We start from the raw sequence: 114,110 nt of genomic DNA on the forward strand, positions 1-114,110 counted from the left end.
GGGGGGGGGTAGTGTGGGGGGGGGGGAGCCACCCCGCCCCCCCAGCCCCCCGTGGCGCCGGCGCCATCAGCCCTGCCTCGGGTGTCGGCCGGCCAGGCCCTGCTCAGTGCCGCCGTGGCCCTGCCGGAGGCCAGGCCGCAGCGCCTGTACCGCCAGGCGCCGGGGCTGCTGCGCCTGCGCCTGCGAGGCGAGGAATGGCACCCCTACGGGCTCAGCCAGGTTTATGTGGCCGAGCAGGGCGGGGCGGTTCTCGCGGTACGCGACGCGCGGCAGCTGCCGCTGGCCGAGCGCTACGCCAACGTGATCTTTTCCCTGCACTCGGGCGCCGTGCCGCCTTGGGGCGGCCGCGCAACAGCGCTGCTGATGCGCCTGGTATGGACCGCGCTCGCACTGGCCCTCGCGGCCCAGCTGCTGACGGGCCTGCCCTGGCGCAAACGCAAGTTGCCGGGCTGAGCCCACCTACTCCCTTTTCAGTGAGTCCATCATGTCCACTTCGCCCAGTCTTTCACGTGCCGCAGCGATGCCGCGACCTGCTGCATCGCTGTCGGGCCGCATAGCCACCCACACGAAGCGCATCACATCCATCGACGCGCTGCGCGGCTTCGTGATGATCGTGATGATGCTCGACCATGTGCGCGAGCACCTGTACCTGCACTTGAACGTCACCGACCCGATGACCGTGCCCGGTACGCCCACCGACCTGTATTTCTCAAGGCTGGCGGCGCACTTTTGCGCGCCGGTGTTTGTGTTCCTGACGGGCCTGTCGGCCTGGCTCTATGCCAACCCGCCGAGCGGCGCACCGCGCAACGTGCGCGAGTTTCTGCTCAAGCGTGGCCTGCTGCTGATCGCGCTGGAGCTGACCGTGGTGAACTTCGCCTGGCAAGGCAAGTACGAAGTGCTCTACCTGCAGGTGATGTGGGCGATCGGCTTCAGCATGGTGGCGCTGGCCTTCCTGTCCGGGCTGCCGCGCTGGCTGCTGGCGACGCTGGGCTTCGTCATCGTCTGCGGCCATAACGCGGTGGCGGGCTATGTCGTGCCGAATGACAGCCCCTGGTATCCGCTGTGGACGCTGATGCTGCACCGCGGCTGGCTGGTGGCCGAGGGGGGGGTGAAGGTCAAGCTCAGCTATCCGGCACTGCCCTGGGTCGGCGTCATCCTGCTGGGCTACACCTTTGCACCGCTGTTCTCGTCCGTCGTCGACGCGCTGAAGCGCCGCCGCACGCTCGTCATCACCGGCCTGGCCTGCTGGGCCGTGCTGCTGCTGCTGCGTGGCTTCAACATCTACGGCGAGAACGCGCCCTGGACGCCGCAGGCGACGACGCTGGAGACGGTGAAAGTCTGGCTGAACTTCACCAAGTACCCGCCGTCGCTGGACTTCCTGCTGATGACGCTGGGCGGCGGGCTGCTGATGCTGGCGGCGCTGGAGTTCGCCGACAACGGCTTCACCAAGGTCTGCACGACCTTCGGCGGTGCGCCGATGTTCTATTACATCTTCCACCTCTATGTGCTGATGCTCAGCTATCGCATCGCGTTCGCCGTCGTCGGCCCCAACCAGGGCTCGCGCTTCGGCGTGGATGCCGATTCGTTCTGGATCGTCTGGGTCGTCTGGCTGGCCGTGACGGCGTTGCTCTACTTCCCGGTGAAGGCTTACGGCGAGTTCAAGCGGCGCACGAGCATCGGCTGGGTGAAATATTTCTGAGCCGCAGGCTCGATCAGGAAAAGACTTGAAATGGCAGTCATGAACGACACCCGCTTCTACATTGATGGCCGCTGGGTCGATCGCCCCGATGCACCCCGGCTCGCCGTGGTCGATCCCGTCTCGGAACGCGTCATTGGTCATGTCGCCGCTGGCTCGGCGGACGATGTCGATCTGGCCGTGCAGGCCGCCCGCCGTGCCTTCGACAGCTTCTCGCGCAGCCCGGTCGAGGACAGGCTGGAACTGCTGAAGCGCATCCTGGCGCTGCTGGAGGAGCGCGCCGAGCTGTTTGCGCAGGCCATCGTCGCCGAGATGGGTTCGGCGATCGGCTTCGCGCGCGCCTCGCACGTGCCCTTCGGCATCGCCCATGTGCGCGCGCAGATCGAAGTCCTGCAGCGCTATGCCTTCCTGTCGAACGCGGGTGGCACGGCCACGGCCAAGGAGGCGATCGGTGTCTGCGCGTTGATCACGCCCTGGAACTGGCCGCTCTACCAGGTCACCGCCAAGGTCGCACCGGCCATCGCGGCTGGCTGCACCGTCGTGTTGAAGCCCAGCGAGCTGTCGCCCTTCAGCGCGCAACTGTTCGCTCAGGTGATGCACGATGCCGGCGTGCCGGCCGGCGTGTTCAACCTTGTTGGCGGCACCGGCGAGGTGGTCGGCGCGGCGCTGTCGGCGCATCCGGAGGTCGACATGATCTCGATCACCGGTTCCACGCGTGCCGGCGTGCTGGTCGCGCAGGCCGCCGCCGTGACGGTCAAGCGCGTGGTGCAGGAGCTGGGTGGTAAGTCGCCCAATGTGTTCCTCGACGATGCCGATTTCGAGCAGGGCATCGCCAAGGGTGTGCTGGCCGGCATGCGCAATGTCGGTCAGTCCTGCAGCGCGCCGACGCGCCTGCTGGTGCCGGCGTCGCGCCTGGCCGAGGCCGAGGCGCTGGCGATCCAGGCCGTGGCCGGTATCCGGGTCGGCGACCCTCTCGACGAGCAGACGACGATGGGGCCTATTGCCAACGAGGCGCAGTTCAAGCGGGTGCAGGAGATGATCGCCGTCGGCATCGACGAGGGCGCTACGCTGATCTGCGGCGGGCCTGGCCGGCCGGAGGGGCTGAAGGAAGGCTTCTTCGTGCGGCCGACGATCTTCTCGAACGTGAGGACCGACATGCGCGTGGCCCGCGAGGAGATCTTCGGCCCGGTGCTGGTGATCCTGCCCTACCGCGACGAGGACGAGGCCGTCACCATCGCCAACGACACCATCTACGGCCTCGGCGCCCATGTGCAGTCGGGCGACATCGAGCGTGCCCGGCGCGTGGCGGGTCGCATCCGCGCCGGCCAGGTCCTGATCAACTACCCCGCCTGGAACGCCCATGCCCCTTTTGGCGGCTACAAGCGTTCGGGCAACGGCCGCGAATACGGCGTTCACGGTCTGGAGGAATACCTCGAGACCAAGGCCATCATCGGCTACGCCTAGGGCCTGTTAACGCCACGGCGCCGGGTTGAGCGCCTGCCGCAGCATGGCGAGGAAGGCGGTGGTCCTTGCGCTGCGGCCGTGCCGCGGGCCGAGCAGCGCCACCACGTCGGCCGCCGGGGCTTCCCAATTGGGCAGCACGACGGACAGGCGCCCCTGCGCCAGGTCCTCGGCCACATGCCACTCGGAGCGGATCGCGACCCCCATGCCGGCCAGGGCCCAGTCGCGCACGACGGCCCCGTCGTTGCTCGACATCGCGGGGTGGATGCGCACGGTGGCAGCGTCGCGGCCGTGCAGTCGCTTGAAGCGCCACAGCGTGACGTCCTCGTCGTTCTCCCGCACCACCAGGCAGCGCTGCCCCAGCAAGTCGTCGGGCCGCGTGATGGCCTCGTTCTGCGCCAGATAGGCCGGGCTGGCGCACAGGATGCGCCGGTTGGGCGCCAGCGTCGTTACGACCTGGTTCAGCGGCCCGGGCGGCCCGATGTGGACGGCCACGTCGCAGCTGTCGATCAGCCCTGCGCCGGGATGATCGGAGAGTTCGAGCGAGATCGTCAAGCCCTCATGCTCGCGGGCAAAGGCCTCCGCCACCGGCGCGACATGCAGCCTGCCGAAGCCATGGGGGGCCGTCACGCGCAGATGACCACTGACCTTGCTGGTCCTGTCTCCCAGCGCCTCGGCCAGCGCCTCCATGGTTTGCGCCACCTGCCGCCCGTGCGCCGCCACCAGGGCGCCCTCATCGGTCAGGCTGGTGCGGCGTCCCGTCCGGTCGATCAGGCGCACGCCGGCGCGCGCTTCCAGGGCCTGCAGCCGCTGAGAGACGGCGGGCGGCGTGACGTTGAGTTTGCGCGCGGCTTCGGCCAGCGAGGCCGAGTCTGCCAGCACGGCAAAGAAGGCAAGGTCATCGGAGCTGATCATTAAGTGCAGCCTTATCTGTGCGTGTACGAATCGTAAATTGATTCCTTATATGCCGGTGCCCACAATGACTTCACCACCTGAACCTAGGAATGCCGTGACCGAGGCCCTGATCGACACCCGCGAGAAACTCGAGACCTTGAAGCCGGCGGCGGCGACGCTGCTGGACCTGGAAACACCCTGCCTCGTGCTTGATGCCACTCGCATGGAGCGCAATGTCGCGCGGCTGCGCAGCAAGCTGGCCGATCTGGGTGTCGGGCTGCGGCCGCATCTGAAGACCTGCAAGTCCGTGGAGGTGGCGCGTCACGTCATGGACTCGCCGCGCGGCCCGGCCACTGTCTCCACGCTGAAGGAAGCCGCGCATTTCGCCGCGGCCGGCGTGCGCGACATGATCTACGCGGTGGGCATCGCGCCGGGCAAGCTGGCGCAGGTGCTGGCTCTTCGTGCCGAGGGCGTCGACCTCGTCGTGCTGCTCGACACCGTGGCACAGGCCGAGGCCGTGGCGGCCGCGTCGCGTGAGGCGGGCCGGCCCATCCCCGCGCTGATCGAGATTGATTGCGACGGTCATCGCTCGGGCGTGCAGCCTGGCGACATCGAGTGCCTGCTGGCCATCGGCCGGGCGCTGGGGCAGGGCGCGGAGCTGCGTGGCGTGCTGACCCATGCCGGCGGCAGCTATGCCGCGCGCGGTGCGCAGGCGCTGCGGCAATGCGCCGAGGACGAGCGGCGCGGCGTGGTCGAGGCGGCCACGGCCCTGCGCGCAGCGGGCCTGCCCTGCCCGGTGGTGAGCCTGGGCTCGACCCCGACCGCCCACAACGCGACCGACCTGACCGGGGTCACCGAGGTCAGGGCTGGTGTGTTCGTCTTCTTCGACCTCGTGATGGCGGGCATCGGCGTCTGCCGGGTGGAGGACATCGCGCTGTCGGTGCTGGCGACGGTGATCGGTCATCAGCGCGACAAGGGCTGGATCCTGATCGACGCGGGCTGGATGGCCATGTCGCAGGATCGCGGCACCGCGAAGCAGGCCGTCAACCAGGGCTATGGCGTCGTCTGCAACCTGGCTGGCCAGGCCTACCCCGACCTGATCGTTGCCGACGCCAACCAGGAGCACGGCATCGTCACCGTGCGGCCCGGCTCCGCGGGCGTGCTGCCCGAACTGGCCATCGGCGACCGCGTTCGCGTGCTGCCCAACCATGCCTGCGCCACGGGTGCGCAGCACCGCAGCTACCACGTGGTGCGCGGCGCCGAGGCGGCGGTCGAGGCCGAATGGCCTCGCTTCGGAGGCTGGTGATGCCCGCACCTTTGACTCCCGTTGAATCCACGCCCGAATTCCCGGACCGGGCCGATGTGGTCGTCATCGGCGGCGGCATCGTCGGCGTCTTCACGGCCTACTACCTGGCGCGCCGGGGCCTGCAGGTCGCGCTGATCGAGAAGGGCCGCATCGGCGCGGAGCAATCCAGCCGCAACTGGGGCTGGTGCCGCCAGCAGAACCGCGATGCTCGCGAGCTGCCGATGGCGACCCTGGCGCTGGATCTCTGGGAGCGATTCGCTGCCGAGGCTGGCGAAGATACGGGCTTTCGGCGCTGCGGTCTGCTCTACCTCAGCAATGACGATGCGGAGCTGGCCGGCTGGGCGCGCTGGGGCGAATTTGCCCGCGGTGTCGGCGTGAAGACCCAGATGCTGAGTTCGGCGGCAGCGGCCGAGCATGGGCGTGTGACCGGCAAGCCCTGGAAGGGCGGCGTCTTCTCACCCACCGACGGCACGGCGGACCCTTCACGGGCGGCCCCGGCCGTCGCACGTGCACTGATGCGGCTCGGTGGCAGCGTGCACCAGGGCTGCGCGGCGCGTGGCCTCGAGACCGAGGGCGGCCGGCTGTCGGCTGTTGTCACCGAACAGGGCACGATACGCACCCGGGCCGCCGTGCTGGCCGGCGGCGCCTGGGCCTCGTCCTTCTGCCGCCAGCACGGCATCCGTTTTCCGCAGGCCACCATCCGCCAGACCGTGATGGCGGTGGCGCCTGGCGTCGCCGAGTTGCCGCCGACGCTGCACACGGCCGGGGTCTCGCTGACGCGGCGTGGCGATGGCGGTTATCTGCTGGCGATCAGCGGCCGCGCCCGCGTCGACCCGACGCCGCAGTTCCTGCGCTTTTCGCCCCAGTTCCTGCCGATGTTCCTGCGTCGCTGGCGCAGCTTGTCACCAGGCGGGCTGGAGGGCGTGCGCTCGGGCCACGAAAGCCTGGCGCGCTGGCGCCTTGACCAGCCGACGCCGATGGAGCGCATGCGCATCCTGGATCCGGCGGTGGACCCGGCGGTCGTGAGTCTGACCCATCGTCGTGCGCTGGAACTTGTTCCCGCGCTGAAGGAGCGTGCGGTCACCGCGGCCTGGGCCGGCTACATCGACAGCACGCCGGATGGCGTCCCCGGCATTGGTGAGGTGGCCGGCCTGCCGGGCCTGGTGCTGGCCGCGGGCTTCAGTGGCCACGGCTTCGGCATCGGCCCCGGTGCCGGCCACCTGATCGCGGACATCGTCAGCGGCGCGAAACCCATGGTCGACCCTCGCCCCTACCACCCGGACCGCTTCCAGGCGTCTGCCTGGGGCCAGGTCGCGGAGTTCTAGCCGCTGACTACTTTGCCAACCTCTGAGGAACGCCATGGACACCCCCATCTCTCCCCTTGCCCCGGCAGCCGGCCTGGCCCCGCCGGGCGGCCACTACAGCCATGCCGTCTGCCACGGCGATCTCGTCTTCGTCTCGGGCCAGCTCGGCGCGCGGGCGGACAGCACGCACACGGCAGACCTGCCGTTCGAGGATCAGGTGCGCCAGGCGCTGGCCAATCTGCGCGCTGCGCTGGTCGGTGCCGGCGCGGACCTGGACAGCGTCGTCAAGCTGACGGCCTATATCGTCGACGTGGCCCGCTGGCCGCGATTCAACGCGGTCTATGCGGAGGTGATGGGCCCGGCGAAGCCGGCGCGCACCGTGGTGCCGGTGCCCGAGCTTCACTATGGCTACCTGGTGGAGCTGGACGCCATTGCCGTGCGCGGCCGCCCGGTGCGACAGCCTTGATTCCCGCGGCGCCGCAATACGCAATTCACTGCTGTCCCGGCGGGCCTGAACGGTCGAATTGACGGCAAACCCGGCCCTAAGCTTTCGGGCATGCACAACCGAACCGCAGGCTCCGCGGCGAGCCCCCGATGCCGCTCGCTGGAGCCGGCGCTGCAATACATCCGTGGCCATCTGGGCGAGCCCCTGCGCCTGGAGACGCTGGCGGCCCTGTGCGGCCTCAGCCTGTGGCGCTTCGCGACGGTGTTCCGTGAGCGCGTCGGCATGTCGCCCTACCGCTATGTAAACGCACTGCGCGTCCAGCACGCGCAGACGCTGCTGAGCCAGGGCGTGCCGGCAGCGCGTGCGGCCAGCGAGGTCGGCTTTTACGACCAGAGCCATCTGAACCGCCGCTTCAAGAGCCACTGCGGCATGACGCCGCGCCAGTTCCAGCAACACGTGGGCGCTCCATGCTGACGACCGACGCCGCCATCGCTGACGTTGCCGACCTGCTGCCCGACCTGGTCGCGCTGCGCCGGGACCTGCACGCCCACCCCGAGCTCGCCTTCGCCGAGCACCGCACGGCCGGCATCGTTGCCGAGGCCCTGCGCGCGCTGGGCCTGGAGGTCCACGAGGGCATCGGCGGCACCGGCGTCGTCGGCGTGCTGCGCCACGGCGAAGGGGGCAGCATCGGCCTGCGCGCCGACATGGACGCGCTGCCGATGGCCGAGCAGAGCGGCCTGCCGCATGCCAGTCTGTTTGGTGGCGCCCACCATGGCTGCGGCCACGATGGCCACACGGCCATGCTGCTCGGCGCGGCCCGCCATCTCGCGCGCACGCGCCGCTTCAGCGGCACGGTCAACTTCATCTTCCAGCCCGCCGAGGAGGGCCGCGGCGGTGCGCGGGCCATGATCCAGGACGGCCTGTTCGATCGCTTCCCCTGCGACAGCGTGTTCGCGCTGCACAACTGGCCCGATCTGCCGCTGGGCCAGGCCCAGACCCGCGCGGGGCCCATCATGGCGGCGGCCGACCGCTTCGACATCACGGTGCATGGCCGGGGTGGCCACGCGGCCCAGCCGCACCGCACGCCCGATGCGGTGCTGGCCGCCAGCCAGCTGGTCTGCCAGCTCAACACCCTCGTCGCGCGGCGCATCGACCCGGCCGAGTCGGCCGTGCTCTCGGTGACGCGCATCCAAGGCGGCCAGTCGCACAACGTGATGCCTGCGGAGGTGCAGATCACCGGCACCGTGCGCAGCTTCGACGCGGCCAGCCAGGATCTCATCGAGGCGGCACTGAAGGACTGCGCCGCGGGTGTCGGCCTGTCCTTCGGCTGCGAGGTAGAGGTCAACTACACGCGCTATTACCCGGCCACGGTCAACAGCGCGGCGCAGGCGCAGATGGCCCTGCGGGCCGCCGCTGCGGCGGGGCTGGAGGCTCGCGAGGCACCCCGGCCCGCGTTCACGTCCGAGGACTTCTCCTTCATGCTGCGCGAGCGGCCGGGGGCCTATCTGTGGCTGGGCCAAGGGCCGAAGTCGGTGATCGATGGCGACTATCGGCCGCTCCACCACCCCTGCTATGACTTCAATGACAGGCTGCTGCCGCTGGGCCTGAAATGGTTCGCCGAGGTTGCGGAACTGGCGCTGGCGCCGACGTCGATGGGCTGACGACGGCGGCCGGCGCCCCGGCGCGGCAGATTGCGCTGCGGCGGCCGGGAAATCGCGTATTTGCCACCGCTACGAGGGCCGGCTTCGGCACCTGCCTGAGGGCTACTCTGCATAGCATGGCGGCTCATCACCTGACCCCCTCGGAGAGCCCGCCATGTCCAGCCTTCTCGTCACCTTCAAGCTCGACCAGCTCGGCGAACCGCGGGAGTACCGGCCACCGGCCGACCGCGTCATCGAAGGCGATATCGTCTGCCGCAACTGGGATGTCGACAGCGCCAAGGACGGCAAGGTGCGCGCCGGCGTCTTCGAGTCCACACCAGGCACCAACCGCTCCATCAAGGGCGAGACTTGGGAGTTCTGCCTGATCCTGTCGGGCGTGGCGGAGATCACCGAAGACGGACAGTCACCGGTGACCTACAAGTCGGGCGACTGCTTCATCATGAAGCCAGGCTACACCGGTACCTGGCGAACGTTGGAGACGGTCCGCAAGGTGTGGGTCACCGCCTAGGTCATCAGCCCCAGAGGCCGGTCGTGCCCCACGGAGCGGCAGGTTCCTACTACTCATCCCAGGGAGCGCACCCAGAGATTGCCAGTGGAGTAGGAGTGAGGGGCAAGTCTTGCTAAATTGCGCCAATTGATTTCGCGCACATATAGCGAGCTGCATGGCCGCGGCGGGTGCTCTGATCTCGGTCGTGATCGGTCTTCAATTCAGAAGAACTTGGTCAGCCGTACACCAAACTGCCGCGGAGCTCCCGCATACCTGAGCCCGGAACCGACTGCTGTGAGGTAGCGGCGGTCGGCGAGATTGGTGCTGTAAAGGCTGCCCATCATGTCGCCGTGTTCCCAGTCGATCTGGGCACCGATCAGGTTGCGGGCTTCGAGCTGGTCGCCGCGGGCGCGGTTCTGGAATAGCGTGCCCCATTGCTCGCCGACGTGGGCGAAGTTGAGGCGGGGGGTGAAGGTGTGCTCGCCGACGGTGAAGCGCCTTTCCACGCTGAAGTTGTAGGTCAGGTGCGGCGCATAGGTCTGCTCGTGGCCGTCGAGGTTCAGGCAGGTGGCGCTGGCGGGGCCGGTGTTGGTGTTGCAGGGCAGCGTCGAGGCGGCGCGCGGGTCGGTTGCAAAGAACTGGCCGATGCGGCTGCGCATCCAGCCCACGTTGGCGCGTGCGGACCAGCCGGAACCGAGCTGGGCCTGGACCGAGGCCTCGGCGCCGTAGATCTTCGTCGGGTTGGGCGTGTTGAGCTCGAACCGGAAGGTCGGGAAGGTCGGGTAGCCGATGCCGACCTGAAAGCCCGTGTAGCGGTTGGAAAAGACGTTGACCTGCGTGTTGACGCGGTTGGCCAGCCAGCCGGCCTTCCAGCCTATCTCCAGTGACCGGACCTTCTCTTCCTTGAAAGGGTCGGGCAGACCGAGGCCGACGGGCACGTTCAGTCCGCCGGGCTTGAAGGCGCTGCCGACGAAGCCGTAGAGGAAGTGGTCCGCGCTCAGCGTGTAGTTCAGCGCGAGCTTGCCGGAGAAGTTCTTGAACTCGGCGCTCTGCTGGTCGGCGATGGGCGTGCCGTACTGGACGACGTTGACGTCGTTGCGGGTGGTGTTCTTCGAGTAGCGGCCTTCTGCCACGACCTTGAGGGCGTCGGTCAGCTGGTAGCCGACCTGGCCGAACACGGCGCGGGTGTAGACGGGGTTGATGCCGTCCAGCCGGTACTCGGAGAACCTGTTGCCCAGCGGTGCACCGATGACGAACTGGTCCTTGGGAAACACGTGGATGTCACGCTGGAAGTAGGCGCCGACGAGCCAGGTGAAGGGGCCGGCGTCGGGTGAGATGAGGTTGAACTCCTGCGAGGTGATGCGCTCGTCCACGGAGTCGTAGAACATCCAGTTGCGCGGGTCGGTGGCGCTGCCGTCGAGGTCGGCGCCGTAGACCGTGTTGCCTTGCTGGTAGGCGGTCAGCGAGCGCAGCCGGGTGCCGTCGTCGAAGGTGTACTCGACCTTGAGCACCGTGCGGCCGGAGCGGTCCAGTGCCTGCAGCGGCGCGTTGGCGGTGACGTGCAGCGGGTCGTTGGTGGCGCCGACGGCGTCGGCCGGGTAGGCACCCTTGTCGACGTGGTGGTACTCGGTCTTGAGCAGCACCGTGAGCGCATTCGTGGGGCGCCACAGCAGGCCCAGGCGTGCACTGTGCGTGCGCAGGCGGGCGTCGCTGCCGGTGTAGGGGCCGGTGATCTTCCAGAAGCTGTCGCGGCTCTGCGTGTTGAAGGCCAGCCGCGCGGCGAAGGTGTCGCTGACGGGGATGTTGACCGCGCCCTGCGCGCCCTTGTCGCTGTAGCTGCCGAGCTGGCCGGCCACGTAGCCGCTGTAGCCACCGCGGATGACCGGGTCGTTGGAGTCCACCAGAATGGCGCCACCGGTGGCGTTCTGGCCGCCGAAGGTGCCCTGTGGCCCGCGCAGGATCTGCACGGAGGCGATGTCGAAATAGGGCTCCTGCGCCAGGTAGCCGGGGAAGGTCGCGACGCCATCGCGGTAGGTGATGACGCCGGTGGTGGTCTGCGTGTTGGTCTCGCCCTTGCCGATGCCGCGGATGGTGATGTTGACGCCCTGGCCGAAGTTGTTGGCGGCAGTGGAGGGGGCGACGTACTGGAGCTGGTCCACCACGTCCACGCCATGCTTGGCGAGATCGTCTCCGGACAACACCGTCGCGGAGATGGCGGACTTCTGCAGCGGCTGGGCGCGGCGCTCGGCCGTGATGGTGACCGTCTCTAGCTGTGTCTTTTCTTCCTTGGCCTTGTCGCCGTCGGCAGGGGCGGCCTGCTGCGCCAGGCTGCACAGCGGCAGGCCGAACAAGGCCAGGCTGAGGTGGCGGATGCGGGCCTTGCGGTTATTGCGGGATGCGATCTTCATGTCTCCGTACCTTTGCAGTTTTCGTTCTGGAATAGCGCTGCCACGCGCCCGGCCTGCGGGCGCCGTGTCAGGGGAGTTGGGGGTCTACTGAGCGGTGATGACCCGGTCCTTCGGCGTGGCGTCGAAGTGCAGGGTCTTGGGCCATTGCGGCCAGGCCGTGCCGAGGGCGGCATGGTTGGGGTCGCCGCCGTGGGCGAAGGCGCCCAGGCTTTTCATCATGGCCTCGGCCAGGGCCAGCCGGCCCGGTTCGTTGGCACGGCTGAACATGATGCGCGACCACACCGAGGGGCCGAAATTGCCGAACATGAAAGGCAGGTCGAAGGCGTGGGCGGCGCCGAAGATCTGGTTGAAGGGCGCGGGCTCCTGTGCCCAGTCGAAGCTGTAGTACCAGACCTCGTCCTGGCGGCTCTTGAGCGCGCCGAGCACGTTGTCGCGCAGCGGGATGAACCAGTAGTCGTTCAGCACGGCCATGCGCGCGTCGTAGCCGGTGCCGGGTGCCTCCAGCGGCAGATAGGCCTTGGGGATCCAGTCCTCGATGCGGGTCTGCGGCGCCGCGTCGGGGTCGTAGCGGGCGGCAATGTCGAAGGTCTGTTTGTCGCTCAGCAGGCGGCCGCTGACCCCGCCCAGGCCAGGTGCCAGCGCGAGCAGGCCGGGGAAAAGTTTGCCCTCGTCGCGCGTGTTGCCGGCCAGCACCGGCACCTTGAGGTAGTTGCCCGACTTGATCGCGTCGATGGGGCTCCTGGCCACCACATGCCCGTCCGCGATGGGGTTGGAGCCGCCGAGGTTGGCCGCCTTGAGCTGGGTCAGCACGGTGGACAGCACGTCGTCCACCTTCAGCCCGCGCAGATAGGCCGCCAGCTCGGCGGGCCTGTGGCGGGCGATGTAGCCGTCGGCCGTGGCGATGTCCTGGGTCAGCCCGTCGGCCACCAGGCGATGGGCCAGCAGCAGCTTGGCCTGGTTCTGGAACAGCGTCGGCGAGACAAGCACGGGGAAGCGCCCGGGCGCGAGGTCCTCGGGCCGCGAGATGCCGCCGCTCATGGGCACGGCGCGGTGGAAGAGGGCGGGGCGCGTCTTGACGACCAGCGGCGAGGTCAGCAGCGCATAGACGTTGACGGCGCCGGCCGACTCGCCCATCAGCGTGACGCGCCCGGCATCGCCGCCGAAGCTGGCGATGTTGCGCTGGACGAAGTGCAGCGCCTTGATGATGTCCAGCAGCGCGAAGTTGCCCGAGTCCTCGGCTGCGTCGCCCGTGCGCAAGTGCGGCGACGTGAAGAAGCCCAGCACGCCGAGCCGGTAGTTCACCGTCACGACGATAGCGTCGGCGCTGCGGGCCAGCGCGGCGCCGTCGTAGACCGGGTCGGCCGTGTAGCCGGTGATGTTGCTGCCACCGTGCACGAAGACGATGACGGGCAGCTTGGCCGCCGCCGTGGCCGGGCGCCAGATATTGAGGTAGAGGCAGTCCTCCGCGCCCACGGTCTGGTCCAGGCTCTCGCCGATGCTGGCGTCGTAGCGGTTGTTGCGCCCTGGGCCATAGAGGCGGCCGGAGGAGGCGCAGGCCGCGCCGAAGGCCTGCGCCGTGCGAGGCGCCGTCCAGGCCTCCGGGTCGACCGGGGCGCGCCAGCGAAGTGCTCCCACGGGCGGCTTGGCGAAGGGGATGCCCTTCCATGCCCATGTGCCGCTGGTGGCGTCACCGCTGCCGAGCACCGGGCCGAAGGCGGTGTCCCGTTGCAGGGGCGATTGGGCAGACGCCGCGCCCGCCAGGGCGATGATCAATGCGACGGCACCCTGCCGCGCCGATGTGAAGCTAGCCACCTTGTCTCCTGCCTCTTTGTGGGTATGCAGGGAGTTTTGGCCCGCGCGCTCACCCGTTCAATGTGCAGCCCACACATGTGGCGTCGGCTGGCGGTGTGCTTGCCTTCCACCGCACAAACCCGCGCGTGGAACTTGTTCAGTTGTCCATTCCGCATTTCGGGCCGAGCGCTGGGCCGCTCCCGAGCCGGCCCGCCTGCGGTCGCGTGCGGCTCAATGCCGCACGCGGCCTCGTCCCCTCGGGGGACCGACCAGGCTCGCGCGCGTTCAGCGCTGCGAGACTGGGCGAGGGGCTTCAAAGACTGTTGATGTACATGCGGTTCCAGGTCGGGCTGATGACGATCTGGTTGACGCAGGCCTGTGGCGGCAGCTCGGCGATGAAGCGGATGGTGCGGCCCAGGTCCTCGGGCTGCAGCATGCGCGCGCGCTCCTCGGCGGTGGGTGGCTGCGGGCGGGTGTCGAGGATGGGTGTGGACACCTCGGCCGGGCACAGGCAGCAGGCACGGATGCCGTTCACGCCTTCTTCCATGTTGATAGTCTCCGTCATGGCCACCACGGCGTGCTTGCTGCCGTTGTAGGCGGCGCCGGTCAGCTTGGGGTGGCGCACGCCGGCCCAGGAGGACACATTGATCACCAGCCCACTGCGCCGCTCACGCATGGCGGGCAGGGCCGCCAGCGTGGTGTGGAAGAGGCCATCCAGGTTGGTGCCCACCACCTGGCGCCACCCTTGCGCAGTGAGGTTGCGCCAGAAGCGCTGTGGCGTGTTGGTGCCGGCGCTGTTGAGCAGGATGTCCAGTCGCCCGCCATGGCGGGCCAGGATGCGCGCGGCCGTGGCCGCAACGGCGGCGGCATCGGTGACATCCAGTGGCTCAACCTCGGCCTGCCCGCCCAGAGCGCGGATCTCGACGGCGGCCTGCTCCAGCGCGTCGGCCCGGCGGCCGGACAGCACCACCACCGCACCGGCTTCGGCCAGCGCCCGCGCGCCCGCCAGGCCGATGCCGCTGGCGGCGCCCGTGATCCAGGCGACCTGTCCGTCCAGCGTGCTCATGCGGCCATCTCCTCGCGCGCGGCCTTGGCCAGCTCGAGTTGGTACTGCGCCCAGCCCTCCGGCGGCACCTCTTCGCCGCGGCGGTCGCGCACGGCGTCCAGCTGCGCGCAGAGCTGCGCGCCGGCTGTGGCGGTGTCGGCGATGTGCACACCCTGCGTCATCGTGATGTGTGCGGCCTCGAAGCTGCCGGCGCCGGCCAGCAGGATCATGCGGGTCGGTGCATCCTCCACGCACAGCGGGATCAGCGCGGGGCTGACGCGTTCGGGCGTCAGCTGCGCCAACGCCTCGGGCGGCAGGATGCTTTCGGTCATGCCGGTGGCGGCCGTGGGCGCCAGGCAGTTGACGCGGATGTTGCGCTTGGCCCCTTCCAGCGCCAGCGTCTGCATCAGGCCGACGAGTGCCATCTTGGCCGCGCCGTAGTTGGCCTGGCCGAAGTTGCCGTACAGGCCCGAGGACGACGTCGTCATGACGATGCGGCCGTACTGCTGCTCCTGCATCTGTGCCCAGACGGCCTTGGTGGCGTTGGCTGCGCCCATCACATGCACGTCGAGCACGCGGCGGAAGTCGTCCAGCGCCATCTTGGCAAAGCTCTTGTCGCGCAGGATGCCGGCGTTGTTGACCAGGATGTCGATGCGGCCCCAGGCGGTGAGTGCCTGCGAGGCCATCAGCTGCATGTCCTCGGCGCGCGTCACGTCCCCCAGGTGCAGTTGCGCATCGCCACCGGCGGCGCGGATCTCCGCAACGACGCCGCGGGCGGCCGCGCCGAAGTCGGCGCCCGCGAGGTCGTTGACGATGACGCGGGCGCCGTGGCGCGCGAGTTCGAGGGCATGGCAGCGGCCCAGGCCGCCACCGGCACCGGTGACGAGGGCGACACGGTCTTGCAGAAGCTTCTTCATGGGGAGATTGGCAGAGTTCAGAAATTGACGGCGTCGCTGCCCTTGAGCCCGAGCATGGCGCGGGCTTCGGCGGGCGTGGCGACTTCGAGCGACAGTTCGTCGAGGATGCGGCGGATCTTGCGCACCTGTTCGGCGCAGTTGCGCGCGAGTTGGCCCTTGCCCAGGTACAGGCTGTCTTCCAGCCCCACGCGCACGTTGCCGCCCATCACGGCGGCCATGGTCAGCAGCGGCATCTGGTGGCGGCCGGCGCCCAGCACCGAGAAGCGGTAGCCGTCGCGGCCGAACAGGCGGTCGGCGGTCGTGCGCATGGTCACCAGGTTCTCGGGGTCACCGCCCATTCCGCCGAGGATGCCGAAGATGCACTGCAGGAAGATGGGCCCGTCGATCAGGCCCTCGTCGCGGAAGTGCGCCAGCGTGTAAAGGTGGCCCACGTCATAGCACTCGAACTCGAAGCGCGTGCCGCGCTCGCGGCCCAGCACTTGCAGGATGTGCTTGATGTCGGCGAAGGTGTTGCGAAAGATCAGGTCTTCCATGCCTTCGACATAAGGTTGCTCCCAGTCGTGCTGCCACTGCGTGATCTTGCGGGCCACCGGATGGATGGAGAAGTTCATCGAACCCATGTTCAGCGAGCACATCTCCGGCGCGGCCTGCAGCGGATAGGCCAGGCGCTCGGCCAGTGTCATGCGTGTGCTGCCGCCGGTGGTGATGTTGATGACGGCGTCCGTCGCGGCTTTGATGCGCGGTACGAACTGGTCGAACACGGCAGGGTCGGGCGTGGGCCGGCCATCGAGCGGGTCGCGTGCATGCAGATGCAGGATGGCTGCCCCGGCCCTGGCGGCCTCGATGGCCTGCTCGGCAATCTGGTGCGGCGTGAGCGCCAGGTGGGGTGACATGGTCGGCGTGTGCACCGAGCCGGTCACGGCGCAGGAGATGATGACTTTGTCGGACATGGTGGGTCTTTCTAGACCGCCAGCCACTGCGCCAGCAGGGCGGGGTCGGATTGCAGTTCTAGCGGGGTCCCTTCGAACACGATGCGGCCGTGGCCCATCACGCAGACGCGGTCCGAGACCTTCAGCGCGATGGCCAGCTTCTGCTCGACGAGCACGACCGAGACGCCCTTGGCGCGCATGTCGCGGATGCACTCGCCAACCTGCGTGACGATCATGGGCGCCAGGCCTTCGGTGGGTTCGTCGATGAGGATGACGCGTGGGTTGCCGAGCAGCGAGCGGCAGATGGTCAGCATCTGCTGCTCGCCGCCGGACAGGCTGCCGGCGCGCGTGTGGCGGCGCTCCTTCAGGCGCGGGAAGTAGTCGAACATCTGCTGCACGGTCCAGCGCGGCGCGCCATCCACGCCGGGCTGTTCGCCCATGCGCAGGTTCTCGTCCACGGTGAGGTTGGCGAACACCTCACGCTCCTCGGGCACATAGGCCAGGCCGGCGCGGCAGATCTGGTTGGGCTTGGCAGCGGCAAGCTCCTTGCCGGCCAGCGTCACGCTGCCGCAGGTGGGCGGCACCAGACCCATGACAGCCTTCAGCGTGGTGGAGCGGCCTGAGCCGTTGCGGCCCAGCAGGCTCAACACCTCGCCGGCTCCGACGCTGAAGCCCACGCCCTGCAGGATGTGGCTCTTGCCGTAGTGAGCGTGCAGGTTCTCGACCTGAAGCAGGGCGGTCATGCAGCCACCTCCTCGCCCAGATAGGCCTCGCGCACGCCCTGGTGATGCCGGATCTCGTCCGGCGTGCCGGTGGCGATGACCTGGCCATAGACCAGCACGCTGATGCGGTCGGCGAGCGAGAACACCACGTCCATGTCGTGCTCGACGATGAGCAGGGCGCGGCCGGCCGTCACCTCGCGGATCAGCGCCAGCGTGTAGTCGGTCTCCTCGCTGGACATGCCGGCCATGGGCTCGTCCAGCAGGATTACCTGCGGGTCAGAGGCGAGCGTCATGGCGATCTCCAGCGAGCGCTGTTCCGAATAGCTCAGCTCGCCCGCCAGCGCGGCGGCGCGCGCCTGCAGGCGCACGCGCTCCAGCAACTGCTCGGTGGCTTCGCGCAGGCTCGGCAGCCTGTCGATACGGCGCCAGAAGGCCGTCGGCTGCGGCTGCTGGCGCAGCACGGCCAATCTGATGTTCTCGAACACGGTCAGCTTGGGAAAGATGTTGGTGATCTGGAAAGAGCGCGCCAGCCCCAGGCGGTTGACGCGCTGCGGCGCCCAGCCGGTGATGTCCTGCCCCTGGAAGCGGACCGTGCCTGCCGTCGGGGCCAGGTTGCCCGAGATCAGGTGGAAGAGCGTGGACTTGCCCGCGCCGTTGGGGCCGATCAGTGCGCGGCGCTCGCCGGGTGCCAGGTCCAGGTCGACGCCGCGGATGATCTCGGTCTCGCCGAAGGACTTGCGCAGGTCTTGCAGCTTGAGGATGGGATCGCTCATTTCAGGTGTCTCCGCGCAAACGCCAGCAGCCCGCCGCCCGTGGCCAGCAGGCCCAGCGGCCAGGCCCAGGTCGCCAAGCCGGCGGCCGCCCAGCTGCGACCGAACATCGTCAGCGGCGGCAGCGTTGGCGCCATGCGGGCCAGCGCGCGGTAGTCCTGCGAGCACAGGCGCTGCAGCAGCTCGACCAGGAAGACCGTGCCCGCCGCCAGCAGCAGCATCGCCAGCAGCCAGGCCAGCAGCAATGGCAGTGCCCGTACCGCCCCCAACTGCTGCACACGGCGCGCCGCCGCGCCGCCCAGGCCCACCAGGCCCTGCGGCATGAACATCATCACCAACACGAACAGCACCCCTTGGTAGAGCAGCCAGGCCTGGGTCGCATCCGACACGGCATAGCCGAAGAAGCTCATGACCGCCGCCCCCAGTGCCGGCCCGAGGAAGACACCGACACCGCCGATGTAGCTGTTGAGCACCACGGCGGCCGACACACCGGGATCGAAGACCACGTAGTTGGCGGACTCGTTGGCCAGCACCTGCAGGGCGCCGGCCACGCCGGAGAACAGGCCCGAGATGGCAAAGGCCGAGACGCCCAGGCGATGCACGTCATAGCCCAGGAAGCGCAGCCGGTGGCTGTTCTCGCGCAGGCCCAGCGTCAGCCGGCCCGCGGGCGTCAGCGTGTGGAAGTACATCAGCGCCAGCGACAGCAGCACCCAGACCAGCGTCAGGTAATAGACCTGCGTGGTGGAGCCGAAGCCCAGGCCCCAGGCCGGCATGCGCATGGCCGAGATGCCCGACTCGCCGCCGAACAGGCCCTTGAGCTGGGGCGCGAGGGAGTGCAGCAGTTCGGCGATGGCCAGCGTGATCATCGCGAAGGCCGTGCCGCTGCGCTGGGTGGCGAACCAGCCGGCGACCACGCCGAACGCCACCCCGGCCGCCGCGCCCACCAGTGGCAGCAGCGGCGTGGGCAGCAGGCCGGTGCCATGGACCGCGTTCATGCCGTGCACGGTGGCGAAGGCGCCCACGCCGAAGTAGGCCGCGTGGCCGAAGGAGAGCATGCCGGCGCGGCCCGCAAGCAGGCTGTAGGCGCTGGCGAACAGTGCGGCGATCAGCATTTGCACCGCGGCGTTGAGCAGCCCCGCGGAGAGCAGGGCCGGCAGCGCCGCGAGCAGGGCCACGCCGCCCAGCAGGAGGGAGGAGGAAGTACGCATCGAAGGAATCAGGTTTTGTCGCCGAGCAGGCCCTGGGGGCGGACCAGCAGCACCAGCAACATCAAGGCGAAGGGCAGGGTGGCCGCGAGGCTGGAGAGCTTGAGCGTGAGCAGGCCACCCACGCTCTCGGCCCAGGCACCGGCACCCAACACGGCGAACACGTCTGCGAGGCTGCGGTCCACGCTCACGGCCAGCGAGGTCATGACGCCGATCAGCAGCGAGGCCAGCATGGCGCCGCCCAGCGACCCCAGCCCACCGACCACGACGACGACGAAGACCATCACGCCGATCTCCAGCGCCATGTTCGGGCTGGTCGTGTAGAAAGCGCCGGCGATGGCCCCGGCCAGCCCGGCCAGCGCAGCGCCGACGCCGAACACGCCCATGAACACCAGCTGCACGTTGTGGCCCAGCGCCTCCACCATGCGCGGCTTGTAGATGGCCGAGCGCACGATGATGCCCACGCGCGTGCGCGTCAGCAGCAGGTAGAGCGCCGCGAACATCAGCAGCGCCACGCCACCCATCAGCAGCCGGTACAGCGGGTACTGCTGGCTGCCGATGACGAAGGCCGGGCCGTCAAGCAGCGGTGGCACGTGGTAGTCGACCGGGAAGTTGCCGAACAGCAGCTTGATGGCCTCGGCGACGATGAAGGACAGGCCGAAGGTCAGCAGCAGCTCGTGGGCGTGGCCGTGATGGTGGACGCGCCGCAGGAAGAAGCGCTCCACCACCGCGCCCACGCCGCCGGCCAGCAGCGTCGCCAGCACGACCGCGGGGCCGAAGCCCAGCAGGCCCTGCAGGCTGTAGGCGAAGTAGGCGCCCAGCATGTAGAACGACGCGTGGGCGAAATTGAGCACGCCCATCATTCCGAAGATCAGCGTGAGCCCGGCCGACACCATGAAGAGCAGCAGCCCGTAGATGAGGCCGTTGAGCAGCCCGAACAGCAGTGCTTCCATCGCGGTCAGGACGGGCGTTGCATCTTGCAGGAAGCCTGCACGGGCATGGCGGCTTCCTCGGCGCTGTAAACGCGCACCGGCTTGAAGCCCATGTCGGTGCCGTCGACCTTGTACTTGGCGTCCTTGGACACGGTGGACACCACCAGCGGCAGCAGCAGTTGGTGGTCGGCGGCGCGCATGCTCATCTCGCCCATCGGCGTCTTGATGCGGGCGGCTTCCATCGCGCGGGCGAACGCGTTGACGTCGAGTGCACCGGCCACGGGCTTGGTGCGCTTGAGGGCATCGGCCACCATGTCAAGAGCAAACGCGGCCTGTGGCTCGACGAAGACGGGCGCGTGGCCCATCTTGGCCGTGTAGTCGGCCATGAAGCGAGCGCCCTCGGCGCCGCCGGCCTCGCCGTTGAAGACGTGGGCAATGAAGTGGCCCACGGCCGTCTCGCCCGCATTGCTGACGTTGCCCGGCTGATCCAGGAACACGGTGCCGAAATCGGCCTTCAGGCCGGCGGCCTTGGCGGCCTTCATCATCAGCAGCAGGTCGTTGGACCAGTTGCCGGTGATGACCGTCTCGGCGCCCGAGGCGCCGATCTTGGCGATGTAGGGCGCGAAGTCCTGGATCTTGTTGGTGTCGTGCAGGGTCTTCTCGACGACGGTGTAGCCGCCCGCCGCCGCGTTGTCGACGATGGCGCGCTCCATGTCCTGGCCCCAGGAGTAGTTCTGGTTGATCGAATAGACCTTGGTGCCCAGCGCCTTGGCCTGCTTCATGCCCTGCACCAGGACCTTGGTGCGGACCTGGGCATTGCCGGTGAGGCGGAAGTGATGGAAGTTGCACTTCTCGCCAGTGAGTTCCAGCGCCTCGGCGCCGACGTTGATGAAGGCGATCTCCTTGCCCGCGTTGCGCAGGTTGTGCTTGCGCACGTCCTCGGTGATCTGGCCGGCAATGGCCGACGAGGCCCCTTGCACGACGATCTGCACGCCGTCGGCGATGGCCGCCTTGAGCTTGTCTGACGCGCCGGTCGGGCCGCCCTGGTTGTCGTACTCGACGAGTTGCACCGGCTCGCCGTTCCACCCACCGGCGGCATTCATCTTGTCGATGGCGTAGCGCACGCCGGCGCGGAAGGTCTGGCCCGTCGAGGCCTGCGGGCCGGACAGGGTTTCCAGCAGGCCGATCTTGACCGGCGCTGCGTGGGCGGAGGTGGCGAGCAGCAAGGCCGCGGGAAGGGCCGCAAGGCGGAATGAATTCATGGTTTGTCTCCTGTTGTAGATATGAAGGTCAGAGGTATTCGACGTTGCCGTCCACGCTGATGACTTGTCCGGTCAGGTTGCGTGCGGCCTGCGAGGACAGGAACAGCGCCATCGCGGCCACGTCGTCGGCGGTCACCATGCGGCGCAGGGAAATCTTGTCGAGGTATTGCTGGCGCATCGCGTCGGTGCTGAGCCCCAGGGCGGCAGCGCGCGCGGCGATCACGCCGTCCATGCGCTCGCCCTCGACGACGCCGGGCAGGATGGCGTTGACGCGGATGCCCAGGGGCCCGAGCTCGATGGCCAGCGATTTGGTCAGGCCGACGATGGCCCACTTGCTCGACGCATAGGGGGTGCGGAAGGCATAGCCCAGGCGGCCGGCCACCGAGCCCATCGAGATCACGCAGGGGTTGCCGCCGGCGGCCTTGAGCATGGGTACGGCGCGGCGCGCGAAGTAGTACTGACTGTTGAGGTTGACGGCGACGGTGCGCTCCCAGCCGGCCGCGTCGATGTCCTCGATGGCGCCGGTGGGGCCGGCGATGCCGACGTTGTTGATCAGCACGTCCAGCCCGCCGAGGTGGCTGCGCACGTCGTCGAACACGGTGTCCACGTCGGCGGCGACGGAAGCGTCGGCCATGCTGCCGGTGATGCCGGGCGTGCCGGCCACCAGGCGGTCGAGGGCGCTGCGGTCCACGTCGCAGATGTGGACGCGGCTACCTGCGGCATGGAAGGCGCGGGCGATGGCGGCGCCGATGCCGTTGGCGCCGGCGGTGACCAGCACGCGCAGGCCGGGCTGCGGGCAAAGGGTGTCGTGAAGGGGCATGGGCACGGAGCGAGAAAACGTGGCGGAAGTCTGCGCAATCGCCTCGTCCAACCCTATGTGGTGGGCGCACACAAAACCCCCGGTTCCGTTGTGTTCGAGTGCCTATGGAAGCGCTGCCGCGCCTGGAAACGCTCTGGTAGCCTTCGCCTCCCTTGATGACGGAGGCCCCTCCTTGGACACCGGCGAGCAGTTCGCGCGTGCACTGATCGGCATGCTGCACAAGGGTGCGGCGGCCGAGGACTTCGCCCAGCGCCTGGCCGACGCCGAAGCGCTGCCCGCAGGCGCCGCCGACAAGAACGCGCAGGTCGAGGCCGTGCGCATGGCGATGGCGGTGCGCAACCGGCTGGAACTGCTGCAGCAGCGCGAGCAGGGCATGCTGGCGGTGATGGAGTCGGCCCAGGACCTGTCCGGCCGGCTGGAGCTGTCCAACCTGCTGGCGGCGCTGGTCTCGCGCACCCGCAACCTGCTCGGGGCCGACATGGCCTGGATCTCGGAGCTGGACGAGGAGCGCGGCGTGTTCCAGTCGCTGGCGGCCGAAGGGGGCCAGACCCAGAACTCCGTGGGCATGGGCATACGCAGCGACCGCGGCACGGCCAGCGTCGTGATGGCCACGCGCATGCCCTTCACCACGCCCGACTATCTGCACGACACGCGCTTCCAGCATGACCCGCGGTTCGACGACATCTTCCGCGCCGAAGGCATCTGTGCGCTGGTGGGCGTGCCGCTGATCTGGCAGGACAAGGTGATCGGCCTGCTGTTCGCCGCCGACCGCTACCACCGCGTGCACACCGCGCAGAACATCGCCGTGCTGCGCACGCTGGCCACCCATGGCGCGGTGGCCCTGCGCAATGCGCGCGACTTCCAGCGCGTCCACACGGCGCTGGGCAAGGCCGACGAGGCACGCGCCGAGCTGGAACGCCATGCGCGCGGCGTGCAGGCCGCCGCGGATGCGCATGAGCGCATCACCTCGCTGCTGGCGCGCGGGGCCTCGCTGGCGACGCTGTGCCAGACCGTCGCCAGCCTGCTCGGTGGCGCGCTGCTGGTGCTGGACGAGGCCCTGCAGATCATCAGCCGCGGCGCGGCGGAGGGCTATGCCGGCAGCGGCGCCGAGCGCTACGAGCCGCATGGCAGCCACAGTGCCGCGCTGTCCGCCGCGCTGCGCCAGGCCCGCCGCGACGGGCGCTCCGTGGTGGCCTACGAAGTCGATGGCGAGGTCTGCCGGGTCATGCCTGTCATTGGCGGCGACGACGTGCTGGGCACGCTGGCCCTGTTCCATCGCGGGCCGCTGGAGGAGGTGGCGGAGCGCACCTTCGAACGCAGCTCCAGCGTCATCGGCATCGTGCTGCTGTCGCAGGAGCGCCAGGAAGCCAGCAAGAGCCGCGACATGTCCTCGCTGCTGCGCGCCCTGGTGTCGCCGCGCCAGGACGAGATCGCCGTGCTGACCAACCGCGCCGAGCGCTTCGGGCTCGACCTGGCCCAGCCGCTGACGCTGGTGACCGCCGAGCTCGACGGCCTGGGTGCCAGCTATGCGGCCCGACACCTGCTGCAGCTCGCAGCCATGGAGCGTTGCCTCATCGATGAGATCGACGGCAGCCTGGTCATCCTGTGCATGGCCACGCGTGCGCTCGACGTCAGGCAGGCACTGGCCGCCTGGGCGCGCCGCGAGGCCGGCGCAGCGCACCGCGGTGTGCTGTCGCGCCCGACCGCCTCGCTGGCGGAACTGCCGGCGCTCTATGCCACGCTCAAGCGCGCGCTGGGTGTGCTGGCCCGGCTGGGCGTGCAGGGCCAGTTGGTGGGGCAGAACGAGCTGGCTCTTTATTCCACGCTGTTCGAGACCCACGACCCGAACAGCCTCGGCCAGTTTCTGGAGGCCTGCATCGGGCCCTTGCTCGAACACGACCGCAAGCGCAGCACCGACCTGGCGGCCACGCTGCTGTGCTACTTCGAGAACAACCAGAACGCCAAGATCACGGCGCAGCGCCTGGACATCCATGTCAACACGGTGCGCTACCGGCTGACGACCGCCGAGGACCTGCTGGGCCATTGGGGGCAGGCGGCGCGCGCGCTGGAGATCCACATCGCGCTGCGGCTCTGGAGCCTGCGCGGCTGAGTCTCCGCCAGCGAAGGCGGGCGTAACAGTCCGGCCAGCACGCCTCGAATACGATGGACCGGTCCTCCATCGGCAAAGGCCCTGCCCATGCGATGCCTCGGCATCATGATCATGCCCACCCTTGCGGCCACTACTCATGCGGACGCTCAGGAATGCGAGCGACTCTGCAACACGCTGGCCCAGACCTTGCCCGCTCAGGACGGCAAGCCATGACCCCGATTCAGCAATGGCATGCCACCCGCAGCCTGCGCCTGCTGCTGCAGACGCTGCGCGACATGATGGTCTCGATAGGCCCTCTGCTGCTGCTCGGTGGAGGCCTGCTGGTAGCGGCCTACTGGTGGCTGGATCCGCAGCCGCCGCGCCAGGTGAGGCTGGCCACCGGCCCGGCCGGAAGCGCCTACGCCGGCTTCGGTGAGGGCTATGCGAAGGCGCTGGCGCGCGAGCGCATCCAGGTGGAGCTCATCGCCAGCGAAGGCGCGCAGGACGATCTGGCCTATCTGCGCGCGGGCAAGGCCGATGTGGGCTTCGTACGCGGCGGCATGGCCGATCCCGCGGCCGATACCGAGGCCGGCATCGTCTCGCTGGGCAGCCTGTTCTACGAGCCGATCTGGATCTTCTATCGCCGCGATCTCGGCATCGCGCGCCGCCAGCCCGGCGGCGAACTGCAGCGCCTGGGCCAGCTGCGCGGCCTGCGAGTCAATGTGGATCAGGACGGCAGCGGTGTACCGCAGATTGTTGAGAAGCTGCTGGCGCTGAACCAGCTGAAGCCGACCGATCTGCAGCTGTCCAATCTGGCGCCCGACGCCGCCGGTGCGGCCCTGCGCCAGGGCCGGCTGGACGCCACGGTGCTGATCTCGGCGCCGCAGGCCGGCCTGATCCGCGCGCTGCTGCGCGACCCGGCCATTGCGCTGATGGCCTTCGAGCAGAACGAGGCCTATTCGCGCCACCTGCCGTTCCTGTCCACCGTGAGCCTGCCGCGCGGTGTGGTGGACCTGGCGGCCGATTTGCCGTCTCACGACGTGCCGCTGCTGGCCACCACCACCGCACTGCTGGCGCGCGAGCAGACGCACCCTGCGCTGCGCCAGCTCTTCGCGCAGGCGGCCCTGGGCCAGCACAGCGAGGCCGGCTGGTTCAATGGCGCGCGCGACTTCCCCAACACCCGCACCAGCGAGCTGCCGGTCAGCGCCGAGGGCGACCGCGCGATCAACGGCACGCCGTCGGCCTGGGCGCGCTACCTGCCTTTCTGGGCCGGCAATCTGCTGGAACGCATGTGGCTGGTGGTCGGCGGCCTGCTGGTGCTGATGCTGCCGCTGTCGCGCGTCGTGCCGCCGCTCTACACCTTCCGCGTGCGCTCGCGCGTGTTCCGCTGGTATGCGCGGCTGCGCGAGGTGGAAGCAAAGCTGGAAACCGGCACAGGCGAGCGCGACGCTTTGCTGAACGAGTTGGACGAGCTGGACCGCGTCACACACCGCATTGCAGTGCCGCTGTCCTATGCCGAAGAGCTCTACGCGCTGCGCAACAACATCTATGCGGTGCGCAAGCGTCTGCTGGCGCAGCGGTCCCGGCCAACAGACGGACCGAGCGACTGATCAACGAGCTTTTCAGTGCCGCGTCAATTCGGCCTGAAATGCCCTGTTGGCAAGAGCGCACAAGCGCCGACGCCAATCCTTGTCTCCAGCCCACATGGGCCCGCACCTCTGTGCCCGACAGACTTCCCTGCCACACGCCGCCCCGGCGTGACACACGACAAGAAGGCAGGAGACGATGCGCACCCCCACTCCCCACGCCCGTGGCCGACGGTTCGGCCTGACGCTGCTGGCCCTGGCCTGCTGCACCCTCGCGAACGCGCAGGCCACCGATGCGAAGCCGGCGGACAGCACCGCGGACAAGCGCAAGGCCGAGCCCGAGAAGCTGGAGACCGTGACGGTCAATGCGTCACGCCGCGCCGAGCCGCTGCAGACGGCGCCGCTGTCCGCCACCGTGCTGAGCGGCGACGACCTGCTGAAGGCCGGCGTCAGCGTGCTGGAGCAGCTGCAGTTCGCCACGCCTTCAGCGGCGGCGAACAACTTCGGCCAGGGCCTGAACGTCACCATCCGCGGCATCGGCAAGGCCGAGACCAACACGCAGACGACCACCGGCGTCATCACCTACCGCGACGGTGTCGCCACCTTCCCCGGTTACTTCACGGCCGAGCCCTATTACGACATCGCCTCCGTGCAGATCCTGCGCGGCCCGCAGGGCACCTTCGGCGGTCAGAACGCCACGGGGGGCGCGGTGCTCGTCGACTCCAACGACCCGGTCATCCAGGGCGGCGTGCACGGCTATGTGCTCGGCCAGGTGGGCAACTACAAGGAGCGGGCCGCCCAGGGCGCCGTCAACCTGCCGATCAACGACACGCTGGCGGCCCGTTTCGCCTTCAACACCGAGAGCCGCGACAGCTTCTACACCGTCACCGGCCCCTACACCGGCGACCACGGCGAGCTGCGCACCAAGAGCGCCCGCCTGGGCCTGCTGTGGAAACCGACGCCTTCGCTGTCTGTCCTGTTCAAGATCGACTACAACGACCTCGACTTCGGCGGCTACCCGGCCGACCCGGTGAACGCGGCCAACGATCTCTTCACCGTCACCTCCAACGCCGACCAGCGCGCCCGCGACCGCTTCGGCCGCTCGGTGCTGAAGCTTGAGTACAGCTTCGACGACGGCACCCGGTTGCGCGCCATCACCGGCTACCAGCGCGGCAACACCGCCTATGCCGGCGACCTCGACGGCACGAGCGTCGGCAAGTCCGTGTTCTTCGACTCGACGGACGAGGCCCTCTACTCGCAGGAGTTCAACCTCATCTCGCCCGATGCCGGCCCCGTGACCTGGGTGCTCGGTGCCTACGCCAGCCGTGACACCTACACCGTGCTGCCGGGCAACCTGTTGAGCGGCGTGCCGGGTAATCCGCTCACGGAGTACCGGTTCAGTGGCGACACGCCCCGGCGCACCCGTGCGGTCTTCGGCCAGCTGGGCTACCAGTTTTCCGAGGGGCTCAAGCTCGTCGCCGACGGGCGCTATTCCACGACCCACCATTCGCTGAACCTCGACATCCTGCAGTTCGGCCTGCCGCTGACGCAGCGCCAGTCGACCAAGTTCAAGGGCTTCTCGGGCAAGGCGGCGCTGAACTGGGCGGCCAGCGAGCAGCATTTCCTCTACGGCTTCGTCGCAAGCGCCAACCGCCCGGGCGGCCTGAACGTGCCGGTCGGCCTCGGCGAAGCCTCGCCCTTCGAGGCGGAAAAGGTCACGTCGGTGGAGGCGGGCTGGAAGGCAAGCTGGCTGCGCAACCGCGTGCACACGCAGGTGGCGGCCTTCTACAACCACTACAAGAACTTCCAGGTCACCATCGGCTACCCGACGCTGCCGGTCTTCGGTGTCGAGGTCAACACACCCAATGCGAGCCGCATCTACGGGTTCGAGGGGCAGCTTCAGGCCCAACTCGCCGAAGGCTGGGCGCTGCGTGCCAACCTGGGCTGGATGCACAGCGCCCTGGGCCGCTTCTTCGCCACCGACCCGCGCGTGCCGGCCGTCGCCAAGTGCGATCCCCAGCAGGGGCCGGCGAGCGCGAGCTGCATCGCGCTCGAGGGGCACCGCCAGACCTACGCGCCAGAGCTGACGGCCAGCGTCGGCGTGGAGCGCCGCTTCGTCCTCGGCGACACCGTCATCACGCCGCGCATCAACGTCGGCCACATCGCGTCGCAATGGGCCACGCTGTTCGAGAACCCCGCGCTCGCGGACAAGCTGGGCAGCCGCAACCTCGTCAGCGCCCAGATCGATCTGGAGCAGGGCGATCTGACAGCCAGCCTGTACAGCACCAACCTGACGGACCAGCGCTATGTCTCGACCATCGGGGCTGGCCTTCGACATGTCGGGATGCCGCGTCAGTACGGCGTGCGCCTCACCCAACTGTTCTGACCACGCCAACCTCTCATGACCCCCAGCCCCCGCACCGTCGCACTGGCGCTCTCTGCCCTCGTGGCTCTCTTCATCACGGGTTGCGCCACCGTCGCGGCAACACCCGTCCCACACCCGAGAGCCTGCACCGAAATGGCGCTGCTGAGCGTGAGCGCCGACAGGATCGGCCTGCCGACCTCGGGCGCCCGCGTGACGTCGGCGACGCCGGTCGCCGCATCGGGAGCCAGCCCGGCCTTGAAGCCCGAGCACTGCCTGGTGTCCGGCGAGATCGCGCCGGTCGACGCCGAGGCGCCCGCCATCAAGTTCAACCTTGCGCTGCCCACGGCCTGGAACGGCAAGGCGCTGATGTTCGGTGGTGGCGGGCTGAACGGCAGCATCCCCAACGTGGTGGGCAATGTGCCGGCCGGCCCGATCGACCAGCCGCTGCCCATCGGCCGTGGCTACGCCACCTTCGGCAGCGACTCCGGCCACCAGGCCAATGCCCTGGGCAGCCTCGACGCGTCCTTCGGCGTCAACGACGAGGCGCTCGCCAACTACGCGGGTGACGCGCTGAAGAAGACGCGCGACGTGGCGGTCGCATTGATCGCCGCCCGCTACGGCCGCGCGCCCACCAAGGCCTACTTTGCCGGCGGCTCGACCGGCGGCCGCGAGGCTATCAAGGCGGTCCAGCGCTGGCCGGCCGACTGGGACGGCGCCATCTCCTGGTACCCCGCCAGCGCCGGCATGGTCAGCATCCTGGGCGGGCAACGGATGAATCGTGCGCTCGCCCAGCCCGGCGCCTACCCCAACGCCGCCAAGCGCGACGCGTTGTTCCGGGCCGCGCTGCAGGCCTGCGACGGCCTCGACGGCGTGGTGGACGGCCTCATCAGCCACCAGGACCGCTGCAACGCCGTCTTCGACCCGTCGACGGCGCAGCTCGACGGCCGGCCGCTGCGCTGCGCAGGCGGCGCGGACACGGGCGACAGCTGCCTGTCCGACGCGCAGATCACCGCAATGAAAGTCATCGACACGCCGACCCGGCTGGACTACCTCGCCAGCGGCGAAACCCGGCACCCGGGCTACAACATCTGGGGCGCCGACACCGGCATCTACACGCGCACCCAGGCCATCGAACCCATCGTCAGCTTCCTGGCCTTCAACAGGTCGGCGCCGGCGCGGCCCATGCCGCCGGACGCGCCCTACATCAGCATCTATCTGGACCAGTGGCTCAAGCACCACGTCACGCGCGACCCGTCCTTTGACGCGCTGTCCCTCGACCCCGAGAACCCCGGCGCCTGGGCATCGCGGATCAGCCTGCTGAGCGCGACGATGGACAACCGCACGGACCTGTCGGCCTTCGCGGCCAGGGGCGGCAAGCTGCTACTGGCGCATGGCCTCAACGACGTGCTGGTCAGCAGCCGCACGACACGTGCCCTCTACGACAGCTGGCTCGCGCAGCTGGGTGCGCTGCCGCTGCGCGGCTTCACCCGCTACTACGAGGTGCCGGGCTACAACCATGCCGCCAGCAGCGTGTTCAACGCCACCTGGGATTCGCTCACCGCGCTGGAGGCCTGGGTCGAGCAGGGCGTGGCACCCGAGCGCCAGGTCACCACCGATACCGTGGGCGTGCCGGGCCGCCAGCGCCCGCTGTGCGACTACCCGCTGTGGCCCCGCTACCGGGGCGCGGGCGACGTGAACGCTGCGGCTTCCTTCGTCTGCACCAACCGATGAAGCCCGTCACCATCCTCGGTGCCGGGCTGATGGGCCACGGCATCGCCCAGGTGTTCGCGCGTGCCGGGCACCCCGTCGTGCTCACCGACCCGGATGCCGCCGTGCTCGGCGCGGCGGTCGCGCGCGTCGAGCGCAATCTGCGCGACGAGGGCGTGGATGCCGCGCCCGTCGTCGCGCGCATCACCGTCGAGGCCAGCCTCGAAGCGGCCGTCGCCCGAGCCGAACTGGTCATCGAGGCGGCGCCCGAGCGGCTGGAGCTCAAGCAGCAGCTGTTTGCCCGCGTCGCGGCGGCCGCGCCGCCGCAGGCCATCCTGGCCAGCAACACGTCGGTGATTCCCATCACCCGCATCGGCGAGGGGCTGGCAGCGGACGCGCAGCGCCGCCTCGTTGGCACGCATTTCTGGAACCCACCGCACCTGATCCCGCTGGTGGAGGTGGTGCGCACGGCCTGCACCGCCGACGAGGTGTTCGATGCGGCCTTCGACTGGCTGGCGGCCGTGGGGAAACGACCCGTCAAGGTGCTGCGTGACGTGCCAGGCTTCATCGGCAATCGGCTGCAGCACGCGCTGTGGCGCGAGGCCATCGGCCTCGTCGAAGAGGGCGTCTGCGACGCCGAGGCCATCGACCTTGTCGTGAAGCACAGCTTCGGCCTGCGCATGCCGGTGCTCGGGCCGATGGAGAACGCCGACCTCGTCGGCCTGGAGCTCACGCGTGCCGTCCACCAATTGCTGTTCCCATCGCTGCGCGCTGACACGACCGCCTCGCCGCTGCTGGACCGGCTGATTGCCGCTGGCCAACTCGGCATGCAGTCGGGCCAGGGCCTGAGGGCCTGGCCCGAAGGAGAGGCCGAGGCTGTGCACCGGCGCCTGGCTGCCCATCTCTTCGAGAAGGGCTAGCGGCGGCGGCTTTGGGTGCGACTCCGTCAGTGTGAGAGGTGCACATAAAACAGTCCAGTTTTATGTCATCGGATCACAGGTAAACGGCGACTTTGCTTGCCGCCGGTCTGCTAGCCTCGCCATCCCAACGTTGCCACCCGCCCCATGGAGACTGCCCAGGAGATTGCCGCCGAGTTGATCGACCTGTTGCACCTCGGCGCATCGGCCGATGAGTTCGCGACGCGCCTGGCGCACGCAGAAGCCCTGCCTGAGACCCCGGCCAAGGCAGCGCTGGTGGAGAGGGTGCGCATGGCGATGGCGGTACGCAACCGGCTCGAGCTGCTGCAGCAACGGGAGCAGGGCCTGCTCGCCGTCGTCGAGTCGGCGCAGGACCTGTCCAGCCGGCTCGACCTCGACGAGCTGCTGCGCACCATCGTTCACCGTGCCCGTGCGCTGCTGGGTGCCGACCTGGCCTGGCTGTCCACCATGGACGCCGCTCAAGGCGTGTTCCGCGCCCTCGTGACCGAGGGCTCGCTGGCGCCCAACACGGCATCCATGGTGGTGAGCCGTGATCGCGGCGTCGTCAGTGTCGTGATGTCCAGCCGCCAGCCCTTCACCACGCCCGACTATCTGAACGACAAGCGCTTCACCCATGACGCCAGGCTCGACGGCGCATTCCTGGAGGAAGGCATCACCGCGCTGGCCGGCGTGCCGCTGATCTGGGCGGAGGAAGTCATCGGCCTGCTCTTCGTGGCCGACCGCTACCCGCGCGTTCATACGGCACAGAACCTGGCCATCCTCAGCACCCTGGCCACGCACGGTGCCGTCGCCTTGAAGAACGCGCGCGACTTCGGGCGCGTCAACACCGCCTTGCGGCAGGCAGACGAGGCTCGCGCCGCGCTCGAAAGCCACGCGCGAGACGTGCAGACCGCCGCCGACGCCCACGAGGAAATGACCTCGCTGCTGGCGCGCGGCGCCTCGCTGGCCACCTTGTGCCAGTCCGTCGCGCAGCGCCTCGGCGGCAGCGTGCTGGTGCTGGACGAGGCCGCGCAGGTCTTGAGCCGGGGCAGCGCCACCGGCTACGGCGGGACCGCCGCCGCAGCCTATGCGCCGCATGGCGAGCGCAGCGCCGAGCTGGCCGCGGCACTGCGCCAGGCGCGGCAGATCGGGCGTTCGGTGCCGGCGTTCGAAGTGGGCGAGGAGAGCTGCCGCGTCATGCCGGTGATCGGCGGCGACGGCGTTCTGGGCGCGCTGGCCTTCTTCCACGCCGGCGCGCTGTCGGAGCTTGCCATCCGCACGCTGGAACGCAGCTCCAGCGTCATCGGCATCGTGCTGCTGTCGCAGGAGCGGCGCGAGGCGGCGCAGAGCCGGGACGCTGCCGCGCTGCTGCGCGCCCTGGTCTCGCCGCGCCAGGACGAGCCGGGCGAACTGGCCGACCGTGCGGAGCGCTTCGGCCTCGACCTGGCCCAGCCCCTGTCACTGATCCTGGCCGAGCTGGAGGGGCCGGGCAGCGGCTATGCGGCACGTCGGCTGCGACAGATGAGCGCGCTGGAGCGCAGCCTGGTCGAAGACATCGACGGCACCCTCGTGATCCTGTGCGCGACACCGCGCGCCCAGGACGTGCGCCAGGCCCTCGGTACCTGGGCGCGCAGCGAGGCGGGCGCGGGGCATCGCGGTGTGCTGTCGCGGCCCATGAACAACGCGGCCGAACTGCCGGCCGTCTACGCGACGCTCAGGCGGGCGCTGGCCGTGCTGGCGCGCCTGGGTGTGCAGGACCAGGTCATCGGCCAGAACGAACTGGCGCTCTACTCCACGCTGTTCGAAACCCATGACCCTGCCAGCCTGGAGCAGTTTCTGAGCGCCTGCATCGGCCCGCTGCTGGCCCATGATCGCAAGCGCCACACTGAACTGGCGGCGACGCTGCTTTGCTACTTCGACTGCAACCAGAACGCCAAGACCACGGCCCAGCGGCTGGACATCCACACCAACACCGTGCGTCAACGCCTCGCCACGGTGGAGGACCTGCTGGGCCATTGGGGCCAGGCGACGCGGGCGCTCGAGATTCACATGGCGCTGAGGTTGTGGAGCCTGCGCAGCTGAGCGCGCTTGCGGGTTGACGATCGAGTGGAATGAGCGCGCGGCGCTAAGGTGCGGTTACCGTCCGCGACTCAGCCCGCCGATGGCATGCGCCGTCGGCGGGCTTTTTCGTTTTGATTCCCCGGGAGTTCTCCCATGTCTCAACAGGACCGCCGCGGTTTCCTGCGCGGCCTCGGCCAAGCGGCCGGTGCCAGCCTGGCGCTGGCCAGCTTCCCGCCCGCCATCCAGCGCGCGCTGGCCATTCCTGCCCATCAGCGCACCGGCACGCTGCTCGACGTCGAACACATCGTCATCCTGACGCAGGAGAACCGCTCCTTCGATCACTACTTCGGCACGCTGGCGGGCGTGCGCGGCTTTGCCGACCCCTTCCCGGTGCCGGTCGTCGACCGTGCCGGCACCTTCCGCGGCAAGACGGTGTTCGTGCAGCCTCACGGCGGTGACACCAAGGCGCCGGGCGCGCCTGACCGGGGCATCCGGCGCACGGCCATCGCGCCCTTCCACTTGAACACGCAGCAGGACTTCTCCGTCATGCGCGTGGCCGGCACGCCGCATTCGTGGGCCGACGCGCAGGCCGCCTGGGACCACGGTCACATGAACAACTGGCCGGCCGCCAAGCAGGCGCATTCGCTGGGCTATTACCAGGAGGCGGACATCCCGTTCCAGTTCGCACTGGCGCGTGCCTTCACGCTGTGCGACCACTACCACTGCGCCACGCAGACCGGCACCAACACCAACCGCTTGTTCCTGTGGACCGGCGGCAACGACCCACTGGGCCTCTCCGGTGGGCCGTCCACCGACAACAGCCACGAACAGCTCGACGCCAACCGGGCCACCGACTACACGTGGACGACCTATCCCGAGCGCCTGCAGTCCGCCGGCATCAGCTGGCAGGTCTACCAGAACATGGACGACAACTACACGGACAACCCGCTGGCGGGCTTCCGTCCGTTTCGCGACGCATGGTTCGGTCATCCCGGCTTCTCGGTGCCGCTGCGCGACCGTGGCGTCACCACGCGCGACCTCGACGCGCTCAAGGCCGACGTGCTGGCCCACCAACTGCCGCAGGTGTCCTGGATCGTCGCGACGGCCGAGGGCTCAGAGCACCCGGGGCCGTCCAGCCCCGCCTCGGGCGCCGACTACACGGCCCGCGTGCTGGACGCGCTGACGGCCAACCCGGAGGTCTGGTCCAAGACCGTGCTGTTCATCAACTTCGACGAGAACGACGGCTTCTTCGACCACCTGCCGCCGCCGGCGGTGCCGTCTTACCAGGCCTATGACGCCGACCCGGCCAAGGCTGTCCTCGCCGGCGCGTCGACGGTAGACACGGCGGGCGAATACCACCACCTGCTCAACGGCAGCGACCCCACCTACCAGCACCGGCCCTACGGCATGGGTCCGCGCGTGCCGATGTACATCGTGTCGCCGTGGAGCAAGGGCGGCTGGGTCAACTCCCAGGTGCACGACCACACCTCGGTGATCCGCTTCATCGAGGCGCGCTTCGGCGTGCAGGAGCCGCTGATCACGCCGTGGCGCCGTGCGGTCAGCGGCGACCTGACCGGTTGCTTCGATTTCGCGCGCCCGCAGGACAGCGCCTTCGTGCAGAACCTGCCGGCCACCGCCGCGCTGCGCGCCCGGGCCCTCGCGCTGCAAGGCACCAAGAAGCCCGAGGCGCCCACCACCCTGGCCGCACCGGTGCAGGCGAGCGGCATCCGCATGGCCCGCGCGCTGCCCTATGCATTGCAGGTACAGGCCCATGCCAACAAGTCGGGCGTCACGCTGCGCTTCGAGAACTCGGGCACCGCCGGCGCCGTCTTCCACGTCTACGACCGCCTCGCGCTGGCCCAGCTGCCGCGCCGCTACACGGTGGAAGCCGGCAAGCAGCTGGACGGCATCTGGGTCGGCGCCGTAGGCACGGCCTATGACCTGTGGGTGCTGGGCCCGAATGGCTTTCACCGCCACTTCACCGGCAACCTGCCCAGGGCCGGCGCGACCCACGCCCAGCCCGCCATTCAGGTGCAGGCCGACATTGCCCACCTGGAGCTCGTGGTCGAACTGCGCAACGATGGCGGCAGGCCCTGCACCTTCGTGCTGCAAGCCCACCGCTACGGCACCGTGCCCGACCGCAGCTGGAACGTGCCCGCGGGCACCGCCCGCACCGTGCGCATCGCCGTGGATGGCGGGCACCGCTGGTACGACTACAGCCTCAAGGTCGCCGAGGTGGCGGGCTTCGGCTGCCGCCTGGCGGGCCACCTCGAGAACGGCGAGCCCTCGATCAGCGACCCCGCGATGGCCGGCCCCGCCGTGCTGGATCGGACCCGTCTCTGAGGCCAGCCAGAACGCGGCCCCATCCCGGGGGCCGCGCGGCTCTCAGGCTTGCGGTGCTGCCGCCCGCGCACGCCGCCTTGCAACGCCCAACAGCAGGGGCGCACCCAGGGCCGCCAGGACGAGCACGCTCGGCTCCGGCACCGGCGTGGCATTGATGACCGTCCCCGGCGGGCCGCTGCTCTGGCCGACCTGCCAGGCCGGGCTGGACTGGAAGTCGATGTTGCCCATGTAGTGCGAGGCACCATCCGCCGCCGCGGCCCAGATCGGGTCGACGAAGGCCGGCTCGTTGGACTCGGCCACGATCCAGTAGGTCGTGCCAGCGTGCAGCAGCGGGTGCGTGATGGAGCTGAGCGTTTCCAGCACAGGGGTCCAGCCGACCGCGCTGGTCGCATGCGCCCATGATTCCAGCATCGTGCCCGACGGCGCCACCGGCACCGGCCCGCCGCCGGCATCGGTCTGCAGCGAGATGTGCAGCGTGCGGCCGGGGGCGTCGAAGTCATTGCTCATCAGCCACAGCGAGACATCGTCGAAGCGGTAGTCCTGGCCGGGCGTGAAGGCGATGGCGACCGACTGGCCGACGAAGACGTCGAAGCCGTAATAACCCAGCCATCCACCGGGTGTGCCGGTGTCCAGCAAGGTGTCGGCACCCGCGGGGCTGACAAGGCAGAGGGCGCAAAGAGCCCCGGCAAGGCGCGTGCGCCAACGATTGACAATAGTCATGGATCCTCCGTTCAAGCTTCTGGCCGGAGGTCCATCCTCCAGCAACTCGCAGCCGATGCTAGGAGGGGCCAGTTGGCCAAGCTTGATGAAATCCTGACGATCGCCCCCTAGCTGATGTCGAGACAAACCCCCATGAAGGCGCTCGCGCTCGATGACGCAGGACTGCTGCAGGCCGACGGCCGGGCGCTGAAATTGCCGCCCAAGGAGCGTGCCGTGCTGCGGTTGCTGCTGGCGCGCGCGCCTGGCGTTGTGCGCAAGGACGAGTTTGCCCAGCAGGCCTGGGCGGGGCGCGAGATGTCCGACGAAAGCCTGGCGCGTTGCATCAGCCGCGTGCGCCACCTGCTGCTGCCGCGCGGCGTGATGGTCGAGGCCGTCTACGGCCTGGGCTACCGGCTGGTCGACCCGTCGACGCCCGCCCCGGCCGGGCCCAGCACCCAGGCGCTGGACAGCCACGCCCATGCCCGCCAGCTGATGCAGCAGCGCACGCCCGCTGCCATGGGCCTGGCCATCGAGCTGCTGCGCGCGCTGGTGCGCGACGAGCCCGGCTTTGCCGCGGCGCGCGTGGCGCTGGCAGACGCGCTCTCCATCGCCGTCGGTTGGGGCCAATTGACGACGCCCACAGCGGTCCAGGAGGGGTTGACGGCGCTCGAGGGCCTTGACGACGCTACTGCGGGCCTGCATGCCGCGCGCGGTGCGTTGCTGGACATGGCCTGGCGCTTCGACGAAGCGCGGCAATGCTTCGAGCAGGCGCTGGCGGCAGACGGCGACGGCACGGACACGCTGCTGGCCTTCGCCCGCCATCTGCTCTACACCGACGACGCCGCGCAGGCGGTCGACAAGCTGCGCCGCGTGCGCCAGCTGGCGCCGCATGCCTTGCACGTGCGCATGACGCTGACGCGCGCCCTGGTGCAGAGCGGCCGTGGCGCTGAAGCCGTGGCCGAGGCCCAGGCCACCGTTCGAGACAACCCCGGCCTGCTGCTGACGGTCGCCTTCTCGCTGGCCATCCAGTCCATGGTGGCGCCGCACCCCGAGCTGGAAGCCGCGGCGCTGCGACTGACCCAGGGCCTGGACACGCCGCCCTTCGTCTGGACCGTGGCGGCCTTCGTGCTGTCACGCCTGGGGCGGCGCGAGGCGACGCTGGACATCGTCGACACCGCGCTGCTGTGCTCGCGCACGACGGCCGGCGAGGCGGCGCTCTACGCAGCGCCACTGGCGGCGCTGGGCGAGTACGACCGGGCCAGCGGGCTGTTGCGCGCCGCCGTGGACGAGCGCTGCGGGATGATGGCCATGGTGCTGCGCGACCCGGCGCATGCCCACTGGCTGCCGCAGCACCCGGCGGGGCGGGCGCTGCTGAAGGACGTTTTCGGCACCTTCGCGGGCCGAGCGACGGGCCACCCCTAGCCGGCCCGCCTTGGGCGAGGGGCTCCCTTTCAGCGCCAGGCGCCGAGGATGCCACCCATCGCCGTGTAGGCCACCACCTGGTAGCCGCTGTTGATGAACCACAGCTTCAGCGAGCGCTGCTCGAACAGGTAGATGACGCCCAGCGACATCGCCACCCAGCCGATGCCGGTGGCGGCCCCCGCGAACAGGCCGAAGCTCAGCGTGGCCTTGGCGCCCAGGAAGGCCGCGAGGTTGAAGGACATGACCAACGCGGCAACAGCCGACAGGCCGAAGATGCGGCCCAGCGGCGGCTGCTGAATCTGCGTGTCGGTCATGCCGGCCTCGCGCGCCCAAGCCTTGGCGAACAGGATGGGCGAGTACCAGAGCCCGCCAATGGCGAAGTAGACGAGAGCTGCGCTGGCGATGGCCAGGTAGTTAAAGTGAATGTCTTCCACGCAGGGCTCCGGTGAGGGTTGATGGCCGCGATGCTGGTCGCGTCGCCTCGCCGCCGCCAGGGGCCGCGTGCCGAAACAGGACATCCGCTTGCCGAACCCCGACCTGGACACGCCGAACCCGGTGCAACTCGACGACCGGCTCGTCATGGCGGTCGGCAGCCTGGGCTTCGGCCTCGCCATTCCGTGGCTGACGGGGCTCTACGGGCCGCTCGGCCCGCGCGACGCCGTCTTCTGGGTCGGCTTCTTCGGCTTCATCGCGTTGGCCACCGCCATCTGGGGCGGCAACCGCTGGCTGCTGTTCAAGCAGCGCGAGCACTTCGACTGGTTCAGGCGGCCGCTGCGCAAGCTGCTGATGCTCGTCGTCGCCAACGTCCTCTACACGGCGCCCATCACCGTGCTGGGCCTGCTGGCCTGGTACGCGGTGACCGGTTTCCCCGTGGACCGCAGCACGCTGCAGATCGTCGTGCTGACCAACGTCATCTGCGTGCTTTTCGTGACGCACGGCTACGAGACGCTGTTCCTGATCCGCGAGCGCGAGTCCGACCTGATCCGCGTCGAGCGGCTGGAGCGGCTGCGCGCCCAGGCCGAGCTCGGTGCGCTCAAGGCCCAGGTCGACCCGCATTTCCTCTTCAACAGCCTCAACACGCTGGGCCACCTCATCCAGGCCGAGCCGGCGCGCGGGCGCGAGTTCTGCGACGCGCTGGCCGAGGTCTACCGCTACGTGCTGGACAGCCGGCAGCGCGACCTCGTGCCGCTGGCCGACGAGCTGGCCTTCCTGCGCCGCTACCACCGGCTGCTGGAGCTGCGCTTCGGCGCCGCCATGCCGCTGCGGGTGGACCCGGCACTGGAGGCGGCGCCGGGCTGGCGCATTGCGCCGATGGCCTTGCAGACGCTGCTGGAGAACGCCGTCAAGCACAACCAGGCCAGCGCGTCCGAACCGCTGCCGGTGAGCCTGGCGCTGGCCGATGCGACGGTGACGGTGGGTAACGACGTGCGCCCGCGCCGCACGGCCCTGCCATCGGCCGGCGTGGGTTTGGCCAATCTCGACGAGCGCTGCCGGCTGCTGACGGGCCGCGCCCTCGTCGTGCGCGAGGCCGACGGCCGCTTCGAGGTGCAGGTGCCCCTACATTCCCCGCCATGAGAGTCTTCATCGCCGAGGACGAGCCGCCGGCCCGTGACCGCCTGGTCGAGGCGCTGTCGCGCGTTGCGCCGCAGGTTGTCGTCGTTGGCCACGCCGACAGCGTGAAGGCGACGGCGCACTACCTCGCCACACAGCCGGCGCCCGACCTGCTGCTGCTCGACATCCAGCTCGGCGACGGCCTGTCGCTGGAGCTCTTCGACGACCGCGAGCTGGCCGTGCCCGTCATCTTCACGACGGCCTACGACCGCTTCGCCATCGACGCCTTCCGCGCGCTGGCGGTGGACTACCTGCTCAAGCCGGTGGACGAGGCCGCGCTGGCCCAGGCCATCGCCAAGGCCGAGCGGCTCAGGCGCGGCTTCGGCAGCGACGTGATGACCGTGCTCGCCGAACTGCAGCGCCCGCGCTGGCGCCAGCGCCTGCTGGGCCGCAGGGGCAGCGCCTTCCAGGCCTTCGACGTGAGCGAACTGGCCTACGTCGTGTCGCTCGACAAGCTCAGCCACGCCGTGCTGCACGATGGCAGCCGCTTGCTGCTGGAGACGCCGCTGGCTGACTTGGAAACCCAACTCGACCCCGCGCAGTTCTTCCGCGCCAACCGGCAAACGCTGCTGGCCGCGCGCGCCGTGGCGGGCTTTGCCGCGGCGGGCAAGGGGCGGCTCAAGCTGCAGCTGCGGCCGGCGCTGGCGGGCGAGCTCGTCGTCAGCCAGGAGCGCGCGGCCGAATTCAAGGCCTGGCTGGATCGCTGAGCGCGAGCTGCTTGCGGATGGCGCCCACCACGCGCGCATCCGCGCCTGCCAGCATGCTGGTGCGCGCGGCGATTCGGCCCTCGCCGTCGAGCAGGATGAGCTCGGCGCTGTGGTTGAACTCGCCGTCGGGCAGGGCGCGGTACTGGAACTTCAGCAGCGCGGCGATCTTGCGCACGGTGGCGGGGTCGGTACGGGCCAGCGTCCACTGCGTGGCGTCCAGGCTGCGCTCCTTGGCCATGGCTTCCAGCTTGGCCGGCGTGTCGCGCGCCGGGTCGAAGCTGATCAGCATCACCTTCACGCGGCGGCGCTCGGTCTCGGTCAGTGCGGCCTGCGTGTCGCGTGCCGCGTCGATGAGCATGGGGCAGACGAACTGGCAGGACGTGTAGAACATGCTGACCAGCACCGGCTGGCCGCGCCCGCCGTCGAGCTTGACGGCTTGGCCGCGCTGATCGGTCAGCCTCGCGTCGAGCTGATAGACCGAATCGCCGGGCAGGGCCAGCGCCACGCCGGCCAACCAGAGCCAGCTGCAGAGCAGAAATCGCTTCATCGCGTCACCTCGCGTACACATCGGAAGCCCAGGCTGCCGCTGCTGTCGGCGGCGTTGAGCGAAGAGAGCAGGGCGACGCGCATCAGCACCGCGTAGTTCTGGCGGTCCTGCAGGTCGATGGCGCCGGCGCCGCAGAACTTGAGCTTGTCGGGGTCGCCCGCGCTGCGGCTGTCGCCGTTGACGAGCAGTGCGTTGAAGTCGTCCACCCACTCCCACACCAGGCCGTGCAGGTCGCGCACGCCGTACACATTCGCCTCGCCGCCCACCGCCGGGAGGGCCTGGCTGGCCGGGCGTGCATACCAGCCGAGGATGCGCGCCAGCCAGGCCGGGTCGCCGCGGGCATCGGTGCGCGTCGCGTCGGCCGCGGCGGCGTATTCCCACTCGTACCAGGTGGGCAGCCGGCCGCCCTCGGCCTCGCAATACGCTTGCGCGGCGAACCAGCTGACCTCGGTGACCGGTGCGGCCGAGTCGTCGAGCCCGTGCTGCTGATAGCCGGCCGAGGCGAAGGCCGCAGGCGCGCGGCCGGGCTGCCACTCGGCATGGGCGCTCAGGAAGCGGCGGAACTCGGCCCGCGTGACCGGCACCTCGCGCATCTGGAAGGCGGCCACCCGCGTCGGCTCACGGTCGGTGTCGCGGGCCAGCACGCTGTTCAGCGTGCCCGCCGGCATCGCCACGTAGGCCGCGCCGGCCAGGCCCGCCAGTGCGGCGGCCAGAGGCATCAATGCCCCGCCTGGTTGGTGGTGGCCGGCTTGCTGGCGCGCTGCTTCTTCACGTCGTCGGCCGAGACGTTGCCGCCCGGGTTGCCCCAGCTGTTCAGCACATAGGTCAGGATGTTGGCCACCTCGTCGTCGTTGAGCTGGTTCATCGGCGGCATGACGGAGTCGTAGTCCTTGCCGTTGACCTTGACCTTGCCCGACAGGCCATGCAGCACCACGCCGACAGCGCGCTTGGTGTCCTGGCCCAGCCAGTCCGACTTGGCCAGCGGCGGGAACACGCCGGGCAGGCCGGCGCCGTTGGCCTGGTGGCAGACCGAGCAGGTGCCGGCAAACAGCGCCTGGCCGGCGGCGATCTGGTCCTGCTGCGTCAGCTTGCCGCCAGCGGCGGCCTGGGTGGCCGTGGCCACCGCGGTCATGTTGGCCTGGGCGCGGTCGCCCAGGTAGACCGAGTCGACCTCCTTGCCCGAGTAGATGCTCTTGTCCTCAGGGCCGTCGATCTTCAGGATGGCCAGCGCCCCCTTGTTGAAGGCGCGGAAGATGGAGTGGTCCACCATCACATAGCTGCCGGGCACCTTGGCCTTGAAGTCCACGATGGCCGCTCCACCCGCCGGGATCAGCGTGGTCTGCACGTTCTTCTGCGCCAGGCTGCCGCCCTCGAAGCGCACGTTGTCGAAGATGGCACCGATGACGTGGAAGCTGGACACCAGGTTCGGGCCGCCGTTGCCGACGAACAGCCGCACGCTTTCGCCGACCTTGGCGGTGATGGCCCGCTCGCCCGTCAACGCGCCCTCCGCGCCGTTGAACAGCACATAGGTCGGCCGCTCGTCGATGGCCTTCTCCATGTCGAACGGCTGCAGGCCCTTCTCGCGGTACTTGCCGGTCGTGTAGAAGTCGCCCTGCATGACGTAGTACTCGTGGTCCACCTTGGGCAGGCCCTGCGGTGGCTCGACGAGGATGAGGCCGTACATGCCGTTGGCCACGTGCATGCCCACCGGCGCGGTGGCGCAGTGGTAGACGTAGATGCCCTCGTTGAGTGCCTTGAACGTGAACTGCGATTCATGGCCTGGCGCCGTGAAGCTGGACGCTGCCCCGCCGCCGGGGCCGGTGACGCCGTGCAGGTCGATGTTGTGAGGCATCTTGCTGCTGGGGTGGTTCTTCAGGTGGAACTCCACCGTGTCGCCCTGGCGCACGCGGATGAAGCTGCCTGGCACCGTGCCGCCGAAGGTCCAGAAGGTGTAGCTGACACCCTCGGAGATGGGCATGTCCTTCTCGACGACCTCCAGCTCGACGATGACCTTGGCCGGCGCCTTGCGCCCGGTGGGCGGAGGCACGAGGGGCGGGCTGGTCAGTTGGGCGCGAACCACCGGCAGCGTGTTGCTGGGGGCGCCATGCGCCGGGCTTCCCAGCAGCATGGCGGTGGTGATCGCGGTGAGCAGAAGAAGGCGCTGCAGCATGTCGGGTCTCCCGTTGTGGTTCGAGCCCCGAACGGTTCGGTCCGTGGCATCGGCATGCTAGGCAGCGGTACCGGGTGCGGCTTTGCGCTGCGTCAAGCCAATCACCGACAGGTCCGTGCCCACCTCTGCGGCCACCCACCGAGGCCCCTGCTATCTTGCCGGCCATGTCTGACCGCATTGCCCGTCGCCTCATTGCCCTGCTGCCGCTGTTGGCCCTTTTACTGCTGCAGCCCGCCTGGGCTGCCGACCCGGTGCGTGGCGCCCAGCTGTTTGCCACGCCGCCCGCGGTGGGCCAGTTGGTCTGCATCGACTGTCACAGCGACAACCCCCAGGTCAACAACTTCGGCAACATCTTTTCCGGGCGCAATGCCGTCAGCCTGATCGAGCGCGCGATCTCGCTGAATACCGGCGGCATGGGTTACTTCAACCGGTACTACAACCCGGCGGACCTGGCCGACATCGCCGCCTACCTGGGCAACTGGCCGGCGTCCACGGACTTCGGCCGAGTCGCCGTCGGCGCCAGCAGCGCCTTGCGCACCATCACCATCGCCTCGAGCACCAAGCAGGGCATGGACCGGCTGTCGCTGCGCGTGGAGGGCGACTTCGTGCTGGCCGGCGGCGACTGTGGCGCGGTGCTGGCGCGCTTTTCAAGTTGCACGGTGGACGTGGTGTTCCGGCCGACGGCGGCGGGTGCGCGCAGCGGCACGCTGATCGTCGATCACGCCTCCACGCCGACGCCGGTGCGCATCGCACTGGCCGGTGAGGGTGCCGCTGCGCCGCGCGCCATTGCCCGCGTGTTGCCGCAGGTGCTGGACTACGGCGGCCTGGCCGTCGGTGGCGCGCCGCGAGCGCGCACCGTCACCATCGCCAACGACAGCGCAGACTCGCTGACCCTGGGCCGGCTGGACGTACAGCCGCCCGACTACGCCTGGGTGGGCGGCAGTTGCCTGGCCGGCCTGAAGCTGCCGCCGGGCCAGCGTTGCAGCATCAGCCTGCAGTTTGCGCCGCGGCAGCCGGGCGCGCGGCCGGGGCAGCTGAGCATTGGGCATGACGGTGTCGGCGGCGAGTCCCGCGTCGAACTGCTGGGCCGGGGTGATGCGGCCGGCCCCTGGCTGGAGGCCGAGCCCGCCTGGCTGGACTTCGGCGTGCTGGCGCTGGGCGGCCTGCCGGCCACGCCGCAGACGCTCACCATCCACAACCGCGGCGCGGCGGCCTGGCAGGCGCCGGCGCTGCGGCTCAGCGACGCGCAGTTCAGCATCCTGCGCGATGGCTGTGCCGGTACTGCGCTGGCGCCTGGCCGCTACTGCCAGATCGTCGTCGCCTTCGAGCCGCGGCGCGCCGGCCCGGCGCAGGCCGAGCTGTTGGTGGATGCGGGCTTGCGCCTGCCCATGGTCGGCCGCGTGGTGGCCGCTGGCGGTGCATGGCTGGCGGCGGAGCCGGGCAGGCCGCTGCTCGAAGCCGTGGCCGGCCAGTCCGCCACGCTGCGGGTGACGCTGACCAACCGTGGCGCCGCGGCGCTGCCCTTGCAGCAGCTCGTGCTCGGCGGCGCCGACGCAGCGGATTTCGCCGTGCTGCCCGACAGCGAATGCCAGGCCGGCCTCAGCCTGCCCGCGGGCGCGGCCTGCGGGCTGACGCTGCGCTTCGCGCCTGCATCAGGCACCGGTCCGCGCAGCGCCCGCCTGCGTGTCGAGGCTGCCGCAGCAGCGCCGGCGCTGTTGCTCGACCTGCGCGGCCTCGCACGCGACCAAGCAGCCTCGCAGCTATGGCTCGATGCCCAGGCTCTCGGTTTCGCCGCGCGTCAGCCCAGCGTGGTGGGCGACTTGCAGACGTTGAACCTGATGCTGAACAACCGCGGCGGTGTAGCGCTGCGTTGGCGCAGCCTGGCCTTGAGCGGCACGAGGGCTTCGGACTTCAGGCTGCTGCCTGGTGACTGCGCGGCTGGCCTGGCGGCGGGCGCTTCCTGCCGCCTGCAGCTGAGCTTCCAGCCGGGTGCCGATGCGGGCGCCGGCGAAGACAGGCTGGCGTCGCTGGTACTGCAGGCCGACGACGCGCCGCTGCCGGCCACGGTGCCGCTGCGCGGCAGGGCGCCCGCCGTGATGCCGGCCTCACCCAGGCCGGACGTGGCACGGCTGGACTTTGGCCGCCAGCCGCTGGGGCTAGGCTCCGCGGTGACGCGGTCCGTGCGCCTCGTGCATGACGCCGCGGGCACGGCCTCGCCACCGCTGCTGCGGGTGGAGGGGCCGTTTCAAATTGAATCGGCCGCGCCGGCCTGCGCGCGCGGCTGGGCACCCGGCGAGGTCTGCACGCTGGCGCTGCGCTACGCACCGCAGGCCGCTGGCCCGTCCACCGGCCGGCTGCTCATCCAGACGGCGGGCGCCGCGGCGGAGTCGTCCGTAGCCTTGGTGGGCGAGGCGGTCGAGACGGCGCCGCTGCTGGTCTGGCAGGCCGCGCCGGCGTGGCCAAGCCATGCCGACACCGCCGTCGGCAGCGCCAGCTCGGGCGAGACGCTGGTGCTGCTGAACCGCGGCAACGCGACATCGGAGCCCCTGCTGTGGCAGTTCGGTGGGCCGGCCGCGGCCGATTTCAGCATCGACATGACGGCCGCCGGTTGCCTGCCGGGCCAGCGGCTGGCGGCTGGCGAGTCCTGCCGGCTGCGGCTGCGCTTCCACCCGCGTGCCGCGGGGCTGCGCGAAGCCGGCCTGCATCTGGGCGGGGCGGGCGCCGCGCCGCTGCTGAGCTGGCCGCTGCAGGGCCGCGGCCAGGCCAGCGTGGCTGCGGTGGCGCTTCTGCTGCCTGCGGCGCTGGACTTCGCGGCCGAAGGTGCCACGCCGCCGCCGGCACGTGCGCTGTGGCTTCGCAACGAAGGTTCCGTGGCGCTGGCGCTGGAGTCCATCCGACTGCAAGGCAACGGCTTCGCCTGGGCGGCCGGCGCGTCGCCCTCCTGCGCCGACACCGCGCTGGTGCTGCTGCCCGGCGAGGCCTGTGCCCTGGAGCTGGCCTGGCTGGGGCGTGCCGATGGCGCCGCCGGCAATGCGCTGCTGCTGGGCGGCGACGCGCTGCTGGGCGAACTCGGCGTGCCGCTGACGGTGAGCGAATCCCCAAGCCTGGGGAGCAACGTTGGCGGCGGTGGCGGTGGAGGAGGCGTCTTCAGCGCCATGCTGCTGCTATGGTTGGCACTCGCCGCCCTGGCTCTACCTCGCCCCAGCAAACGCCCGCATCGCCGATGACGCCGCCCACAGCCGCACGCCCGAATCGCCGCCTGCTGCTGGGCTGGGCCGCGGCGGCGCTGGCACCGGCCGCGCTGGCCGCCGCTTCGCGTGCGCCTGAGGTGCTGAAGCCCACCAGCAATGGCGAGCCGCTGCTGGCCGATGGTGGTGCCTGGCGCGCGACCTATCTGGACTTCTGGGCCTCCTGGTGCGGGCCTTGCCGGCAGTCCTTCCCGTGGATGAATGCGATGCAGGCGCGCTTCGGCCCTGCCGGCCTGCGCATCGTCGCCGTCAACGTGGATCGGCGCGAGGCCGATGCACAGCGCTTCCTGCGCGAGCGTCCGGCCAGCTTCCCATTGCTGATGGACCCCGAGGGCGAGCTGGCGCGGCTGTTCGAGGTGGCGGCCATGCCGACGTCGCTGCTGATCGCGCCCGACCGCAGCATCCTGTTCACGCACCGCGGCTTTCGCGAGGGCGACGGCCCCGAACTCGAGCACCGCATCGAGGCCGCGCTGCGGACGCGCGGCTGATGCGAGCCCTTGCCCGCTTCCTGTTGCCGGTGGCGCTGGTCAGCCTGCTCGGCGGCTGCGCCGGCCTGACGCCTCCGCGCGCCTGGGAGAAGGACCTGCTCGCGCGGCCCGCCATGCGCATGGAGCCCGATCCCCTGGGGCAGCGGCTGTCCCAGCATGTCTACGCCAGCAAGGAGAACTCCAGCGGCGGCGGTGCGGCGCAAGGGGGCGGCTGTGGCTGCAACTGACGGCAGGGCCGTGGCACTGGGCTCGGTCGTCGCCGCCGCGCTGGCGCTGCCGGGCGTGGCCTTCGCGCAGGCGGCTGAAGATCCGCAGGAACGCCTGATGTCGGTCAAGGTCCTCGACTACCAGGACCGCCAGCCGGGGCTGGAGCGCATCCATGTCAGCGCGCCCGTGCTGCTGCTGCGACTGCCGGTCGGGCGGCGCTGGGGGTTGGAGGCCAGCCTGGGCGTTGACCGCGTGTCCGGTGCGTCGCCGCGGTATCACACGGCCGTGTCGAGCGCCTCGCGCATGACGGATCGGCGCCAGGCCGGCGACGTCAAGGTGACCCGCTACGAGGACGAGCATGCGAGCTGGTCGGCCGGTGCGGTCTGGTCGGACGAGAACGACTTCCACTCGCGCGGCTTCTCCGTGCAGCGCGGCTGGGCCAGTGACGACAACAACCGTGGCTGGACGCTGGCGCTGGCCCACACCGTTGACCGCATCGGCTCCACCGACGACCCGGACCTGCACCGCCGCCGCCATACCAGCGAGGCCACGCTGAGCCTGACGCAGGCACTGAGCCGCGAAGACCTGGTGCAGCTGAGCCTGGGCGCCAGCGCCGGCCGTGGCTATTACTCCGACCCCTACAAGCGCCTGGACCAGCGGCCCGAGGCGCGCCGCAGCCAGGTGCTGGCGCTGCGCTGGAACCATCATTTCGAAGGCCCGGACATCAGCCTGCGCATGAGCTACCGGGCCTATCGCGACAGCTTCGGCATCGGCTCTCACACGCTGCAGCTGGAGCCCGCGTTCGCGCTGGGCGAGCGCGTGGAGTTGACGCCGTCGCTGCGGCTGTACACGCAGCGCGCCGCCAGTTTCTATTACGACCCGGTCTATTCCTACCTGGGGGCGCCGTATCCACCGGGCTGGCTGGAGTCGCCGCCGGGCCAGCTGTCCTCCGACCAGCGCCTGGCCGGTTTCGGCGCGGCCACGCTGGGCCTGAAGCTGACGCTGCAGCTGGGCGGCGGCTGGAGCAGCGACCTCAAGCTGGAGCACTACGAGCAGCGCGGCGGCTGGCGCGTGGGCGGCCGGGGCTCGCCCGGCCTGGCGCCGTTCTCGGCGCGCATGCTGCAGTGGGGCCTGACGTGCCATTTCTGAGGCGCTGATGGAACTCGGCTTCGAGTTCGAGGCCATGGCCTGCCCGTGCGAGCTGCGGCTGGTGGGCGCCGACGAGGCCGGCCTGCGCGCGGCGGCGGCGGCGGGGATGGCCGAGGTGAGGCGCATCGAACAGAAGTATTCGCGCTACCGGCCCGACAACCTGCTGGCGCGGCTGCAGGCGGGCGCCGGCAGCGGGCGGGCCGAGCCGGTGGACGCTGAAACAGCGGGGCTGCTGGATTTCGCCGGCGCGTTGTTCGAGCTCAGCGCCGGCCGCTTCGACATCACGGCCGGCGTGCTGCGTCGCGCGTGGGATTTCAGCAGCGGCCGCCCGCCATCGCCTCAAGCCGTGCAGGTCCTGCTGCCCCTCATCGGCTGGCCGCGCCTGCGCTGGCAGGGCGGCAGCCTGGGCTTGCCCGTGGCGGGCATGGAGATCGATTTCGGCGGCTTCGGCAAGGAGTACGCCGCGGACCGGACGGCCGCGCTGCTGGCCCGTGCCGGCGTGAGGGGCGGCTATGTGGAGCTGGGCGGTGACATCCGCGTGATCGGCCCCCGCGCGGGCGGCCGGCCCTGGCGTTTCGGTATCGCCCACCCGCGCCGCGCCGGAGCGCTGCTGGCCGAGGTCGAGCTTGCCGAAGGGGCGCTGGCGACGAGCGGTGACTACGAGCGCTATTTCGAGCACGAGGGGCGCCGCTACAGCCATCTGCTGGACGCCCGCACGGGGGAGTCGGTGGCGCACTGGCAGTCCGTCAGCGTGATCGCTCCGAATTGCGCCGCGGCCGGCGCTGTCGCGACGATCGCCGCGCTGGCTGGCCCGGGGGCGCAGGAGTTCCTGGCAGGGCAGGGGGTCGATTACCTGGCGGTCGGCGCCACCGGGGACAAGCTGGCGCAGGGCCGCTGGCGTTCGTTCGACTGACCCTGCAGCCCTTGGTTAACCCGGTTCCACCGCGCCACCGCGCTCTCTAGCATCGGTCGACTCATCTGTATTGGTGATGCGGCCTTGCAGGGCGGCAGCGAAGCTGGCAACCATAAAGATCAGCGAGTACGTTGGATGGTGAAGCGGCCCGGGTTGGACCCGTGCGGCATTCAGCAGGTTTGGGGGGCTATGGTGAAAACAAGCAATCGGGTCAAACTTCTTTCGGGCTCAGTGCTGCTGGGCCTGCTGTCGGCTTGCGGCGGAGGCCGCGACGGCGATACGGTCAGCACGCCGTCCGCGGCCAAGGGCCAGGTCACACCCGTCAGCAGCACGGCGGTGGGCCTGTATGCGGCCTCCAGGTTCGCGGAGCAGGTCAGCTTCGGCCCGACGCCGGCGCTGGTGGCCGAGATCCGGGCCAAGGGCTTCGACAAATGGATCGACGAACAGTTCGCGTTGCCGGCATCTCAACTCGATCCCAAGCCGTTCGAGACCTACATCGACCCCACGCCCGATGCCGACTGGCGCAAGTACTGGGGTCTCTTCCCCACGCTGGCGCTGAAGGCCCCTGATCAATTGCGGGTGCGGCTGACATTCGCACTCTCCCAGTTCATCACGGTCAGCTCGCGCAAGGGCGATCTGGTGGGGGTGATCTACTGGATCAACATGCTGCAGCGGCAAGGCTTCGGTCGCTATGACGAGTTGCTGTACCAGGTGTCCGTCAGCCCCTACATGTCGCAGTTCCTGGACAACAACCAGAACCGCCCCAAGAGCGCCGAATGCAACTTCTGCGCACCCAATGAGAACTTCGCGCGCGAGTTGATGCAGCTGTTCACGATCGGTGTGCGCAAGCTGAACACCGACGGGTCTTCGGTGAAGAACGCCTCGGGCGTGATCACGGAAACCTACACGCAGAAGGACGTGGAGGAACTGGCCCGCGTGATGACCGGATGGCAGCCCGACCCGGACCCGCCGGTGCGCCCCAACCGCAACGGCATGAACTGGTCCAAGGCCATGGTGCCTTCGACCTGGGCACCCGAGCGCGATTCCGGCCAGAAGGTGGTGCTGGGCAAGACCTTCCCTGCGGGACAGAGCCATGACAAGGACTTGCGCGATGCAATCTCCATGTTGATGGCGCATCAGAACATCGCACCTTTTGTCTCGCTGCGCCTGATCCAGCACCTGGTCAAGAGCAACCCTTCTCCCGCCTACATCACGCGGGTGGCTGGCGTGTTCCGCACCAGTTCAGGCGACCTCAAGGCGGTTGTCAAAGCAATCCTGCTGGACAGCGAAGCCCGGGCTGGGGATGTCCCGGCCGGCGGCCGCAACGACGACGGCAAGCTGCGGGAACCCTTCCTGCACATGATGACGATGTGGCGTGGCATGGGCTGCACCAGCGTGCCTGAGATGCCTTGGGGAGGTACCGCCAGTGCGCCGAACCAGACGCCGTTCAATGCCGAGAGCGTGTTCAGCTTCTATGCGCCGACCGATCGTGCACCCGGCAGCAATCTGCTCGCGCCGGAGCAGAAGCTGGTCAACGCCAACGAGCTCACCTGGCGCTTGAACCTGGGCAACAGCTTGCGCTGGGGGCCGTCTGGAGCGGTCGGGCGCAAGTACTTCGAACTCGGCGGCTGCAATATCGATGGCTTGTCCAAGGCGTATGCCGCCTCGCCCCGCGCCTACAACGACTGGCTCAGCGAGCGCTTCTTCCGTGGCGCCATGCCGCCGACGCTGCGCAGCAATATCGAGCTCCTGATCAAGGAGCCCCAGTGGGACGTCAGCAACCCCGACGACGGAGCCGTCAGGCTGCTGGACTACGCGCTGAGCAGCCCGTACTACGGAGTCATCAAATGACAGCCATGATGCACAGACGCCGAATCCTCGGTGCCGCTGGCGCCGCCGCGACTGGCCTGCTGGGCGGCTTGGCGCTGCCCCGCCTGGCCACCGCTGCCGACGACTACCGCGCCCTCGTCGTGATCGCCCTGAATGGCGGCAACGACGGCAACAACTGCCTGGTGCCGACCGACGGCGCCTACACCGACTACCAGAGCTCGCGTGCCAACCTGGCCTTGCCCAAGAGCAGCCTGCTGGCGCTCAACGGCACGGCGGCCGGCCACAGTTTCGGCGTGCATCCGGCGCTGGCCGAGATGCAGGCGCTCTACAACCAGCGGCGCCTGGCCTTCATCTCGAATGTCGGGCCCTTGATCGAGCCGGCCACCGGCGCCCAGGTGCTGGCCAATTCGGTCAAGTTGCCACCGTTCCTGATGTCGCACAGCGATCAGACCGCGATCGCGCAGGGCTGGACGGTCACGGAAGACATGAGCGGCTGGGCCGGCCGAGGCTTGGAGGCCCTGCCTGCGAACCTGCGCAACGTGGTGGCCGCTGTGACCAGCGACACCAACCGCACGCTGGTGCTGGGCAAGCAATCGCCGGTGGCTTTCCTGCCGCCAGGCGGCACGCGCTGGTGGGGGGCCGCCGACCTGGCCTACCCCGAGACACCAGCCGCCCAGTCCATCAACCGCATGGCGCGCTGGCAGTTCGCCAACGACTACGAAGCCGAGTACGCCCGCACGATGGGGCAGGCGGTGGCCGATTCCACCTTCTTCACGAAGGCCTTCCTGGCGGCGGGCACTCCGGCGGGCAACTTCAGTGATGCCCCGCTTGGCAACAACCTGCGCTCGCTCGCCTCGGTGCTGCCGGTGTTCCGCTCGCTTGGCTTGAAGCGCCAGGTCTTCCTCGTGTCCTGGGGCGGTTTCGACACGCATGCCAACCAGCGTGGATCGGACGCCAACACGCAGGATGCCCAGCTGGCCGAGCTGTCCAAGGCGCTCGCGGCCTTCGACCAGAGCAACCAGGCCAGTGGCGTCGACTCGAATGTGGTGACGCTGGTCATGACGGAGTTCGGCCGCACGCTGCGCCCGGGGTCGGGCGGCGGCAGCGAGCATGCCTGGGGCAACCACTGGTTCGCCTTCGGCGGCCCGGTCGCGGGGGGCAACGTCGTGGGCAGCTTCCCGAGCATGGTGCTGGGCGGCGCCGATGACGGTGACCCGAACAAGAACGGCCGCCACGTGCCGTCGATCTCCAGCGATCAGGTGGGGGCGACGCTGATGAGCTGGCTGGGCGTGCCGGACAGCCAGTTCGGGGCGGTGTTTCCCTACCTGAACAATTTCCAGAACAAGACCATCCCGCTGCTGCGGGCCTGAGGCGGGAGAGGGGAGAGGCCCATGGCAAGAATCGAACTGACCGCCGGTGACGACACCTACGTCCAGGCGGAAGCGAACAAGAACGACTGGAACGACGTTCACGGCCTCGCCGGCAACGACAGCTTCACGGTCTATCAAGGCGATGTGGAGGGTGGCAAGGGCAACGACCGCATCGAGAGGGTTCCGGTGCCTGGCGAGACCTGGCGCAACGTTGGCGCTGCCTACTGGGACAGCCCGGCCGGTGTGACGGTGAACCTGGCCGACGGCTGGGCTGACGACGGCTGGGGAGGCCGCGACACGCTGGTCAACATCACGGGCGTGCATGGCACGGGCTACAACGATGTCTTCGTCGGCAGCGCGGCTGACAACTATTTCTGGGCCAACGGCGGCAAGGACGTCATCGATGGCGGGGCCGGTACCGACAGCGTCGGCATCGGCTGGTTCCAGCCGCTGCAGAACGGTGAGTGGCGGCAGGCGCTGCTGTCCGAGCTGGACATCAAGGTTGGCGTGGACGGCGAAACGGCCGTCGTCAAGTCCAAGGGGGCGGGAACCAACTTCGAGTACCAGCTGACCCGGGTCGAGTACATCGAGGTGCCCCTGGTCACCGGTGGCAATCATCAGCGCGTGCTGCTGTCCGACTACCTCAGCCAGCAGGACATGGCCCAGCAGGCCATCGAGGCCGGTGGCGTGGCGCGTTGGAATGCGCCGCAGAGTGTCGGCAGCTCGGTCAACGTCAGCTACTCCTTCTTCAACACGGCTCCCGCGAACGGTGTTGGTGCAGCGGGCTTCCGCGCTTTCTCGGCGGCGGAGCAGCAGGTCGTGCGCGACCTGCTGGCCAAGACGGCCGTCTTCAGCGGCATCAGCTTCACCGAGGTGGCCAGTGGTGGGCAGATGCGGTTCGGCGCCAGCCAGCAGGCCGAAACCCGCGGCGTGAGCTGGCTGCCGGACGTGGCCAACGGCGATCAGGCCGGCGATGTGTGGATGGACATCGAGTCCATGCTGGACCTGTCCGCCGGCAGTGAAGGCTATGCGGTGCTGCTGCACGAGGTGGGCCACGCGCTGGGCCTGCGCCATCCGCGCAACACCGACACGGGCGATGCCTGGTCAGTCCAGCTGCGGGCCTCGGACGACCGCACCTCGCTCACGGCGATGTCCGAGACGCGGTCGTCCGACGGCCTCTTCCGTGCCGACTGGGGCATGCTGGACGTGCTGGCCTTGCGGCATCTGTACGGCGGCAAGCTGGTCAACGCGGGCGATAACGTCTACAAGCTCGGCGCGGCGCAGGCCTCGGCGCAGACGACGCTGATCGACGATGGCGGCAACGACACCATCGACGCCTCGGCCTACGCCATCGGCGTGAGCCTCAACCTCAAGCCCGGCGGCGTGTCCAACGTGGGGCTGACGGCGATCGGCAACGCCGGCGTCGAGAACCTCGGCATCACGGCCACCACCGTGATCGAGAACGCCATCGGTTCGCCGTTCGACGACGTGCTCACGGGCAACGACGCCGACAACCGGCTGACCGGCGGCTTCGGCAATGACTGGATCGACGGTGGCAGTGGCACCGACACGGCCGTCTTCGTCGGCAAGCTGAGCGACTACACCGTGACGACGGCCTTCGGCAAGGTCTTCGTCGAGGCGAAGAACGGCCGCACCGGCTTCGACACGCTGCTCAATGTCGAGAAGCTGGCCTTCGACGACAGGACCTACAGCGTGGGCCAGGCCATGGGCGGCGTGGCGTCGAGCGACTTCAACGGCGACGGCAAGAGCGATCTGCTGTGGCGCAATGGCGCCAGCGGTGAAGGTGCTATCTGGCTCGGTGCCGCGGCGGCGGACGGTCAGGCGGTGGCGGGCGTCTCCAACCTGAAGTGGAGCATCGTCGGCATGGGCGACTTCGACGGCGATGGCAAGAGCGACCTGCTCTGGCGCAATGCCGACACGGGCGAGGGCACGATCTGGAAGAGCGGTTCGGCGGCAACGCCGATGGCCGTGGCATCCGTCGTCAACCTGAACTGGAAGGTTGTCGGCGTTGGCGACTTCGATGGTGACGGCAAGAGCGACATCCTGTGGCGCAGCGCCACCAGCGGCGAGGGCACGATCTGGAAGGGTGGTTCGGCCTCGACGCCGATGGACATTGCCGCCGTGGTGAACCTGAACTGGAAGGTGGCCGGCATTGGTGACTTCGACGGCGACGGCAAGAGCGACATCCTGTGGCGCAGTGCGATCACCGGCGAGGGCACGATCTGGAAGGGCGGCTCGGCGTCAACGCCGATGGACGTAGCTGCGGTCGTCAATCTGAACTGGAAGGTCGTTGGCATCGGTGACTTCGATGGCGACGGCAAGAGCGACCTGCTGTGGCGCAACGACCTCAGCGGCCAGGCCACCATCTGGAAGAGCGCCTCGGCCGCCACGCCGATGGACGTGCTGAGCGTGTCCAACCTGAACTGGCGCATCGCCGCCGTGGGCGACTACGACGGTGATGGCAAGAGTGACCTGCTGTGGCGCAACGGCACCACGGGAGAAAGCACGATCTGGAAGGGCGCCTCGGCCTCGGCGGGCATGGACGTGCTGCAGGTGTCCAACCTGAACTGGAAGGTCATCGGCGGCGCGGTCACCCAGCTGGGCGACAACGGCGTCAGCACGCTGGCCGTGTCGCCGGACGAGTTGCTCAGCTTTGCGGGGCTGCCCGAGCAGCATGGCGGCGACGCTCTCGAGGCGGTCGGCGCCAGCAGTGCGGCGCTCCCCGGCGCTGCCATCGGCCTGCCCGGCCTGGATGCGGTTGCGCTGGCCCAGAGCGTTGACTTCCTGACCCCGCCCACTGACACCACCGCCGTCGACCACCCGCACCACCAGGGCCTGTGGGGGCAGGACTATCTGCTGGCGTGAGCGAGACGCGGCGTTGTCGGTGGCGATCATGACGCCGCGACAATCCGATGAATCGAGCGCTGAGGGGAGTGGTTGGCGATGGCCAATGTGACAGGAACGCAGGGCAGGGACACGCTGACCGGCACGGATTCGGACGACATCATCGAAGGCCTGGGCGGCGACGACTCGCTGTACGGCTACAAGGGGTCTGACACGCTGCGTGGCGGCGATGGCAACGACTATCTTGAGACCGGTCGATGGGACGGCAACGCCTACGTGGATGACGGCGGCGACCTGCTGGATGGCGGTGCTGGGAACGACCGCCTCTATGGCGCGTCCGGCAACGACACGCTGATTGGTGGCGCAGGCAACGACAACCTCAGCGGTGGGGGTGGCATCGACCGCATGACCGGTGGAGCGGGCGACGACAGCTATGTGCTCGACCGGATCGACGATGTCGTGGTCGAGGCCGAAGACGAAGGCCGGGACGGGATCCAACTGCAACTGGCCGCCGCGGGCACCTATGCGCTCCCCGCCAACGTGGAGAGCTTGAGCCTCATCTCCAACGGTGGGGCCTGGGGTCTCACCCTGACCGGCAATGCCTTGGACAACGCGCTGAACCTGGGCGCGGGCAATGACGTGGTGGACGGCGGGGCCGGCAACGACCAGATCTACGGGGGCATGGGCGCGGACACCTTGCGCGGCGGCGACGGCAATGACTACATCCAGACCGGGCAATGGACTGCCGGTGTCTACGTCGACGATGCGAGTGACATCCTGGACGGCGGCGCCGGCAATGACAACCTGGACGCCTCGACGGCCAATGACACGCTGCTGGGCGGTGCCGGCAACGACTACCTTAACGGCGGTGGCGGCCTCGACAACATGATCGGGGGCGAGGGGAACGACACCTACGTGCTGGATCGGACCGGCGACGTGGTCGTCGAGGCCGAAGGCGAAGGCTCGGACGGGATCCAGCTGCAACTGGCCGCCGCGGGCAGCTACGTGCTCCCCGCCAACGTCGAGAACTTGTTCTTTACCCCCGGTGGCGGGGCCTGGGGCCTCACCCTGACCGGCAATGCCTTGGACAACGCGCTGAACCTGGGCGCGGGCAATGATGTGGTGGACGGCGGGGCGGGCAACGACCAGATCTTTGGTGGCCTGGGGGCGGACACCTTGCGCGGTGGTGATGGCGTTGACTACATCCAGGCCGGGCAATGGAATGGCACGGCCTATGCCGACGACGCGGGCGACACCCTGGACGGCGGCGCAGGCAATGACAACCTGTACGGCAGCAGTGGCAGTGACCACCTGATCGGTGGCGCAGGGAACGACGGGCTGAACGGCGGCGCCGGCGCCGACCTGATGGCCGGTGGGCTGGGGGATGACAACTACACGCTGGATCGCACCGACGACCTGGTGGTGGAGGCCGAAGGCGAGGGCCGGGACTACATCGTGCTGCAGTTGGCGGCCGCGGGCAGCTACACGCTCCCGGCGAACGTGGAAACCCTGTACTTCACCTCTGTCGATGGCGCCTGGGGGCTCTCCCTCACGGGCAATGCCTTGGACAACATGCTGACCTTGGGCGCCGGCAACGACCACGTTGACGGTGGCGCGGGCAACGACCAGATCTGGGGCGGCAAGGGGGCGGACCTCCTGCGCGGTGGTGACGGCGACGACTACATCCAGGGCGGGCAGTGGGATGGCACTGCCTATGTCGACGACGCCGGCGACACGCTGGAGGGCGGCGCGGGCAGTGACCGTCTGTATGGCGGTATTGCCGGCGATAGCCTGTTTGGCGGGGACGGCAACGACACGCTCAGTGGCGGAGGTGATGTCGACAGCCTCGTCGGCGGTGCGGGGGACGACTTTTACATGCTGGATCGGACCGACGATCTGGTGGTGGAGGCGGAAGGCCAGGGCCGGGACAGCGTTCAGCTGCAATTGACGGCTTCCGGGACTTACACGCTGCCGGCCAACGTGGAGGGCCTGGGCGTCTCGTTCAACGAGGGGGTCTGGGACCTCACCCTGATGGGCAATGCCTTGGACAACACGCTGACCAGCGGGGCGGGCAATGACGTGATCGACGCCGGAGCAGGCAACGACTACGTGTTCGGCGGTGCCGGCAACGATGTCTTGATCGGCGGTGCCGGGAACGACCAACTGACTGGCAGCGACGGCAACGACACCCTGGACAACCGTGGTGGTGGCAGTGACCACCTGGACGGGGGCGCGGGTGACGACGTCTACCTCATCTCCCGCAACGGCGCCGTCATCAGCGAAGCCGCCAACGGCGGCAACGACAAGATCATCATCACCAGCGGTGGCATCAAGGTCTCGGGGATCGCCAATGTGGAGTCCGTCGAGTACACCAACGATGCACTCCCGCTGGCCTATTGGGTGGATGCGTTGGCGCAGGGCTCCTACTGGAGCACGCCGGGCAGCCCCGGCACGGTGAGCTATGGCTTCATTGCCACCAACAGCGACCCCACATTCCAGGCGTTCGCCGCCGCAGACCAGGCTCGCTGCAAGGATGCCCTGGCCTTGTGGGCCAAGAGCTGCGGCCTGACCTTCGTTGAGACCAGTGACCTGAGCACGGCACAGATTCGCTTCGGGTTCTTCGACCTCTCCAAGTCGGGGGCCGGTGGCACGGGCGGATACCCCAACCCGAACGGCTCCTCCACAGTGTCCATTGACGACGGCGCGGCCGGCGGCCCGATGGCGACGCAGGATGGGTGGTTCCATATCCTGGTGCATGAGATCGGCCATGCGCTGGGGTTGAAGCACCCGGGCGACTACAACGCCGGCGGCGGCGGGGGCGAAGCGCCCTTCCTGCCTGCAGCCGAGGACTACGTCGGCAACACGCACCTTTCGTACAACTACGGCGCCTCCGACGGCAGCACGGCGATCCAGACCACGCTGCGCCCCTTCGACGTGTCGACGGCCCAGTTTCTGTACGGCGTCAGCCCGAACCTGAACGCCGGCGACACGGTCTACAAGTATTCGCAGCTGGCCTGGCCTGGCACGTTGATCGGCGATGGCGGCGGCACCGATACCCTGGACGCGAGCGACGTGATGCCCCTTGGCGGCACGGGCCCGGACATGACCATCGACCTGCGCGAGGGCGCGCGCATCTTCTCGGGCCCGGCCCAGGCGCTCATCACCACAGCAGGCCAGGTCTCGATCAACTACAACACGGTGATCGAGAACGCCATCGGCTCGGCAGGGCGCGACGCCATCACCGGGAATGCGGCCAACAACGTGCTGTCCGGCGGTGCCGGCGACGACACGCTCTATGGCTCCGCTGGCGACGACACGCTGATTGGTGGCACCGGGGCCGACAGCCTCGATGGCGGCGAGGGATGGGACACGGCGTCTTACGCGAATGCAGCGTCCGCCGTGACCGTCGATCTGGCCCAGGGCAAGGCCAGCGGCGGGGAGGGCGCCGACGTGCTGCGCGGTGTCGAAAGCCTGATCGGTTCAGCCTTCGACGACACCTTCACCGGCAATGCCGTCGACAACCGCTTCGATGGCGGACAGGGCGTCGATACCGTCGTGTACTCGGGCAGCTGGGCCAGCTACCTCGTCAGGGCCGGCCAAGGGGCGGTCACGGTCCGGGCGGCCGATGGGCACATCGGGGTGGACACGCTCGTGGGCATCGAGAAGCTCGTCTTCGATGACCGGACGTTGAGCCTTGCCGAGGCGCTGAAGCCTCGCGCCACCCCCAGCGACTTCAACGGTGATGGCAAGAGCGACCTGCTGTGGCGCAATGGCGCCAGCGGTGAAGGCGCGATCTGGCTCGGCGCCTCGGCGGCCAACGGGCAGTCGGTAGCGGCGGTCTCCAACCTGAAGTGGAGCGTCGTCGGCATGGGCGACTTCGACGGCGATGGCAAGAGCGACCTGCTCTGGCGCAATGCCGACAGCGGTGAGGGTACGATCTGGAAGAGCGGCTCGGCGGCGGCGCCGATGGACGTCGCCGCGGTCGTCAACCTGAACTGGAAGGTCGTCGGCATTGGCGACTTCGATGGCGACGGCAAGAGCGACATCCTGTGGCGCAGCGCCACCAGCGGCGAGGGCACGATCTGGAAGAGCGGCTCGGCCGCGACGTCGATGGACGTGGCCGCGGTCGTCAACCTGAACTGGAAGGTTGCCGGCATCGGCGACTTCGATGGCGACGGCAAGAGCGACATCCTGTGGCGCAGCGCCACCAGCGGCGAGGGCATCATCTGGAAGGGCGGCTCTGCCGCGTCCACGATGGAGGTGGCGGCGGTCGTCAACCTGAACTGGAAGGTCGCCGGCATTGGCGACTTCGACGGCGACGGCAAGAGCGACCTGCTGTGGCGCAACGACCTCAGCGGCCAGGCCACGATCTGGAAGAGCGCGTCGGCCTCGACTCCGATGGACGTGCTGAGCGTGTCCAACCTCAACTGGCGCATCGCCGCGGTGGGCGACTACGACGGCGACGGCAAGAGCGACCTGCTGTGGCGCAACGGCACCACGGGAGAGAGCACGATCTGGAAGGGCGCCTCGGCCTCGGCGGGCATGGACGTTCTGCAGGTGTCCAACCTGAACTGGAAGGTCATCGGCGGCGCCGTCACCCAGCTGGGCGACAACGGCGTCGCGGTGAACGCGGCGGGCAGCCCGGCGGGTTCGGACCTGCTGTCCTTCGCCGGGCTTGATCGAGCCACTGCGTCGGTTGCGAACTGGTTCGACGAGCCCGCGGGCGAGCACAGTTTGGCGAGCGCTCCGGCCTCGCTCGTGCATCAGGATCCAGCCACTTGGGACCTTCACGCGATCGACATGGCAGGGGCGATGCACGATGCCGCGCTCGACGGCCATACGTGGATGGGGCACCAGGCCTATGCCGGCGACTACCTGTTGCCATAAGGGGTTCGCGGGCCGCCGTTGTGGCGTTGAGTCCGCAGCATTCGCGCGCTTGTCGATGGCGTAAAAAATACCGCTGCAACTTGCTCGATGATGGCGTTAGCAGGAAAAAAAGAGCAGCAAAAAAGGGAGTGATGTCATGGCAGGCAATTGGACCAATGCCCAGATCCTCGGCCAGTTGGAGTCTGGTCAGAAGTGGTCGGGTAGCACGATCACCTACGCATTTCCGACGAGTGCGGCGGGGATGTACCAGGGGAGCACGAGCCTCGAGGCTTCGGGCTTTCATGCCGTCAGTGCCAGCCAGCAGTCCACGTTCAGTCTGGCAATCGCGACTTGGGACGACTTGATCGCCCCCAGCTTTGCGCTGACCACCTCGAGCAGCTCCAACCTGGAGTACGCCTTCACCAGCAATACCGCTGGCGGTGGCTATGCCTATGCGTACTACCCGATCACGGGCTCCGCCTGGTTCCGGTCGGGCTCCGACGTCGAGACGGCAAGCCCGGGCTCCTATGGCTTCTCGACCATCATGCATGAGACCGGCCACGCGCTCGGGCTCAACCACATGGGCAATTACGACGCGTCCCAGCCGAGCACCATCAGGCCCTGGTCGTACCAAGACTCGCACGTGCTGTCCATCATGTCGTATTTCGGTCCGGACATGGACACGTCGCGGAGCGGTGAAGTGGCTTGGGCTGACTGGGTTGTCGGGGGGCGGGCCTACAGCCCGCAGACGCCGATGCTCAACGACGTCATGGCCATCCAGGACATCTACGGCGCTTCGACGACGACACGCCTGGGTGACACGGTCTATGGATTCCACTCCAACGTCACCGGCGCAACGGCCGACCTGTACAACTTCCAGCGCAATTCGGCACCCATCCTGACGCTCTTCGACTCGGGCGGCAGCGACACGCTGGACCTGAGCGGTTGGTCAACCAACGCGGTCATCAAGCTCGGTGCGGGGGAGTACTCCTCCGCCAACGACATGACCAACAACATCGCGATTGCCTATGGCAGCCTGATCGAGAACGGTGTCGGCGGTGGCGGCAACGACCAGCTCTACGGCAACGATGCCGGCAATGTCCTGGATGGCGGCAGCGGCAACGACACGCTCTTTGGCCTGGCTGGTGACGACCTCCTGATCGGTGGCGCCGGCAATGACTACCTCGACGGCGAGACCGGAACCGACACGGCGGTTTTCAGCGGCAATTTCTCCAGCTTCACGATCGGGTACGACGCCGGCACCGGCAAGGTGACGATCTCCAGTGCAGGTACCGGTATCGATTCGGTGTTTAACGTGGAGCGCTTCAGCTTCAACGACGGCACGCGGACCTTTGCCCAACTGTTCAGCACGGCAGATACGTCGGCGCCCACGCTGGTCAGCCGTGCGCCGGTGGACGATGCCACTGGCGTGCTGCCCACGGCGAATCTCGTGCTGAGTTTCAACGAGGCGATCACGGCCGGGGCAGGCTCCATTCGTATCTACAACGGCGATGGCTCCGTGTTCCGCGTGATTTCGGCCAGCGACGCCAGCCAGGTGAGCATTTCCGGCAAGACGCTGACGCTCAATCCCGGCCAGGATCTGCAGTGGTCGAGCAACTACTACGTCAACGTCGACTCGAACGCCGTGACGGATCTTGCCGGCAATGCCTTTGCGGGCATCACGGGCAGCGCGGCCTACAACTTCAAGACGTCGGTGCTGCAGGACACCATGGCGCCGCTGTTGATCGCGTTCTCGCCGATGGACAACAGCACGGGTCAACCGGTCGGGTCGAACATCACGCTGACCTTCAGCGAAGCCGTGACGGCCGGTTCTGGCGAGTTCCTGATCTACAACGCCAACGGAACGCTGGCGAGATCGATCGCGGTGACCGATGCCAATCAGGTGTCCATCGTTGGCAGCACCGTCACCATCAACCCGTCGGTCGATCTCGCTGCCGGTGCGAGCTACTACGTCACCGTAGGCTCCGGTGTCGTCAAGGACCTGGTGGGCAATGCCTGGACCGGCCTCAGCGGAGCGACCACCTTCAACTTCAGCACCGCGGCCCCCTCGGTGCCCGACGACTACGCGTGGGACACGTCGACGACGGGCCTCGTGGTCGTCGACGGGGCGGGCAGTGCCGGCGCCATCGAAACCGTCGACGACGCCGATCTGTTCAAGGTGAACCTCCAGGCCGGGCAGACCTATGTGTTCGACCTGGTATCCCAGGCAACCCAGGGGCTGGACGACCCCTACCTGATCCTTTACAGCCCATCGGTCGAGCGTGTCGCCAGCGACGACGACGGCGGCGTTTCTCTCAACTCGTCCCTGACCTATACCGCGCTGACCACGGGCACCTTCTACCTGGGCGCGATGGACTACTCGTCGGGTACGGGGGGCTACCTTCTCACGGCCACCCGCGTGGTGCAGGCTGCCGACGACTTTGCAGCGAACACCAGCACCACCGGTCTTCTGGCGGTCACTGGCCAGGCCCAGGGGCGGATTGACTACAGCGGCGATGAGGATTGGTTCAAGGTCTACCTGAACGCTGGCACGAGCTATGTGTTCGAGTTGCGCGGCTATGACGGCAAGGGCGGCACCCTGGGTTCGGATTCCGCCGTGCCGTATCTGACGCTGTTCGACACGCAGGGCTACTTCGAAAAATCTGCCTACACCGGCGGCCAGGGCTCGGATCCGTTGATGACCTTCACGCCGACGGTGTCCGGCAACTACTTCCTGGCCGCATCGGATCTGTACGACAAGGGGCTGGGCACCTACACGCTGCTGGCCAACACGTCGATCGATGACTATGCCGACAACGTGACCACGACCGGCAGGGTTGCCGTGGGTGGCCAGGCGACTGGCACGATCGAACTGGCAAGCGACGCGGACTGGTTCAAGGTCTCGCTGGTGGCCGGGCGGAGCTATGTTTTCGACCTCCGCGGCGCGGACGGCGGAGGCGGGACATTGGGCGGCGGAAGTGGGCTTTCCGAGGCCTACCTGAGCCTGTACGACACCCGCGGCTACTTCCTGGACTCAGAGGCCGACGGCGGCCTGGGAGGGGATCCCCGCATCAGCTTTACGCCGACGGTCAGCGGTGACTACTACCTGTCGGCCAAGGAGCTCTTCGGATCCGGTACGGGGACCTACACCATCAAGGCGACGCAGTCGGGCTTCGGCCGTGTGGCGAGCGACTTCAACGGCGATGGCAAGAGCGACCTGCTGTGGCGCAACGGCGCGAGCGGCGAGGGCGCGATCTGGCTGGGCTCCTCGGCGGCCAACGGGCAGTCGGTGGCGGCGGTCTCCAACCTGAAGTGGAGCGTCGTCGGCATGGGCGACTTCGACGGCGACGGCAAGAGCGACCTGCTCTGGCGCAATGCCGACACGGGCGAGGGCACGATCTGGAAGAGCGGCTCGGCGGCAACGCCGATGGCCGTGGCATCCGTCGTCAACCTGAACTGGAAGGTTGTCGGCGTTGGCGACTTCGATGGCGATGGCAAGAGCGACATCCTGTGGCGCAGCGCCACTAGCGGTGAGGGCACGATCTGGAAGGGTGGTTCGGCCTCGACGCCGATGGCCGTGGCGGCCGTGGTCAACCTGAACTGGAAGGTGGCCGGCATCGGCGACTTCGACGGCGACGGCAAGAGCGACATCCTGTGGCGCAACTCGACCACCGGCGAGGGCACGATCTGGAAGAGCGGTTCGGCGGCCACGCCAATGGCCGTGGCGGCGGTCGTCAACCTGAATTGGAAGGTCGTCGGCATCGGCGACTTCGACGGTGATGGCAAGAGCGACCTGCTGTGGCGCAACGATCTCAGCGGCCAGGCCACGATCTGGAAGGGCGCGTCGGCCGCGGCGCCGATGGACGTGCTGAGCGTGTCCAACCTCAATTGGCGCATCGCCGCCGTGGGCGACTACGACGGCGACGGCAAGAGTGACCTGTTGTGGCGCAACGGCACCACGGGGGAAAGCACCATCTGGAAGGGCGCCTCGGCCTCAGCGGGCATGGACGTCCTGCAGGTGTCCAACCTGAACTGGAAGGTCGTCGGCGGGGCGGTCACCCAACTGGGCGACAACGGCGTCGTGATGAACGCGGCGGGCAGCCAGGCGGGTTCGGACCTGCTGTCCTTCGCCGCGCTGGGCGAGCCCAGCCAGCAAATCGGTGCTCACGGGGGCGACGATGCAGCGTTTGCATCGGCCCTGCCGGCGCCGGAAGGGGCAACGGCGCTCGACGCTGACCTGGAGGTGGCCGGCTGGGCTGGCTTCCTGGCGTCGGACTGGGTGCACGTTCACGGCCTGGACCACAGCCATGCCGGGCATGTGGCGGTTGATTTCCTGCTGAGCTGAACCGGGGGGTGCCGGGCTTGAACCGATGCGATCGCGGCCTGCCGTCGCTAGCATGCTCCCTCCACCCCTTGCCGCCATGTTGATCCCCGTTGCCCTCCGGAACCTGCTGCCAGCCTCGCGCAGCGCCCTGGCCCATGCGGCCGGCTTCAGCGTGTTCGTCAACCTGATGCTGCTGGCGCCAACGCTGTTCATGCTGCAGGTTTTCGACCGCGTGCTGACCAGCCGCAGCATCCCGACGCTGGGCATGCTGCTCATCGGCGTGGCCGTCGCGCTGCTGGCCATGGCCGTGGTCGACGTCGCGCGCTCGCGCCTGCTGGTGGACGTGGGGCGCAGCGTGGAGGAGTCGCTCGGCGAGCCGGTGTTCGGCCATCTCGTTCGCACGGCTGGCCAGGGCGGCAGCGAGAACCGGCCGGGCCTGCGCGACATCGCCACGCTGCGCGGCTTCCTGTCCGGCCCCAACATCATTGCCCTCTTCGACGCGCCCTGGGCCTTGGTCTACCTGGTGCTGATCTGGCTCTTCCACCCCCTGCTGGGCGGCCTGGCCCTGCTGGGCGGCGCGGCCCTGCTGCTGCTGGCGCGGCTGGCCGAGGCCGGAAACCGGGCGACGCTGGAGCAGATCAACGAGGCCCAGCGCGCCGCGGCCACCAGCCTCCAGCAGGGCCTGCGCCATGCGGACGTGCTGAAGGCAATGGGCATGACCGGCGCCTTCGCGCGCCAATGGGCGGCGCGCAACCGTGCCGGCCTGGATCTGATGCAGGCCAGCGGCACCCGCGTCGGTGGCCTGCATGCCACCAGCAAGTTCCTGCGCCAGGCGGTGCAGGTGCTGATGATGGCCGCGGGGGCTTGGCTGGTGCTGGACAGCCATGTGTCCGCGGGCGTGATGATGGCCGCCACCATCCTGTTTGGCCGTGCGCTCGCGCCGGTGGAGGCCTTGATCGGCAATTGGAGCGGGCTGATGGCGGCGCGCGATGCCTTCGGGCGCCTGCGCGGCGTGGCCGGGCTGCTCGGCCCGGGGCCGGAGCGCACGCCGCTGCCGGCCCCGCGTGGCGCGCTGAAGCTGGAAGGTGTCGGCGTGGCGGGCGCAAGCGCCGACCGGCCCATCCTGCGCCAGATCGGTTTCGAGCTGGAGGCCGGCCACTCCCTGGGCGTCATCGGCCCGAGCGGCGCGGGGAAGTCGAGCCTGGCCAAGGTCATCGTCGGCGCCTGGCCCTGCGCGTCCGGGCGGGTCTGCATCGACGGCGCGGCGCTCACCCAGTGGGACCCCGACGTGCTCGGCCGGCACCTGGGCTATCTGCCCCAGGAGGTGAGTCTCTTCGACGGCACCGTGGCGGCCAACATCGCCCGCTTCCAGGCCTGCGACGGCGCCGAGGTGGCCGAGGCCGCGCGCCGTGCCCACGCCTTTGAACTCATCCTGAAGCTGCCGCAGGGCTTCGACACCGTCATCGGCGAGGGCGGCATCCGCCTGTCCGCCGGCCAGGCGCAGCGCATCGCGCTGGCGCGTGCGGTGTTCGGCAAACCCTGCCTGGTGGTGTTGGACGAGCCCAATGCCCACCTCGACGCCGAGGGCGAAGCCGCGCTGCTGGACACGCTGACGACGCTCAAGCAGGAAGGCTCGACCGTCGTCATGGTGACGCACAAGGCCGGGCTGGTGGCGGGCCTGGATGACTTGCTGGTGCTGCGCGAAGGGCGGCTCGAACTGAACGGCCCGCGCGAAGCCGTGCTGGCACGCCTGTCGGGCAGCCCGGCCCTGGTGCCGCTGCGCAAGGGAGGTGCCTGATGGCCACCATCGCCGCTACCACCACCAACAACGCCGGCCTGCGCGCGCAGCGGCTCGGCCTGGGCGCCATCGCCGCGGCCCTGGCCCTGCTCGTGGGCTGGTCGGCACTGGCGCCACTGCACAGCGCGGTGGTGACGGTCGGCCAGGTCAAGGTCGAGGGCAATCGCAAGCTCGTGCAGCATGCCGAAGGCGGCGTGGTCAAGCGCATCCTCGTCCACGACGGCGAGCAGGTGCAGGAGGGCCAGGTGCTGATCGAGCTCGACGGCGTCAAGGAAGATTCCGGCTACACCTTGCTGCGCGAGCTGTTCGCCTTCGAGACCGCCCGGCGCCAGCGGCTGGATGCCGAGCAGCAGTTGCTGCCCGACTACCTGCCCGTCAAGGCGGAGGAGCCCTTTGTCGACAGCGAGCTGCTGGGCCGCGCCTACGAGCGCGAACTTCGTATCTACCGGCTGCGCCGCAGCCTGCTGGACGAGCAGCGGGGTAGCCACGAGCGCCAGCTCCAGGCCTTGGGCCAGGAACAGGCGGCACTGCGCCGGCAGGTGGAGTCCACTGTCCAGTCCGTGGGCCTGGCCAAGGACGAGCTCGGCTTGAACACGGCGCTGGAGCGCGACCAGTTCGTGTCGCGCACCCGGCTGCTGGCGCTGGAGCGTGGCGTGGCCGAGCTGGGCGCCAAGCAGGGCGAACACGAGGCCTTGCTGGCGCAATCGGAGTCCAGGCGCAACGAACTCGGCCTGCGCATGGCTTCGTCGCGCAGCGAGTACCAGCGCCAGGCCTCCGAGGAATACAAGGAAAGCACCGCACGCTGGGTCCAGCTGCGTGAGCAGCTGCGCCCCGCGGTCGAGTCTGCGCGGCGCATGAGCGTGGTGGCACCGGTGGCCGGCACCGTGGTCGGGCTGCGGCTGAACGGCGCGGGCGAAGTGGCACCGGCGCGCGAGCCACTGATGGAGATCGTGCCCGTCGGCGAGCAACTGGTGGTGGAGGCCCACGCACCGGTGGATGCCATCGAAAATCTTCGGCTGCTGCAGACGACGGAGCTGCGCTTCACCAGCTTCAACTCGCGCACGACGCCCACCGTGCAGGGGCAGGTGAGCTATGTCTCGGCCGATGCCGCAACGGACCGCAATGGCCAGCCCTACTACGTGCTGCGCGTCAAGCCGCTGGAGGAATCGCTGAAGGCCGCGGGCATCCGTGAGCTCAAGCCCGGCATGGCGGCCGAGGTCTATGTGCTGATCGAGTCGCGCAGCGTGCTGCACTATCTGTGGAGCCCGGTGACGAACAGCCTGCGCCAGGCGATGCGCGAGCGGTGATGCTCTAAGCTCCGCGGCACCGGTTTTCGGAGCTTTCCATGCGTGCAGCCTTCAGCCTCCTCGCCCTCGTCATCGTTGCGGCCATCGTGCTGTCGCTGGTCAAGAAGCAGACCGCGGCCTTGAAGCCGCAGCCCGGATCGCCAGCAGCCAGTGCCACCGGCGCGGCCCTGCCGGTGCCCAAGGCGGTTGGCGCTCAGGTGCAGAACAGCATCGACGACGCGGCCCGCCGCGCTACCGAAGCGGCGTCCGCCTCCGCCAACTGAGGCCGTGACCGGCCACAAGCTCTTCTTCGGGCTGCGGCCGGACGAAGCCACGGCCGAGCGCATTGCCCGCTTCGTTACTGCCGAGCACGAGGCGCGTGGCCTGCAGGCCAGGTTGCGGCCCAGCGGCATCTTCCACATCACGCTGCATTACTTCGGCTATTTCGAGGGCGAGCCGGATGACTCGGTCGTCGCTGCGGCGAGCCGTGCCGCGTCGGAGTTGATCCGGCCGGCCTTCGACCTGAGCTTCGACGGCTTCAAGAGCTGGGGTGGCGAGCGCGCCACCAAGCACCCCTTCGTGCTGACCGGCGGCCAGGGCCTGGAGGCCGTGCGCGAATTGCGCGATGCCCTCGTCGAGCGCCTGGTGGCCCATGGCCTGGCCGCGCCGGAGCGCGACTACGAGCCGCACCTGACGCTGCGCTATGACAAGCGGCCGGCGCCGGCCTGGGCCGTCGAGCTGCCGGGCTGGATCGCCAGCGAATTCGTGCTCCTCAAAAGCCCGCAGGGTCTGACGCGGCACGACGTCATCGGCCGCTGGCCGCTGCAGGCGTAGGTAAACGCTCCTACACGCCTTGAGGCCACCGGCCGACATGGCTGCGTGGGCGCAGCGGCCAACATGCGTCGCAGCATCCTGCAAGGAGACTCATGATGATCAAGTCCGTCATTGCCCTCGTCGCGACCTCGGCCCTGGCCATGAAGCTGGTTCAGCATCTGGGCCTGAAACAGCACCAGCGCCGCGTGCGCCATGAAGGCCAGCAGCACCGCGAGGAAGTGGGCCGCTGGGAAGCCGAGGGTGGCAACCTGCCCCCGGCCAAGCCCGCTGCCAAGGCGCCGGCAAAGCGCCGCGCTAGCCCTCGTTGACGGCCTGGGCCAGCGCCCGCACGCTCAGCGGCGCCGAGCCCTCGGCCTTGTTGGAGATGGTGACGAACGCGTCCTGGCCGGCGCCGGCCGTGCCGCGGATGACGCGGGCGAGTTCGGCGCGCGTCTCGGGGTCGGGGTCCAGCATCTCGTTGAACTCGCCGTAGCGTTTCTCGGCCTCTTCGTAGCCGTAGGGACCGTGCAGGCGGTTCAGATTCCAGCGCACCACCAGCGGCCCCGGCCACAGCGCACGCAGCAGCGGGAGTTGCTCCTGCAGCGGCGGCAGCTTTGGGTGCAGGCCCACGCAGTAGCGCGCGCCCGCGTCGCGCAGCAGGGCGACAAGATCGGGCGTGAGCCAGGCGGCGTCGCGCACTTCGACGGCGATGACGCCGACCGGCGGTTTGGGCAGTGCCAACAGCATCGCGTGAAGCAGGTCGAACTGCTCGTTCATGCGCGCCAGCCGCTGCGCAGGCAGGGGGCTGAGTTGGAAGACAAGCGCGCCGATGGTCGAGCCCAGTCCTTCGTAGGCGGGTTCGATGAAATCCTGCAGCGCCGCGGTTGCATCCAGGAAGAGCGGGTTGGGCTGCTGGCCGCGGCCGTCCTCGCTGCGCAGCAGGGCATCCGTCACCAGGCTGGGCGCCTTGACCGTGAAGCGGAAGCCGGCCGGCACCTGTTCGGCATGGCGCTGGAACTCGGCCGCTGCGAGCGGCCGGTAGAAGCCGCGGTCGATGCCGACCGCGCGCAGCAGCGGGTGGGCCGCGTAGGCCGAAAGGCCGGTCTTGGACAGCGTCGCTTCGCTGTGCTTGCCAGTCCACACCAGGCCCTGCCAGCCGGGGTAGCTCCAGGTCGACGTGCCGAGGTGGACGTGGGGCGACATGGCCGCGGCCAGGGCCTCGTCCTCGGTCGTGGGCGGCACCGGCTGCACGCCGCGCGGGCGCTTGGTGGGCAGGTCGCCGCCGAAGAGTTGGTCCTGCATCGTCAGCGGAACATGAGCAGTTTCAACAGCACGATGTTCACACCCAGCAGCATCAGCGCGGTGGGCCACTGGGCGCGGATGACGGCGTTCTTGTCTTTCAGCTCCAGCAGCGCGGCCGGGATGATGTTGAAGTTGGCCGCCATGGGCGTCATCAGCGTGCCGCAATAGCCGCAGAACATGCCGATGGCTGCCATCACGGCCGGGTTGCCGTGGTGCATGCCGAGCAAGATGGGGATGCCGATGCCCGCCGTCATGACGGGGAAGGCCGCGAAGGCATTGCCCATGACCATGGTGAACAGCGCCATGCCGAGGGCATAGGCCGTGACTGCGAGCCAGGGGTTGTCGACCGGGATGGTGCTGGTTGCGATGCTGGCGACCGCCGTGCCGACGCCGGCGTCGGTGAACAGCAGGCCGAGCGTGGCCAGCATCTGCGGCAGCAGGACGGCGGGGCCCATGGTCTCCAGCAGGCGGCGCGACTCGCGCACGGCCTGCATGGGGCGCTCGCGCGTCATCCACAAGGCGGCGGCCAGGCCGACCAGGGCGCCCAGGCCGACGCTGATCAGCGTGACGTGCTTGCTCTCGACAAGCAGCAGGCCGCCGAGGTTGACGTCCTTCAGCGTCAGCGTGCCGACCAGGGCCAGCGTGGTGATCGCCAGGATGGGCAGGAAGAGCTTGTTGCCCAGGCGCGCGGCGCTGGCCTGGCGCTCGGCGGGCTCGCGCGTGCCGTGCTTGCCGAGGGATACGCCACCCAGGCCGCCGAGTGCGGCGAGCATGAGGACGATGAGCCCGCAGGCGATGGGTGGCAGGCTGTCGCCGACCAAATAGATGGCGGCCCACAGGGCCCAGAACAGGCCGCTGCTCCAGCGCCGCGGGTTGCTGCGGTCGCGGCAGGTCAGCCACGCCACGATCAGCAGCGCTGCACCGGTCAGCAGGAAGAGTTGGTCGAGCTGGAGGAGGGCGTTCATTTGGATTCCTCGGCGCGAGCACGGGCGATGTCCTGCGGCAACCGGTGATCCATGCGTATCAATCGCGCGGCATGGATGAGGAAAGCGGCAATGGCGGTCGGGATGCCCCACAGCGCGATATGCAGCGGGTCGGTAACGACGCCGTTCTCGGCCAGGAAGGTCTGCATCAGCACGATGGAACCGAAGGCGACGAAGATGTCCTCGCCGAAGAAGAGGCCGACGTTGTCGGTTGCCGCGGCCATGGCCTTCCATTTGTCGCGCACCGCCTGGGGCACCGGGCCGTGGGTCTTCTCGGCGGCGGCCTCGGTCATGGGGGCCACCAGCGGGCGCACCATCGGCGCATGGCCGCCGAGGGACGTCAGCCCCATCGCCGCGGCGGACTCGCGGATGAAGAGGTAGACGACGAGCAATCGGCCCGCCGTCGCCGAGCGGATGCCCGCGATCCAGGTCTGGGCGCGCTCACGAAGGCCATGGCGCTCCAGCAGGCCAATGATCGGCAGGGGCAGCAGCAGGGTCAGCGGCAGGTTGCGTGTCTTGACGAAGCCGGTGCCGAGCTTGGCGAGGATGAGGTCCAGCGGCAGCTTGGCCGCCAGGCCCGTCGCGATGCCGGCAACCGCAACGACGAGCACCGGGTTGAAGCGCAGCACGAAGCCGACGATGACGACGGCGACGCCGATCAGCGGCCACAGAGAAACATCAGCGGTCATGAAACGACTCCTGGGTCAGGCGCGCAGTTGCACGCCGGCTTGGGTGAGGGCTTGGTTCAGCGCCCGGGCGAAGGCGAGGGCGTGGGCGCCATCGCCATGCAGGCAGATGGTCTGGGCTTGCAGTGGCACGATCTCGCCGGTAACGGCTTGAACGACGCCTTCGCGCACCATGCGCAGCGTACGGGCCACGGCTTCGTCGGTGTCCTCGACGAACGCGCCCGGCTGGCTGCGCGGCACCAGGCTGCCGTCGGCGCGGTAGCCGCGGTCGGCGAAGACTTCGGCCACGGCACGCAGGCCGGCGCGCTCGGCGGCTTTCAACAGTTCGCCACCGGCCAGGCCGTAGACGGCCAGCGCACGGTTCACGTCGAGCACGGCGGCGGCGATGGCATCGGCCAGTGCGGGGTCGCGCGCGGCCTGGTTGTAGAGCGCACCGTGGGGCTTGACGTGGTGCAGCCGCCCACCGGCGGCGCGCACGAGGGCGTCCAGTGCGCCGATCTGGTAGATCAGGTCGGCGCGCACGTCGGCGGGCTTCAGCTGCATCTCGCTGCGGCCGAAGTTCTCGCGGTCCGGGTAGCTCGGGTGGGCGCCGATAGCCACGCCGCGCGCCAGCGCCGCGGCCACGGTGGCCTGCATCAGCCGCGCATCGCCGGCATGCCAGCCGCAGGCGATGTTGGCCGAGCTGACGAGGGCCAGCAGTTCGGCGTCGTCGGGCGCGCCTTCGCCGAGGTCGGCGTTCAGGTCGACATGCATAGGGCGGTCCTCAGTTGATCGAGCGTGGCCTGGCGCTCGCGCAGCGCGGCGACGGCTTCGTCGTGGCTGCAAGGGGTGAAGCGCAGCGTGGCACCCAGGCGCAGCTGCGCGAGCTTCCACAGGTCGGCGCGAATGACGACGCCGATCTTGGGATAGCCGCCCGTGGTCTGCGCGTCGGCCAGCAACACGATGGGCTGGCCCGAGGGCGGCACCTGGATGACGCCGGGCAGCACGCCATGCGAGGCCAGCTCGGCACCGCGCACGCGCTTCAGCTCGGGGCCGGCGAAGCGATAGCCCATGCGGTTGCTCTGTGGCGTAAGCCGCCAGTGAGTCGCCCAGAAGGTCTCGCGCGCCGCCACGGAGAAGTCCGCAAGCTCGGGGCCGGGCAGCACGCGCACGGCGGCGTCCCAGTCGGGTGGCCGCAGGCCGATGTGGCGCGCGGGAAAGCGCTCGGGCGCGGCCAGGGGCAGCAGGTCGCCATCGCGCAGCGCCCGGCCGTCCAGCCCACCGAAGCCGGCCTTGAGGTCGGTGCTGCGCGAGCCCAGGGCCGGTGGGGTCTCGATGCCGCCTGACACGGTCAGATAGCTGCGCATGCGCTCGCGCGGCGCGGCGAGCTTGAGCGTCTGGCCGGCCTGCACGCGCTGGCGCCACCAGGGGCGCAAGACGCGACCGTCCAGCGTGGCGTCGGCATCGGTGCCGGTGATGGCGATGCAGCAGTCGGTGGTGAAGCGCAGCGTGGCGGGGCCGAGGGTGAACTCCAGGCCGGCGGTGTCCACCGGGTTGCCGACCAGCAGATTGCCCTGGATGAGCGCGATGTCATCCAGCGCGCCGCAGCGGCTGATGCCGCGATCGCGCCAGGCGTTGCGGCCGAGGTCCTGCACGGTGGTCAGCGGGCCTGCGCGCAGCAACTCGATCATGCGGGCTCCGCAATGAAGCGCACGCGGTCGCCCGGCGCCAGCAGCGTGGGCGGCTCGGCCTTGGGGTCGAAGAGGGGCAGGGCGGTGTGACCGATGAGCTGCCAGCCACCGGGCGTGGCCAGCGGGTAGATGCCGGTCTGCGCGCCGCCGATGCCGACGCTGCCGGCGGGCACGGCCACGCGCGGCTCGCTGCGGCGCGGTGTGTGCAGGGCCTCGTCCAGCCCGCCCATGTAGGCGAAGCCGGGCTGGAAGCCGATGAAGTAGACGACGTACTCGGCCTGGGTGTGGCGCTGCACGACCTCGTCGACGGAGAGGCCGCAATGCGCGGCGACGTCGCCCAGGTCGGGGCCGTGCTCACCGCCGTAGCGAACCGCGATCTCGACGAGGCGGCCGGCCTGCTGGCGCCTCAGCGGCTTGGTCCACAGCGCGTGGGCGGCCTGCTCCAGCACCTGGCTGTCGGTGTGCAGCGGGTCGAAGGTCAGCGTCAGGTTGTTCATGCCCGGGATCAGGCCGAGCACGCCTTCAGTCTGGGCCAGGCCTGCGCCGAGCTGCCAGATGCGCTGCTGGTGCTCGATCGCGATAGGCCCGTCGACCGCGCAGCACAGCGCCGCTTCGCCCAGGGGGCGAGTGAGGAGGGCGGGTGGCGCGGTACTCATTTGTATTTATGCAAAACGTATACGATTTGTATTCGAAACGTGTTTATCATGTCAATCATGGTTCGCAGCATCGTGTCGTCTTCGCATCTGGTGTCTGAAAAGAGCGCCGAGCTGTCGGAGTTCGAGTTCGGCCTGATCGTCGTCAGCAACGCCTTCAACCGCTGGATGGTGCGCTGCATGGCCGCGGCCGGGGTGAAAGATCTTGCGGCCCTGGACATTTCGCTGTTGCATCACGTCAACCACCGCGACCGCAAGAAGAAGCTGGCCGACATCTGCTTCGTGCTGAACGTGGAGGACACCCATGTCGTCGCCTACTCGCTGCGCAAACTGGTCGGCATGGGGCTGGTGAGCAGCGAGAAGATCGGCAAGGAGGCCTTCTTCTCCACCACCGAGCAGGGCCAGGCCCTGTGCGAGGCCTACCGCCAGGTGCGCGAACGCTGCCTGATGGAGGCGCTGGTGGACAGCGGCCAGCAGAACCAGGACATCGGCGACAGCGCGCAGCTGATGCGGCTGCTGTCGGGGCTGTACGACCAGGCGTCGCGCTCGGCTGCGTCCCTCTGAGGACCTAAACTGCCGGGCCGATGACAGAGCCCATCTTCACGCCCGCCGACGAGCAAGCCATGCGGCTCGCGCTGGACCAGGCGCACAACGCCTGGCTGGTGGGCGAGGTGCCTGTCGGCGCCGTCATCATGCGCGCCGGCCAGGTGATCGCCACCGGCTACAACCGCCCGATCACGACGCACGATCCCACGGCGCACGCCGAGATCGTCGCCCTGCGCCACGCGGCCACGCTGCTGGAGAACTACCGCCTGCCGGAGTGCGAGCTCTTCGTCACGCTGGAGCCCTGCGCGATGTGCGCGATGGCGCTGATGCATGCGCGCTTCAAGCGCGTCGTGTTCGCGGCGCGCGACCCCAAGACGGGCGTGGCCGGCTCGGTCATCGACCTGTTCGGCCAGGCCCAGCTCAACCACCACACGCGCATCGAAGGTGGGCTGATGGCCGACGCTTCGGCCCAGCTGCTGCGCGACTTCTTTGCCGAACGCCGCGAGGCGGCGCGTGCGCGCCGTGCCGAGCGGCAAGGCCTGATCCCGACCGGCGAAGCCACGCACCTGGACGAATCCTGATGACCTCCCTCACCCTGTTCACCCCGTCCGGCGTGCTTGCCAAAGCCGAGAACCTGAAGCGCGCGGCCAAGCGGCTGACGCAGCTCGGTTTCGAAATCAGCGTCGATGCCGATGCGCTGGCCAAGCACCAGCGCTTCGCCGGCGACGACGCGACGCGGCTGGCGGCGCTGCACCGCATTGCCGACGCGGCGCCTTCGGTCGCGCTGGCGACGCGCGGCGGCTATGGCCTCACCAGGCTGCTCGATCAGATCGACTGGGGTCGCATCGCGCGCAGCGTTGAACACGGCACGCGCTGGGTGGGCTACAGCGACCTGACGGCGCTGCAGAACGGCCTGATCGCGCGCCACAAAGGGCTGTCGATGTGGGCTGGGCCGCTGGCCTGCGACGACTTTGGCCGCAGCGAGGCCGACGGTGGTGTCGACGAAGTCACCCGCGACTGCTTCACCGAGGCGATGAGCGGTGCGCTGGAGGCCGTGGGCTTCCGCGAGCCCACCGGCGGTTTCGACGGCCTGGAGGCGCGTGGCCGGCTGTGGGGCGGCAACCTGACGGTGCTGTGCTCGCTGCTGGGCACGCCGCACTGGCCCAAGGTCAAGGGCGGCATCCTGTTCCTGGAAGATGTCAACGAGCATCCCTACCGCGTCGAGCGCATGCTGCTGCAGCTGCAGCAGGCGGGCGTCATCGACAACCAGGCGGCGGTGCTGCTGGGCGACTTCAGCGGCGCGGCCAAGTCGCCGCTGGACCGCGGCTACGGCATCAAGGACGCCGTCGCCGCGCTGCGCAGCCGCACCAAGACACCGGTGCTGACGGGGCTGCCATTCGGCCATGTGCGCACCAAGGTCTGCCTGCCGGTGGGCGGGACGGTGGAGCTTTACGTGCAGGGCCGCGAGGCCATCCTGGGCTGGCAGTCTGACCCGCGGCTGGCGCACGGCGCGCATGACCACGATGACGAGTGCGGCGACGACTGCGGTCACGACCACCATCACTGAAGTCACCCCGGGTTTTCACGCCGCCCTCCCGTGAAGTGCGGCGTTGTATAGACGAGTTGCCCGTCTATGATTCCTGCCATCGCCTCGGCTCGCGCCGGGGCGCTTGTGTTTTTGAAGGTGTTTCGGTGGCGGCAATCAACAGCGGGTGGATCAAGCGGAGTGTGGGCGCGCTGGCGTTCATGCTGATCGCCGGCTGCAACAACAGCCCACACCCCCTCGGTGCCGAGCGCGAAAACACGCTCTACATGGCCTTCGCCGAGCGCTCGCCGCGTTACCTGGACCCGACGTCGTCCTACACGGCGCCCGAGAGCACCTACACCTACGAGATCACCGAGCCGCCCTACGGCTACCACCCGCTCAAGCGCCCCTACACGCTGATCCCGCGCGCGGCTTCGGCGCTGGCCAAGCCCTACTACCTGGACGCCCAAGGGCAGCGCCTGCCCGAAGACGCGCCGGACGAGCAGATCGCGCAGGCGGTCTATGACATCGAGATCCGCCCGGGCCTGAAGTGGGCGCCGCACCCCGCGTTTGCCAAGGATGCGCAGGGCAACTACCGCTACCACCACCTCAGGCCCGGCGAACTGGGCGACAAACGCAGCCCGCTGGCGTTCGAGCACCAGGGCACGCGCGAAGTGGTGGCCGAGGACTTCGTCTACGCGCTCAAGCGCCACGGCAGCCCGCGCGTGGAGGCGCCGGTGGCGGCGGTGTTCTCCGAGCATGTGCTGGGGCTGCGCGACTACATGACCCTGCTCAAGCAGGAAAGCCAGAAGCAGCTTGCCGGCCTGCCCGAGAACGTGGCCGACAAGCCTTTCCTCGACCTGCGCCGCTGGCCGCTGGCCGGCGCCGAGGCGGTGAACGATCACCTGCTGCGCATCCGCCTAAAGGGCCGCTATCCGCAGTGGCGGTACTGGCTGGCCACGGCCTTCACGTCGGCCATCCCCTGGGAGGTGGACGCCTTCTACGCCCAGGCCGGCATGGCGGCCAACTCGCTGACGTGGAACCAGTGGCCCGTCGGCAGCGGGCCTTTCATGATGACCGAGTACGTGCAGGACCGCCGGCACGTGATGAGCCGCAACCCCAACTACCGGCCCGACACCTTCCCCTGCGACGGCAGCCCCGGCGACGCCGAGGCGGGCCTGCTGGCCGACTGCGGCAAGCGCGTGCCCTTCGTCGACAAGATCGTCGCCATCAACGTGAAGGAGCAGGTGCCCATCAAGGAGATGTTCAAGCAGGGCTACCTGGACTTGCCCGAGATGGACCGGGACGATTGGGGCGTGAACCTGGCCGTGGATCGCGACGACTCCAGCGAGGTGCGCGCGTTCTTCGAGCAGCGCGGCTTCAGGCTGCCGGTGACCACCGATATCAGCAACTGGTACCTGGGCTTCAACTGGCTGGACCCGGTGGTGGGCAAGGGAGACACGCCCGAACAGCAGCGGCGCAACCGCGCGCTGCGCCAGGCCATCTCCATCGCCATCGATTGGGAGGAAGGCTATGGGCGAATCTTCCGCGCCAAGGGTGGCGACGCGGCCCACGGCCCCATCCCGCCGCGCGTGTTCGGCTCCAGGGAGGGCCAGCCGGGCGAATACAACCCGGTTACGCACACCCTCGTCAATGGCAAGCCGGTGCGCAGGCCTCTGGCGGATGCCCTCAAGCTGATGGCCGAGGCCGGCTACCCCGATGGCCGGGATGCCAAAACGGGCAAGCCGCTGGTGCTGAACTACGACTTCCAGCGCGTCATCACGCCCGAGCTCAAGGCCGAGAACGACTGGATGGTGCGCCAGTTCGCCAAGCTCGGCATTCAGCTCGACATCCGCGCGACCGACTTCAACCAGTTCCAGGAAAAGATCCTGAAAGGCAAGCACCAGATCTTCTGGTGGGGCTGGTTCGCCGACTACCCCGACGCCGAGAACTTCCTCTTCCTGCTCTACGGCCCCAACAGCAAGAGCCTGCACGAGGGTGAGAACACAGCCAACTACGCCAACCCGGAGTTCGACCGCCTCTACCGCAAGCTGCAGTCGCTGGAGGACGGGCCGCAGAAGGCGCAGGTCATGGCGCAGCTGAACGACGTCGTGCGCCATGACGCGCCCTGGGCCTGGGGCTTCTGGAGCTACTCGGGCCTGGCCTTCCAGCACTGGGTGCACAACGGCAAGCCGGGCGTCGTCGTGCGTGACCGTGCGCGCTATCTGCGCGTGGACGTGGCCGAGCGCACACGCAGCATCGCCGCGTGGAACCACCCGGTGTGGTGGCCGCTGCTGGTGCTGGCTGCGGGTGCCCTGGCCATCTTCATCGCCACGCGGCGTGCCTGGCGTGCGCGCGAGACGGCCACAGCCCTGGCGAGGGCGAGCTGATGCTGGGCTTCGTCATGCGCCGCCTGGGCTACGGCTTGGCCATCCTCGTCGGCGTCAATCTCTTCACTTTCTTCCTGTTCTTCTCGGTCAACACGCCGGACGACATGGCGCGGCTGAACATCGGCGGCAAGCGCGTGACGCAGGAGCAGATCGAGAAGTGGAAGACCGAGCGCGGCTATGACAAGCCGCTGTACTTCGATGCCAGCAAGGCCGGGGCAGAGCGCGTCACGCACACCATCCTGTGGGAGCGTTCGGTCAGCTTGTTCGCGCTGGACTTCGGCAAGAGCGATGCGCGCCAGGCCATCAACATCGGCCACGAGATCAAGGTGCGCATGGGCATCAGCCTGCAGCTGGCGCTGCCGCTCTTCATCCTGCAGGTCATCGTCAGCGTCGCCTTCGCGCTGCTGCTGGTGTTCTTCCGGCACAGCAAGATCGACTTCTGGGGCGTCGTGCTCTGCGTGCTGATGCTGTCCATCAGCAGCCTGTTCTACATCATCGTCGGCCAGTTCCTGTTCGCTCGCGTGCTCAAGCTGGTGCCGATGAACGGCTTCGCGCCGGGGCTGGACGCGGTCAAGTTCCTGGCCCTGCCGATCATGCTGTCGTTGCTGTCACGGCTGGGCGGCGAGGCGCGGCTGTATCGCGCGATGTTCCTGGAGGAAATGGGCAAGGACTATGTGCGCACGGCGCGCGCCAAGGGCCTCAGCGAGGGCAGGGTGCTGAGCCGCCACGTGCTGCGCAACGCGCTGATCCCCATCATCACGAGCGCCGGCAGCTACCTGCCCTACGTCTTCCTCGGCAGCCTCGTCTTCGAGAGTTTCTTCGGCATCCCGGGCCTGGGCGCTTTCGTCATCGAGGCCATCACGGGCCAGGACTTCGCCATCGTGAGAACGATGGTCTTCCTTGGTGCACTGCTCTACATCGCGAGCAATGCGCTGATCGACGTGGCGTACACCTGGGTCGACCCGCGGGTAAGACTCTCATGAAGTTCGTCCTGCTCTGGACCGACCTCGCGCTGTGGCTGATGACGGCCGCCGTCTTCGCCTACGCGCTGCGTGTGAGGCACCAGGCCAATCTGCGTGCCACCTGGCGCCGCGTGCTGCGCGACCCGGTCGCGGCCTGTGCCGGCGTCGTCATGGCGCTCTTCCTGCTGGTGACGCTGGTGGACAGCATCCATCTGCGGCGCGCGCTGCCGGCGACGGATGGCAGCACGGTCTACGACACGCGCACCTTGTCGCTGCTGGACCTGCTGCTGGAGCGCCAGCTCGGCATGCGCGAGGTCAGCTACTCGGTACCGCTGGGCACGCATGGCTTCAACAAGGAAAGCATCGTCGACGCCAAGGGCGACGTGCGCCGCGACTACCCGCGGCTGCAGTTCGGCGGCGCTCATCTGACGGACCCGGCCACGCAATGGGCCGGTGATGTTGCGGCTCGAATCGGCGCAGGCCTGATCGGAGGGCTTGCCCTCGCCATCGGGATGGTCGCGCTGACCGCGGCAGGCCTGGCCCGCAGCCACGAAGGCTGGCGCCACGCGCTGGGCGATCTCGCGGCCGATCGCACCTTCTATCCGCTGCGCGCCATCCTTGTCACGCTCGCCGTCGTGCTGCTTCTGGCCGGCCCCGTCATCGCGCTGATGCCGCAGTACCACGTCTTCGGCACGGACCGAACCGGCAACGACGTGCTCGTGCAGGCACTGAAGAGCGTGCGCACGGCCTTCGTCATCGGTGCGCTGTCGACGCTGGCGACGCTGCCCATCGCGCTGCTGCTGGGCGTGCTGGCTGGCTACTACAAAGGCTGGGTGGATGAGGTCATCCAGTACGTCTACACGACGCTGAGCTCGGTGCCCAACGTGCTGCTGATCGCGGCCTGCGTGCTGATGGTGCAGGTCTTCTTCGACAAGAACCCGGAGCTCTTCGAGACCGCCGTCGAGCGCTCGGACGTGAAGATGCTGATGCTCTGCCTCATCCTCGGCCTGACGGGCTGGGCGGGCCTGTGCCGGCTGGTGCGCGCCGAGACGCTGAAACTGCGCGAGCTGGACTACGTGCAGGCCGCCACGGCCTTCGGTGTTGGCGACCTGCGCATCATGGCCCGCCACATCCTGCCCAACGTGATGCACCTGGTGCTTATCACGGTCGTGCTGAGCTTCTCCGAACTCATCCTCTACGAGGCGGTGCTGACCTATATCGGCGTTGGCGTCGACCCGCTGATGAGCAGCTTCGGCAGCATGATCAACCTGGCCCGCTCCGAGATGTCGCGCGACCCGGTCGTCTGGTGGAGCTTCGCGGCGGCCTTCGGTTTCATGGTGAGCCTGGTGCTGGCCGCCAACCTGTTCGCCGACGGCGTGCGCGATGCCTTCGACCCCAAGGCCCGCTCGGCCCGGCCGCGCGTTTTCCTGCGCAGGAAGGTGGCCGCCGATGCTTGAGATCGACGGCCTCAAGGTCCAGCTGGATGCCGATGCCGGCCTCGTGCGCGCCATTGATGGCATGCGACTGAGCCTGGCGCGCGGCGAGACCTTCGCACTGGTGGGCGAGAGCGGCTGCGGCAAGAGCATGACGGCGCTGGCGCTGATGCGCCTGCTGCCGGAGAACGGCTGCATCACCGGTGGTGCGGTGCGCCTGGATGGCCAGGACCTGCTGGCCCTGCCCGAGGGTCGCATGCGGGACGTGCGCGGCGGCCGGATCTCGATGATCTTCCAGGAGCCGTCGACAAGCCTGAACCCGGTCATGCGTGTCGGTGCGCAGATCGTCGAGGCCATCGAGACGCACACGCCGCTGCGGGGCTCGGCGGCGCGCGCCAAGGCCATCGATTGGCTGGCGCGTGTCGGCATCCCCGAGCCCGAGCGACGTATCGACGACTACCCGTTCCGGCTTTCCGGCGGCCAGAAACAGCGCGTGATGATCGCCATCGCGTTGGCCGCCGAGCCCGACTACCTGATCGCCGACGAGCCGACGACGGCGCTGGACGTGACCATCCAGGCGCAGATCCTCGACCTGATCCGCGACCTGCAGCGTGAACGCCAGCTCGGCGTGCTGCTGATCACGCATGACCTAGCGGTCGTCAGCGGCATGGCGCATCGCGTGGCGCTGATGTATGCCGGCCAGATCATCGAGGTGGCGCCGGCGGCAGAGTTCTTCGCCCACCCCAAACACCCGTATGCCCGCCTGCTGCTGCAGGCTTTGCCCGACGCGGCGCGGCGCGGGCAGCCGCTCGCGGCCATTGCCGGCACCGTGCCGCCGCTGTGGCTGGACTTTGCCGGCTGCCGCTTCTGGCCGCGTTGCGACAAGGCCATGGGCCACTGCGCCGGCACGCCGCCACAGCTGAAGGAAGAGGGCCCACAGCACCAGGTGCGCTGCCTGCTTTACAGCCAGCCGGGCAATGCCCTGCCACGCCCGCCCTCGGTAGCCAAGGTGCTGCCGCCGATGCGGCAGGGGCAGGACGAGCCCCTGCTCGACGTGCGCGATCTGCGCGTGCGCTTCACGCTGAGGGCGCCGCTCTTGCACCGCGGCCCGCGCCACTTCGACGCCGTCGACGGGATCAGCTTCAAGCTGCACGCCGGCCGCACGCTGGCCCTGGTGGGCGAGTCGGGGTGCGGCAAGACGACCTCGGGCAAGGCCATCGTGCAGTTGCTGCGCCGTCAGGCCCAGATCGGCGGCCAAGCCCTGTTCGAAGGCCAGGACCTCTTCAAGCTGAACGGCCGTGCGCTGCTGCAGGCGCGCCGCCATATCCAGATCATCTTCCAGGACCCGTTCGCGTCGCTGAACCCGCGCATGCGTGTCGCCGAGGTGCTGGAAGAAGGCCTGATCGCGCTGCGCCCCGAGTTGGATGCCGGCCAGCGCCTTGCGCGCCTGCATGCCCTCGTCGACCAGGTCGGCCTGCGCCGCGATGCCCTGCAGCGCTGGCCGCATGAGTTCTCCGGCGGCCAGCGCCAGCGCATCGCCATCGCCCGCGCGCTGGCGGTCGAGCCCAGGCTCATCTTCTGCGACGAGCCCACCTCGGCGCTGGATGTGTCCGTGCAGGCCCAGATCCTGAACCTGCTGCGCGAACTGCAGCGTGAGCAGGGGCTGGCCTATCTCTTCATCACGCACAACATCGGCGTCGTGGAATACATCGCCGACGAAATCGCCGTCATGCAGGCGGGCCGGATCGTCGAGCAGGGCATTTGTGACGAAGTTCTCGGACAGCCCCGTGAAGGCTTCACGAAAACTCTGCTCGCGGCGGTGCCGCGATTGCTTGTTCCTGCGCCGTAATCTCGTCGCGCGCCGACAACGGCTAGGGGTTTGACTCTAGGGGGTGATGCCCTGGAAAACCCAATTGGATCAATGGCTTAGGTGGGCATGTCATTTGCCTAAGGGCTTTCCTTGGGCTGTCGCAATGTTGCGCCCGCACAAACTCACGGCCACCCCAAATCTGAGCTGATCGCTCAGGCCAAGGATTGGCCTCATCGGGCCAGCACCGCCGGGTATCACGGCGGGTCCCACCCTTCTTTCAGGAGTCTCAATGTTCAAAAAAACCATCATCACGAGCGCCGTTCTTGCGCTGGCCGCGACAAGCGCGCTGGCTCAAGACGCGCAAAAGCTCGAACGCATCGAGATCACCGGCTCCAGCATCAAGCGCATCGATGCTGAAACCGCAGTGCCGCTGACCGTCATCACACGCGAATCCATCGACAAGTCCGGCGCCTCCAACGTCCAGGAACTGGTTGACCGCCTCAGCTCGAACAACGGTGGTGGCCGCTCGCTGGGCGAGTCCATCGGCGACTCCGCCGCTACCGGCCAGACCGGCGCCTCGCTGCGCGGCTTGGGCCGTGAGCGCACCCTGGTGCTGCTGAACGGCCGCCGCCTGGCCATCTACCCCTTCGCGGGCGCCGGCGTTGACCTGAACGCCATCCCCCTGGCTGCCATCGAGCGCATCGAAGTCCTGCGCGACGGCGCTTCGTCGACCTACGGCTCCGACGCCATCGGCGGCGTCATCAACTTCATCACCCGCAAGGATTTCCGCGGTGGTGAAGTGACGGCCGGCTACGAGCAGCCCCAGCACACCGGTGGCACGATCGCCTCGGCACAGGGCGGCATCGGCTTTGGCGATCTGGCCAAGGACAAGTTCAACATCCTGGGCACCTTCAGCTTCCAGGAATACGACGTGGTCCGCGCAGCGGACCGCCCGTTCGCCAAGACCGGCAACCGTCCGGACATCGGCGTCGTCAAGTCGTCGGGCAACACCTTCCCGGCCAACGCCTACAACGCCACGACGGGTGCCTACATCCCCGGCGTCGCCGGCTTCCCGAACTGCAAGCCGCCTGATAGCTTCCCTGGTGGCGCCAACTGCCGTTACGACTACACCAGCAAGATCGACATCATCCCGGCGTCCACCCGCATTGGCGGTCTGGTGCGCGGCACGGCCGAGCTGAGCGCAGACCACCTGCTGTTCGCCGAGCTGTCCTACTCCAAGAACGAGATCACGCTGGGCTCGTCGCAAACGCCGTCGAGCACGACGGGCCGCGACGACTACCTCTACCCGGCCGGTGGCAAGTACTACCCCACTGCTGCCGTGGACGCGTCCAGCAGCAAGGGCTATCGCGGCGACATCGTCATCGCCTGGCGCATGGTTGACGGTGGTCAACGCCTGACCAGCGTCAGCAACAGCATGACCCGCGCCCTCGTCGGCGCCGAAGGTGTCCTGGCTGGCTGGGACTACAAGCTTGGTCTGATGAAGGCCACCTCCAAGGCCAGCGAAGACTTCCTGACCGGCAACTTCTCGGACACGCAACTGGTGCGCGTGCTCAAGACCGGCAACGTGAACCCCTTCGGCCCGAACGACGCTGTCGGCCTGGCACTGCTGAAGGAGGCCGAGCTGCATGGCAACAACCGTGCCTCCAAGACCACGCTGAATGCCTTCGACCTGTCGGCTTCGCGCGAACTGTTCGCGATGGCTGGCGGTAACGCCGCCGTGGCTGCCGGTCTGGACATCCGCAAGGAAGAGTACCTGGACGGCTACTCCGACATCGCTGGTTCCGGCGACATCGTTGGCGGCTCGGGCAACGCCGGCAAGGTGCGCGGCGAACGCAAGACGACGGGTCTGTACGCCGAGCTGAACCTGCCGGTGATCAAGAACCTGGAACTGAACGCCGCCGTTCGTGCCGACCGCTACAGCGGTGCCAAGGGTGAGTCGCGTGACGGTGCCTTCAGCTCGCCCAATCTGTCGTCCACCAGCCCGAAGTTCAGCCTGCGCTGGACGCCGATGAAGGAACTGCTGGTGCGTGCCTCGGTGGGCAAGGGCTTCCGTGCTCCCGCACTGGACAACCTCTACGCGCCTTCCGCTGGCACCAACACGGGCGGCAACTTCACCGACCCGTACTACAACACGCTCAAGGGCTGCGCCACCTTCCCGGATCCCAACTACTGCGACACGCAGCTGACGGTGATCAACAACAGCAACCGCAACCTCAAGCCTGAGAAGTCCAAGACGGCCACCGTTGGCCTGGTCTTTGAACCGATCAAGGATCTGTCGATGGAAGTGGGTTACTTCGACATCAAGATCACCGACGGCATCAAGGCGCTCAGCGGCGACGACATCCTGAAGGACTGGTTCGCCCATCAAACCGGCGCCACGACCAGCAGCTCGGTCTACGCCAACCGCCTGGTGAAGAACGCCCTGGGCTACCTCGACCACGTCGAGGCCTCGCTCGAGAACGTGGGCCAGGCCAAGGTGTCGGGCTTCGACATGTCGGCCAAGTACCGCATCCGTACCGACCTCGGCAGCTTCACGCCGAGTTGGGAAGGCACGCTCGTCACCAAGAGCAGCGAAACCAACGTCGTCACCGGTGATGTCGAGGACACGCTGGGCAAGTACCTGCGCGGCGGCCCGGTGGTTCGCTTCAAGCAGAACTACAGCGTCGATTGGGACGGCAATGCCTGGGCTGCCGGCGTCCGCTACTTCCGTCAGAGCGGCTATCGTGACTACGACGAAGTGCGTCACGTGCCCCACTACGATCTGTGGAGCCTGCAAGGCCAGTACAAGGGCGTGAAGAACCTGACCCTCACGGCCGGCATCCTGAATCTGCTCGACAAGAAGCCGCCGACGACGACCCAGGAAGACTACTTCCAGGTCGGCTTCGACCCGACCTACGCCGACGTCAAGGGCCGCAGCTTCTACCTGCGCGCCAACTACAAGTTCTGATCCTCACCGGTCGAACACAATCCGGCAGGCCCTCGGGCCTGCCTTTTTGTTTCCGCTCAGCCTTCCCATGGACTACATCAATCCGGCCCTCGACCTGAGCCAGCTCAAGGCGCAGTTCGGCCGCGATCGCCGCCTGCTGATCCGCGATTTCTTCACGCCGGCGGTGGCCGATGCGCTGGCGCGCGCGGTCGAGGCCATCGACTGGAGCCTGTGCTACCGCGACACCCAGGGCGACCGACGCCTGACCGGCGAGCAGCTGCGCAGCCTTGACGCGAGCCAGCGTGCCCACCTGGTTGATGGCGTCGTGGACGTCGCACGTCACCAATTCCAGTTTTCGTTCTATACCGAATCCCTGGCCGATGCGCTGCAGCGCGGGGACACCGGGCTGCTGGCACGATTCATCCGCTACATGGCCGACGATGCCTTCCTTTCCGTGATGCGCGACATCACCGGCATCCCCGAGGTCAATCGCGTCTACGCCCAGGCCACCATGTACGCCCCGGGCAGCTTCCTGCTCGCCCATGACGACCATGTCGAAGTCGAGGAGCGGCGACTGGCCTACGTCATCAACCTGACCCGCCAATGGCGGCCCGATTGGGGTGGCCTGCTGAACTTCAGCGAGCGTGACGGTAGCGTGACCGACAGCTTCTTCCCGCATTTCAATTCGTTATCCTTGTTCGCGGTGCCCCAGACCCATTTCGTGTCCTATGTGCCGCCCTTTGCGCAAGGTCAGCGCAATGCCATCACCGGGTGGCTGATCGCCGCCTGACCGAAGTCTTCGTTGCGGCTCGTTTCAGAGTCGAGGCGCATGTAATCAGCCTGTTCTATCTGCCCGGGTTAGCCCCAAGAAGGGGCCCTAAATGGCGGGGCTAAGATGTGGCGTGGCCAGATTTGGCCGGAGGTGCGGTCTTACTGTGCCTAGTTCGTGGCGATGAAACGCGTGCCCGACGGCTCAGGCCACCGGGCGTTTTTTTTGCTCGAACAGGTGTAACGAGGCCTTGCATCCCGGCCGAATTGCGTGTTTTCGACGAGGCGGAATAGTTCTCTCCGCGATCTAGAATTCATGCCCTTCGGAAACGAGTTGGCGGCAGGAACGCAACTTCCGCCGTGGCAGTGGCCGCTTTCCTCAGAAAAAAGTCATTGACTGTGATTTGTAGTTGCAAGAAGGAGCGCGCATGAATTTTGCGCAGGAGAAGCAGGGCGCATCCCGGTTCACGGGCTTCGGTGTCGTGGTCCTGATCCACGTCGTGGCCATCTATGCCTTGGCCAGTGGCCTGGCGAAAGACTTGGTCAAGAAGGTTACCGGCCCGATCGACGTCAAGGTGATCGAGGAGAAGGTCAAGCCGCCGCCGCCGCCCGAGAAGGTGGTTCCGCCGCCGCCGGACCTCAAGGCCCCGCCGCCGCCCTTCGTGCCGCCGCCCGAATTCCAGGTGACCGCGCCCGCACCGCCGGCGCCGGCCATCCAGTCCACTCAGGTCGCACCGCCGGCTGTGGAGTCGGTCCGTCCGCAGCCTGCTCCGGCGCCTGCCGCTCCGCCGGCTGCTCCGAGGCCCACCAAGATCACTGCTGGCATGGTTTGCACCAAGATGGGCAAGCCCGAAATGCCGTCGGTCAACTGGAGCGGCGAAGCCCTCTACAAGGCCGTCGCCACCGTGAAGGCTGGCCGTGTTACCGCTGTCGAGATCACCTCGCTGCGCGGTGGCGTGGACCGCAAGGCGCAGCGCGCCCTGGTTCAGGCCATCGAGGCGACCCTTCGTGACACCTATGAGTGCCCGGGTGATCACGTGTTCGAGCAGGAGTTCCAGTTCAAGATCGAGTAAGAGAACCGCTTCGAACCCGGCGCCAGACCGGCGCATCCAGCACCGCATCAAACCAGAATCTTTCCCTAGGAGTTGACTCCATGATTTCTCGCATCACCGGCTTCCTTGCCGCTATCGCCATCGCCGCGACCCTGGCCGTTTCGCCTGCCCACGCGCAAGATCAGAAGCCGGCCGACGCCGCCTCGGCTGCGGTCGACGCTGGCGCCGCACCTGCTGCTGCCGCTCCCGCCAAGCAAGAGAACCCCTACAGCCTGACCAACATCCTGGCCCACGGCAACGTCGTTGACCAGGCCGTGCTGGTTCTCCTGGGCATCATGTCCATGGGCTCGTGGTACATCCTGGTCGTGCGCCTGTGGGACACCGCCAAGCTGGGCTCCGAAGCCAAGGAAGTCCGCGCCACCTTCTTCAAGAAGGCCAGCCTGGCTGACGGCGTCAAGAGCCTGAAGGAAGAAAGCGCCTTCCGCTACATCGCCACTGCCGCCATCGACGCCTCGGAGCACCATGAAGGCGCCCTGACCGAGAACATCGACCACAGCAGCTGGGTCACGATGAACGTCGACCGCGCCGTCGCCGACGTCAACACCAAGATCTCCGCCGGCCTGGGCTTCCTGGCTACCGTCGGTTCCACGGCTCCCTTCATCGGCCTGTTCGGCACGGTGTGGGGCATCCTGAACGCGCTGACCGCCATCGGTCTGGCTGGCCAGGCTTCCATCGACAAGGTTGCCGGCCCCGTGGGCGCCGCGCTGATCATGACCGCCATCGGCCTGTTCGTCGCCGTGCCGGCCGTGCTGGGCTACAACTGGCTGGTCAACCGCAACAAGAGCGTCATGAGCCAAGTCCGTTCCTTCGCCGGCGACCTGCACGGCGTGCTGATGGGTAACCGTTCGGTCGCCAAGCGCTAATCCCTGAGCAGCCGCTCATCCAGGAGCCAATGCCATGGGCATGAACGTCGGATCCTCTTCCAGCGAAGAAGAAGTGGTCTCGACCATCAACACCACGCCCCTCGTGGACGTGATGTTGGTGCTCTTGATCATCTTCCTCATCACTGTGCCGGTGGTGACGCAATCGATCGCGGTGAATCTCCCCAAGGAGACCAACCAGGTCCGCGTCACCAAGCCGGAAAACATCGAAATCTCGGTCAGCAAGGACGGCGACGTCTATTGGGGCACGAAGCTGGTTCCTGACATGGAGGAGCTGGTGAAGCGCCTCGGCAAGGAATCGGTCAAGAACCCGCAGCCCGAGGTGCATATCCGCGGCGACGACAAGTCCCGCTATGAGTCGGTCGGTCGCGTGATCTTCGCCAGCCAGCGCGCTGGCATCATGAAGATCAACTTCGTCACCGAGCCGCCGGCTCGCAACTGACCCTAGGAGTTAGACATGGGAATGAATGTCGGAAGCTCGTCGGGCAGCGGTGAACCCGAAGTCATGATGGACGTCAACACGACGCCGCTGATTGACGTGATGCTGGTGCTGCTGGTGATGCTCATCATCACCATCCCGATCCAGCTGCACACGGTCAACCTGGACATGCCGCCGCCGAGCACGCAGCCGCCTCAACAGGATCCGGTTGTGCATACGGTTCTGATCGACTTTGACGGGACCGTCTATTGGGACGAGGCGGCCCTGCCGAATCAGGCAGCCGTCGACGTCAAGCTGAAGGAAGTCGGTGAACTGCCGCTCGACCAGCAGCCTGAAATCCACATCAAGCCGAACAAGCTGGTGGACTACGGTGCTGTTGCCGCGGTGATGGCTTCCGCGCAGCGCAACAATGTCAAGAAGATGGGCATGGTCGGTAACGAGCAATACGCCAAGTGACGTGTGTTCGGGACCGCTGACCGCGATACTTTGATACGCGCTGCCCGAGAGGGCGGCGCGTTTTTGCTTTGCAGGAGAGCAAGTTGAAGACTTTGAAAACCATGGTGGCTGTCGCCGTTGGCGCCCTGGCCCTGTCCCTGAACGGCGCGCCCGGCGCTGAGTTCGGTTTCAGCCAGGCGTCCGCTCAAGACAGCGTCCGCAAGGAAGTCGGTACGCCGTTGACCGAGGCCAGCAAATTCGTCAAGGCCGGCAAGTACAAGGAAGCGCTTGCCAAGCTGCGCGACGCTGAAGCCGTGGGTGGCCGCACCGCGGGTGAGACGAATGCGATCGAGGGTGTGCGCTTCTCTGCCGCGATGGGCGCCAACGAGCCCGACGCGATGGCACGCTCCTTCGACGTCCTGAAGGGCGCTGGCAAGCTGTCGCAAGCCCAGCAGCTGCAGTACATGGAAGCCATCGCTGGCACCTATCTGCGCAACAAGGACAATGCCAAGGCGTTGAACTGGGCGCAGCGCTACTTCAAGGAAGGCGGCAACAGCCCGACGATGAAGCAGGTGCAGCAGAACGCGCAGTTCCTGTCGGGCGACATGTCCGGGACGATCAAGGACACCCTGGAAGAAATCTCGGCCGACGAACGTGCTGGCCGCGCACCTTCCAAGGACAAGCTCAACCTGCTGCTGTTCGCGGCCCAGAAAAAGGGCGACGCGAATGCCGAGGGCATCGCGACTGAAAAGCTGCTGAACTTCTATCCGGATCCCAAGCTTTGGGCCCAGATCCTCGGCGGTCTGCCGCAGAAGAAGAGCTTCGACAGCAGCCGCTACGCGCTGGATCTCTACCGCCTGCGCCTGGCCACCGGCAACATGTCGCGTGGTGCCGAGGACTACATGGAAATGGCCCAGCTGGCCGCCCAGGCTGGCTATCCGGAAGAGGGCAAGCAAGTCGTCGACAAGGGTCTGGCTGCTGGCGTGCTGGGCCAAGGTACCGAAGGTGCCCGCCACAAGCGCCTGGCTGACCTCATGGTCAAGAAGATCGGTGAGGCCAAGGCCGCAGCGGCAGCCAACGAGAAGGCAGCCGAGGTTGCCAAGGATGGCAATGCTTTTGTGACCCTGGGCCTGGCCAATGCCTTCGGTGGCAATGCCAAGAAGGGTATCGACCAGATCGAGCAGGGCATCGCCAAGGGCAATCTGAAGCGTCCTGAGGATGCCAAGCTTTACCTTGGCTTGGCGCACCAACTGGCGGGTGAGCCTTCCAAGGCCCAGTCCGCCTGGAAGACGGTCAAGGGCCCGGAAGGTGCGGCTGACCTGGCCCGCCTGTGGATCATCCAGTCGCGCTCGACGAAACGCTGATCGAGGCGTTACCAAAACAGAACGGGCCTGGTGCGAACCAGGCCCGTTTTTTCATGGCGCTCGGCGCTTTATTTCGGCGCGAGCCGAATCGCGCCGTCCAGGCGTATGACCTCGCCGTTCAGCATGTCGTTCGTGACGATCTGATGCACAAGCTTGGCGTAGTCCTCGGGCTTGCCCAGGCGGCTCGGGAAGGGCACGCTGGCGGCCAAAGCGTCCTGCACCTCCTGAGGCATGCCAAACAGCATCGGCGTGCCGAAGATACCGGGCGCGATCGTCATGTTGCGGATGCCGTTGCGGGCCAGGTCGCGCGCGATCGGCAGCGTCATGCCGACGACGCCGCCCTTGGAGGCCGAGTACGCCGCCTGGCCGATCTGGCCATCATAGGCTGCGACTGAGGCGGTCGAAATCAGCACGCCGCGCTCGCCGGTCGGCTCGGGCTCATTCTTGGCCATGGCTTCAGCGGCCAAGCGAATCATGTTGAAGGTACCGATCAGGTTGACCGTGACGGTCTTGCTGAAGGCCGCGAGCGGGTGCGCGCCGTCCTTGCCTACTGTCTTGATGGCCGGCGCGATGCCGGCGCAGTTGACGAGGCCGACCAGCTTGCCCAGCGCGGTTGCGGCAGCCACCGCGGCCTGGCCATCGGTTTCCTGGCTGACGTCGCACTTGACGAAGGCGCCGCCAAGCTCTGCCGCGACGGCCTGGCCGCGTTCGACTTGCAGATCGGCAATGACGACCTTGGCGCCGTGGCTGGCCAGCATGCGCGCCGTGCCTTCGCCGAGGCCAGAGGCGCCGCCGGTGACGATGAACACCTTGCCTGCGATTTCCATGGTGAGGATCTCCTGGTTTGATTGACGTGTACGTCAATTGTGGCCGACAAACCTGACCCCTCAGTCATACGCTGCGCGCCTGACCGATCCCCCGTGGGGATGCTTTTTGTCTTGGGGCGGCCCAGCGACAAAAAAGCCGCGGACCCGAAGGCGCGCGGCTTGGTGAGGCGACTACGGTCAGGCCAGCGCGGCCAGTGCCTTCTTCATGATGTCGTCGACGGAGCCGACGCCTTCAATGCGACGGTACTTGGGCGCACTGGCATCGCCGGTGGCAGCCCATTGCGAGTAGTAGTCGACAAGAGGGCGCGTCTGCGCGGAGTAGACGTCCAGGCGCTTCTTGACTGTCTCCTCCTTGTCGTCCTCGCGCTGGATCAGTTCCTCGCCCGTCTCGTCGTCCTTGCCGGCGACCTTGGGTGGGTTGAACTTGACGTGATACGTACGGCCTGAGGCCACATGCACGCGGCGGCCGCTCATGCGTTCGATGATGGCGTCGAATGGCACGTCGATCTCGAGCACGTAGTCCAACTTGACGCCGGCCGCCTTCATTGCATCGGCCTGGGGAATGGTGCGCGGGAAGCCGTCGAAGAGGAAGCCCTTGGCGCAGTCTTCTTGAGCAATGCGTTCCTTGACGAGGCCGATGATGATGTCGTCGCTGACCAGCGCGCCTGAATCCATCACAGCCTTGGCGGCGAGGCCCATTTGCGTGCCGGCCTTGATGGCCGCGCGCAGCATGTCGCCGGTGGAGATCTGCGGGATGCCGAATTGCTTGCAGATGAAGGCAGCTTGGGTGCCTTTGCCGGCGCCTGGCGCGCCCAGAAGGATCAGTCGCATGGGTCTCCTTGTCTCGTCAGGACTGTGAAAAAGTCCTGCATAGGTCAGCGGTCAGTATCGCATGCGGCCTTTCGGGGGCCTGACGTGACAGACCCGCGTCAACCCTTGATGAGGCCTCGTACGCGCTCCAGATCCTCGGGCGTGTCGACCCCCGGACCAGGCCGCTCGGGGCTCACATGCACGGCGATGCGCTCGCCATGCCAGAGCACGCGCAACTGCTCCAGTGACTCAATTTGCTCCAGCGGGCTGACGTCCAACTGGGGGAAGCGGCGCAGGAAGCCGGCGCGATAGGCGTACAGGCCGACATGACGCAGCGCCTGGTTGGGCTGGCCGGCACCGTCGCGCCACCAGGCGATGGGTGCGCGCGAGAAATACAGCGCCCGGCCGGCCTTGTCGGTGACGAGCTTGACGACATTGGGGTTCGTGAACTCGGAAGGGTCGGTCAGCGCATGGGCGACGGTGGCCATCACGCAGTCGGCCTGGGCGGCCAGCGTCGCGGCGCAGGCGTCGATCATGGCGGGAGCGATCAGTGGCTCATCGCCCTGCACGTTGACGACGACGGCATCGTCGGCGAGCCCGAGCTGCTCGACGGCCTCGGCGAGACGGTCGCTGCCGGACGGATGGTCGGCGCGCGTCATCAACACTGTCACGCCGTGGGCAGCGCAGGCGGCGGCAACCTCCGGCGCATCGGTCGCGACGACGATCTGGCTCGCGCTCGACTCGGCAGCGCGGCGCGCCACGCGCACGATCATCGGCAGGCCGGCGATGTCAGCCAGCGGCTTGTTCGGCAGTCGCGTCGACGCGAGGCGTGCCGGGATGATGACCGTGAAGCTCACGGTGCCAACGGGACGGGTGCGCTCACGGCGTCCGGATCCCAGGGCTTGGCCTCGCTCTCCAGCATCAGCGGGATGCCGTCGCGGATGGGGAAGGCCAGGCGGTCGAAGCGACAGGCCAGCGCGGGCAGCTCACCCTCGCGCAGCAGCGTCAGCGGCCCCTTGCAAAGCGGGCAGACCAGCATTTCGATGAGGCGTTGATCCATCAGGCGAGAGGGAAGAGTTTTTGCAGTTGGGCGTCCAGTGCGGCCTCGAAGCCGGCACCGGGCGAGAAGTCTAGCGCCACGACCCAGGCGGGCAGGGTGCCGACGCGCTCCGGCGGCAGCTTCACGGCGTCCTTCTCGGTCAGCACGATGCCGGCTGTGTCGGGGGGCCAAGGCAGCGCTGCAAAGTCGGCGTGGTCGGGCAAGGCCAGCGTGTCCGCGCGAAGCCCCAGGCCGGCCAGCATGTCGAAAAAGCGCTGCGGTCTTGCGACGCCAGCGACGGCCAGCAGGCCCGGCCGCTCGCGCAGCGCCAGCAGCGTATCCATCTGCGCCGGCCGGCCGGCCCACCAATCGGCCAGCGTCACCGCGCCCGCCAGCCGGCGCTCGGCGACGAAGCCGGGCAGGGCGGTGCTGGGCTGCGGCGCGTTGTAGACGACGAGCTGGTCGTCCGCCAGCGGCGCGGGCGGCTGGCGCAGCGGCCCGGCGGGCAGCAGCCGGCCATTGCCCAAGCCGCGTTCGTCGAACACCAGCAGGCTCAAGTCGCGCGGCAGCCGCCAGTGCTGCAGACCGTCGTCGCTGACCAGCAGCTGCAGGCCCGGCTCAGCTGCCAGCAACGCGCGCGCTGCGGCGACGCGATCCCGGCCGACGGCGACCGGCACCCCGCTGCGCAGATGGATGAGCAGCGGCTCGTCGCCAACCTCGCGCGCCGTCGACACCCTTGTGACGAGGCGCACGCCGTCACCCTCGCGCCCGTAGCCGCGGGACACCACGCCGGCCCGCAGGCCGCGCGCGCTCAGCAGCTCCAGCAGGGCCAGCGTCGTCGGCGTCTTGCCGGCGCCGCCGACGATCCAGTTGCCGACGACGATGACCGGCACGGGCAGCGTCTCGCGGCGCTTCAGGCCCGAGCGATAGGTGAGTTCGCGAAGCGCCAGCAGCGCGCGGTAAAGCCAGCTCAGCGGCAGCAGCGCTGCCGACAGCGGCCCGCCGGTCAGCCATTCGCGCTGAAGACGCTCAGCGAGCGTCGGTCTGCGCGGCGAAGGTGACACGCGTCAGGCCGACGCGGCGCGCGGCGTCCATCACGTTGATGACGGCCTGGTGAGGCGTGGCGGCATCGGCCGAAATGATCAGCGACGCCTCTGCATTGCCGCCCGAAGCCTGACGCAGCGCGCCGATCAGGATGTCCACCGAGCGGCCCTCGACCGGTTGGCGGTTGACGACGAAGCGGCCGTCGGCGGCGATGCCGACGATGACCTCTTGCGGCCTGTCCTTCAACTTCTCCGCGTCGGCGGAGGGCAGGGTGATCTGCAGCTCGGTGAACTTGGAGTAGGTCGTCGACAGCATCAGGAAGATCAGGATCACCAGCAGCACGTCGATGAAGGGGATCAGGTTGATCTCCGGCGGCTCGGTGCGTGGGGAGCGGAAGCGCATGACGCGATGCCCTCGATCAGGCCGTGTAGCGGCGCAGTTGGCCCAGCAGCCGGTCGGCCGCGGCTTCGAGCTCCAGCACGTACTCCTCGATGCGGCCCTTGAAGTAGCGGTGGAACATCAGCGAGGGGATGGCGATCATCAGGCCGAAGGCGGTGTTGTACAGCGCGATGGAGATGCCGTGTGCCAGCTGGGCGGGGTTGCCGCCGCCGGGCGTCTGGCTGCCGAAAATCTCGATCATGCCCACCACCGTGCCGAACAGGCCCAGCAGCGGCGCGGCCGTGGCGATGGTGCCCAGCGTGTTCATGTAGCGCTCAAGCTGGTGCACGGCGCGACGGCCGGCGAACTCGAACACCAGGCGCAGCTTGCCCTCTGGCATCTGCGGTTCGGCCGTTACGGCGCGCAGGCCCGAGGCCAGCACCTCGCCCAGCACCGAGTTCTCGGCCAGGCGGTCGACCATGTCGGGCGCCGGCAGCTGCTGGGCGCTGACGTTGAGCACGTCCTCCAGCAGGCGCGGCGGCATGATGCGGCTGGAGCGCAGGCTGGACAGGCGCTCGATGATCAGGGCCAGGGCCACCACTGAACACAGGAGCAAGGGCCAAATCGGCCAACCGGCGGCTTGTATGATCGAAAACAAGGGCGTCCCCGTCGAAAAATGCGTCGCGAAAGCGGCCGCGGATGGCAGCAAGAGTGCGCGGGATTATGGCCCCAGCCTCAGGCGTTGCCGGCCGCTCCCGAACCCCACGAAAGCGTTCCCATAATCCACCGTTGCTGTGGATAACTTTGTGGGCAAGCCCACTTCGCGGGCCGGCAGAGGCCGTCAAATCAAGGCCTTGGACAACTTGCCTCAAGTTTGAGCAGTGGAATTCGAATTGAAAAACAAGGCCTTATGTGCTCATGACGGTACCGTGACAGGCGCCGTGCACGGAAATAGCCCGCCAGCCCAATATTGGCGCGGCTGTGGACTTCCAGGCCCGCGCCGGCATTGGGTTTGCGCGTGATTGAAGGCCGCGAACCCGCTTCAAATCGTCGTGTCTGGGGTGTGGCCGGCTTGTTGGAGGCTATGTCCCAGAGCCTGGCCGAGCGCTTCGCCGTCGTCGCCGTGGGTGGCGAGATCTCGGGCTTCACGCGGGCAGCCAGCGGGCACTGCTATTTCGGGTTGAAGGATGCTGACGGCCAGGCCGCCAGCCTGCGCTGCGCGATGTTCCGCCGTGCGGCGGCCATGCTGGACTTTTCGCCGGGCGAGGGCGTGCTGGTAGAAGTGCGGGGCCGCGTCGCCGTCTACGAGCCGCGCGGTGAGCTGCAGTTCGTCGTCGAAGCCATGCGCCGCGCCGGCGCCGGCACGCTCTACGAGCAGTTCCTGAAGTTGCGCGCGCGGCTGGCCGCCGAAGGCCTGTTCGACGCCGACACCAAGCGCGTGCTGCCCAGCCATCCGCGGCGCATCGGCGTCATCACATCGACAGCCGGCGCGGCCCTGCACGACGTGCTGACGGCACTGGCGCGGCGCGCCCCGCAGGTCGAGGTCGTCGTCTACCCCAGCCCGGTGCAAGGCGTCGAGGCACCGCCTGCCCTCGTCCGGGCGCTGCAGGCGGCCAACGCGCGGGCCGAGGTGGACGTGCTGCTGCTTGTGCGCGGCGGCGGCTCGCTGGAGGACCTGTGGGCCTTCAACGACGAGCGCGTCGTGCGCGCGGTGGCGTCATCAGCACTGCCCGTGGTCTGCGGCGTTGGCCACGAGACCGATGTGACGCTGTGCGACCTCGCCGCCGACCTGCGCGCGCCCACGCCCACGGCCGCTGCCGAGCTGGCGGCACCAGCGCGCGAGGCTCTGCTGGCCCAGCTCGCCGGACTGGAGCGCTCGCTGACCCTGCGCGTCGACCACCGCCTGCAGTCCCTCGCGCAGCGTCTGGACCGCCTCGGCCTGCGCCTGGCGCGGCCGAGCGACGCCCTGGCCCGCCAGAGGCGCCTGCTTGAACTGCTGGCCCAGCGTGCTGCCGCGGCACCCAGGCGGCGTGTCGAACTGCAAGGCCAGCGCCTGAACCACCTTGAGCAACGACATGCGCGCGCTCACCGCGACATCCTCGTGCGCCAGCACACCCGGCTCGACGCCTTGCAGGCCCGCCTGCAAGCCCTGGACCCCCAGCACGTGCTGGCGCGCGGCTATGCCTGGCTGGACGATGGCGCCGGCGGCGCGATCACATCGGCCAAGGCGCTGACGCCTGGCCGCGAGGTCAGGGCCGTGCTGGCCGACGGCAGCGCGCAGCTGCAGGTTCTGCCGTCATCGCAGGGGTGATTTCGTCTCCCTACAATCTTTCGGTTTCCCTTCCCCCCAACACCTGAGGACTCCACGATGGAACACACGCTGCCCCCGCTGCCTTACCCGATCGACTCGCTGGCCCCGCACTACAGCAAGGAAACGCTGGAGTTCCACCACGGCAAGCACCACAACGCTTACGTCGTGAACCTCAACAACCTGCAGAAGGGCACCGAGTACGAGGCGCTGACGCTGGAAGAGATCATCAAGAAGGCACCGAATCCGGGCCCGATCTACAACAACGCCGCGCAGATCTGGAACCACACCTTCTTCTGGAGCTGCCTGAAGCCGGAAGGCGGCGGCGAGCCCAGCGGCGCGCTGGCTGACGCCATCAACGCCAAGTGGGGCAGCTATGCCGCCTTCAAGGAAGCCTTCGTGAAGAGCGCCGTTGGCAACTTCGGTTCGGGCTGGACCTGGCTGGTGAAGAAGGCCGATGGCTCGGTCGACATCGTCAACACCGGTGCCGCCGGCACGCCGCTGACCGGTGCCGACAAGGCGCTGCTGACCGTCGACGTGTGGGAGCACGCCTACTACATCGACTACCGCAACCAGCGCCCCAAGTTCGTCGAGGCCTTCCTGTCGAACCTGGTCAACTGGTCGTTCGCCGAAGCCAACTTCGCCTGAGCGGAACCCGCTTCGAAGAAGCCGGCCTCGCGCCGGCTTTTTTCATTGCGAGACTTGAATGACGTGCCGCACCAGCGGATAGACCTGGTGCTGCCAGCGCCGTCCGCTGAACACGCCGTAGTGGCCCACGTTGGGCTGGATGTAGTGCGTGCGCAGATATGCCCTCAGGCTGCTGGCCAGGTCCTGCGCGGCCAGGGTCTGGCCGACCGAGCAGATGTCGTCGCGCTCGCCTTCCACGGTCAGCAGCGCGGTGCGGCGGATGGCGGCCGGGTTCACGCGGCGGCCCTTGAAGAACATCTCGCCGCGCGGCAGGTCGTAGGTCTGGAACACGCGCTCGACGGTCTCCAGATAGAAGTCCGCCGCGAGGTCGGCCACGGCCAGGTATTCCTCGTAGAACATGCGCGTCACCTCGGCCTTGTCGAACTCGTCGGCCACGAGGTGCTTGTAGTAGTCCTTGAAGGCGTTCGTGTGCCGGTCCTTGTTCATGCTCATGAAGGCCGACAGCTGCACGAAGCCCGGGTAGACGCGCCGGCCCGCGCCGGCGTGCTGCCAGGGCACATGGCTGATCAGGTTCTTCTTGAACCAGGAGATGGGCTTGCTGGTCGCCAGCTCGTTCACGGCCGTGGGGCTGACGCGGCAGTCGATGGGCCCGGCCATCAGCGTGAGGCTGGCCGGCGTGGCGGGGTGATCGTCCTCGGACATCAGTGCCACGGCCGCCAGTGCGCTGACGCAGGGCTGGCAGACGGCCACCACATGCGCCTGCGGGCCGATGGCGGCCAGGAAGTCGATCAGGTGCCCGGTGTACTCGTCCAGCCCGAAGCGGCCGGCGGCCAGCGGCACGTCGCGCACGTTGTGCCAGTCGGTGATGTAGACATCGTGGTCCTGCAGCAGCGTGCGTACCGTGTCGCGCAGCAAGGTGGCGAAGTGGCCGGACATCGGCGCCACCACCATCACCTTGGGTTGCGTCGGCGCGCCCTCCTTGCGAAAGCGCAGCAGCGTCGCGAATGGCGTGGTCAGTGTGGTTTCCTCGGTCACGGGCCAGCGCTCGTCGCCGCTGAAGATCTCGCCGATGCGCCAGGGCGGGCGGGTGTGGGTGATCTGGGCCAGCTCGAAGACCTTGCCGGCCGCCGACAACTGCCGCGCAGGCAGCCAGCCCGCATCGGCGATGCCGGACTGCTGCAGGAACGGAAGGGACAGGCGCGTGGCCGTGCGCAAGGGCCACAGCAGATCGGTGTGGGCCTGATAGGCGGGGTACATGGCTGCTCCTGCAAGGCCGGGGTGACCTGAGCGACGCAAGTAGCGCGCCAGCATGGCATGGGCCTTGCGTCGATGCAGGTGCCCAGACCTCCGAGGAGACGCCCATGCCCGTTGCCACGCCGACCCGCCCAGCCAGCAAGGTGGCGAAATCCGTGAAGGTCACCAAGGCTGTGAAAGCCGAGAAACCTGCCGCTCCTGCGCCCGCCCGCAAGCCCAAGGCGGTGGTGGCGCCTGTCGCCACGCTGACGCTGAGCAGCAAGAACTACTCGTCCTGGTCGCTGCGTGGCTGGCTGCTGACGCGCTTTGCCGGCCTGGGCTTCGAGGAGGTCATGCTGCCGCCCGATGACGAAGACGCCCGCAAGGAGCTGTTGCTGCTGGCGCCGTCCATCCGTGTGCCCTGCCTGCGCCACGAGGGTGTCACGGTGTGGAACAACCTGGCCATTGCCGAGTATCTGAACGAGCTCTTTCCCAAAGCCGGCCTGTGGCCCGCCGACCGCGTCGCGCGTGCCCATGCGCGGGCCATCTGCGGCGAGATGAACTCCGGTTTTGCCAACCTGCGCGCTTCATTGCCCATGAACCTCAAGGGCCACTTCCCGCGCCACAAGATCTGGGCCGGCGCCAGGCCCGACATTGAACGCATCACTGAGATCTGGACCGACTGCCAGGCCCGCTACGGCGGCCCTTACCTGTTCGGTGCCAAGCGAAGTGCGGCCGACGCCTTCTTCGCGCCGGTGGTCACGCGGTTCACGACCTATGACGTGCCGCTGAACCCCGCCTGCATGGCCTATTGCAAGACCGTCAGCGCCATGCCCGAGCTCAAGGAGTGGACGGCCGCTGCCAAGCTGGAGCCCGACGAGATCGAGCAGCTCGACATGGACTTCTAGGCTTCAGTCCCAGGGCGAGGGCACCGGCACCTCGCAGGGTGCCGGCATGTCCACCGTCTTGAAGTCGGCGGGCGAGACGATCTCCAGGTACTCCATGTCCGGCGAGTAGTCGAACAGGTAGTGGACGATGCCCGGGCGCTGGTGCACGCAGTCGCCAGCTTCGACGAGCGTCACCTCATCGCCGTACATGAACTTGGCCCAGCCCTTGGTCATCAGCACGATCTGGAAGTCCGCCTCATGGCGGTGCCATCCCGTGCCCTTTTCCGGGGCCATGTTTGCCTTCACAAGGTGCGCGATGACACGCCCGCCCGTGGCGGCGGCAACGCCGAGGTCGCGGTACAGGAAGAAGTCTCTCAGCCCGTCGGGGCGCCAGGGCGTGTCCCCAGGTTTGACGTGAGAGAACTGCGTGGCGGACGCGTCGTTGGCGGCGTCCACGGGTATCGACAGATCCGACATGGCCAGGGCCTCCTGAAAAGCTGCAAGCGCCTTGAGCGCACGCAATATGCGTTCCCGCAGTCGTGGAGATTGCCAGCGCCTTGATTCAGGTCATGCGCCCCGGAAGTGCTGCGGGCTAGATTGGCGGCGTGAGCGCTCCGCCCCCTGGGCTGCACGCGGCTGATGCCGACGCGCGGCTTCTTGCCCCCTTCACGGCCTGGCCCGACGGCCCGGCCGGGGCGGCGCTGTCGCAATTCCAGGTGGCCGGCATGCACTGCGCGGCCTGCTCGGGAATCATCGAAGCCGCCTTGCTGAAGTTGCCGGGCATCGAGGGTGCGAGCGTCAATGCTGCGTCGGCGCGCCTGGCGCTGCGCTGGCAGCCGGCGCGTATTGCGCTGGCCGACGTGCTGGCCGCGCTGCAGGCCGCCGGTTACCGCGCCACGCCCGACGTCGCCGCGCCGGCGCGCGAGCTGCGCCGCCAGGAGCGGCGGCAGGCGCTGTGGCGGCTGTTCGTCGCGGGCTTCCTGATGATGCAGGTCATGATGCTGGCCACGCCGGCCTACGTGGCCGAGCCGGGCGAGCTCAGCGCCGATCTGGCCCAGCTGCTGCGCTGGGGCAGCTGGGTGATGACGCTGCCCGTCATGGCGTTCGCGGCCGGCCCCTTCTTCAGCGGCGCATGGCGGCAGCTGCGCGCGGGGCGTCTGGGCATGGACGTGCCGGTGGCGCTGGGCATCGCCGTCACCTTCGTCGCCAGCAGCGGTGCGTTGTTCGACCCAGGTGGCGTGTTGGGCCACGAGGTCTATTTCGATTCGCTGACGATGTTCGTCGCGCTGCTGCTGCTGGCGCGCTGGTTCGAGCTGGGCGCGCGCCATCGCGCGGCGGATGAGCTGGAGGCCGTGGCGGGTGCGCTGCCGGCGGCGGCCGAGCGGCTGCTGGACGACGGCACGAGCGAGCGCGTGGCGCCCGAAGCGCTGCGCCCGGGCGACCGCATCCGCGTGGCGGCCGGCGAGGCTTTCGCGGCGGATGGCTGCCTGCTCTCGGGCCAGGGCTGGGTCAACGAGGCGCTGCTGACGGGCGAGTCCGCACCGGTGGCCAAGGCCGCGGGCGACGCGGTCGTGGCCGGCAGCCTCAACCTGGACGGCGTGCTCGTCGTCGCCGTGCAGCGCGTGGGCGCCGACACGACGGCGCAGGGCATCGTGCGGCTGATGCAGCAGGCGCAGAGCCAGCGGCCTTCTTCCAACGGCGTGCTGGACCGCGTGGCGGCGGGCTTCACGGCCGTCGTGCTGCTGCTGGCGCTGGCGGCGGGTGTCGCGTGGTGGTGGATCGACCCGTCGCGCGCGGTGGCCGTTGCGGTGGCCGTGCTCATCGTGACCTGCCCCTGCGCGCTGACGCTGGCTGCACCCGCCGCCTGGCTGACAGCCAGCGGCGCGCTGGCGCGGCGTGGCTTGCTGCTGGCCGACCTGTCGGCGCTGGAGCGGCTCTGCGCGGTGGACACCGTCGTGTTCGACAAGACCGGCACGCTCAGCGAGGACCGCCTGCAGCTGCGCCGCTGGTGGGCCCACGGCGAACACCGTGCCGACGCCGACGCGCTGTTGGCCGTGGCGCGCAGCCTGGCCGGCCTGTCTCGCCACCCGCATGCCCAGGCCCTGGCCGACGGCAGCGCTGGCAGCTGGAGCGACGTGCGCGAGGTGGCTGGCCGCGGCGTGGAGGCCCGCGACGCGAGCGGCAAGCGCTGGCGCCTGGGCGCACCGGCCTGGGTCAGCGACCGACCCGATCCCGATGCGCGCCTCGCTTTCGGTCGTCCAGGCTGCGGTGACTGCGTGCTGTGGCTGGACCTGGCCGAGGCGCCACGGGCCGATGCCGCCGAGGCCGTCACGGCGCTGCGCGCCCAGGGCCGTCGCGTTCGCCTGCTGTCGGGAGACCAGCCCGCGGCCGTCGCGCGCATGGCGGCTCTGCTCGACATCGCCCACTGGCGCGGCGGCGCGACGCCCGAGGCCAAGCTCGCCGCGGTGCGCGACTGGCAAGCCCGCGGCGAGCGCGTGCTGATGGTGGGCGACGGCATCAACGACGCGCCCGTGCTGGCCGCGGCCGACGTGCGCATCGCGATGGGGCAGGGCGCCATGCTGGCCCGCAGCGCGGCGGACGCACTGCTGGTGTCCAACCGGCTGATGGCGGTGCCGCAGGCCCTCGTGCTCGCGAAGAAGACCCGCCGCGTGCTGCGCCAGAACCTGGCCTGGGCGGCGCTCTACAACCTGGCCTGCGTGCCGCTGGCGCTGTCCGGCTGGCTGCCGCCACTGGCCGCCGGCATCGGCATGGCCAGCAGCTCGCTCTTCGTCGTCCTCAACGCGCAAAGGCTGAACCGCTGATGGACATCCTCTACCTCCTCATCCCGTTCTCGGTCGTGCTGGTGCTGCTGATCCTGGCGGTTTTCGGCTGGGCCGTGAACTCCGGACAACTGGACGACCTCAAACACGAGGGTGAACGCTTCCTGCTTGACGAGGATCAAGGCGTCTAGGGGCTCTCGCGCGAAGAATCGTTTGCATCAGACTGAAGGAGTCGCGATGGCGAACGAAAAGGCCCTGGCCACCACCGGGGCGGTATACGAAGACGGACCGGTACGCGCCTTCGCGCTGGCCGCCGTGCTGTGGGGCGTGGTGGGCATGCTGGTGGGCGTCATCATTGCCGCCCAGCTCGCGTGGCCCGATCTCAACCTCGGCATTCCCTGGCTGAGCTACGGTCGCCTGCGGCCTCTGCACACCAACGCCGTCATCTTCGCCTTCGGCGGCTGCACGCTGTTCGCCACGAGCTACCACGTGGTGCAGCGCACCGGCCAGAGCGCGCTCTTCCTGCCCAAGCTGGCCTGGTTCACCTTCTGGGGCTGGCAACTGGTCATCCTGCTCGCGGCCATCTCGCTGCCCATGGGCTACACGACCGGCAAGGAATACGCCGAGCTCGAGTGGCCCATCGACATCCTGATCGCCGTGGTGTGGGTGGCGTACGCGGTGGTGTTCTTCGGCACGATCGGCACCCGCAAGATCCGCCACATCTACGTGGCGAACTGGTTCTTCGGTGCCTTCATCCTCGCCGTGGCGCTGCTGCACATCGTCAACAGCGCGGAGATCCCGGTCAGCCTCACCAAGAGCTACTCGGCCTATGCCGGCGTGCAGGACGCCATGGTGCAGTGGTGGTACGGCCATAACGCGGTGGGCTTCTTCCTGACCGCGGGCTTCCTGGGGATGATGTATTACTACATCCCCAAGCAGGCCGAGCGCCCTGTCTACAGCTACCGCCTGTCCATCGTCCACTTCTGGGCGCTGATCTTCACCTACATGTGGGCGGGCCCCCACCACCTGCACTACACGGCGCTGCCGGACTGGGCGCAGAGCGTCGGCATGATCTTCAGCCTGGTGCTGCTGGCGCCGAGCTGGGGCGGCATGATCAACGGCGTCATGACGCTGTCGGGCGCCTGGCACAAGCTGCGTGACGACCCGATCCTGAAGTTCCTCATCGTGGCGTTGTCGTTCTACGGCATGTCGACCTTCGAGGGGCCGATGATGTCGATCAAGACCGTCAACGCGCTGTCGCACTACACCGACTGGACGGTGGGCCACGTGCACAGCGGCGCGCTGGGCTGGGTGGGCCTGATCTCGATGGGATCGCTCTACCACCTGATCCCGCGCATGTTCGGCCGCACGGAGATGTACTCCAAGCGCGCCATCGAGCTGCACTTCTGGATCGCCACGCTGGGCATCGTGCTCTACATCGCCGCGATGTGGATTGCCGGCGTCATGCAGGGCCTGATGTGGCGTGCGGTCAACCCCGACGGCACGCTGGTCTACACCTTCGTCGAGAGCGTGAAGGCGACCTGGCCGTTCTACGTGATCCGCCTGGGCGGCGGCCTGCTCTACCTCGGCGGCATGCTCGTCATGAGCTGGAACGTCATCAAGACCGTGCAGGTCGGCCGTGCGCAGTCGGTGCGCATCCCCGCCCCGGCGCTGGCCTACGCCTGAAGGAACACCATGAGCAACCATTCCCAAGCCGTCTCCGGCCATCAGCGCATCGAGACCAGCAACCTGCTGATGATCGTGCTGGTGCTGCTGACCGTGCTGGTCGGCGGCGTCGTCGAGATCGTGCCGCTGTTCTTCCAGCGCTCCACCACGCAGGCGGCTCCCGGCCTCAAGCCCTACACGGCGCTGCAGCTGGCCGGGCGCGACATCTATCTGCGCGAGGGTTGCTACAACTGCCATTCGCAGATGATCCGGCCGCTCGCCGCCGAGACGCTGCGTTATGGCAAGTACTCCACCGCGGGTGAGTTCGTCTACGACCACCCCTTCCAGTGGGGCAGCAAGCGCACCGGCCCCGACCTGCACCGCGTGGGCGCCAAGTACAGCGACGACTGGCATCGCATCCACCTGAACAACCCGCGCGACCTGGTGCCCGAGTCCAACATGCCCGCCTACCCCTGGCTGGTGAGCGCGCCCGTGGACGCGGCCGGCATGCCGGCGCGCCTGGCGGCGATGCGCCTGCTGGGCGTGCCCTACACCGAGGCCGAGGTGAAGGCCTCCGCCGAGGACGTGAAGGGCAAGACCGAGCTCGATGCGCTGGTGGCCTATCTGCAGGTGCTTGGCACCGCGAACAAGTAAGGAGCCCGCAACATGGGCATCAACGAACTCCGTGTGGCCGTGACGCTGGTGTCGCTGGCCGTCTTCCTCGGCATCGTCGTCTGGGCCTGGCGAGGCCGCTTCGACGACGCCGCTCGTCTGCCCTTCGAGGGAGATGAGCAATGAGTGACTTCTTCAGCAACGGCTGGTCCGTCTTCATTGCCGCAGCCACCATCGGTGGCCTGGTCCTGTGCGGCATCCTGCTCATCATCGCGAGCCGCCGCCAGGTCATGGCCTCCGACAACACGACGGGCCACGTCTGGGACGAGGATCTGCGCGAACTGAACAACCCGCTGCCGGCCTGGTGGATGGGCCTGTTCGTGCTGACCATCGTCTTCTCCGGCATCTACCTGGCGCTCTACCCGGGGCTGGGCAACCAGGCCGGCACTCTGGGCTGGACGAGCCTGGGCGAGCATGCCAACGACGTGGCGCAGGCGCGCGCCACCATGGCGCCCGTCTACGCCGCCTTCGCCAGCCAGACGCCGGAGCAACTCGCCAGGGACCCGAAGGCCCACGCCATCGGCGAGCGCCTGTTCGCCAACAACTGCTCGCAGTGCCACGGCGCCGATGCCAAGGGCTCCAAGGGCTTCCCCAACCTGACGGACAGCGACTGGCTGTGGGGCGGCAGCTTCGACACCATCGTCGAGACCATCACCAAGGGCCGCGAGGGCAACATGCCCGTCATGGCGCCGGCCGTGGGGTCGGGCGATGACGTGCGCAACGTCGCGCACTACGTGCTGTCGCTGTCGGGCAGCCCGCACAACTCGCTGTATGCCCAGCTCGGCAAGCCCAAGTTCGTGGCCTGCGCAGCCTGCCACGGCCCCGGCGGCCAGGGCAACCCGGCCCTGGGCGCGCCCAACCTCCGCGACAGGATCTGGCTGCATGGCTGGGGTGAGGAAGCCGTCATGGCGATGGTGAACAACGGCAAGCACAACGTGATGCCGGCCCATGGCGAGCGCCTGACGCCCGAGCAGATCCGCGTGCTGGCGTCCTACGTCTGGGGGCTGTCGCAGTCGCAGAGCGTTGCCGCCGCCCCCTGAGCCCATGCCTGCTCCTTCCGCGCCCGGCTCGGGTGATGCCACCCAGGTCGTCCGGCTTTACCGCTCGGAAGACAAGATCCATCCACGCGCGGTGGACGGCTTCTACGCACGCTGGCGCTGGGCCATCGTCGCGCTGACCCAACTCGTGTACTACGGCCTGCCTTGGCTCAACTGGGGCGAACGGCAGGCCGTGCTGTTCGACCTGGACGCGCGGCGCTTCTACGTCTTCGGCCTCGTGCTGTACCCGCAGGACTTCGTGTACCTCACGGCCCTGCTGATGATCTCGGCCTTCGGTCTCTTCCTGTTCACCGCGGTGGCCGGGCGGCTGTGGTGCGGCTATGCCTGCCCGCAGACCGTCTACACCGAGCTGTTCATGCTCATCGAGCGCTGGTTCGAGGGCGACCGGAACGCGCGGCTGCGGCAGCAAAAGGCGCCCTGGTCGCTGGACAAGCTCTGGCGCAAGGCGGGCAAGCAGGCGGCGTGGATCGCGCTGGGCCTGTGGACGGGCTTCACCTTCGTCGGCTACTTCACCCCCATCCAGACGCTGGCCGCCGAGGTGGCCACATGGGGTCTCGGGCCGTGGGAAACCTTCTGGGTGCTGTTCTACGGTTTTGCCACCTACGGCAACGCCGGCTACATGCGCGAGCAGGTCTGCAAGTACATGTGCCCCTACGCGCGCTTCCAGAGCGCGATGTTCGACCGCGACACGCTGATCGTCAGCTACGACCCGGGCCGCGGCGAGCCGCGCGGCAAGAACGCGCTGCGCGGCAAGAAGGGCGAGGCCAGCAGCCACGCGCTGGGCGACTGCATCGACTGCAACCTGTGCGTGCAGGTCTGCCCCACCGGCATCGACATCCGCGACGGCCTGCAGTACGAATGCATCGGCTGCGCCGCGTGCATCGACGTCTGCAACGGCGTGATGGACAAGATGGGAACGGCCCAGGGCCTCATCCGCTACGACACCGAGAACGGCCTGGAGCAGGGCCTCACCCGCGCCCAGCGCTGGCAGCGCGTGCTGCGGCCACGCGTGCTGATCTACAGCGTCGTGCTGCTGGTGGTCAGCGCGGCCGTGCTGTGGAGCCTGGCCTCGCGGCACAGCTTCCGCGTCGACATCGTGCGCGACCGGGCCTCGCTGGCCCGCCTCGTGGACGATGGCTGGATCGAGAACGTCTACCGGCTGCAGGTCATGAACGCGACCGAGTCACCGCAGCGTTATCGCATCGAAGCCGACGGCCTGCCCGGCTTGGTGCTCACCCGGGCCACCACCGTGAACCTGGGGCCGGCCGAGGCGCGCTGGGTGGCAGTGGCGCTGCGCGTGCCGCCCGAGGCGGCGCAGCAGCTCAAGCCTGGCGCCCACCCGATGCACTGGCGCATCAGCCGCATCAGCCGCGCCGACGACGGCATCGACGGAGCGGCCAGTGAGAGCGTCGTCGAAAAATCCACCTTCGTGCTGCCGCGCTGACGGCGAGGAGAACCCCATGTCTGCAGTGAATTCCAACGCCGCCTGGCGGGAACCGATGGTGTGGCTGGTGGCGGGCGGGCCCGCCATCGTCGTCGTCGCGAGCTTCGTCACGCTGGGCCTGGCGATCAAGCACCCCGACCCGCCGCTCGACCTGCGCGCCAAGGCCCAGCAGTCGGCCGATGAGGTGGAGCCGGCCGACGTGCACGCCCGGTCTGGCGACGTGCCCGCGCTGATCGCCCGCAATCACGCCGCCACCGGCACGCCGGAGGTCAAGCGGTGAACGGACAGGCCGGCCCTTCGCGCATCGCACGCTTCGCGATGGCGGTGGCCTGGTCGTCCTTCCTCTCGGCCGGCGTGCTGGAGCTGCTGGTGTTCGCCGTCGTCGACCCGGGCGAGCTGCGCTGGTTCGGCGCAGCACCCATCGAGCTGTCGGCCCAGGCCGTCTACACGCTCGGCTTCCTGATCTTCTGGGGCGTCATCGCGCTGGGCGCCAGCCTGGCGCTGCTGCTCGTCAACCTGCCGGCCGACGAGGTCAAGCCTGCGCGTCGCGCGCCGGGATGGCCTCGGTAACCACGCGGGCGTGCCTGTCGTGCGTCCAGTAGGCCCAGGCCCAGTCCATCAGCACGACGAAGCGGTTGCGAAAGCCGATCAGGAAGTACACGTGGGCGAACAGCCAGAACAGCCAGGCCGCGTAGCCCGAGAAGCGCAGCGGCCCGGCCGGCGTGCCCAGGTCCACGACGGCGCTGTGGCGGCCGATGGTGGCGAGGTTGCCGTAGTCGCTGTAGCGGAAGGGCGTTGTCGCCTCACCGCGCAGGCGGCGCAGGATGTTGGCGGCGGCCTGCCGCCCCATCTGCTTGGCACCGGGCGAGACGCCGGGCACCGGCCGGGGTTCCTGGCCCGGCACATGGCTCTGCGCGGCGGCCAGGTCGCCGATGACCTGGATGTTCGCAAAGCCCTTCAGGCTCAAGTCGGGTTCGACGACGACGCGGCCGGCGCGGTCCAGCGTGCAGCCGGTGGCGTCCGCCAGCGCGCGGCCCAGCGGCGACGCGGCCACGCCTGCGGCCCAGACGACGCAGCGGCTGTGCAGGCGCTCCGGGCCAGCGGCGGTCGTGATGTCCAACCCCTCGGCGTCGATGCCGGTGACGCGGGCGTTCAGCTTCACCTCCACGCCCAGCGCCGTCAGCTGTTCGCGGGCGCGCTCGCTCAAGGCCTCGGGCATGGACTGCAGCACCCGCGGCCCGCCTTCCACGAGCAGCACGCGGGCCTGGCGCGGGTCGATGCGGCGGAACTCACCGGGCAACGTGTGGCGCGCGATCTCGGCAAAAGTGCCGGCCAGCTCCACGCCGGTGGGCCCGCCGCCCACGACGACGAACTGCAGCAGCGCCGCGCGCCGGGTTGGGTCGTCCTCGAGCTCGGCGGCTTCGAAGGCCAGCAGCACGCGGCGGCGGATCTCGAAGGCGTCCTGCAGCGTCTTCAACCCGGGCGCGTGCGCGGCCCAGTCGTCGCGGCCGAAATAGCTGTGCGTGGCGCCGGCGGCGACGATGAGGTGGCTCCAGCGCAGCGTGGCGCCGTCCTTCAGCGTGGCCGTCTGCGCCTGGGCGTCCAGGGCGACGACTTCGCCGAGCAGCGTCGTCACATTGGGCTGGCGCCGGAACAGATGCCGGATAGGCGCCGCGATGGACGGCGCGGAGAGCCCCGCCGTGGCCACCTGGTAGAGCAGGGGCTGGAAGAGGTGGTGGTTGGTCTTGTCGACGACGGTGATGTCGACATCGGCGGTACGCAGGGCGCGGGCAGCTTCCAGGCCGCCGAACCCGCAGCCGATGATGAGGACTTGGGGACGCATGGCGCCATGCTACGCCTCATTTGCTGCGCTGCAGCAAAGATGCTGGAGCCGCGCGGGCGGCGCTTCAGCAGGCGGCGTTTGAGATCAGGCGCTGCAGGGCCTGCGGGTCGAGCACGGTGATCTGGCGCTGCTTGACGTCCAGCACGCCGTCTTCCTGGAACTTGGAGAAGGTGCGGCTGACGGTTTCGAGCTTGAGGCCGAGGTAGCTGCCGATCTCCTCGCGCGTCATGCGCAGCACCAGGCTGCTGGACGAGAAGCCGCGCGCCTGCAGGCGCTGCGTGAGGTTCAGCAGGAAGGCCGCGAGTCGCTCCTCGGCGCGCATGTTGCCCAGCAGCAGCATCACGCCGTGGTCGCGCACGATCTCGCGGCTCATGATCTTGTGGAACTGGTGCTGCAGCATCGTGAACTCCCGCGACAGTTCCTCCAGGTGGCTGTACTGGATCACGCAGACGGAGGAGTCCTCCAGCGCGACGGCGTCGCAGTGATGGTGGTCGCTGCTGATGCCGTCCAGCCCCAGCAGTTCGCCGGCCATCTGGAAGCCGGTGACCTGGTCGCGGCCGTCCTCGCTGCTCACGCAGGTCTTGAAGAAGCCGGTGCGCACGGCGTACAGCGCATCGAAGCGGTCGCCGTTGCGGAACAGGTGGTCGCCGCGCTGCACGCTGCGGCGCTTTTCCACCAGCCCGTCCAGGCGCTGCAGGTCGCTCGGGCTCAGCCCCACGGGCAGGCACAGCTCGCGCAGATTGCAGCTGGCGCAGGCGACCTTGAGCGGCTCGAGCGCCGCGGCAGCGGGCTGCGCGGGCATGTCGGGAGTGATCGGCACGCTCATGGGGCGAGGCAGGGTGGTCAGCATGAAATGCATTGTTCTCGGCGGCACCCGCTGCGGCCTTGACCTGGATCAACGCCGGGGCCTGTTTCGGCCGGCACAGTGACGCCATGTCTGCTGTCACCGACCGCCCCATCGATGCCGATCTGCTGCGCCGCCACGACGTCGCCGGGCCGCGCTACACGTCCTATCCCACGGCCGATCGCCTGGTGGAGGCCTACCAGGGCCCTCAGCATCTGCAGGCGCTGCGCCAGCGCGGCACGGTGCAGCCGCTGTCGGTCTACGTGCACATCCCCTTCTGCGAGCAGCTCTGCTACTACTGCGCCTGCAACAAGATCATCACCAAGCACCATGAGCGCGCCGCGCCCTACCTGGCCACGCTGGAGGTCGAGATGGACCTCGTGGCCGAGGCCATGGGCGGCACGGCGCCGGTGTCGCAGCTGCACCTGGGCGGCGGCTCGCCGACCTTCCTGTCCGATGCCGAGCTGACCTCGCTGATGGACGCGCTGCGCCAGCGCTTCAAGCTGCTGCCGGGCGCCGAGCTGTCCATCGAGGTGGACCCGCGCACGGTGGATGCCGGCCGGCTGGCGCACTTGCGCGCGCTGGGTTTCAACCGCCTGTCCTTCGGCGTGCAGGACTTCGACGCCGCCGTGCAGAAGGCCGTGCACCGCGTGCAGCCGCTGGAGCAGGTGGCTGCGCTGATGGCCACTGCGCGCGAGCTGGGTTTTGCGTCCACCAATGTCGACCTGATCTACGGCCTGCCGCTGCAGACGCCCGCGAGCTTCGCCCGCACCATCGCGCAGGTGGCCGAACTGCGCCCGGACCGCATCGCGATGTATGCCTACGCCCACCTGCCGCAGCGCTTCAAGCCGCAGCGCCGCATCGTGGCCGAGCTGCTGCCACCGGCCGGCGACAAGCTGGCCATGCTGTCCGGCGCCATCAGCGCGCTGCTGAGCGAGGGCTACACCTATATCGGCATGGATCATTTCGCGCTGCCGGACGACCCGCTGGCCGTGGCCAAGCGCCAGGGCCTGCTGCACCGCGGCTTCCAGGGCTATTCCACGCAGCCTGACTGCGACCTCGTCGGCCTGGGCGTGTCGTCCATCAGCCGCGTGGGCGCCACCTACGCCCAGAACGCCAAGACCATGGCCGAGTACGAGGACGCACTGCGCCAGCGCCAGCTCCCCGTGCAGCGCGGCCTGGCGTTGACGCGCGACGACCTGCTGCGCCGCGCCGTCATCATGGCGCTGATGTGCCAGGGGCGCGTGGAGTTCGAGTCCATCGCCGCGTCGTACCTGGTCGATGTGCCGACCTATTTCGCGCCCGAGTTCGACCGCCTGCGCCAGCTCGCGGACCAAGGGCTGATCACGATGGAGCCCGGTGCCATCCAGGTCACGCCACTGGGCTGGTACTTCGTGCGCGCCGTCGCCCTGGTCTTCGACCGCTATCTGCAGGCCGACGCCAGCCGCGAGCGCTTCTCGAAAATCATCTGATGTCGCTCGACGCGGCCTTGATCGCGTCGGCCACGCTGATGGGCCTGGCCGGCACGCCTCATTGCGCGGCGATGTGCAGCGCGCCGTGTGCGCTGGCCGGCGGCAATCGCCCGATGAAGCTGCTGGCCGGGCGGCTGCTCGGCTACACGGCCGGTGGCGCGGTTGCGGCGGCGTCGGCCGAGGCGCTTGCGCGCGTATCCCAGAGCGCGGCCCTGCTGCAGCCGGCCTGGGCACTGCTGCAGGCGGCGCTGCTGCTGCTGGGTGTGACGCTGCTGGTGCGTGGCCGCATGCCTGTCTGGCTGGGCGCGATGGACTGGCGCCCCAAGCCCCGCCATGCCTTCGCAACCGGCATGGCCTGGGTTGCCATGCCCTGTGGGCTGCTGCATGCGGCGCTGCTGCTGGCCGGCCTGTCCGGCTCGGTGCCCAGCGGCGCGGCGGCCATGGCGGGTTTTGCGCTGGCCAGCACGCCGGGCCTCGTCGTGGCGCCGCTGTGGCGGGCGCGGCTGCTCAAGCGCGGCGCGGGCGGCGAGATGCTGGCGCTGCGCCTGGCCGGCCTCGCGCTGGTGCTGGGCGCGGCCTGGGCGCTGGGGCACGGGGTTTGGCAGCGGGTCATGCTGGCCTGCTGACGCGGCCATAAACTCGCCGCGTCTCGTTTCTCTCGCCTCATTGCGAAAGCCCCACCTGCCATGTACCAACACATTCAAGTGCCCGAAGGCGGCCAGAAGATCACGGTCAATGCCGACTTCTCGCTGAACGTGCCCGATCAGCCCATCATTCCCTACATCGAAGGCGACGGCACCGGGCTGGACATCACACCCGTCATGCTCAAGGTGGTCGACGCAGCCGTGGCCAAGGCCTACGGCGGCACCCGCAAGATCCACTGGATGGAGATCTACGCCGGCGAGAAGAGCACCCGCGTCTACGGCCCCGACGTGTGGCTGCCCGAAGAGACGCTGCAGGTCGTGAAGGAGTACGTCGTCTCCATCAAGGGCCCGCTGACCACGCCCGTTGGCGGCGGCATCCGCTCGCTGAATGTTGCGCTGCGTCAGGAGCTGGACCTCTACGTCTGCCTGCGCCCCGTGCAGTATTTCGACGGCGTGCCCAGCCCCGTGAAGGAGCCGCACAAGGTCGACATGGTCATCTTCCGCGAGAACTCGGAGGACATCTACGCCGGCATCGAGTACGAGGCCGAGAGCGACAAGGCCAAGAAGCTCATCAAGTTCCTGCAGGAGGAGCTGGGCGTCAAGAAGATCCGCTTCCCGAACACCTCGGGCATCGGCGTCAAGCCGGTCAGCCGGGAAGGCACCGAGCGCCTCGTGCGCAAGGCCATCCAGTACGCCATCGACAACAACAAGCCCAGCGTGACCATCGTGCACAAGGGCAACATCATGAAGTTCACCGAAGGTGGCTTCCGTGACTGGGCCTACGCGCTGGCGCAGAAGGAATTCGGCGCCCAGCCCATTGACGGCGGCCCGTGGTGCAAGCTCAAGAACCCGAAGACGGGCAAGGACATCACCATCAAGGATGTCATCGCCGACGCCTTCCTGCAGCAGATCATCCTGCGCCCCGCCGAGTACAGCGTCATCGCGACGCTGAACCTGAACGGCGACTACATCTCCGACGCGCTGGCCGCGCAAGTGGGCGGCATCGGCATCGCCCCGGGCGCCAACATGAGCGACTCCATCGCGATGTTCGAAGCCACGCATGGCACGGCGCCCAAGTACGCCGGCAAGGACTACGTGAACCCCGGCTCCGAGATCCTGTCCGCCGAGATGATGCTGCGGCACATGGGTTGGAAGGAAGCGGCCGACCTCATCATCAGTTCGATGGAAAAGTCCGTGTTGAGCAAGAAGGTCACCTACGACTTTGCCCGCCTGATGGACGGCGCCACGCAGGTGTCGTGCTCCGGGTTTGGGCAGGTGATGATCGACAACATGGAGTGACGAACTCGGGCACCGCCCGGCGTTGACCTTGAAGCCCCTCGCCCCCGCGGAGAGGGGCTTCTTGCTTTCTGAACCCGTGTCCGCGCCTCGTCGCTATGCTGCGCTGCAGCACCGAAGGAGCCACCATGGATCTCGACCCTCAAGGCCTTGCCACCCGTCGTGCCGTACTGGGCGACGCCTACGTCGACAGCGCGCTGGCCAAGGTCACGCCGTTTACCGAACCGCTGCAGGAACTGGTCACCCGCCATGCCTGGGGCAACACTTGGCAGCGCGCGGGCCTGGACCTGCGCACGCGCAGCATCGTCACGGTGTCCATGCTGGTGGCCCTGGGCCGCACGCACGAGTTGAAGACGCACGTGCGTGGCGCGCTGAACAATGGCGTGACGACGGCGGAGCTGCAGGAGATCTTCCTGCATGCCAGCGTCTACTGCGGATTCCCGGCGGCGGTGGATGCCTTCCGCGCGGCTGCCGAAGTCGTCGACGGCACCTGAGGAACTGCGTCACCCGTCAGAAGCACTCGTCCAGGCACAGGTGGAAGGTCAGCTTGCGGTCGTCGGGCTGCACGATGCCGTAGGCCGTGAACAGCGTGCTTTGCGCTTCAGAGCCAAACTCGGCCAGGCAGTTCCACAGGATCGCCAGATCCTGGTAGCGGTCGGCCACGCCGACACGGCCCAGGTCGATGACGCCCGTGACGCGGCCTTCGGCATCCAGCAGGATGTTGTCGAGCGAGTAGTCGCCGTGGGTCACCACCGGGTCCGGCGCCAGCGGCAGCAGACGTTGCATCTCCTGCCAGACGTCCTCCGGCGTCCAGCCCTCGCGGGCGTCGTCGAAATCCTCGGCATCGACCTGGCCCGCGTCGATCCGCTGCCTTGCCTGCGCCAACCGCAGCAGATGGCTGGCGTTGAATGGGCAGTGCTGCGCCGGCAGCGCATGCAGGCGAGCCAGGCACTGCGCCAAGGCGGTCACGATCTGGGGAGCGCGCTCGGGCGACTGCAGCAGCCATTCGTAGGCGGTGCGGCCCGGGATCGCCTGGGTCAGCAGCCAGGCCTCGTCGCCGGTGGACTCGAAATGCTCCAGCGGCGCAACGGGCATGCGGCCGGCGAGCCAGCGCAGGCGCGCCATTTCATCAACCAGGGCCTGCGCCGCTTCGCCGCGGCCGTGCTTCAGGTACAGATCCGGCGCGCCTTCACGGTGCAGCCGGTACACCGCGGCGCCGGCCTCGCCCACGAGATTGCGACGCCAGCCGTAGTCGGCGAGCCTTGCCGCCAGGCTGGCCGGCAGAGCCGGCGGCCGCGCGGCCTTCTCGCGCTTCTGGGGCGCAGGGGAGGGGGAGGCTTGCAGAGTCATCGGAGGTGATCGCCGTGGCGGAACGGCCCCAGTTGAGGGTGGACCCGCCAAGAAAAAGGGGCGCCGCAGCGCCCCGTGTTCCCAGTTGGCTGTGGATCAGCCAGCCAGCGATGCGAGCGCCGCGTTGAACGTCGCGCTCGGACGCATCACCTTGTCCAGCTTGGCCACGTCGGGCAGGAAGTAGCCGCCGATGTCGGTCGGTTGGCCTTGCACTTCCTTCAGCTCGGCGGCGATCTTGGCCTCGTTGGCCGTCAGCGTCTCGGCCACGGCCTTGAAGCGGGCGGCCAGTTCGGCGTCGTCGGTCTGAGCGGCCAGTTCCTGTGCCCAGTACAGGGTCAGGTAGAAGTGGCTGCCGCGGTTGTCGAGTTCACCGGTCTTGGGGCTGGGGCCCTTGCCGTTGTCCAGCAGCTTGCCGGTGGCGGCGTCCAGCGTCTTGGCCAGCACCTTGGCCTTGGCGTTCTTGTTCTTGAGCCCCAGGTCTTCCAGGCTCACGGCCAGGGCCAGGAATTCACCCAGCGAGTCCCAG

General features: G+C 68.5%; 100 protein-coding genes (1 of these 100 running past the window's edge). 64 read left to right on the plus strand and 36 right to left on the minus strand.

All coding sequences use genetic code 11. The annotated features are described in order from the left end of the window. Positions 1-51 precede the first annotated feature (51 nt). From AC07V5_RS15725 to AC07V5_RS15735, 3 genes are read left to right on the plus strand one after another with little or no spacing between them, the layout of a single operon-like run. Positions 52-453 (plus strand): hypothetical protein, encoded by a 402-nt coding sequence (locus tag AC07V5_RS15725; RefSeq protein ID WP_495116611.1) that lies wholly within the window; start codon positions 52-54, stop codon positions 451-453. 31 nt (positions 454-484) lie between these two features. Further along, complete coding sequence (locus AC07V5_RS15730) at positions 485-1,699, plus strand: acetyltransferase domain-containing protein (protein WP_495116612.1); 1,215 nt, start codon at positions 485-487, stop codon at positions 1,697-1,699. A 39-nt stretch (positions 1,700-1,738) separates the two neighbouring features. Then, on the plus strand, positions 1,739-3,160 hold the full coding sequence (locus tag AC07V5_RS15735) for an aldehyde dehydrogenase family protein (RefSeq protein WP_495116613.1): 1,422 nt from the start codon (positions 1,739-1,741) through the stop codon (positions 3,158-3,160). Positions 3,161-3,166: 6 nt separating this feature from the next. On the opposite strand, the gene AC07V5_RS15740 is transcribed toward AC07V5_RS15735, so the two are convergent. After that, positions 3,167-4,072 (minus strand): LysR family transcriptional regulator, encoded by a 906-nt coding sequence (locus AC07V5_RS15740; protein ID WP_495116614.1) that lies wholly within the window; start codon positions 4,070-4,072, stop codon positions 3,167-3,169. A 136-nt stretch (positions 4,073-4,208) separates the two neighbouring features. Between AC07V5_RS15740 and AC07V5_RS15745 the strand changes: the two genes are divergently transcribed. The 6 genes from AC07V5_RS15745 (at position 4,209) to AC07V5_RS15770 (ending at position 9,275) form a co-directional block, all read left to right on the plus strand. Beyond that, a complete protein-coding gene (locus AC07V5_RS15745; protein WP_495117073.1) occupies positions 4,209-5,357 on the plus strand; it encodes an alanine racemase in 1,149 nt (382 codons plus the stop codon). Next, on the plus strand, positions 5,357-6,682 hold the full coding sequence (locus AC07V5_RS15750; RefSeq protein WP_495116615.1) for an NAD(P)/FAD-dependent oxidoreductase: 1,326 nt from the start codon (positions 5,357-5,359) through the stop codon (positions 6,680-6,682). The genes AC07V5_RS15745 and AC07V5_RS15750 overlap by 1 nt, the downstream gene beginning before the upstream one ends. A gap of 34 nt (positions 6,683-6,716) precedes the next feature. Beyond that, entirely contained in the window at positions 6,717-7,127 is a 411-nt protein-coding gene (locus tag AC07V5_RS15755) for a RidA family protein (RefSeq protein ID WP_495116616.1), read from the plus strand. 90 nt (positions 7,128-7,217) lie between these two features. After that, positions 7,218-7,580, plus strand: coding sequence for a helix-turn-helix domain-containing protein (locus AC07V5_RS15760; RefSeq protein WP_495116617.1), 363 nt, complete (start codon positions 7,218-7,220; stop codon positions 7,578-7,580). Beyond that, positions 7,574-8,767, plus strand: coding sequence for a M20 aminoacylase family protein (locus tag AC07V5_RS15765; protein ID WP_495116618.1), 1,194 nt, complete (start codon positions 7,574-7,576; stop codon positions 8,765-8,767). Before AC07V5_RS15760 ends, AC07V5_RS15765 begins: the two co-directional genes overlap by 7 nt. Positions 8,768-8,921: 154 nt before the next feature. Continuing rightward, positions 8,922-9,275: a cupin domain-containing protein gene (locus AC07V5_RS15770; protein ID WP_495116619.1), complete on the plus strand. Its 354-nt coding sequence runs from the start codon at positions 8,922-8,924 to the stop codon at positions 9,273-9,275. Positions 9,276-9,475: 200 nt separating this feature from the next. Here AC07V5_RS15770 and AC07V5_RS15775 read toward each other — a convergent pair whose 3' ends face one another. The 11 genes from AC07V5_RS15775 to AC07V5_RS15825 form a co-directional block, all read right to left on the minus strand. Beyond that, positions 9,476-11,662, minus strand: a complete 2,187-nt coding sequence (locus AC07V5_RS15775; protein ID WP_495116620.1) for a TonB-dependent receptor — start codon at positions 11,660-11,662, stop codon at positions 9,476-9,478. Between the two features lie 84 nt (positions 11,663-11,746). After that, a complete protein-coding gene (locus tag AC07V5_RS15780) occupies positions 11,747-13,474 on the minus strand; it encodes a carboxylesterase/lipase family protein (protein WP_495116621.1) in 1,728 nt (575 codons plus the stop codon). Positions 13,475-13,766: 292 nt separating this feature from the next. Continuing rightward, on the minus strand, positions 13,767-14,519 hold the full coding sequence (locus AC07V5_RS15785; protein ID WP_495116622.1) for an SDR family oxidoreductase: 753 nt from the start codon (positions 14,517-14,519) through the stop codon (positions 13,767-13,769). Further along, complete coding sequence (locus tag AC07V5_RS15790) at positions 14,516-15,415, minus strand: SDR family NAD(P)-dependent oxidoreductase (RefSeq protein WP_495116623.1); 900 nt, start codon at positions 15,413-15,415, stop codon at positions 14,516-14,518. The genes AC07V5_RS15785 and AC07V5_RS15790 overlap by 4 nt, the downstream gene beginning before the upstream one ends. Before the next feature lie 17 nt (positions 15,416-15,432). Beyond that, positions 15,433-16,365 (minus strand): 3,5-dioxohexanoate:acetyl-CoA acetone transferase, encoded by a 933-nt coding sequence (kce, locus tag AC07V5_RS15795; protein WP_495116624.1) that lies wholly within the window; start codon positions 16,363-16,365, stop codon positions 15,433-15,435. An 11-nt stretch (positions 16,366-16,376) separates the two neighbouring features. Then, positions 16,377-17,087, minus strand: coding sequence for an ABC transporter ATP-binding protein (locus tag AC07V5_RS15800; RefSeq protein ID WP_495116625.1), 711 nt, complete (start codon positions 17,085-17,087; stop codon positions 16,377-16,379). Further along, complete coding sequence (locus AC07V5_RS15805; protein ID WP_495116626.1) at positions 17,084-17,839, minus strand: ABC transporter ATP-binding protein; 756 nt, start codon at positions 17,837-17,839, stop codon at positions 17,084-17,086. Before AC07V5_RS15805 ends, AC07V5_RS15800 begins: the two co-directional genes overlap by 4 nt. Then, positions 17,836-19,044, minus strand: coding sequence for a branched-chain amino acid ABC transporter permease (locus AC07V5_RS15810; protein WP_495116627.1), 1,209 nt, complete (start codon positions 19,042-19,044; stop codon positions 17,836-17,838). Before AC07V5_RS15810 ends, AC07V5_RS15805 begins: the two co-directional genes overlap by 4 nt. An 8-nt stretch (positions 19,045-19,052) precedes the next feature. Next, the gene (locus AC07V5_RS15815) at positions 19,053-19,994 is read right to left on the minus strand and encodes a branched-chain amino acid ABC transporter permease (RefSeq protein ID WP_495116628.1); all 942 of its coding nucleotides are present in this window, start codon (positions 19,992-19,994) and stop codon (positions 19,053-19,055) included. A gap of 5 nt (positions 19,995-19,999) precedes the next feature. Next, positions 20,000-21,235, minus strand: a complete 1,236-nt coding sequence (locus AC07V5_RS15820) for a branched-chain amino acid ABC transporter substrate-binding protein (RefSeq protein ID WP_495116629.1) — start codon at positions 21,233-21,235, stop codon at positions 20,000-20,002. Between the two features lie 28 nt (positions 21,236-21,263). Next, a complete protein-coding gene (locus AC07V5_RS15825) occupies positions 21,264-22,055 on the minus strand; it encodes an SDR family oxidoreductase (protein WP_495116630.1) in 792 nt (263 codons plus the stop codon). Between the two features lie 172 nt (positions 22,056-22,227). Here AC07V5_RS15825 and AC07V5_RS15830 point away from each other — a divergent pair, with 172 nt between their 5' ends. The 7 genes from AC07V5_RS15830 to AC07V5_RS15860 all read left to right on the plus strand — a co-directional run bounded on the left by AC07V5_RS15830 (position 22,228) and on the right by AC07V5_RS15860 (position 35,123). Next, positions 22,228-24,165, plus strand: a complete 1,938-nt coding sequence (locus AC07V5_RS15830; RefSeq protein WP_495116631.1) for a helix-turn-helix domain-containing protein — start codon at positions 22,228-22,230, stop codon at positions 24,163-24,165. Positions 24,166-24,374: 209 nt separating this feature from the next. Beyond that, positions 24,375-25,754, plus strand: a complete 1,380-nt coding sequence (locus tag AC07V5_RS15835; RefSeq protein WP_495116632.1) for a TAXI family TRAP transporter solute-binding subunit — start codon at positions 24,375-24,377, stop codon at positions 25,752-25,754. Positions 25,755-25,929: 175 nt separating this feature from the next. Further along, the gene (locus tag AC07V5_RS15840; RefSeq protein ID WP_495116633.1) at positions 25,930-28,116 is read left to right on the plus strand and encodes a TonB-dependent receptor; all 2,187 of its coding nucleotides are present in this window, start codon (positions 25,930-25,932) and stop codon (positions 28,114-28,116) included. A gap of 15 nt (positions 28,117-28,131) precedes the next feature. Beyond that, on the plus strand, positions 28,132-29,826 hold the full coding sequence (locus AC07V5_RS15845; RefSeq protein WP_495116634.1) for a tannase/feruloyl esterase family alpha/beta hydrolase: 1,695 nt from the start codon (positions 28,132-28,134) through the stop codon (positions 29,824-29,826). Continuing rightward, positions 29,823-30,722: a 3-hydroxyacyl-CoA dehydrogenase family protein gene (locus tag AC07V5_RS15850; RefSeq protein WP_495116635.1), complete on the plus strand. Its 900-nt coding sequence runs from the start codon at positions 29,823-29,825 to the stop codon at positions 30,720-30,722. The genes AC07V5_RS15845 and AC07V5_RS15850 overlap by 4 nt, the downstream gene beginning before the upstream one ends. 144 nt (positions 30,723-30,866) lie before the next feature. Further along, complete coding sequence (locus AC07V5_RS15855) at positions 30,867-32,801, plus strand: helix-turn-helix domain-containing protein (protein ID WP_495116636.1); 1,935 nt, start codon at positions 30,867-30,869, stop codon at positions 32,799-32,801. A 132-nt stretch (positions 32,802-32,933) separates the two neighbouring features. Next, positions 32,934-35,123 (plus strand): phosphocholine-specific phospholipase C, encoded by a 2,190-nt coding sequence (locus AC07V5_RS15860; protein ID WP_495116637.1) that lies wholly within the window; start codon positions 32,934-32,936, stop codon positions 35,121-35,123. Between the two features lie 42 nt (positions 35,124-35,165). On the opposite strand, the gene AC07V5_RS15865 is transcribed toward AC07V5_RS15860, so the two are convergent. Further along, positions 35,166-35,843 (minus strand): choice-of-anchor R domain-containing protein, encoded by a 678-nt coding sequence (locus tag AC07V5_RS15865; protein WP_495116638.1) that lies wholly within the window; start codon positions 35,841-35,843, stop codon positions 35,166-35,168. A 132-nt stretch (positions 35,844-35,975) separates the two neighbouring features. Here AC07V5_RS15865 and AC07V5_RS15870 point away from each other — a divergent pair, with 132 nt between their 5' ends. After that, positions 35,976-37,244, plus strand: a complete 1,269-nt coding sequence (locus tag AC07V5_RS15870) for a winged helix-turn-helix domain-containing protein (RefSeq protein ID WP_495116639.1) — start codon at positions 35,976-35,978, stop codon at positions 37,242-37,244. Between the two features lie 29 nt (positions 37,245-37,273). Here AC07V5_RS15870 and AC07V5_RS15875 read toward each other — a convergent pair whose 3' ends face one another. Further along, complete coding sequence (locus AC07V5_RS15875) at positions 37,274-37,678, minus strand: DUF1761 domain-containing protein (protein ID WP_495116640.1); 405 nt, start codon at positions 37,676-37,678, stop codon at positions 37,274-37,276. An 88-nt stretch (positions 37,679-37,766) separates the two neighbouring features. On the opposite strand from AC07V5_RS15875, the gene AC07V5_RS15880 reads away from it, so the two are divergent. Together AC07V5_RS15880 and AC07V5_RS15885 are read left to right on the plus strand one after the other, a co-directional pair. Continuing rightward, on the plus strand, positions 37,767-38,819 hold the full coding sequence (locus tag AC07V5_RS15880; RefSeq protein WP_495116641.1) for a sensor histidine kinase: 1,053 nt from the start codon (positions 37,767-37,769) through the stop codon (positions 38,817-38,819). Continuing rightward, a complete protein-coding gene (locus tag AC07V5_RS15885; protein ID WP_495116642.1) occupies positions 38,816-39,562 on the plus strand; it encodes a LytR/AlgR family response regulator transcription factor in 747 nt (248 codons plus the stop codon). The genes AC07V5_RS15880 and AC07V5_RS15885 overlap by 4 nt, the downstream gene beginning before the upstream one ends. Here the strand turns inward: AC07V5_RS15885 and AC07V5_RS15890 are convergent. The 3 genes from AC07V5_RS15890 to nirK are packed head-to-tail and all read right to left on the minus strand — an operon-like array spanning position 39,540 to position 42,237. Beyond that, positions 39,540-40,109, minus strand: coding sequence for an SCO family protein (locus AC07V5_RS15890; RefSeq protein ID WP_495116643.1), 570 nt, complete (start codon positions 40,107-40,109; stop codon positions 39,540-39,542). The genes AC07V5_RS15885 and AC07V5_RS15890 overlap by 23 nt on opposite strands. Then, positions 40,106-40,828, minus strand: a complete 723-nt coding sequence (locus tag AC07V5_RS15895) for a formylglycine-generating enzyme family protein (protein WP_495116644.1) — start codon at positions 40,826-40,828, stop codon at positions 40,106-40,108. The genes AC07V5_RS15890 and AC07V5_RS15895 overlap by 4 nt, the downstream gene beginning before the upstream one ends. Beyond that, a complete protein-coding gene (gene nirK / locus AC07V5_RS15900; protein WP_495117074.1) occupies positions 40,828-42,237 on the minus strand; it encodes a copper-containing nitrite reductase in 1,410 nt (469 codons plus the stop codon). The genes AC07V5_RS15895 and nirK overlap by 1 nt, the downstream gene beginning before the upstream one ends. A gap of 206 nt (positions 42,238-42,443) precedes the next feature. Here nirK and AC07V5_RS15905 point away from each other — a divergent pair, with 206 nt between their 5' ends. The 15 genes from AC07V5_RS15905 (at position 42,444) to AC07V5_RS15975 (ending at position 67,765) form a co-directional block, all read left to right on the plus strand. Beyond that, a complete protein-coding gene (locus tag AC07V5_RS15905; RefSeq protein ID WP_495116645.1) occupies positions 42,444-45,506 on the plus strand; it encodes a choice-of-anchor D domain-containing protein in 3,063 nt (1,020 codons plus the stop codon). Beyond that, positions 45,503-46,015, plus strand: a complete 513-nt coding sequence (locus tag AC07V5_RS15910) for a TlpA disulfide reductase family protein (protein WP_495116646.1) — start codon at positions 45,503-45,505, stop codon at positions 46,013-46,015. Before AC07V5_RS15905 ends, AC07V5_RS15910 begins: the two co-directional genes overlap by 4 nt. Next, the gene (locus AC07V5_RS15915; protein ID WP_495116647.1) at positions 46,015-46,242 is read left to right on the plus strand and encodes a DUF4266 domain-containing protein; all 228 of its coding nucleotides are present in this window, start codon (positions 46,015-46,017) and stop codon (positions 46,240-46,242) included. The genes AC07V5_RS15910 and AC07V5_RS15915 overlap by 1 nt, the downstream gene beginning before the upstream one ends. Then, positions 46,229-47,371: a DUF3570 domain-containing protein gene (locus AC07V5_RS15920; protein WP_495116648.1), complete on the plus strand. Its 1,143-nt coding sequence runs from the start codon at positions 46,229-46,231 to the stop codon at positions 47,369-47,371. The genes AC07V5_RS15915 and AC07V5_RS15920 overlap by 14 nt, the downstream gene beginning before the upstream one ends. Before the next feature lie 7 nt (positions 47,372-47,378). Next, a complete protein-coding gene (locus AC07V5_RS15925) occupies positions 47,379-48,284 on the plus strand; it encodes an FAD:protein FMN transferase (RefSeq protein ID WP_495116649.1) in 906 nt (301 codons plus the stop codon). Positions 48,285-48,368: 84 nt separating this feature from the next. Beyond that, on the plus strand, positions 48,369-50,135 hold the full coding sequence (locus tag AC07V5_RS15930) for a DUF1800 domain-containing protein (RefSeq protein WP_495116650.1): 1,767 nt from the start codon (positions 48,369-48,371) through the stop codon (positions 50,133-50,135). Positions 50,136-50,140: 5 nt separating this feature from the next. Continuing rightward, positions 50,141-51,484: a DUF1501 domain-containing protein gene (locus AC07V5_RS15935; RefSeq protein ID WP_495116651.1), complete on the plus strand. Its 1,344-nt coding sequence runs from the start codon at positions 50,141-50,143 to the stop codon at positions 51,482-51,484. A 21-nt stretch (positions 51,485-51,505) separates the two neighbouring features. Then, positions 51,506-54,370 carry an FG-GAP-like repeat-containing protein gene (locus AC07V5_RS15940; protein WP_495116652.1) on the plus strand — a complete coding sequence of 955 codons (2,865 nt, stop codon included), beginning with the start codon at positions 51,506-51,508 and terminating at the stop codon, positions 54,368-54,370. A gap of 78 nt (positions 54,371-54,448) precedes the next feature. Continuing rightward, complete coding sequence (locus tag AC07V5_RS15945; protein WP_495116653.1) at positions 54,449-59,236, plus strand: M57 family metalloprotease; 4,788 nt, start codon at positions 54,449-54,451, stop codon at positions 59,234-59,236. Positions 59,237-59,372: 136 nt separating this feature from the next. Then, positions 59,373-63,560, plus strand: a complete 4,188-nt coding sequence (locus AC07V5_RS15950; protein ID WP_495116654.1) for an Ig-like domain-containing protein — start codon at positions 59,373-59,375, stop codon at positions 63,558-63,560. A 76-nt stretch (positions 63,561-63,636) separates the two neighbouring features. After that, on the plus strand, positions 63,637-65,337 hold the full coding sequence (locus AC07V5_RS15955; protein ID WP_495116655.1) for a type I secretion system permease/ATPase: 1,701 nt from the start codon (positions 63,637-63,639) through the stop codon (positions 65,335-65,337). Further along, positions 65,337-66,644, plus strand: coding sequence for an HlyD family type I secretion periplasmic adaptor subunit (locus AC07V5_RS15960; RefSeq protein ID WP_495116656.1), 1,308 nt, complete (start codon positions 65,337-65,339; stop codon positions 66,642-66,644). The genes AC07V5_RS15955 and AC07V5_RS15960 overlap by 1 nt, the downstream gene beginning before the upstream one ends. Positions 66,645-66,682: 38 nt before the next feature. Further along, positions 66,683-66,907 (plus strand): hypothetical protein, encoded by a 225-nt coding sequence (locus tag AC07V5_RS15965; RefSeq protein WP_495116657.1) that lies wholly within the window; start codon positions 66,683-66,685, stop codon positions 66,905-66,907. Between the two features lie 4 nt (positions 66,908-66,911). Further along, positions 66,912-67,457, plus strand: a complete 546-nt coding sequence (locus AC07V5_RS15970; RefSeq protein ID WP_495116658.1) for a 2'-5' RNA ligase family protein — start codon at positions 66,912-66,914, stop codon at positions 67,455-67,457. A 95-nt stretch (positions 67,458-67,552) separates the two neighbouring features. Further along, on the plus strand, positions 67,553-67,765 hold the full coding sequence (locus AC07V5_RS15975) for a hypothetical protein (RefSeq protein ID WP_495116659.1): 213 nt from the start codon (positions 67,553-67,555) through the stop codon (positions 67,763-67,765). Here the strand turns inward: AC07V5_RS15975 and AC07V5_RS15980 are convergent. Genes AC07V5_RS15980 through pxpB form a run of 6 tightly spaced genes read right to left on the minus strand, consistent with a single transcriptional unit; the run spans position 67,752 to position 72,733 of the window. Further along, positions 67,752-68,738, minus strand: a complete 987-nt coding sequence (locus tag AC07V5_RS15980; protein ID WP_495116660.1) for a DUF72 domain-containing protein — start codon at positions 68,736-68,738, stop codon at positions 67,752-67,754. The genes AC07V5_RS15975 and AC07V5_RS15980 overlap by 14 nt on opposite strands. A gap of 2 nt (positions 68,739-68,740) precedes the next feature. After that, entirely contained in the window at positions 68,741-69,703 is a 963-nt protein-coding gene (locus AC07V5_RS15985; RefSeq protein WP_495116661.1) for a DUF979 domain-containing protein, read from the minus strand. Next, positions 69,700-70,410: a DUF969 domain-containing protein gene (locus tag AC07V5_RS15990; protein WP_495116662.1), complete on the minus strand. Its 711-nt coding sequence runs from the start codon at positions 70,408-70,410 to the stop codon at positions 69,700-69,702. The genes AC07V5_RS15985 and AC07V5_RS15990 overlap by 4 nt, the downstream gene beginning before the upstream one ends. A gap of 15 nt (positions 70,411-70,425) precedes the next feature. Beyond that, complete coding sequence (gene pxpA, locus AC07V5_RS15995) at positions 70,426-71,160, minus strand: 5-oxoprolinase subunit PxpA (protein WP_495116663.1); 735 nt, start codon at positions 71,158-71,160, stop codon at positions 70,426-70,428. After that, positions 71,145-72,077: a 5-oxoprolinase subunit C family protein gene (locus AC07V5_RS16000; protein WP_495116664.1), complete on the minus strand. Its 933-nt coding sequence runs from the start codon at positions 72,075-72,077 to the stop codon at positions 71,145-71,147. Before AC07V5_RS16000 ends, pxpA begins: the two co-directional genes overlap by 16 nt. Beyond that, complete coding sequence (gene pxpB, locus AC07V5_RS16005) at positions 72,074-72,733, minus strand: 5-oxoprolinase subunit PxpB (protein WP_495116665.1); 660 nt, start codon at positions 72,731-72,733, stop codon at positions 72,074-72,076. Before pxpB ends, AC07V5_RS16000 begins: the two co-directional genes overlap by 4 nt. Positions 72,734-72,781: 48 nt before the next feature. On the opposite strand from pxpB, the gene AC07V5_RS16010 reads away from it, so the two are divergent. The 14 genes from AC07V5_RS16010 (at position 72,782) to AC07V5_RS16075 (ending at position 89,342) form a co-directional block, all read left to right on the plus strand. Beyond that, a complete protein-coding gene (locus tag AC07V5_RS16010; RefSeq protein WP_495116666.1) occupies positions 72,782-73,294 on the plus strand; it encodes a winged helix DNA-binding protein in 513 nt (170 codons plus the stop codon). Positions 73,295-73,314: 20 nt separating this feature from the next. Then, positions 73,315-73,857, plus strand: a complete 543-nt coding sequence (gene tadA / locus AC07V5_RS16015) for a tRNA adenosine(34) deaminase TadA (RefSeq protein WP_495116667.1) — start codon at positions 73,315-73,317, stop codon at positions 73,855-73,857. Continuing rightward, on the plus strand, positions 73,857-74,843 hold the full coding sequence (locus AC07V5_RS16020; RefSeq protein WP_495116668.1) for an LD-carboxypeptidase: 987 nt from the start codon (positions 73,857-73,859) through the stop codon (positions 74,841-74,843). Before tadA ends, AC07V5_RS16020 begins: the two co-directional genes overlap by 1 nt. Before the next feature lie 179 nt (positions 74,844-75,022). Continuing rightward, on the plus strand, positions 75,023-77,191 hold the full coding sequence (locus AC07V5_RS16025; RefSeq protein WP_495117075.1) for an ABC transporter substrate-binding protein: 2,169 nt from the start codon (positions 75,023-75,025) through the stop codon (positions 77,189-77,191). After that, positions 77,191-78,174, plus strand: coding sequence for an ABC transporter permease (locus AC07V5_RS16030; protein ID WP_495116669.1), 984 nt, complete (start codon positions 77,191-77,193; stop codon positions 78,172-78,174). The genes AC07V5_RS16025 and AC07V5_RS16030 overlap by 1 nt, the downstream gene beginning before the upstream one ends. Further along, the gene (locus AC07V5_RS16035) at positions 78,171-79,610 is read left to right on the plus strand and encodes an ABC transporter permease (RefSeq protein WP_495116670.1); all 1,440 of its coding nucleotides are present in this window, start codon (positions 78,171-78,173) and stop codon (positions 79,608-79,610) included. Before AC07V5_RS16030 ends, AC07V5_RS16035 begins: the two co-directional genes overlap by 4 nt. Continuing rightward, on the plus strand, positions 79,603-81,435 hold the full coding sequence (locus AC07V5_RS16040) for an ABC transporter ATP-binding protein (protein ID WP_495116671.1): 1,833 nt from the start codon (positions 79,603-79,605) through the stop codon (positions 81,433-81,435). The genes AC07V5_RS16035 and AC07V5_RS16040 overlap by 8 nt, the downstream gene beginning before the upstream one ends. 250 nt (positions 81,436-81,685) lie before the next feature. Next, the gene (locus AC07V5_RS16045) at positions 81,686-84,364 is read left to right on the plus strand and encodes a TonB-dependent receptor (protein WP_495116672.1); all 2,679 of its coding nucleotides are present in this window, start codon (positions 81,686-81,688) and stop codon (positions 84,362-84,364) included. A gap of 67 nt (positions 84,365-84,431) precedes the next feature. Next, positions 84,432-85,133: a 2OG-Fe(II) oxygenase gene (locus AC07V5_RS16050; protein ID WP_495116673.1), complete on the plus strand. Its 702-nt coding sequence runs from the start codon at positions 84,432-84,434 to the stop codon at positions 85,131-85,133. A gap of 406 nt (positions 85,134-85,539) precedes the next feature. Continuing rightward, a complete protein-coding gene (locus tag AC07V5_RS16055) occupies positions 85,540-86,184 on the plus strand; it encodes a hypothetical protein (protein ID WP_495116674.1) in 645 nt (214 codons plus the stop codon). An 80-nt stretch (positions 86,185-86,264) separates the two neighbouring features. Then, positions 86,265-87,086: a MotA/TolQ/ExbB proton channel family protein gene (locus AC07V5_RS16060; protein ID WP_495116675.1), complete on the plus strand. Its 822-nt coding sequence runs from the start codon at positions 86,265-86,267 to the stop codon at positions 87,084-87,086. A 34-nt stretch (positions 87,087-87,120) separates the two neighbouring features. Continuing rightward, complete coding sequence (locus AC07V5_RS16065; protein WP_495116676.1) at positions 87,121-87,546, plus strand: ExbD/TolR family protein; 426 nt, start codon at positions 87,121-87,123, stop codon at positions 87,544-87,546. Between the two features lie 15 nt (positions 87,547-87,561). Continuing rightward, entirely contained in the window at positions 87,562-87,999 is a 438-nt protein-coding gene (locus tag AC07V5_RS16070; protein WP_495116677.1) for an ExbD/TolR family protein, read from the plus strand. 83 nt (positions 88,000-88,082) lie between these two features. Then, positions 88,083-89,342, plus strand: coding sequence for a hypothetical protein (locus AC07V5_RS16075; RefSeq protein ID WP_495116678.1), 1,260 nt, complete (start codon positions 88,083-88,085; stop codon positions 89,340-89,342). 68 nt (positions 89,343-89,410) lie between these two features. Here the strand turns inward: AC07V5_RS16075 and AC07V5_RS16080 are convergent, their stop codons facing one another. The 7 genes from AC07V5_RS16080 to AC07V5_RS16110 all read right to left on the minus strand — a co-directional run bounded on the left by AC07V5_RS16080 (position 89,411) and on the right by AC07V5_RS16110 (position 94,098). Continuing rightward, complete coding sequence (locus AC07V5_RS16080) at positions 89,411-90,169, minus strand: 3-hydroxyacyl-CoA dehydrogenase (RefSeq protein WP_495116679.1); 759 nt, start codon at positions 90,167-90,169, stop codon at positions 89,411-89,413. A gap of 177 nt (positions 90,170-90,346) precedes the next feature. Continuing rightward, positions 90,347-91,000 carry an adenylate kinase gene (gene adk / locus AC07V5_RS16085; protein ID WP_495116680.1) on the minus strand — a complete coding sequence of 218 codons (654 nt, stop codon included), beginning with the start codon at positions 90,998-91,000 and terminating at the stop codon, positions 90,347-90,349. Positions 91,001-91,098: 98 nt separating this feature from the next. Next, complete coding sequence (gene kdsB / locus AC07V5_RS16090; protein ID WP_495116681.1) at positions 91,099-91,836, minus strand: 3-deoxy-manno-octulosonate cytidylyltransferase; 738 nt, start codon at positions 91,834-91,836, stop codon at positions 91,099-91,101. Beyond that, the gene (locus tag AC07V5_RS16095; protein ID WP_495116682.1) at positions 91,833-92,039 is read right to left on the minus strand and encodes a Trm112 family protein; all 207 of its coding nucleotides are present in this window, start codon (positions 92,037-92,039) and stop codon (positions 91,833-91,835) included. The genes kdsB and AC07V5_RS16095 overlap by 4 nt, the downstream gene beginning before the upstream one ends. After that, positions 92,039-93,082: a tetraacyldisaccharide 4'-kinase gene (gene lpxK, locus AC07V5_RS16100; protein ID WP_495116683.1), complete on the minus strand. Its 1,044-nt coding sequence runs from the start codon at positions 93,080-93,082 to the stop codon at positions 92,039-92,041. Before lpxK ends, AC07V5_RS16095 begins: the two co-directional genes overlap by 1 nt. After that, the gene (locus tag AC07V5_RS16105; RefSeq protein ID WP_495116684.1) at positions 93,048-93,464 is read right to left on the minus strand and encodes an ExbD/TolR family protein; all 417 of its coding nucleotides are present in this window, start codon (positions 93,462-93,464) and stop codon (positions 93,048-93,050) included. The genes lpxK and AC07V5_RS16105 overlap by 35 nt, the downstream gene beginning before the upstream one ends. A gap of 16 nt (positions 93,465-93,480) precedes the next feature. Beyond that, positions 93,481-94,098: a MotA/TolQ/ExbB proton channel family protein gene (locus AC07V5_RS16110; RefSeq protein WP_495116685.1), complete on the minus strand. Its 618-nt coding sequence runs from the start codon at positions 94,096-94,098 to the stop codon at positions 93,481-93,483. A 363-nt stretch (positions 94,099-94,461) separates the two neighbouring features. Here AC07V5_RS16110 and xseA point away from each other — a divergent pair, with 363 nt between their 5' ends. Further along, positions 94,462-95,751, plus strand: coding sequence for an exodeoxyribonuclease VII large subunit (gene xseA, locus AC07V5_RS16115; protein WP_495117076.1), 1,290 nt, complete (start codon positions 94,462-94,464; stop codon positions 95,749-95,751). Positions 95,752-95,808: 57 nt separating this feature from the next. Continuing rightward, a complete protein-coding gene (locus tag AC07V5_RS16120) occupies positions 95,809-96,396 on the plus strand; it encodes a superoxide dismutase (RefSeq protein WP_495116686.1) in 588 nt (195 codons plus the stop codon). A gap of 42 nt (positions 96,397-96,438) precedes the next feature. Here AC07V5_RS16120 and AC07V5_RS16125 read toward each other — a convergent pair whose 3' ends face one another. Next, positions 96,439-97,653 (minus strand): polyhydroxyalkanoate depolymerase, encoded by a 1,215-nt coding sequence (locus AC07V5_RS16125; protein ID WP_495116687.1) that lies wholly within the window; start codon positions 97,651-97,653, stop codon positions 96,439-96,441. A 104-nt stretch (positions 97,654-97,757) separates the two neighbouring features. Between AC07V5_RS16125 and AC07V5_RS16130 the strand changes: the two genes are divergently transcribed. Next, positions 97,758-98,537, plus strand: coding sequence for a glutathione S-transferase family protein (locus AC07V5_RS16130; RefSeq protein ID WP_495116688.1), 780 nt, complete (start codon positions 97,758-97,760; stop codon positions 98,535-98,537). Between the two features lie 3 nt (positions 98,538-98,540). On the opposite strand, the gene AC07V5_RS16135 is transcribed toward AC07V5_RS16130, so the two are convergent. Further along, complete coding sequence (locus tag AC07V5_RS16135) at positions 98,541-98,993, minus strand: cupin domain-containing protein (protein ID WP_495116689.1); 453 nt, start codon at positions 98,991-98,993, stop codon at positions 98,541-98,543. A 128-nt stretch (positions 98,994-99,121) separates the two neighbouring features. Here AC07V5_RS16135 and AC07V5_RS16140 point away from each other — a divergent pair, with 128 nt between their 5' ends. Genes AC07V5_RS16140 through AC07V5_RS16180 form a run of 9 tightly spaced genes read left to right on the plus strand, consistent with a single transcriptional unit; the run spans position 99,122 to position 106,705 of the window. Beyond that, a complete protein-coding gene (locus AC07V5_RS16140; protein WP_495116690.1) occupies positions 99,122-101,338 on the plus strand; it encodes a heavy metal translocating P-type ATPase in 2,217 nt (738 codons plus the stop codon). Next, positions 101,338-101,487, plus strand: a complete 150-nt coding sequence (gene ccoS / locus AC07V5_RS16145; RefSeq protein ID WP_495116691.1) for a cbb3-type cytochrome oxidase assembly protein CcoS — start codon at positions 101,338-101,340, stop codon at positions 101,485-101,487. The genes AC07V5_RS16140 and ccoS overlap by 1 nt, the downstream gene beginning before the upstream one ends. Before the next feature lie 46 nt (positions 101,488-101,533). Next, positions 101,534-102,982 (plus strand): cytochrome-c oxidase, cbb3-type subunit I, encoded by a 1,449-nt coding sequence (gene ccoN / locus AC07V5_RS16150; RefSeq protein WP_495116692.1) that lies wholly within the window; start codon positions 101,534-101,536, stop codon positions 102,980-102,982. A 9-nt stretch (positions 102,983-102,991) separates the two neighbouring features. After that, the gene (gene ccoO / locus AC07V5_RS16155) at positions 102,992-103,615 is read left to right on the plus strand and encodes a cytochrome-c oxidase, cbb3-type subunit II (protein ID WP_495116693.1); all 624 of its coding nucleotides are present in this window, start codon (positions 102,992-102,994) and stop codon (positions 103,613-103,615) included. Positions 103,616-103,627: 12 nt separating this feature from the next. After that, positions 103,628-103,759, plus strand: a complete 132-nt coding sequence (locus AC07V5_RS16160) for a cbb3-type cytochrome oxidase subunit 3 (protein ID WP_495116694.1) — start codon at positions 103,628-103,630, stop codon at positions 103,757-103,759. Next, complete coding sequence (ccoP, locus tag AC07V5_RS16165) at positions 103,756-104,673, plus strand: cytochrome-c oxidase, cbb3-type subunit III (RefSeq protein WP_495116695.1); 918 nt, start codon at positions 103,756-103,758, stop codon at positions 104,671-104,673. Before AC07V5_RS16160 ends, ccoP begins: the two co-directional genes overlap by 4 nt. Positions 104,674-104,677: 4 nt before the next feature. Next, positions 104,678-106,135, plus strand: coding sequence for a cytochrome c oxidase accessory protein CcoG (gene ccoG, locus AC07V5_RS16170; protein WP_495116696.1), 1,458 nt, complete (start codon positions 104,678-104,680; stop codon positions 106,133-106,135). Between the two features lie 16 nt (positions 106,136-106,151). Continuing rightward, positions 106,152-106,415 carry a hypothetical protein gene (locus tag AC07V5_RS16175; RefSeq protein ID WP_495116697.1) on the plus strand — a complete coding sequence of 88 codons (264 nt, stop codon included), beginning with the start codon at positions 106,152-106,154 and terminating at the stop codon, positions 106,413-106,415. Further along, positions 106,412-106,705: a hypothetical protein gene (locus tag AC07V5_RS16180; protein ID WP_495116698.1), complete on the plus strand. Its 294-nt coding sequence runs from the start codon at positions 106,412-106,414 to the stop codon at positions 106,703-106,705. The genes AC07V5_RS16175 and AC07V5_RS16180 overlap by 4 nt, the downstream gene beginning before the upstream one ends. Here AC07V5_RS16180 and AC07V5_RS16185 read toward each other — a convergent pair. Beyond that, positions 106,668-107,978: an NAD(P)/FAD-dependent oxidoreductase gene (locus tag AC07V5_RS16185; protein WP_495116699.1), complete on the minus strand. Its 1,311-nt coding sequence runs from the start codon at positions 107,976-107,978 to the stop codon at positions 106,668-106,670. The two genes, AC07V5_RS16180 and AC07V5_RS16185, sit on opposite strands and share 38 nt — an antisense overlap. Positions 107,979-108,042: 64 nt before the next feature. Beyond that, the gene (gene fnr / locus AC07V5_RS16190; protein WP_495117077.1) at positions 108,043-108,780 is read right to left on the minus strand and encodes a fumarate/nitrate reduction transcriptional regulator Fnr; all 738 of its coding nucleotides are present in this window, start codon (positions 108,778-108,780) and stop codon (positions 108,043-108,045) included. A gap of 131 nt (positions 108,781-108,911) precedes the next feature. Here fnr and hemN point away from each other — a divergent pair, with 131 nt between their 5' ends. The 4 genes from hemN to AC07V5_RS16210 all read left to right on the plus strand — a co-directional run bounded on the left by hemN (position 108,912) and on the right by AC07V5_RS16210 (position 112,728). Continuing rightward, entirely contained in the window at positions 108,912-110,294 is a 1,383-nt protein-coding gene (gene hemN, locus AC07V5_RS16195; RefSeq protein WP_495116700.1) for an oxygen-independent coproporphyrinogen III oxidase, read from the plus strand. Beyond that, positions 110,294-110,920, plus strand: a complete 627-nt coding sequence (locus tag AC07V5_RS16200) for an urease accessory protein UreH domain-containing protein (RefSeq protein WP_495116701.1) — start codon at positions 110,294-110,296, stop codon at positions 110,918-110,920. The genes hemN and AC07V5_RS16200 overlap by 1 nt, the downstream gene beginning before the upstream one ends. Positions 110,921-110,980: 60 nt before the next feature. Next, entirely contained in the window at positions 110,981-112,237 is a 1,257-nt protein-coding gene (icd, locus tag AC07V5_RS16205; protein WP_495116702.1) for an NADP-dependent isocitrate dehydrogenase, read from the plus strand. Between the two features lie 125 nt (positions 112,238-112,362). Beyond that, positions 112,363-112,728 carry a carboxymuconolactone decarboxylase family protein gene (locus tag AC07V5_RS16210; protein ID WP_495116703.1) on the plus strand — a complete coding sequence of 122 codons (366 nt, stop codon included), beginning with the start codon at positions 112,363-112,365 and terminating at the stop codon, positions 112,726-112,728. Between the two features lie 16 nt (positions 112,729-112,744). On the opposite strand, the gene AC07V5_RS16215 is transcribed toward AC07V5_RS16210, so the two are convergent. Together AC07V5_RS16215 and AC07V5_RS16220 are read right to left on the minus strand one after the other, a co-directional pair. Continuing rightward, entirely contained in the window at positions 112,745-113,584 is an 840-nt protein-coding gene (locus tag AC07V5_RS16215) for an APH(3') family aminoglycoside O-phosphotransferase (RefSeq protein WP_495116704.1), read from the minus strand. Positions 113,585-113,680: 96 nt separating this feature from the next. Further along, positions 113,681-114,110: the 3' end of an NADP-dependent isocitrate dehydrogenase gene (locus AC07V5_RS16220; protein ID WP_495116705.1), read on the minus strand. The gene runs 1,808 nt beyond the window's last position; only the last 430 of its 2,238 coding nucleotides appear in the window; its start codon lies beyond the right edge, outside the window; its stop codon occupies positions 113,681-113,683.

The sequence above is a fragment of the Roseateles sp. GW821-FHT02E12 genome (genome assembly GCF_059421665.1).

Excerpts from the sequence above, each read along its gene's own strand:
- icd (WP_495116702.1), top strand. The coding sequence starts at position 110,981 with ATGTACCAACACATTCAAGTGCCCGAAGGCGGCCAGAAGATCACGGTC.
- AC07V5_RS15750 (WP_495116615.1), top strand. The coding sequence starts at position 5,357 with ATGCCCGCACCTTTGACTCCCGTTGAATCCACGCCCGAATTCCCGGAC.
- AC07V5_RS16050 (WP_495116673.1), top strand. The coding sequence starts at position 84,432 with ATGGACTACATCAATCCGGCCCTCGACCTGAGCCAGCTCAAGGCGCAG.
- ccoP (WP_495116695.1), top strand. The coding sequence starts at position 103,756 with ATGAGTGACTTCTTCAGCAACGGCTGGTCCGTCTTCATTGCCGCAGCC.
- AC07V5_RS15735 (WP_495116613.1), top strand. The coding sequence starts at position 1,739 with ATGAACGACACCCGCTTCTACATTGATGGCCGCTGGGTCGATCGCCCC.
- pxpA (WP_495116663.1), bottom strand. The coding sequence starts at position 71,160 with ATGCATGTCGACCTGAACGCCGACCTCGGCGAAGGCGCGCCCGACGAC.
- AC07V5_RS15895 (WP_495116644.1), bottom strand. The coding sequence starts at position 40,828 with ATGCCTCTGGCCGCCGCACTGGCGGGCCTGGCCGGCGCGGCCTACGTG.
- nirK (WP_495117074.1), bottom strand. The coding sequence starts at position 42,237 with ATGCTGCTGGGAAGCCCGGCGCATGGCGCCCCCAGCAACACGCTGCCG.
- AC07V5_RS15915 (WP_495116647.1), top strand. The coding sequence starts at position 46,015 with ATGCGAGCCCTTGCCCGCTTCCTGTTGCCGGTGGCGCTGGTCAGCCTG.
- AC07V5_RS15980 (WP_495116660.1), bottom strand. The coding sequence starts at position 68,738 with ATGCAGGACCAACTCTTCGGCGGCGACCTGCCCACCAAGCGCCCGCGC.
- AC07V5_RS16060 (WP_495116675.1), top strand. The coding sequence starts at position 86,265 with ATGATTTCTCGCATCACCGGCTTCCTTGCCGCTATCGCCATCGCCGCG.
- AC07V5_RS15740 (WP_495116614.1), bottom strand. The coding sequence starts at position 4,072 with ATGATCAGCTCCGATGACCTTGCCTTCTTTGCCGTGCTGGCAGACTCG.
- AC07V5_RS16215 (WP_495116704.1), bottom strand. The coding sequence starts at position 113,584 with ATGACTCTGCAAGCCTCCCCCTCCCCTGCGCCCCAGAAGCGCGAGAAG.
- AC07V5_RS15950 (WP_495116654.1), top strand. The coding sequence starts at position 59,373 with ATGGCAGGCAATTGGACCAATGCCCAGATCCTCGGCCAGTTGGAGTCT.
- AC07V5_RS15945 (WP_495116653.1), top strand. The coding sequence starts at position 54,449 with ATGGCCAATGTGACAGGAACGCAGGGCAGGGACACGCTGACCGGCACG.
- ccoN (WP_495116692.1), top strand. The coding sequence starts at position 101,534 with ATGGCGAACGAAAAGGCCCTGGCCACCACCGGGGCGGTATACGAAGAC.
- AC07V5_RS15765 (WP_495116618.1), top strand. The coding sequence starts at position 7,574 with ATGCTGACGACCGACGCCGCCATCGCTGACGTTGCCGACCTGCTGCCC.
- AC07V5_RS16200 (WP_495116701.1), top strand. The coding sequence starts at position 110,294 with ATGTCGCTCGACGCGGCCTTGATCGCGTCGGCCACGCTGATGGGCCTG.
- AC07V5_RS15855 (WP_495116636.1), top strand. The coding sequence starts at position 30,867 with ATGGAGACTGCCCAGGAGATTGCCGCCGAGTTGATCGACCTGTTGCAC.
- AC07V5_RS16025 (WP_495117075.1), top strand. The coding sequence starts at position 75,023 with ATGCTGATCGCCGGCTGCAACAACAGCCCACACCCCCTCGGTGCCGAG.
- AC07V5_RS16210 (WP_495116703.1), top strand. The coding sequence starts at position 112,363 with ATGGATCTCGACCCTCAAGGCCTTGCCACCCGTCGTGCCGTACTGGGC.
- tadA (WP_495116667.1), top strand. The coding sequence starts at position 73,315 with ATGACAGAGCCCATCTTCACGCCCGCCGACGAGCAAGCCATGCGGCTC.
- AC07V5_RS15985 (WP_495116661.1), bottom strand. The coding sequence starts at position 69,703 with ATGAACGCCCTCCTCCAGCTCGACCAACTCTTCCTGCTGACCGGTGCA.
- AC07V5_RS15760 (WP_495116617.1), top strand. The coding sequence starts at position 7,218 with ATGCACAACCGAACCGCAGGCTCCGCGGCGAGCCCCCGATGCCGCTCG.
- AC07V5_RS15850 (WP_495116635.1), top strand. The coding sequence starts at position 29,823 with ATGAAGCCCGTCACCATCCTCGGTGCCGGGCTGATGGGCCACGGCATC.
- AC07V5_RS15800 (WP_495116625.1), bottom strand. The coding sequence starts at position 17,087 with ATGACCGCCCTGCTTCAGGTCGAGAACCTGCACGCTCACTACGGCAAG.
- AC07V5_RS16000 (WP_495116664.1), bottom strand. The coding sequence starts at position 72,077 with ATGATCGAGTTGCTGCGCGCAGGCCCGCTGACCACCGTGCAGGACCTC.
- AC07V5_RS15965 (WP_495116657.1), top strand. The coding sequence starts at position 66,683 with ATGCGTGCAGCCTTCAGCCTCCTCGCCCTCGTCATCGTTGCGGCCATC.
- AC07V5_RS16080 (WP_495116679.1), bottom strand. The coding sequence starts at position 90,169 with ATGGAAATCGCAGGCAAGGTGTTCATCGTCACCGGCGGCGCCTCTGGC.
- AC07V5_RS15940 (WP_495116652.1), top strand. The coding sequence starts at position 51,506 with ATGGCAAGAATCGAACTGACCGCCGGTGACGACACCTACGTCCAGGCG.
- ccoO (WP_495116693.1), top strand. The coding sequence starts at position 102,992 with ATGAGCAACCATTCCCAAGCCGTCTCCGGCCATCAGCGCATCGAGACC.
- AC07V5_RS15975 (WP_495116659.1), top strand. The coding sequence starts at position 67,553 with ATGATCAAGTCCGTCATTGCCCTCGTCGCGACCTCGGCCCTGGCCATG.
- adk (WP_495116680.1), bottom strand. The coding sequence starts at position 91,000 with ATGCGACTGATCCTTCTGGGCGCGCCAGGCGCCGGCAAAGGCACCCAA.
- hemN (WP_495116700.1), top strand. The coding sequence starts at position 108,912 with ATGTCTGCTGTCACCGACCGCCCCATCGATGCCGATCTGCTGCGCCGC.
- AC07V5_RS15990 (WP_495116662.1), bottom strand. The coding sequence starts at position 70,410 with ATGACCGCTGATGTTTCTCTGTGGCCGCTGATCGGCGTCGCCGTCGTC.
- AC07V5_RS16125 (WP_495116687.1), bottom strand. The coding sequence starts at position 97,653 with ATGTACCCCGCCTATCAGGCCCACACCGATCTGCTGTGGCCCTTGCGC.
- ccoG (WP_495116696.1), top strand. The coding sequence starts at position 104,678 with ATGCCTGCTCCTTCCGCGCCCGGCTCGGGTGATGCCACCCAGGTCGTC.
- AC07V5_RS15870 (WP_495116639.1), top strand. The coding sequence starts at position 35,976 with ATGAAGGCGCTCGCGCTCGATGACGCAGGACTGCTGCAGGCCGACGGC.
- AC07V5_RS15885 (WP_495116642.1), top strand. The coding sequence starts at position 38,816 with ATGAGAGTCTTCATCGCCGAGGACGAGCCGCCGGCCCGTGACCGCCTG.
- AC07V5_RS16010 (WP_495116666.1), top strand. The coding sequence starts at position 72,782 with ATGTCAATCATGGTTCGCAGCATCGTGTCGTCTTCGCATCTGGTGTCT.
- AC07V5_RS16055 (WP_495116674.1), top strand. The coding sequence starts at position 85,540 with ATGAATTTTGCGCAGGAGAAGCAGGGCGCATCCCGGTTCACGGGCTTC.
- AC07V5_RS15840 (WP_495116633.1), top strand. The coding sequence starts at position 25,930 with ATGCGCACCCCCACTCCCCACGCCCGTGGCCGACGGTTCGGCCTGACG.
- AC07V5_RS15910 (WP_495116646.1), top strand. The coding sequence starts at position 45,503 with ATGACGCCGCCCACAGCCGCACGCCCGAATCGCCGCCTGCTGCTGGGC.
- AC07V5_RS15835 (WP_495116632.1), top strand. The coding sequence starts at position 24,375 with ATGACCCCGATTCAGCAATGGCATGCCACCCGCAGCCTGCGCCTGCTG.
- kce (WP_495116624.1), bottom strand. The coding sequence starts at position 16,365 with ATGTCCGACAAAGTCATCATCTCCTGCGCCGTGACCGGCTCGGTGCAC.
- AC07V5_RS16035 (WP_495116670.1), top strand. The coding sequence starts at position 78,171 with ATGAAGTTCGTCCTGCTCTGGACCGACCTCGCGCTGTGGCTGATGACG.
- pxpB (WP_495116665.1), bottom strand. The coding sequence starts at position 72,733 with ATGAGTACCGCGCCACCCGCCCTCCTCACTCGCCCCCTGGGCGAAGCG.
- AC07V5_RS16020 (WP_495116668.1), top strand. The coding sequence starts at position 73,857 with ATGACCTCCCTCACCCTGTTCACCCCGTCCGGCGTGCTTGCCAAAGCC.
- AC07V5_RS15960 (WP_495116656.1), top strand. The coding sequence starts at position 65,337 with ATGGCCACCATCGCCGCTACCACCACCAACAACGCCGGCCTGCGCGCG.
- AC07V5_RS15775 (WP_495116620.1), bottom strand. The coding sequence starts at position 11,662 with ATGAAGATCGCATCCCGCAATAACCGCAAGGCCCGCATCCGCCACCTC.
- AC07V5_RS16135 (WP_495116689.1), bottom strand. The coding sequence starts at position 98,993 with ATGTCGGATCTGTCGATACCCGTGGACGCCGCCAACGACGCGTCCGCC.
- AC07V5_RS16105 (WP_495116684.1), bottom strand. The coding sequence starts at position 93,464 with ATGCGCTTCCGCTCCCCACGCACCGAGCCGCCGGAGATCAACCTGATC.
- AC07V5_RS15925 (WP_495116649.1), top strand. The coding sequence starts at position 47,379 with ATGGAACTCGGCTTCGAGTTCGAGGCCATGGCCTGCCCGTGCGAGCTG.
- AC07V5_RS16185 (WP_495116699.1), bottom strand. The coding sequence starts at position 107,978 with ATGCGTCCCCAAGTCCTCATCATCGGCTGCGGGTTCGGCGGCCTGGAA.
- AC07V5_RS15825 (WP_495116630.1), bottom strand. The coding sequence starts at position 22,055 with ATGCCCCTTCACGACACCCTTTGCCCGCAGCCCGGCCTGCGCGTGCTG.
- AC07V5_RS16175 (WP_495116697.1), top strand. The coding sequence starts at position 106,152 with ATGTCTGCAGTGAATTCCAACGCCGCCTGGCGGGAACCGATGGTGTGG.
- AC07V5_RS16160 (WP_495116694.1), top strand. The coding sequence starts at position 103,628 with ATGGGCATCAACGAACTCCGTGTGGCCGTGACGCTGGTGTCGCTGGCC.
- AC07V5_RS16130 (WP_495116688.1), top strand. The coding sequence starts at position 97,758 with ATGCCCGTTGCCACGCCGACCCGCCCAGCCAGCAAGGTGGCGAAATCC.
- AC07V5_RS15790 (WP_495116623.1), bottom strand. The coding sequence starts at position 15,415 with ATGAAGAAGCTTCTGCAAGACCGTGTCGCCCTCGTCACCGGTGCCGGT.
- AC07V5_RS15770 (WP_495116619.1), top strand. The coding sequence starts at position 8,922 with ATGTCCAGCCTTCTCGTCACCTTCAAGCTCGACCAGCTCGGCGAACCG.
- AC07V5_RS15890 (WP_495116643.1), bottom strand. The coding sequence starts at position 40,109 with ATGAAGCGATTTCTGCTCTGCAGCTGGCTCTGGTTGGCCGGCGTGGCG.
- AC07V5_RS16095 (WP_495116682.1), bottom strand. The coding sequence starts at position 92,039 with ATGGATCAACGCCTCATCGAAATGCTGGTCTGCCCGCTTTGCAAGGGG.
- AC07V5_RS15955 (WP_495116655.1), top strand. The coding sequence starts at position 63,637 with ATGTTGATCCCCGTTGCCCTCCGGAACCTGCTGCCAGCCTCGCGCAGC.
- AC07V5_RS16070 (WP_495116677.1), top strand. The coding sequence starts at position 87,562 with ATGGGAATGAATGTCGGAAGCTCGTCGGGCAGCGGTGAACCCGAAGTC.
- AC07V5_RS15820 (WP_495116629.1), bottom strand. The coding sequence starts at position 21,235 with ATGAATTCATTCCGCCTTGCGGCCCTTCCCGCGGCCTTGCTGCTCGCC.
- AC07V5_RS16065 (WP_495116676.1), top strand. The coding sequence starts at position 87,121 with ATGGGCATGAACGTCGGATCCTCTTCCAGCGAAGAAGAAGTGGTCTCG.
- AC07V5_RS15865 (WP_495116638.1), bottom strand. The coding sequence starts at position 35,843 with ATGACTATTGTCAATCGTTGGCGCACGCGCCTTGCCGGGGCTCTTTGC.
- AC07V5_RS16040 (WP_495116671.1), top strand. The coding sequence starts at position 79,603 with ATGCTTGAGATCGACGGCCTCAAGGTCCAGCTGGATGCCGATGCCGGC.
- AC07V5_RS16120 (WP_495116686.1), top strand. The coding sequence starts at position 95,809 with ATGGAACACACGCTGCCCCCGCTGCCTTACCCGATCGACTCGCTGGCC.
- AC07V5_RS15755 (WP_495116616.1), top strand. The coding sequence starts at position 6,717 with ATGGACACCCCCATCTCTCCCCTTGCCCCGGCAGCCGGCCTGGCCCCG.
- AC07V5_RS15805 (WP_495116626.1), bottom strand. The coding sequence starts at position 17,839 with ATGAGCGATCCCATCCTCAAGCTGCAAGACCTGCGCAAGTCCTTCGGC.
- AC07V5_RS15905 (WP_495116645.1), top strand. The coding sequence starts at position 42,444 with ATGTCTGACCGCATTGCCCGTCGCCTCATTGCCCTGCTGCCGCTGTTG.
- AC07V5_RS15860 (WP_495116637.1), top strand. The coding sequence starts at position 32,934 with ATGTCTCAACAGGACCGCCGCGGTTTCCTGCGCGGCCTCGGCCAAGCG.
- fnr (WP_495117077.1), bottom strand. The coding sequence starts at position 108,780 with ATGCCCGCGCAGCCCGCTGCCGCGGCGCTCGAGCCGCTCAAGGTCGCC.
- AC07V5_RS15815 (WP_495116628.1), bottom strand. The coding sequence starts at position 19,994 with ATGGAAGCACTGCTGTTCGGGCTGCTCAACGGCCTCATCTACGGGCTG.
- AC07V5_RS15810 (WP_495116627.1), bottom strand. The coding sequence starts at position 19,044 with ATGCGTACTTCCTCCTCCCTCCTGCTGGGCGGCGTGGCCCTGCTCGCG.
- ccoS (WP_495116691.1), top strand. The coding sequence starts at position 101,338 with ATGGACATCCTCTACCTCCTCATCCCGTTCTCGGTCGTGCTGGTGCTG.
- AC07V5_RS16045 (WP_495116672.1), top strand. The coding sequence starts at position 81,686 with ATGTTCAAAAAAACCATCATCACGAGCGCCGTTCTTGCGCTGGCCGCG.
- AC07V5_RS15935 (WP_495116651.1), top strand. The coding sequence starts at position 50,141 with ATGATGCACAGACGCCGAATCCTCGGTGCCGCTGGCGCCGCCGCGACT.
- AC07V5_RS16030 (WP_495116669.1), top strand. The coding sequence starts at position 77,191 with ATGCTGGGCTTCGTCATGCGCCGCCTGGGCTACGGCTTGGCCATCCTC.
- AC07V5_RS15845 (WP_495116634.1), top strand. The coding sequence starts at position 28,132 with ATGACCCCCAGCCCCCGCACCGTCGCACTGGCGCTCTCTGCCCTCGTG.
- AC07V5_RS15785 (WP_495116622.1), bottom strand. The coding sequence starts at position 14,519 with ATGAGCACGCTGGACGGACAGGTCGCCTGGATCACGGGCGCCGCCAGC.
- AC07V5_RS15730 (WP_495116612.1), top strand. The coding sequence starts at position 485 with ATGTCCACTTCGCCCAGTCTTTCACGTGCCGCAGCGATGCCGCGACCT.